This is a genomic window from Bradyrhizobium sp. USDA 4449, from assembly GCF_054056275.1.
Window position 1 is genome coordinate 3930696 of record NZ_JBSRYD010000001.1, and the last position, 114004, is coordinate 4044699.

A 114004-nucleotide genomic window follows, 5' to 3' on the forward strand; every position below is an offset into this window, starting at 1 on the left:
CAAGCGTGCGCGTGACGCCTTCGGCATTGGTGAAGCTGAAGATCCAGCGCGAGGCGACATTGTCGCCCTCGATCAGGCTCGGCCCGATGCGGACCGCTTTGACCTGCTTCGACGCCGCCAGCACGCCGCGCTCCTTGGCGACGAGGTTGTCGCGGCCGACCGTCGGCGCGGTGTTGTTCTCGTAGGTGACGGCGTCGGGCGCATAGAATTGCTCGATCGCGCCGACGAAATCCCCGACCTCCAGACGCTGCGCAAAGGCTTCGACGATCTCACGGCTCGGCATGCGGCACCCCTTGATAAAACCGACTGTTGGTCGGTAAATACCGACCAGTGGTCGAAAAGTCAACTGGTGGCGCGGGGCGAATTGGATTAGGGAATCATCAGATCAGATCGACGTGCGACCGCGAAGGAGGTCGGCTCCCTCCCCCGCAAGCGGGAGAGGTTGAGCGAGCCTGCGGCCCGATCTGCGCGAGACAGGAACAGCATGGCAAAGCAGGCGGAACGGCGGGCGGCGACCTCGGAGGCGATCCTGGCGGCGGCGCGAAGGCTGTTCGGGACGCGGGGCTTTGCCGCGACCACGATGGACGAGATTGCGGGAGGCGCCGGCATCGCCAAGGGCGCGGTCTATCATCACTTCAAGACCAAGGAGGCGGTGTTCGAAGCGGTGTTCGACCTCGTCTCGCGTGATCTCGTGATCGAGATCGACAGCGCCGCGCGGGCCGAGAAGGACGTGCTCGCCGCGATGGTCGCCGGCACTCAGCATTATTTTGCCGCGACCGCCAAGGGCCCGACCGGCCAGATCATCCTGCGCGATGGACCCGCCGTGCTCGGCTGGGAGCGTTGGCGCGAGATTGACGCCAAGCACTTCGGCGGCAAGATGCCGCGCGCGTTGTCGGCCGCGATGGACGCCGGCCTGATCGCAAAGCAGCCGGTCGAGCCGCTGGCACGGCTGCTGCTCGGCGCAGTGACGGAGGCCGCGGTGGCCTGCGCCGGCCACGCCGATATCGCAAGGCCCGGCGCGGAATACGCCCGTGCGTTCAAGTCGCTGGTCGAGGCGCTGCGTGTCGCTGCATGATTGTGCTAGTGATAAGCCGGAAACGCCCACATCAACAAGAAGAACAATAGCGCATGAACGCAAATTCCGCCCTCGCACCATCTGATCCTGAATTCGACTACATCATCGTCGGTGCCGGCTCGGCCGGTTGCGTGCTTGCAAACCGCCTGTCGGCGAACGGCAAGCACAGCGTGCTGCTGCTGGAAGCCGGACCAAGGGATTCCAACATCTGGATCCACGTGCCGCTCGGCTACGGCAAGTTGTTCAAGGAGAAGACCGTCAACTGGATGTACCAGACCGAGCCGGAGCCCGAGCTGAAGGGGCGTCAGGTGTTCCAGCCGCGCGGCAAGACGCTGGGCGGATCGAGCTCGATCAACGGGCTGCTCTATGTGCGCGGCCAGCACGAGGATTACGATCGCTGGCGCCAGCACGGCAATGCCGGCTGGGGCTATGACGACGTGCTGCCCTATTTCAAGAAAGCGGAGAACCAGACGCGCGGCGCCGATCAATATCACGGCACCGGCGGTCCGCTGCCGGTCTCCAACATGATCGTGACCGATCCGCTGTCGAAAGCCTTCATCGACGCCGCGGTCGAAACCGGACTGCCCTACAACCCTGACTTCAATGGCGCCACGCAGGAGGGCGTCGGCCTGTTTCAGACCACCACGCGCAACGGCCGCCGCGCCTCGACGGCGGTGGCCTATCTCGGCCCCGCGAAGACGCGCGGCAATCTCAGGATCGAAACCGAGGCGCTCGGCCAGCGCGTGCTGTTCGAGGGCCGCCGCGCGGTCGGCGTCGAATACCGGCAAGGTGCGAACGTGCGCCGCGCGCGGGCGCGGAAAGAGGTCGTGCTGTCGAGCGGGGCCTACAATTCGCCGCAGCTGTTGCAGCTCTCCGGCGTCGGCCCCGCCGATCTCCTGCGCAAGCATGGCATTGACGTGGTGCTGGATGCGCAGGGCGTCGGCCACGATCTCCAGGACCACATGCAGGTCCGCATCGTGATGCGCTGCTCGCGGAAGATCACGCTCAACGACACCGTCAATCATCCGCTCCGCCGCACTCTCGCCGGCGCGCGCTATGCGCTGTTCCGCAAAGGCTGGCTGACGATCGCAGCCGGAACTGCGGGCGCCTTCTTCAAGACCAATCCGCGGCTGGCCTCGCCCGACATCCAGGTTCACTTCCTGCCGTTCTCGACCGACAAGATGGGCGAGCGGCTGCATGATTTTTCCGGATTCACGGCCTCGGTGTGCCAGCTCCGGCCCGAGAGCCGCGGCTCTTTGCGCATCAAAAGCGCGGACCCGACCGTGCCGCCGGAAATCCGCATCAACTACATGTCGACCGAAACCGACCGCACCACCAATGTCGAAGGCATCAAGATCCTGCGCAAGATCCTGAACGCGCCGGCGCTGAAGCCGTTCGTGGTCAGCGAGTACGATCCCGGGGCGAAGGTATCCACGGACGCGGAGATCCTGGATTATTGCCGCGAGCGTGGCAGCACCATCTACCATCCGACCTCGACCTGTCGTATGGGCAACGATGCGCTCGCGGTGGTGGACCAGCGGCTGAAGGTGAGGGGGCTCGAGGGCTTTCGCGTCGTCGACGGCTCTGTCATGCCGGACCTCGTGTCGGGGAACACCAACGCGCCGATCATCATGATCGCGGAAAAGGCGTCGGACATGATATTGCAGGATGCGCGGTAAAACCCGCGTCTGAAGAGGAATGGACGTGGCTACGCCTTTCAAGATCGGCACCCGCAAGAGCGCGATGGCGCTGGCCCAGACGGAAGAGATCGCGCGGCGCCTGACATCAGCCGTATCAGGTCTCGACGTCGAGATCGTCAAGTTCGACACTACGGGCGATCTGGACCAGACCAGCAAGCTGCTGCCCCATGGCGGCAAGGGCGGCGCCTTCGTGGCGCAGATCCGCGCCGCGGTGCTGTCGGGCGAGCTCCAGGCCGCGATGCATTCGCTGAAGGACATGCCCGGCAATGAAGACACGCCCGGCCTCGTCATCGGCGCCACGTTGTCACGCGATCCGCCCGGCGATGCCCTGGTGCTGCGCGAGGGCGTGACGCTGGACGCGCTACGCCGGTCCGGCGGCAAGGGTTTCAAGATCGGCACCAACGCCGTGCGCCGTGCGGCGTACGCGCGGCGGTTGTTTCCCGAGGTCGAAGTGATCCACTTCCGCGGCGCAGCCGATACGCGCGTGCGAAAGCTCGATAACAGCGAGCTGCAGAAGCTGCCGGACGGCGGTGCGGTCGGGCCAGCGGATGCGTTGATCATGGCGCGCTCCGGCCTCGATCGCGTCGGCCTATCCAGCCGCATCGCCTATGAGTTCACCGCCGCGGAGATGTTGCCGGCGGCCGGGCAGGGCATCGTCGCCGTCGAATGTGCCGCGCGGGACTGGGAGACGCGGCAAATCCTGTCATCGATCGACGATCCCGCTGCGCACGCCTGCGCCGATGCGGAGCGCGAAGTGCTGTGGCTGCTGAACGGTCACTGCAATTCGCCGGTGGCGGGCTTCTCGACCATCGCAGGCGACCAGATGTCGCTGACGGCCTCCGTGCTCGACCTCTCCGGCAACACCATCATCGAAGCCTCGCGCACGGGCCCCGCCAATCGGCCGCGCGAACTCGGTCGTAGCGTCGGACTGGATCTACTGGACAAGGGCGCCGCCGAGATCATCGAGCGCAGCCGGCCGCGATAGGGCGTGAAGTCACTGTCGCCGATGATGCCATCGTGCGCCTGTTTTGCCCGACGAGTCAAACGTCGTCTCTGCAGGGCTTATGAGAGCCCGAAGCGAATTCCTCAACGATTTGTACTGTGCATGGGGTTGTTTTCGCGTTCGTGTGCGGACTCAAGGGCGGCACAAAATTATCCGCGCACGCGCCTGATCATCTGCTCGACATGGGCGATCGGCGTCTCCGGCTGGATGCCGTGGCCGAGATTGAAGATGAAGCGCCCTTGCGCAAAGTTCGCCAGCACGTCGTCGACCGCGCGGTCGAGCGCCGCGCCGCCCGTGATCAGCGCCAGCGGATCGAGATTGCCCTGTACGGCGACCTTGCTCTGTACGCGCTCGCGGATGAAGGCGGGCTCGGCCGTCCAGTCGATGCTGACCGCATTGACGCCGGTCGCCTCGACGTAACCAGGCAATTGCGCGCCGGCACCGCGCGGGAAGCCGATGATCTTCGCGTCAGGCACTTTCGCGCGCACGCCTTCGACGATGCGCCGCGTCGGCTCGGTCGACCAGCGCGCGAACTCGGCCGGAGGCAGCATGCCGGCCCAGGTGTCGAAGATCTGCAGCGCGTCGGCGCCGGCCCCGAGCTGTGCCAGCAGGTAGCGGATCGAGTTCTCGACCAGCACGTCGATGATCTTCGCGAACGCCTCCGGATGCCGATAGGCCATCATGCGCGCCGGCGCCTGGTCGGGCGTACCGTGGCCCGCGACCATGTAGGTCGCAACCGTCCACGGCGCGCCGCAGAAGCCGATCAGCGCGATGTTCGGATCAAGCGCGCCGCGCACGATCTGCAGCGCCTCGAACACCGGCGCGAGCTTGCCGAAATCGGCCTGCGCGGCGAGGCTTGCGACCTTGGCGGGTTCATCCAGCGGCTCGAGCCGCGGACCCTCGCCGACCTCGAAGCGCACGGAACGGCCCAGCGCGTACGGGATCACGAGAATGTCGGAGAAGATGATCGCGGCATCGAAGCCGAACCGGCGGATCGGCTGCAGCGTGACTTCGGCGGCGAGCGCCGGATTGAAGCAGAGATCGAGGAAGCCGCCGGCCTTGGCGCGCAACTCGCGATATTCAGGCAGGTAGCGGCCGGCCTGCCGCATCATCCAGAGGGGCGGGACGGCTTGGCGCTGGCCGGAGAGCACGTCGATGAACGGCTTTGTCGCAGACTGGGGCACTGGCAATCCTGATGCAGATTTGGAGTTCCTGATACACCGCCAGAGGCTGGAGCGGAACAGGGGAACCAGCGCAAATGCGCCGCGTTGATCCCGCCAATGGAGGAAGAATTCCATGGCCCAGACATTCAATCCCGCGCCGCACGACAAGCACGCTGACGACTTGCGCGAAGCGCTCGCCGCAGATCGCCACGCCAAGCTCGACACCGGGCTGGAAGATACTTTCCCCGCTTCCGATCCCGTCAGCGCCACCCAGCCGACACCGTCGAAGGCTGATGCCGATGCCGACAATCCCTCGCTCTGGGACAAGGTCAAGTCGATCTTCAGCTAGATCCGCCGGTTTCCGATTGGCTTGCTAACACCTTGTTAGTGATCCGCCGAGGCCCCGGTCCGTAGGAGTACGGAAAAACCCGTAGATCAATGCGAATCCCGGCGCGCGCTTCAGGGTTCACTAAGACAAGCGGCAGAGTTTCCCTCTGTTGGAGATTCCTGTCGCATGAACGTCGTCTCACAGAGAGCCGGATGGAGCCGCCTGCCGTTGCGGGCGGCCGCGTTCGTCGTGCTCACCTGCGTGGCGATCCTCGGTGTCAGCGGCTGGCGTGAATGGGCCGCGCGGGACGCGGTGCTCAAGGGCGCCGAGACCGAGAGGGCGAACGTCGCCCGCTCCCTGACACAGCATGCCGAAGACAGCCTTGATCTGCTGGACTCCGGCGTCGTCGGCGTCGTCAGCCGTCTTGAGATGGATGGCGCCGATGCCGTCACGATCGGCAAGCTGCGCAACCTGCTCGAGGCCCGCAAGAAGGCGATCGACCGCGTCCACAGCCTCGCCATCATCGATGACCAGGGCAACTGGCTGACCTCGCCCGGGACAATCGCCTCGACGCTCAGCGACGACGCCTTCTTCCGTCACCACCAGCTCTCGCCCAAGCGCGAGGCCTATGTCGGCCACCCCGTGAAGAGCCTCGTCGACGGCGAATGGGTCGTGACCCTGTCGCGCCGCTTCAACAAGCCGGACGGCAGCTTTGGCGGCGTGGTGCTCGCGGCCATCGGCTCGCGCTATCTGTCGCATTTCTACGAGCAGTTCGAGATCGGCCGCAACAGCTCCGTCACGCTGCTGTACGGCGACGGCTCGATCATCGCGCGCAACCCGAACAACGAGAAGTTCGTCGGCCGCAATCTCGGCGATGCGCCGCTGTTCCGCGACGCCAGCCTGCAATGGCCGAGCGGCGCCTATCATTTCACCTCGCCGCTGGATGGCGCGGAGCGCGTCAGCTTCTTCAAGCGCAGCGGCCGTTATCCGCTCGTGCTGCTCGCGACCGTCGACAGAGAGGAGCTGCTCGCGCCGTGGCGGGCTGCTGCGATCTCTCGCATGCTCTACGTGCTCGCGCTGGTGCTGCTGATTGCGATCATCGGCGCTGTACTCGTGCGGCAATTGCAGCGCGGCCAGCGCATGGCGGCGGCACTGGTCGAGAAGGAGGCGCATTTCCGCCTGCTCGCGGAAGGGTCTAGCGATATGGTCACCCGCATCGGGCTCGACGAGCGGCTGCGCTACGTGTCTCCGTCGTCCAACCGCGTTGTCGGCTGGCGTCCCAATCAGCTCATCGGCACCGACGCGCTCGCCGGAATTCATCCGGAGGACAGGCCGCACGTCCAGGCCATCGTCGACGCCATGAAGCGAGGCGACGCAGAAGAAGCGCGCATCACTTATCGCAACGCGCACCGGCAGAAATCCGAGGTCTGGCTGGAATCGACCATGCGCGTCACGCGCAAGGACAACGGCAATGTCGACGGCGTGGTCTCGATCTCGCGCGACATCACCGAGCAGAAGAACCTGGAGACACGACTCGAGACGCTCGCGATCGAGGACAGCCTCACCGGCCTCGCCAACCGGCGCCGCTTCGACGAGCGGCTGAAGGAGGAATGGGCGCGCGCCTATCGCGACCGCACGAGCCTTGGACTCCTGATGATCGATGTCGATCACTTCAAGGCCTACAACGACGAATATGGCCACCCTGCGGGCGACGCCTGCCTACGCGTGGTTGCCAAGATCATCGCGGCCGAGATGCAGCGGGCCGGCGATCTCGCGGCCCGCTATGGCGGCGAGGAGTTCGCCATGCTGCTGCCGAATACCGATGCCGCCGGCGGTGCCCGGATCGGCGAGCGGATCCGCAGCGCCGTCCACGGTGCGGGCCTCGTTCATGCCTCCAATCCGGCGGCGGCTTGCGTCACCGTCTCGGTCGGCGGTGCGGCCTGCCGGCCGGCCTTCGAACGCACCGCGGGCACGGGAGCGCTGGTCGAGGCCGCCGACCGCGCGCTCTACGCCGCCAAGGACGCCGGCCGCAACAGGCTGATGATGTCGGGCGAGGTCATGAACCTGATGGCCAAGGCTTCCGGCGAGTAGAAGGCATCCGGTCGGTAGGCGTGCTCAATAATGTGGCGGGCGCTCGTTGGTCGGGCCCGGCGCATTCGCCTCGGCCTCTTGCAGTCGCTCGCTGAGCTGCGCCAGTTGTCGCGTCAGCCCGTCGATCTGCTTCCATTGCGCGGTGATGGTCTGGTTCAGGGTCTCGATGGTATCGTCCTGATACGCAAGACGCGTCTCCAGCGTGTCGATGCGCTCGGCGAGGGCCTTGATCTCATTTGTCACGTGTCGCGTCCTTGTTCCGTTCGCGCAAACCAGTTTCTCGCAGGCCATGGCCGAGCGACACGCGCTCGTCGAACACGAAGCATTCGCCGCGCCAGCGGCTTTGCGCCTCAGGCACCTGTTCGAGATATTTCAGGATCCCGCCCTTGAGGTGGTAGACCTCGGCAAAGCCGCGAGCCAGCAGATGTGCGCTCGCCTTCTCGCAGCGGATGCCGCCTGTGCAGAACATCGCGATACGCCGGTGTTTTGCCGGATCGAGTTTCTCGGCGGCAAAATCCTTGAATTGGCCGAAGCTCTTGATCTCGGGGTCGACTGCGCCCTCGAATGTCCCCATTGCCACCTCGAAGGCGTTGCGGGTGTCGAGCACCAGCATGTCGGGTGAGGCGATCAGCGCGTTCCACTCCGTCGCCTCGACATACGTGCCGACCCGCCGGGTCGGATCAGCGGCCGCGTCGCCCAGCGTGACGATCTCCCTCTTCAGCCGCACCTTAAGCCGGCCGAACGGCATTGCTTCCGCGGTCGAGCACTTCAATTCGAGATTGTTCAGCCTGCCGCCAAACATCGCCCCTTGCGCAAGCTCCTGGGCGAAGGCGTCAATGGCGTCGCTCGCGCCCGCGATGGTGCCGTTGATGCCCTCCTGGGCCAGGAGCACGCTGCCCTTGAGCGACAGACCGGCACAGAACGCACGCAGCGGCTCGCGCAGCTCGCGGTAATCGGGGAGGGCGGCGAATTGGTAGAAGGCGCAGACCTTGTAAGTCATGACGCCCGTTTATCAGGCGGCCCACGCTCAGAAAACCCGCAATGAGCAGGCCTATTCCCAGCGGATGGCAGCCATCTTCCTGGTATGCCAGCATTGCCCGGATGGGCCGGAATGTGTCATGTAACCCCGGTTTTTCCGGGATGGCGTGCCATCCGCGCCCACGGTCTGAGAGAGCAAGAATTCGATGAGAAATTTCCATTTCCCCGGCAGGTCCACGGTCCACGCCACCAACGCGATGGTGGCGACCTCGCATCCGCAGGCATCCCTTGCGGCGATCGAGGTGCTGCGCGAGGGCGGCACGGCGGTGGACGCGGCCGTCGCGGGCTCGGCGCTGCTCGGCGTGATCGAGCCGCAATCGACCGGCATCGGCGGCGACTGTTTTGCGCTGATCCAGCCGCGCGGCGAGGGCAGGATCATCGCCTATAACGGCTCCGGCCGCGCGCCGCAGGCGGCCAGCGCCGACTGGTATCTCGAGCGCAAGATCAACTCCGTGCCGTTGACGTCGGCGCATGCCGTTTCGATCCCCGGCGTGATCGATGCGTTCGCGACCGTACTGCGTGACCACGGCAAGTTCGGCTTCGACCGGCTGCTCCAGCCCGCGATCAAGGCGGCGGAAGAGGGCTACGTCGTCGCGCCTCGCATCGCATTCGATTGGAAGAACCAGTTCGAGAAGCTGAAGGGTGGCACCAACACCGTGCGTTACCTGCTGCCGGGCGGCAAGCCGCCGGTCGCCGGCGACGTCATTCGTCAGGCCGAGCTCGGCAACACGCTGCGCGCGATCGCGAAGGACGGCCGCGACGCCTTTTACAAGGGGCCGATCGCGGAGGACATGGTCGAGACCCTGCGCGGAATTGGCGGCCTGCACACCCTCGACGATTTCGCCGCGCACAGCACCGAGACGACGACGCCGATCGGCACCATGTACAAGGGCTACGACGTCTGGCAGTGCCCGCCGAACGGCCCAGGCCTCACTGCGCTGCTGATGCTCAACATCCTGTCGCGGTTCGACCTGACGAAGTATGCACCGCTCAGTATCGAACGCTTCCATCTCGAGGCGGAAGCCGCGCGCATCGCCTATATGCATCGCGAGCTGCACGTCGCCGATCCCGATCATATGCAGGTCGAAGTATCGAAGATCCTCGCCAGGGAATTCTGCGACGAGCACATCGCGAAGATCCGCATGGACGGCATGCTCGACCTGCCAAACGTCGCGCCCCCGATGAACCCCTCGACCATCTACATCACGGTCGTGGACAAGGACCGTAACGTCTGCTCGTTCATCAATTCAATCGCGCATTCCTTCGGCTCCGCGATCGTCTCGAACAAGACAGGCGTGCTGTTCCAGAATCGTGCCGGCGGCTTCCGCATCCAGCCCGGCCATCCCAATTGCATCGCCGGCGGCAAGCGGCCGCTGCACACGATCATGCCGAGCCTCATGACAAAGGGGGGCCGCTCGGTCATGCCGTTCGCCGTGATGGGTGGTCAGTACCAGCCCGTCGGCCAAACCCACGTCGTGACCAACATTCTCGATTATGGCTGCGACGTGCAGGAGGCGATCGATATGCCGCGGGGCCTGCATTACGAGGGCCAGTATCAGCTCGAGGACAGCGTCCCGGCCGATATCGTCCAGGGCTTGAAGAAGCTCGGCCACAACACCGCCAGCGTGGTCGGCCCGCTCGGCGGGGCCCAGGCGATCTGGATCGACTGGGACAAGGGTACTTTGACTGGCGGTTCCGACCCGCGCAAGGACGGCTGCGCGCTCGGCTATTGATCCCGCGCGAGGTTCCTTCGCAAGCAGATCAGGAAAAGTTGACGGAGGGCGACGCGGCATTCGCTGTGCCGCCCTTTTCCGTTCGGAACGGAGCTCATGGCCCCTCGTTGACCGGCGGCGGCGCAGGCGTGCGCTGCTTTGTCTTCGAAGCAGCGGAGGCCGTCCATGTCCGACAATTCAAGTTCCCGGCTACCGGGATTCGATCGGCGCGCGTTCATGGCCGGCGCCGCAGGCAGCGCGCTTGTTCCGATGACCGCGCGAGCGGGCGCGCTGGACGCGCCGGCGCCCGTGGCGCAGGATCCGGCGCTCCACGTTGAGGTCACGCTGCGGGTGAACGGCCAGGACAAGCGCCTGAGCCTCGACCCGCGCACCACCGTGCTGGACGCGCTGCGCGAACATCTCAAGCTCACCGGCAGCAAGAAGGGTTGCGACCACGGGCAGTGCGGCGCGTGCACAGTGCTGATCGGTGAGCGGCGCGTGGTGTCGTGCCTGACGCTCGCACTGGCGGCCGAAGGGCAGGAGATCGCGACGATCGAAGGACTTGCCACCGGCGATCAGCTGCACCCGATGCAGCAGGCTTTCATCGATAACGATGCGTTCCAGTGCGGCTATTGCACGCCCGGCCAGATCATGTCTGCCGTCGCTTGCGTCAAGGAGGGACACGCGAGCAGCGATGCCGACATCCGCGAATATATGAGCGGCAACATCTGCCGCTGCGCCGCTTACCCGAACATCGTCGCCGCCGTGAAGCAGGCCGCGCCCGAGATCATGAAAGGCTAGGCGATGCGACCGTTTTCTTATCAGAGAGCGACGGACCCCGATATGGCCGTGAAGGCGCTCGGCGCCGCTGCGGCCGTCGACAATCCGCTGACCCGAGCCATGGTCCAGCCGCTCGCCGGCGGCACCACGCTGATCGACTTGATGAAGCTCGACGTCATGCGGCCTGCCGCAATCGTCGATATCAATCCGCTCGCGCAGGGCTGGTCGGCGATCGATCCGGGCGCTGCGGACCTGCGGCTTGGCGCGCTCGCAAAAATGTCTGACGTCGCCGCGAACGGCGAGATCCAGCGCAACTATCCGGTCATCGCCAACTCATTGAAGCTTGCGGCCAGCGCCCAGCTGCGCAACATGGCGACGCTCGGCGGTAACGTCTTGCAGCGGACGCGTTGCCCTTATTTCCGCGATGTCTCCTACGAGAATTGCAACAAGCGCAATCCCGGCTCCGGCTGTGCCGCGATGCACGGCGTCAACCGCATGCATGCGGTGCTCGGCGTTTCGGATCAGTGCATCGCCACCTATCCCGGCGATTTCGCTCAGGCGCTGATCGCGCTGGATGCCACGGTCGAGATTACCGACAGGTCCGGCACCCGCAGCATGCCCTTTGCAGAGCTGCACAAGGCACCCGGCAACACGCCCGAGATCGAGACCACACTACAATCGGGCGAGCTGATTTCAGCCTTCGTCGTTCCCGGCCGCTGGCCGCGCTCGGTCTACCTCAAGGCGCGCGATCGGCAATCGTACGAGTTCGCGCTCTCGTCAGCCGCGGTCGCACTCGATGTGCAGGACGGCGCGATCAAGGATGCGCGTGTCGCGCTGGGCGGTGTCGCGACGGTGCCGTGGCGGTCGCGCGAGGCGGAGGCGCTGCTGAAGGGACAGACCTTCGATGATGGTCTGGCAGAGCGCGCCGCCGAGGCTGCCTTCGCGGACGCCCGGGGGCGCCAATACAACAATTTCAAGATCGCGCTCGGCAAGCGCGTGGTGGCGCGCGCGCTCCAGCAGGCCGTAACGATGGAGATCTGACCATGACCGCAGCTGCTCCCGAGCCCAAGGCGAATATGGGCCAGCCCGTGCCGCGCTATGATGCGGTCGCAAAGGTTACGGGGCGCGCCACGTACGGGTCCGATATGCCGCTGGACAATCCGGCGTATGCGTTCCTGGTCACGAGCGCAATTGCCAAAGGCCGGATCAATAGTCTTGACCTCGACGATGCCAAACGCGTCCGTGACGTGATCGACATCATCACGCACGAGAACGCCCCTGATCTGAAGGAGTCAAAACTCTTCAGCAATGGCGGCTATGCAGGTACCACGATCCAGCCGCTGAAATCGACCGACATCGCGCATGACGGCGAGATCGTTGCCGTGGTCATTGCAGAGACCTACGAGGCGGCGCGTGAGGCCGCCAACCGTGTCAAGGTCAGCTACACCGCGGCCACCCCGAGCGCGAGCTTCGACTCGCCGGGAACGACGAAAGCCGCTGCGAAGGGGCAGAATGCGCAATTCAAGGAAGACCCGCAAGTCGGCGACTTCGCGAAGGCGTTCGACGAGGCCGAGGTGAAGGTCGATGCTGCCTACGAGACGCCGACGCAGCACCACAATCCGATGGAGCTGTTTTCGACGAGCTGTGTCTGGATGGGCGACGATCTCGTCATCTATGAGCCCAGCCAATACGTCTACGGTCTGAAGAACGGCGTGGCCGAGCAGCTTGGCATCGACGCTGACAAGGTGAGGGTGGTCAATCCCTATGTCGGCGGCGGCTTTGGCTCGCGCGGCTCCATGACGCCGCGGACCGCCATCATCGCCGGCATAGCGAAGCGGCTGAACCGGCCGATCAAGCTTGTCCCGACCCGCGACCAGGGCTTTACTATCGCGACCTATCGCGCCGAGACGCGGCATGGGATCAAGCTCGGCGCGAGCCGGGATGGGAAGCTGGTCGCCCTCAGGCACGAGGGCGCCGAAGTGTCCTCCCGCGCCGATCCCTATTGCGTCGGCGGCACCAAGACCACGACACGTCTCTATGCCTGCCCGAATGTCGACAGCCTGGTGTCGATCGTGCGTGCCGACCGCAACACGCCCGGCTTCATGCGCTCGCCGCCGGAGGTGCCCTATATGTTCGCGCTGGAGAGCGCGATGGATGAGCTCGCCGTCAAGCTCGACATGGACCCGATCGAGCTCCGTCGCGTCAACGACACGACCAGCGAGCCGATCGCTGGCAAGCCCTATACCTCCCGATCGCTGATGGAGTGTTTCGACGAGGCTGCGAAAGCTTTCGGCTGGTCGCAGCGCTCGGCGGCGCCGAAATCGATGTCAGATGGCGACTGGCTTATCGGCTATGGCTGCGCGGCGGCCTGCTACCCGACGCAGATGGCGCCATCGGCGGCGCGCGTGCGCCTCCAGCGTGATGGCCGCACCCGCGTCGAGATCGCCGGCCACGAGATCGGCACGGGCGCCTACACAGTCATCGCACAGACAGCGGCGGAGCGGCTCGGCGTTCCCCTGGACAAGGTGGCCGTCTTTGTCGGCGACAGCGACCTGCCGCCGGCTCCTGTCGCGGGCGGCTCCAACTCGACGGCCAGCACCTGCTCGGCAGTGATGATGGTGTGTGACCAGATCCGCCAGCGCCTGTTCAAGGCGGTGATGCCAAAGGAGAGTCTCACCGATAAGGCCAAGGAAACGGTTGGCATCGGCCGGACGCCGACGGTGCAGGCGACGAAGAGCGACCGTCCTCTCGATCTGGAGAAGGCCTTCAACGCACTTGGTGTCGGCGTTGTCGAGGAATATGGCGAGTGGAAACCGGAGGGTGCCCCGCCGGATTCCTTCAAGGCCATGCACGCTGGACATGCGCGGCTCGTCGGCGGCGCCGCGATGAAGGACAAGATCGCTTACGCCTTCGGGGCGGAGTTCGTCGAAGTCCGCGTCAACCGATTCACGCACGAGATCCGTGCGCCACGCCTGGTCGGCGCCTTCGCAGCCGGCCGTATCATGAATCCGCGCACGGCCCGCAGCCAGCTGATGGGAGGCCTGATCTGGGGCATGTCGTCGGCGCTGCTGGAAGCGACCGAGATCGACCAGCGTAATGCGCGTTACGTCAACGACAATCTTGCCGACTACCTCGTGCCCGTGAATGCCGACGTCGAAGGTGTCGAGGTGATCCTGCTCTCCGAGCAGGACGATCACATCAATCCGGCAGGGGCGAAGGGACTTGGCGAACTCGCCAATGTCGGGACCAATGCCGCCATCTGCAACGCGATCTATCACGCCACCGGCCAGCGCATCCGCAAGCTGCCGGTGCGGCTGGAAAATATCGAGGTTTGAGGGGTGGAAACGGCGTCGGGCTTGCGGTAGACACCTTCCGCCTCAAACGGAAGGTGTTCTATGCAGCGTTTTCAACGCGCACTCCTCGCCATCATCTCGGCACTCGCGATCACCCTGATCGGTAGCGTGTCGACGTTCGTCTCCACCACGGCATCGGCCCAGACCGCAGGAAAACCCATGACAACAGCTTCAGGCTTGCAAACCATCGACCATGTCGTCGGCACCGGCGCTTCGCCGAAGCCGGGCCAGATCTGCGTGATGCACTATACCGGGTGGCTCTACGAGAATGGCCAAAAGGGCAAGAAGTTCGATAGCTCCGTCGATCGCAACGAGCCGTTCGAATTCCCCATCGGCAAGGGCCGTGTCATCGCCGGCTGGGACGAGGGCGTCGCCACGATGAAGGTCGGCGGCAAGCGCACGCTGATCATCCCGCCGCAGCTCGGCTACGGCGCGCGCGGTGCCGGCGGCGTGATCCCGCCGAACGCGACGTTGATGTTCGACGTGGAATTGCTTGCGGTGAAGTGAGCGAAGATCGCCGCAAACAAAAAGACCGGCCTTGCGGCCGGTCTTTTCATTTCGGTTCAGTGCGTGTTATTCAGTCGAGCGACGTGCTGACGCTGCCGCGCGATCGATTGCATCCTTCGCTGCGTCCTTGGCATCACCCATCGCCTTCTGGCCCTTGCCCTTCACTTCCTGGACCGCGCCTTCGCCTTGCAGACGCTCGGAACCGGTGGCTTCACCGATGCCCTGCTTGGCCTTGCCGATGGCCTCGTTGGCGTTGCCCTTGATCTTGTCACTAGTGCTGCCCATGAAACTCTCCTTGCAGATTGCTCGCGAGAACAACGCCCGGCGGCCATGAGAGTTCCGAATTTGCTATGGCCTGCAGCCGAGGCATTGGTTAGTTTCGCCGGCACGGAACCAACAGAAAGAAAAGCCCATGACCGGCCATGACCATTCGCATTCCCACCATGACCACGATCATCATGACGATCGCTGGAAACATGACGGCGTGCGCGTCATTCCCGGTAACCAGCTCGATACCAATGTGCCCTCGACCGCAGGCATGGACCGCGCAGCTGCGATCAATTTCGCGCGCGTTGGCGCGCAGAAATTGTGGGCGGGCACCGTCAGCATCAAGCCCGCTGCCAAGACCGGCGCACATCACCACGGGCATCTGGAAAGTGTCATCTACGTGGTCAAGGGCAAGGCGCGGATGCGCTGGGGCGAGAGCCTGCAATTCACCGCCGAAGCCGGCCCCGGCGATTTCATCTTCGTGCCGCCCTACGTGCCGCACCAGGAGATCAATGCCAGTCCCGACGAGGTGCTGGAATGCGTGCTGGTCCGCAGCGACGGCGAGGCGGTCGCGATCAATCTCGACATCGAGCCGGTCGAGAAACCCGAGACCGTGCTGTGGGTCGATCCGATCCACCGGGATCCCAACGAGAAGAAGTAATGCTGGCGGCCGGCCGGCGGTCCGACAGACCTCCCAGCGCAAAAATGGCCAAAAAAGTCTCGGAAGGCGTGTCGGATGGGCGCCGGGCCATCCGTCCTTGGGCAGAACCCGCCCCAAGGAGCTTTCGATGGCCAGGATGATCTTCCTCAATCTGCCCGTGACCGACCTCAAGCGCGCGACTGCCTTTTACGAGGCGATCGGCGCGACCAGGAATCCGCAATTCAGTGACGACACGGCGAGCTGCATGGTGTTTTCCGAGACCATCCACGTGATGCTGACGACCCACGACAAATTCCGTCAGTTCACGCCGAAGCCGATCGCGGATGCCAAGACCTCGAACCAGGCGCTGTTCTGCCTGTCCGCCGATGGCCGCAACGAGGTCGACGATATCGTCCGCAAGGCCGAGGCCGCAGGCGGGATCGCCGATCCCGGTCCTGTTGACGAGTACGACTTCATGTACGGCCGCAGCTTTGAGGATCCGGATGGTCACATGTGGGGTGTGAACTGGCTGGACATGGCGGCCGTCCCGGCGAAGCCCGCCATGGCGAGCGCCTGATTGGAACCGGAAGAGGAGCATTCGCGATGTCCAAGCTCGTGCCTTGCATGTGGTTTAACGGCGATGCCGAGGAGGCCGCCAGTTTCTACGTCTCGCTGGTTCCGGATTCAGGGATCACGCACGTCCAGCGCAACGTCTCGGATAACCCGTCCGGCAAGGAGGGCTCGGTGCTCGTCGTCGAGTTCACGGTCGCCGGCCAGCCCTTGGTCGCGCTCAATGGCGGGATGAAGGTCGAATACACCCACGCGCTGTCGTTGATGATCCATTGCGACGATCAGGCCCAGGTCGACAGCGTGTGGAGTGCATTCCTGGCCAACGGTGGCAAGGAGCAGCAGTGTGGCTGGATCAGTGACCGCTATGGCGTGTCCTGGCAGGTGGTGCCCAAGGTGATGTTCGAGTTTCTCTCGAGTCCGGACAGGGCCGCCGCCGCGCGCGCGATGCAGGCCATGATGAGGATGGTGAAGCTGGACGTGGACGTTCTGCGCCGTGCGTTCGAGGGCAAGTCGGCGGCGTGACGTCAACCCAGGTGCCGCAGGGTGGGCAAAGGCGCGAAAGCACCATGGCCACGGTCCCTTTGCTATCAGACGGATGGTGGGCACGGTTGCGCTTTGCCCGCCCTGCGAGACTTGCGCCTGGCGCTTACGCCAACCACGCTAATAATTGATCCTCAGCCCCACGCCGCCATGGATCGTGTTGCCTACTGGCTGGGGGCCGAGCGTGCCGTTGGCAAAGAGGTCCACGACCCAATCCTTCTGCAGACGGAAGCCGAGGCGTCCGCCATATTCGAACCAGCCCTGGTTGCCCATCGTCGGCGCCACCACGCCGTCGCCGGTCACGGTGGCAACGATGCCGCTGTGACTGGCGAATGACTGCACCCAGCCCCCATTGATGTTGGTCTCGATATTGCCGGCGACGAGATGCGTCCACTGGCCGCCGATCTTGACCAGGCTGGCGCGGTCGGTGCCGTCGGCGATGGTCGCGTCGAACGGGTTGAACGCGACCGCATTGTCCGCGTAGCCCGACACGCGCTGCCAGAGTTGCCAGACCTCGATCGAGGCCGCAACCTCATCACGAGGTGACAGGCGGCTCATCCAGCCGGCGCGACCATAGACTGCGTAGTTGGAAGCGTCACTCGACCCCGTCACGCTCACCGCGCCGAGGCTGGTGTTGTAGCTGCGGGTGTATCGCACCTTCTCCCAGGGCGTCAGGATCGTGCCGACGTCGAAGAACGGACGCGATGAACCCCAATCGGTGAGGTCATAGCGCAGCGCGACGGCGCCGATCGGCGCGCTGGTGACGTGGTAGCCGCCCTCGCTGTATTGCGTGTAGGCGAGGCCGGCGAGCAGCGACAGATTGGGCGTCAGCTCCTTGCGGCCGTGGACGCCGGCCGAGAAAGAGCCAGCCGAACCGAACGCGCTGATGCAGTCACTGCAATTGACCTGCTCGTTGACGCCAAGCAGCACCGTCCCGAGCACCCGGTTGGTGATCATCTGGTTGAAGCGCTGGTTGGCGAGGCCGTTGACCGAGTTGCCGCTGGAATCGGAGCCGGTCGGCGTCGGGCTCGGCAGCGACGGAGACTGGCTTGGCGACGGAGACGGGCTTGGCGATGGAGACGGGCTCGGGGAGGGCGACGCGGCTGGCGTCGGGGACGGCGAATATGTCGGTGACGGGGTGGGCGTTGGATGACCGCACCCGGATTCGCAGAATGTCGCGGCCGTCGCGGGACGGGCGTCGAGCGCGAACAGCGTGAGCGCGGCGGCTGCGCCGAGCGCGCAGGCCGAGGCGAGACGTTTGAAGCCGGGCTTTGCCATCGTCAGCGCCCGCACAGCATGCCGTCGTCATGAACGGCGGGAGTGGCCGGCGAGGCTTCGGCGTATTGGTTGACGGCGCAAAGTCCGGCATTGGCGGTGCAGTTGGCGGCAAAGGTCCAGGGCGGCGTGTTGGTCTTGGTGATGGTGACCCTCCCGCCGGTCGAGGTAATGACCGCGGTGTCGCCGGGCTGGGTGAGCTGAATGCACTGGAAGCTCAGGGTGCAGACGTTCGCCGCGCCCTCCTGGAGCACGACGACCGAGCGGCCGCGCTGCGACAGGATGTCGAGCGTCGTGCCGCGAACGCCGATGGTCGCAAGCGGTGTTGTGATCTTGTAGGCGGTCTTCGCCGAATGTCCGGTGACGAAGCGGAAGGCGCCGGTGGCCATGCTGATGGCCACGTCGCGATAGCTGTGCTCGTCATTGAACACGGTGCGGTCGAGCTTCAGCGTGGCGCTCGGCCCGAGCGACAGATTGGTGCTGTCGGCCATGACGAAGCGCGCCGCACTCTCCGCGCCGGTGTGTACGGTCTCGTCGCGCAACATGCTGTCGCCGACATTGATCGGTGTCGTACCTGCAGCGACGCGGACCACCTCGTTCTGGACGAGAACGGCTTCGCCGACGCGCGTCTGGGCTTGCGCGCAAGGCGCAGCGCAGAGTGTCATGGACAGCAGAGTTGGGAAAAGCAGAAAACGCAGATTCATGTCGTAACCGATCGAGGCCCCTGATCGTACTGGATCGCGCGCACTCGTGTTGTGGCAGAATTATCACAAGCGGCGTGAGACAGGCGCTAGCTTAGTGACAGTTGCGGCGGAATGCGTTCAATGGATCGTCCGAGTAGTTTTTTATTCGCGGTGACGCAGATTTGCCACGCAAAATAGCCCTAGAGCCGTCGCGCAAAGCACATGCGGCTCCGATGACGTCGCGAAGCGCAGTGATCGCTGTCGCGATCTTCCTAGCTGCGCATCTCGCGCTGCTGGTCGGGCTGACGACGCCGGAAAAATTCGTCTTCGACGAGGTGCATTACGTGCCGGCTGCGCGGCAGATGCTGGGCACCACGGTGTCGGAGCCGATGCTCAATCCGATGCATCCGCCGCTGGCAAAGGAGCTGATCGCTGTCTCGATCTCGGCATTCGGCGACAATGCGCTGGGCTGGCGCTATCCGGCAACGTTGTTCGGCGCGCTTGCGATCGTCGCGATCTATTTCTGCGGCCTCGCCGTGTTCGGATCGCAGGGACCTGCAATCGCGGCAGCGCTGATCGCGGCGTTCAACCAGATGGTTTACGTGCAAGCGCGCATCGCGATGCTCGACATCTTTGCGCTCGGTCTCGGCCTGCTCGCAATTGCCGCCTTCATGCACGGCTTTCGACGGGAACGTCCCCAGGCTCTGTTCGCGCTCGCCGGCAGCTTGTTCGGCTTTGCGGCGGCCTGCAAATGGAGCGGCCTGTTTCCGCTCGGCGTCTGCATCGTCATCGTGGCGACGGTCCGACTGATGCAGGGCTGGCACACGCTGTTTGCCGATGCGAAGCCGAGCGACTGGTACCGGCCCGATCTCTGGCCCGCCTTCAAGGCCCATCATGCCGCCCTCTGTTTTGCGCTGCTGCCCGCCGTGACTTATATCGCTGCCTTCGTTCCGCTCTATGGCCTGTCATTGCCTGATCTGATCGAAGCGCAGCGCCGGATCTTCGCCGACAACACCACCAGCGCGATCGCCGGCCATACGTATATGAGCTCCTGGCCGTCCTGGCCGTTGCTGGTGCGGCCGGTGTGGTTCCTGTTCGACAAGACGACGGACGACGACGTCGCGGCGATCGTCTTCCTCGGTAATCCCCTGGTGCTATGGCCGGCGTTGCTGGCCCTTGTCATGGTGTTGCGCGACTTCATCGTTGCGCGTCGCTGGGATGCGTTCCTGATTGCTTCGTTTTATTTCGGCCCCTGGCTCGCCTGGGCGCTGCTGCCGCGCACGCTCGGCTTCATCTATTATTATCTGCCGGCCGCAACCGCGGCCTCGCTCGCGCTGGTCTATGCGCTGCGCAGAGACGGCCTGCCGCGCTGGGTGCTGTGGGCCTATGTCGGGATTGCGGCGATCGGCTTTGCGGTCATGCTGCCGATTTCAGCCGCTTTCATCGGCACGTCGATGCGGATGTTCAGCCGGCTGATGTTGTTCCAGAGCTGGATCTGACAAGAGGACGTCGCCCGCCACTTTCGTGGCAGGCGGCTGTTGCTGCCATGACGTCTCAAATCATTTGGACGCCGTCTTCGTGTCCATGTTCACAACCTGGACGCGGCGGTTGATCGGGTCGGCGCCGTTGGCGGTGTCCTTCAGCTTGGTCTTGCCATAGCCGACGGTGACGAGATCGCCGCCGTTGAGACCGTAGTTCTGCACCAGGTACTTCTTGATCGTGTCGGCACGACGCTCAGAGAGGCCCTGATTGTACTCTTCAGTGCCGATCGCGTCGGTGTGGCCGGCAACCACGAAAGTCGATCCCTTGAGCGATGGATCGGACAGCGCCTTTCCGAGCGCCTGCACCGATGGCAGCGAGGTCTTGGCGATGTCGGCCGAGTTGTAGTCGAACTGGATTTCCAGATCGATGTTGGGCTTGGTCGACGCGAGCTCGGCGATCTGATCGCGCTCGCCCATCGAGAGCGAACGGGTCTGCCGGTTGCGCAGTGTATCGAGGAAGGTCGCTTCCTTGGCTTGCGCCGTCGGGTCGGCCTGCGGACCGACCGACAACCCGCGGGTCACCGGCTTCGGCCTCAATGCATCCAGGATCTGGTTGGTGGAAACATTGGCGTCGCCGGCGAAAGCGAGGCCCGCCGCCATCGACAGCGCCGCGGTAAGCGTGATCGCCTTCAGTCCGAAAGACTTATTGAAATGGGTCATTGTCGTATCCTCGGTGTAACGCTTGATGGCGATTTGATGCTCCCAGGATAGAGAAGGTTCAAAGGCTCGGATGTGATGCGGATCACATTCAGGAGGAACCGAAATTCGGTTCGTATCTTAGCAGCCGAGCCGGCCGGTATACACGGCATTCAGCCAGCGGCAGCCGCCTACCACCGGGGCAGCATAGGGCCTGCGTCAGGAAGTAACTCCGTCTTTCGATGCTCGAAAGCAGCGTGCAAATCCTTCATGTCTTTTCGATTTGGCGTTCCGCGGCTTGCTGGACTTCGGGCCGCTGCGGGTACAATCTCCCTGCATTGCTCGTGACCGCGGTTACTGCCCGTTGCGTCAGCCCCCCGAAAAGTAGCCGTCGCAGCGTCTTGCAGCTCGGTTGGAGCAGCAGAAATCCCCGGGTGATTCAGATCACAGTGCGTCGCTGTGAACTGGATCTGATTGCTCTCATCGGATCGGCTCTGGCTGATCCGAGAGCATCGAAGAAGTTTGGATCAGGGGAGAATGATCATGCGCTTCTTGATCGCAGCAATTTCAATCGCAGCATTTCTCGTCAGCGGCAACGCAGCTTTTGCCGACAAGCGCGTCGCCTTCGTAGTCGGCAACGCCGCTTACAAGAATGTCCCGCAGCTCCCCAACCCGGCGATCGATTCCAAGGCGATGGCGAGGGTGCTGCGCAATGTCGGCTTCGATGTCGTCGAGGGCTCCAACCTCACGCGCGACGCCATGACTGCAAAGCTCTTGGAGTTTGGCAAGAAGAGCGAAGGCGCCGATGTCGCCGTGTTTTTCTATGCCGGCCACGGGATTGCCGTGAATGGTATCAACTATCTGCTGCCTATTGATGCCGACCTCAAATCCGAGATGGACGTCAAGCTGGGTGCTGCGATCAATGTCGACATCACGCTCGATCAGACCATGGCGGATGCGAAGGTGAAGCTCGTATTCCTGGACGCCTGCCGTGATAACCCGTTCGCAGCAAAGATCCGGTCGGCCAAGGCCACCCGCTCCGTCAATGTGCAGACTGGCCTCGCCGAGATGAAGTCGGGCGAGGGCACGCTGATTGCCTTTGCCACAGGCCCCGGCCAGACCGCGCTCGACGGCGAGGCCGGCACCAACAGCCCGTTCACCCGCGCCCTCGTCGCCAACATTGCCCAGCCGGGAGTCGAGATCCAAGAGGCCATGACCAAGGTTCGTGCCCAGGTCAGTGACGAGACCAGCAAGGGCCAATTGCCTTGGGGGCACACCAACCTCACCGGCAACGTCTATCTCAATCCGGTTGGCGCGCCGGCTGCGGCCACAATCGATCCGTCGAACGCGCCCGTATCGGCCGCGACCAGGCAAGGCGCCGACATCGAGCTCGAGTTCTGGCGCTCGATCAATGACACCAACAAGGTGGAAGAGCTCAACGCCTATCTCACCAACTATCCGAACGGCACGTTCAAATCGATCGCACTCGCCCGCATCGCGGCGCTGCAGGATGGGCCGTCCAACACCACCCGCAACCTGTCGGCCGGGATCGATCCCGCGACTTTCACCGAAGAGGCCAGCCAGATCTCCGAAGACCAGATCGGTCTCGACAAGGGACAGCGCCGAGACGTGCAGCGTCGCCTCACCGGGCTCGGCTTCGACGTCAAGGTGACCGGGAAGTTCGACGACGACACCCGTTCCGTGATGAAGCGATGGCAGGCGGCACGTGGCTATCCCGCCACGGGTTACCTCAACAAGCTCCAGCACAAGGCTCTGCTGTCGGAGATCGTTTCGGCCCGCGCGGCCGCCTCCGAGCAGGCAGACGATGAGCCGGTGCGTCGCCGGTCTTTCGGCGGTGGTGGCCGGCGCCATCATAGTAGTGGCGTCGGCGCCCCGACGGGCGGCCCCGGCGGTCTGTTTGGCGGCATGATGGGTGGATTGTTCGGCCGCCGCTGAGAGGCAAAGGGCGACGGGGAGCGGCTCGATCGGGGCCGTCTTCGTTGTCGGAAACCTGCGCTCATCGTTCGTCGCAAAGCCGTCGCGTGACCGCCTGTCTGCGAACAAGTTTTCGGCCAGATGCGCGCCTAGCAGACACCTTCATCCGACATCGCAGGCGAGGGGAGCCGAGTTCCATCCAGTGCCGAGGCCAAGTGACTATCAGCGTGACTACCATCGCAGTGGCCCGCCGGATCGGGCCGTGTCTCTGAATGCCATGCCCATCTACATCGGCGCGGCGATGATCGCGGTCGCGATCCTGCTCTCCACGCTGATCACGGGAGTGACCTCCCGGTATACCGGCCTCCAAGCTCCGACCGACGAGACCGTGTGGCTGGTCGATCGCCTCACCGGCAGCGTCTATCGTTGCGAGTCGGAAGGGCGCGGCAGGGCCTCCTGCGAGCCTGATATCGCCACTGGCAGCCTCAGCAACCGGCCCAAGGTGCCGAAGGACGGCCGCTAACGCCGTCTCGCTTTGCGCTGCAGCAAGACAATTGCCTGCTCCACGAAACGTTCTCGCCAGAGACTACGTAGTTGCGAAGGCCGGCATGACGCCGGCTTCGTTTTACTTCAGGAGACTTTTCGATGAAGACCTTGCTTACCGCCGCAGCTTTTGTCGCGTTTGCCTTTCCCCAGCGTCCGCCGCGAAGATGGCGTGCACCAGCGATAATCTGATGAAGTCGACGGCCGCGATGTCCGGTCCCGCCGACACGCCCGCCAAGATGGCGGCGAACAAGGAAATGGCCATGGCCAACACGGACATGAGCATGGGCAAGATGAAGAGCGGCTGCATGCACTACATGAAGGCGCAGAAGGCCATGTCGATAAAGTAGGCTTCGGCCGCATCATTTCCGCCGCGCTGTCGGCAGATGACGGCGCGGTTTTTTATTTTGCGATTCATCTGCCGCTTCTTTCTCCCCCCGCGAATCCCGCTACATTGCCTCCCGCAATGTCCCGCCCACCAAAACCCCTCCCGCTCTCGACGAGACAGGCCCGGCAGATCTGGCTGCGCGCCCAGCGGCTCGATACGCGCGAGCCGTTCGGGGAGGGCGCGCAGGCGGTTGCCGATGCGGTCGCCCATCTTGGCTATGTGCAGATCGACACCATCAACGTGATCGAGCGGTGTCACCACCACATCCTGTTCAGCCGCATCCCGTCCTACCGCCGCGCCGATCTGCGTCATGCCCAGAGCGTCGACAAAAGCGTGTTCGAGTATTGGACCCATGCGCTGTCCTACGTTCCGTCAGATGATTTTCGCTTCTTCCTGCCGGCGATGCGCGAGCACAAGCGCGAGGGTCACAAATGGTACGCCTCGGTCAAGCCGGCCGACTCGCGCAAGGTGATGCGGCTGCTCCGCGCCGGCCCACTAACGATCCGCGACATCGAGGACGACGTGCTCACCGAGAAGGAGCATCTGTGGCAGAGCCGCAAGCCTTCGAAGCGGGCACTTCAGCTTGCCTTCTATACCGGTGTCGCGACCATCAGCGCGCGCCAGGGCATGCTCAAGACCTATGATCTGATGACGCGCCATTTTGGCTGGGACAAGCTGCCGAAACCCGCTTCGGCGAAAGAGATAACGGCCTATCTGCTTGACCGCGCGTTGCGCTCGCAAGGCGTGGTCAGCCTCGATTCGATCTGCTATCTCGATGCGCCCAGCAAGAAGGCCGTCGCGGGCCTGATCGCCTCGCGCGTCCGCCGCGGCGAGCTCCTGCCTGTCGCGGTCGAAGGCGCGGGAAAGCAGGAGCATTGGGCCATGCCCGCGGCGCTGGAGCCGCATGAATTGTCGCCGGATCTCGTCCACATCCTCTCGCCGTTCGATCCGCTGATCATCCAGCGCAAGCGTACCAATCTCATTTTCGGTTACAATCATCTGTTCGAGGCCTATGTGCCGAAAGCCAAGCGCAAGCTCGGCTATTTCGCGCTGCCCGTGCTGGTCGGCGACGAGATCGTCGCGGCGCTCGACCTCAAGACCGACCGGCAGGCCAGGAAGCTGTTGATGCAGAAATGGACCTGGCTCGGGCAGGGGAAGAAAACCGCCGGGCGCAAGGAACTGAAGCAGGAGATCGAGGACGAACTCGATCGGTTCGAGCGGTTTCAATTGGCGGCGTGAGCGTGGGGCGACCTCACCTCATCTGGACAACGACTTTTCCCTTGGCCCTGCCTTTTGCAAGATAGCCGAGGGCATCCTTTGCTTGCTCAAATGCCTTGTCGATCACCGGCCTCGACGAGACTAGCCTTCAGTTACCCTGCGTATCTCCATGAGCCGATCCAGCCAGATACCGAACCCGATTCCAACCGCATAAGCCGCCAGATTCCAAAGCGAGAAGATGCGGCCCAACAGCAAGGCGCCGGCGGTGGTGAGGCGGAACGCATCGAGCCATGGCGTATGCACCAGCCGGGAAAACTCGACCACCGCCGCGACGGCCATCGCGATCACCGCGAGCTGGCTCCGGGGCAGCCGCGGCAGCAAGAGCCCGACGAGCAAGAACACCATCGTCGCCCACAGCAGCGAGCCGCCATACTTCACCACGAAGGCGGGAAGGCCGAGCGGAAAGCCGTACCGGCGGAGAGACAGCCCGCAGGCAATCACGACCAGCGCCAGGGCGACGCGGATCAGCGACGTCTGCCGCAGCGCAAGGGTGTTGACTGGCTGCATTGCTTCCATTGACTCTTTACCCGCGATGCTCAAAACCGCCTTTAGCTCACAAAAGCAACAATAGGGGGGGACGCCATGAGCCAGACCACAGCCTATACCGGTTCCACGGGAGCCAAGAATACCAACAGGTCGGACATCGAGACCTCGACGATCCGTGCCATCTCCTGGCGCCTGATCCCGTTCCTGGTGCTGGCCTACTTCTTCTCCTATCTCGACCGCGTCAATCTCGGCTTCGCCGCGCTGACCATGAACGCGGAGCTGAAGTTCACGCCGCTGATCTTCTCCTGGGGCGCCGGCATCTTCTTCATCGGCTATTTCATCTTCGAGGTGCCGAGCAACCTCGCGCTGGAAAAGTTCGGGGCTAGCCGCTGGATCGCCCGCATCATGGTGACCTGGGGCATCATCTCGGCCCTGATGGCGCTCACGGGCGGCGTCACCAGCTTCTACGTTCTGCGCTTCCTGCTCGGGGTGGCCGAGGCCGGCTTCTTCCCCGGCATCATCCTCTATCTCACCTATTGGTATCCGGCCGAATATCGCGCCCGGTTCCTTGCGGCCTTCGCGATCGCCGTGCCGGTTTCGACCGTGATCGGTGCGCCGATCTCGGGCCTGCTGCTCGGCCTCGACGGCGCGATGGGTCTGAAGGGCTGGCAGTGGCTGTTCATCCTCGAGGGCATCCCTTCCGTGCTGCTCGGCATCGTCACCTGGTTCTACCTCACCGACAGGCCGGAGAAGGCTGACTGGCTCTCGGCCGAGCAGAAGGCGTGGCTCAAGGCTCGACTCGATTCCGAGATTGCCGCCAAGCAGGCGGTCAAGCATCTGTCCCTCGGCGAAGCGCTGTCCTCGCCGAAGGTGATCATGCTGAGCCTGGTCTATTTCGGCTTCGTGGGCGCGCTCTATGGCATGCAGTTCTGGTTGCCGCAGATCGTCAAGGCGTTCGGTCTCACCAACGCCCAGACCGGCTTCGTCACGGCGATCCCGTATCTGTTCGGCACCATCGCGATGATCCTGTGGGCGCGGCATTCGGACGCGACGCGCGAGCGCGTGATGCATGTCGGCGCGCCGCTGCTGCTGACCGCCGTCGCGCTCGCCGTCTCCAGCTACCTCACCGATCCCACGATGACGATGGTGGTGCTGACCTTCGCCGCGATCGGCGTATTCTGCTGCTTCGGTGTGTTCTGGACGCTGCCGACGGCCTGGCTCTCGGGCACCGCTGCTGCCGGCGCCATCGCGCTGATCAACTCGGTCGGCAACCTCGCAGGCTTCGGCGGCCCCTATCTCATCGGCTGGGTCAAGGAAGCGACGGGGCAGACCTCGACCGGCTTGCTCGTGCTCGCGGTGCTGCCCCTGATCGCCGGCATCCTGGTCTTCATCGGCGGCCACGAGAGCAAGCACGAGTTCGCCGAACGCCAGTAGCAAACATCGCCGGCCACGGGCAGAGGTCCCCTCAACGATCACGGTTTCCTGATGACTGACGATTATTGACTTTCATCAGTGATTAGTCGACATTCCTCTCGTTGCAGACGCAGGAGTGTCCTCCGATGTTCGTTCGGTCCGTTTTGTCCAGCTATTCCAGGCTCTTGGCGGGTGTCTCGCTGGCCTTGATGGCCGCTGCGCTGGCCGGGTGCAATGACACCGTCGCCGAAAAGGCCGAGCCTCCGCGGCCGGTTCTGGTCGCAACTGCCCATTTTGATGCCGAGACCCCGGAGCGCAGCTTCGTCGGCACGATCAGGCCCCGGATCGAGAGCGACCTTGGTTTCCGCGTCGCGGGCAAAGTCGACAAGCGACTGGTCGAGGTCGGACAGACCGTCGAAGTCGGTCAGGCCCTCGCGACCCTCGATGAGGTCGATCTGAAGCTCCAGGCCGAGCAGGCCGTCGCCGAGCAGACCGCCGCCACCGGCGTGCTGGCCCAGGCCGCCGCCGCCGAGCAGCGCGCCAAGGAATTGAAGGCCAAGGGCTGGACCACGGATGCCGCGATGGATTCGAGCCGCGCTGCCGCCGACGAGGCCCGTGCGCGCCTCGACCGCGCCATCCGTTCGGTCGAACTGACCCGGAATTCTCTTTCCTACGCGACGCTCAATGCCGACGCCCGTGGCGTCGTCACCGCAACGCTGATCGAGCCCGGCCAGGTGGTCGCCGCAGGCCAAGCTTCGATCCGTGTCGCCCGCTTTGCTGAAAAGGAAGCGGTCGTCGCGATCCCTGAGACGCTGGTTGCACGCGCCAAGTCGGGCGTCGCCAGCGTCACTCTTTGGTCGGAGCCGGACAAGAAATATACGGCCAAGCTGCGCGAGATCGCGCCCACCGCCGATCCGGCGACGCGCACCTATCTCGCAAAGTTTTCGCTGCCTGAAGCCGACGACAAGGTTTCGCTCGGCATGACCGCGACGTTGACGTTGTCGGACGCCGCCACCGAACGTGTCGCGCGGCTGCCGCTGTCGGCACTGTTCAACGAAGGCGGCAAGCCGTCCTTTTACGTCGTCGATGACAATGGTGCGGTCACGCTGAAGCCGGTTGCGGTGAAGGCTTACGACAGCAGCGACGTCGTCATCACCGGTGGCGTCGACGAGGGCGCCAAGATCGTCGCCCTCGGCGTCCAGAAGCTCGATCCCGGCCAGAAGGTGCGGGTCGTGTCGTCACTGTCTTTCTAGAGTTTACGCGTCCGTTGTTGCAAGGCGAGTTTCGGCCCGACGCGCAAATGCACGGGCTGAAGCGGCGAAGCGATCCAGAACCTGCCCAGCCCCCTGGATTGCTTCGCTGCCTCGCGACGACGCCTTGAACAGGGCGGCTGTCGTTTTTGGCAATTGGATCGACTTTTCGGAGAGAGCGATGAAGCGCTTCAACCTTTCGGCCTGGGCCGTCAGCCATCCGACGCTGGTTCTGTTCCTGATGCTGGTGCTCGGCGTCGCCGGCTTCTTCTCCTATCAGAAGCTCGGCCGCGCCGAGGATCCGTTCTTCACGGTGAAGGTGGTCAACGTCTCGGTGATGTGGCCGGGCGCGACCGCGCAGGAAATCCAGACCCAGGTCGCCGATCCGATCGAGAAGAAGATCCAGGAGCTGCCTTACTTCGAGAAGGTGCAGACCTATTCCAAGCCTGGCTTCACCGCGCTGCAGGTGACCTTCCGCGATTCCACGCCGCCGAAGGACGTGCCTTACCTTTTCTATCTGCTGCGCAAGAAGCTGGTCGATGTGCAGGGGCAGCTGCCCGCCGGAATCCTGGGACCCGTGGTCAATGACGAATTCTCGGACGTGGACTCCATCCTCTACATGATGACCGGCGACGGCGCTGATTACGCCCAGCTCAAGAAGGTCTCCGAAGGCTTCCGCCAGCGCCTGCTCAAGGTTCCTGGCGTGACCAAGGTCGACGTCTACGGCAACCAGGATGAGCGCATCTACGTCGAGTTCAGCCACGCCAAGCTCGCGACGCTGGGCATCACGCCTCAGGCGCTGTTCGATTCGCTCGCCAAGCAGAACAACGTCACGCCGGCCGGCACGGTCGAAACCTCGTCGCAGCGTGTGCCGCTGCGCGTCACCGGCGCACTGGACGGCGCAAAGGCCGTGGCCGAGACCCCGGTCGAGAGCAACGGCCGCGTGTTCCGCCTCGGCGACATCGCCACCGTCACCCACGGCTATGTCGATCCGCCGAGCTTCATCGTTCGCCAGGAAGGCAAGCCCGCCATCGGCATCGGCGTCGTCACCGCCAAGGGCGCCAACATCCTCGAGCTCGGCAAGGAGGTCGAGAAGGCAACGGCCGAGTTCATGAAGGCGGTGCCGCAGGGCGTCGACGTCAGCCTGATCGCCGATCAGCCGAAGGTGGTCGAGCACGCCGTCGGCGAGTTCGTGCACTCCTTCATGGAAGCGCTCGTCATCGTGCTGTTCGTGTCCTTCCTGGCGCTGGGCTGGCGCACCGGCATCGTGGTCGCCATGTCGGTGCCGCTCGTGCTCGGCATCGTCTTCATCGTCATGAACGTGATGTCGCTCGACCTGCACCGCATCACGCTCGGCGCGCTGATCATCGCGCTCGGCCTGCTGGTGGACGATGCCATCATCGCGGTCGAGATGATGGTGGTGAAGATGGAGCAGGGCTGGGACCGCATGCGCGCGGCGTCCTTTGCCTGGGAATCGACTGCGTTTCCGATGCTCACGGGAACGCTGGTTACGGCCGCTGGCTTCCTCCCCATCGGCTTTGCCAATTCCGCGGTCGGAGAATATGCCGGCAGCATCTTCTGGATCGTGGCGATCGCGCTGGTCGCCTCGTGGTTCGTGGCGGTGATCTTCACGCCTTACATCGGCGTCAAGTTGTTGCCGGAGATCAAGGTTCACCGCAATCATGACCCGCATGCGGTCTATGAGACCCGCATGTACCGCGGCTTGCGCGCCGTCGTGCAATGGTGCGTCAATCATCGTATCACGGTGGTGGTCGCGACCGTGGGTGTCTTCGTGGCTTCGATCGTCGGCTTCGGCCATGTGCAGCAGCAGTTCTTCCCGCTGTCGGAGCGGCCCGAACTGTTCCTGCAGCTGCGCCTGCCCGAAGGCACCGCCTTCAACGTCACCGAGAAGGCCGTGAAGAAGGCCGAGACGTTGCTCAAGGACGACAAGGATATCGAGACCTATACCGCCTATGTCGGCCAGGGTTCGCCGCGCTTCTGGCTCGGCCTCAACCCGCAGCTTCCGAACGAGGCCTTTGCCGAGATCGTCATCGTCGCCAAGGGCGTCGAGGCGCGCGAGCGGGTCAAGGCCAAGATCGAGGGCGCAGTTGCCGACGGCATGCTGACGGAGGCGCGCGTCCGCGTCGACCGCTTCAATTTCGGCCCGCCCGTCGGCTTCCCCGTGCAGTTCCGCGTGATCGGCCCCGATGCCAACAAGGTGCGCGAGATCGCCTACCAGGTTCGCGACGTCATGCGGCAGAACAAGAACGTCAAGGACGTCCAGCTCGACTGGAACGAGCAGTCGCCTTACCTCAAGCTGGTCGTCGACCAGGATCGCGCCCGCGCCATGGGTCTCACCCCGCAGGACGTGTCGCAGGCGCTGTCGATGCTGATCTCGGGCGCACAGGTCACGACCGTGCGCGACGGCATCGAGAAGGTCGGCGTGGTCGCCCGCGCGATTCCGTCCGAACGTCTCGATCTGGGCGGTGTCGGCGATCTTACCATCACCTCGAAGAATGGCGTCGCGGTCCCGCTGCAGCAGATCGCCAAGATCGAATATTCCCACGAGGAGCCGATCCTGTGGCGGCGCAACCGCGACATGGCGATCACCGTGCGCTCCGACGTCGTCGACGGCGTGCAGGCGCCCGACGTCACTGGCCAGATTGCGCCGAAGCTGAAGCAGATTCAGGATCATCTCGAGCCGGCTTACCGGATCGAGGCGGGCGGTGCGTTCGAGGAATCTGCCAAGGGCAACGCTTCGATCTTCATCCTCTTCCCTGTCATGGTCATGGTGATGCTGACGCTGCTGATGATCCAGCTGCAAAGCTTCTCGCGCCTGTTCCTGGTGTTCCTGACCGCGCCGCTCGGCATCGTCGGCGCGTCCCTCGGCCTCAACGTCGCCAACGCCCCGTTCGGCTTCGTGGCGCTGCTGGGCCTGATCGCGCTCGCCGGCATGATCATGCGCAACACGGTCATCCTGGTCGACCAGATCGAGACCGACGTCTCGCATGGTCTGACCCGGCGTGAGGCGATCGTCGAGGCGACCGTCCGCCGCGCCCGTCCGGTGGTGCTGACGGCGCTCGCCGCCATCCTCGCCATGATCCCGCTGTCGCGTTCGGCCTTCTGGGGCCCCATGGCGATCACCATCATGGGCGGCCTGTTCGTCGCGACCTTCCTGACGCTGCTGTATCTGCCGGGCCTCTATGCCCTCTGGTTCAGGAAGAGCCTCGACGAGGGCGGTACGACGGAACAGCCTGCCGCGCCGCAGCATGGGAGCGATGACGAGCACGCAATTCCGCTTGCTGAAGCGGCTGAATAAATGAGAAAACTAGCAATGGACGAGTCCTGACGCATGACACTGGTTTCGGAACATATCGAAGGCGACACCCGGGATCGTATTCTCGAGGTGGCCGAGCGGCTGTTCCGCCAGATCGGCTATCAGAAGACCACGGTCGGGGACATCGCCAAAGAGCTCCGGATGAGTCCCGCCAACGTCTATCGCTTCTTCGAATCGAAGAAAGCGATCCACCAATCGGTGGCTCGGGGCCTGATGGGGGAGGTCGAGCTCGAGGCCCGGCGCATCCTGGCAAGGCCCGGTGCGGTGATCCCGCGCTTCCGCGAACTGCTCACCACCATCAACCGCATGAATACCGAGCGCTATGTCGATGACAACAAGCTGCACGAGATGGTCGAGATCGCGATGCAGGAAGACTGGGAGGTCTGCGTCACCCACATGGAGTGCATTGCCGGTGTGATCGGCCAGATGATCGCGCAGGGCGCCGCCTCCGGCGAGTTCGAGGTACCGGACCTGCAACTGGCCTCGCTCTGTGCCTGCACCGCCATGATGCGTTTCTTCCACCCCCAGATGATCGCGCAGTGCGCCACCAAGCCCGGCCCCTCGATCGACCAGATGATAGATTTCGTCATCGCGGCCCTGTCGCCGCGCCACTGACCGGGCGGCGGGATTACTCCTATAATCCGGTTCGCGGCGCCCTCGACGGCGGATGGCGAGCAAGGACCCGTCAACACACTCCGTCATGGCGAGCGAAGCGAAGCAATCCTGACTTGTCTCCGATGAGGGATTCTGGATTGCTTCGCGCGCAAATGACGAAAGGGAAGCAGCGCGTGACCGACAAAGACCTGCACTTCTATGAGCCCGCCAAAGGCCACGGCCTCAGGCACGATCCCTTCAATGCCATCATCGCGCCGCGACCGATCGGCTGGATCTCGTCGCGCGATGCCAAGGGCCACGTCAACCTTGCGCCCTACAGCTTCTTCAACGCGTTCTGCTATGTGCCGCCGATCATCGGCTTTTCCTCCACAAACTGGAAGGACTCGGTCGAGAACATCAAGCAGACCGGCGAGTTCGTCTGGAATCTCGCCACCATGGATTTGGCCAGGCAGATGAACGCGACCGCCGCGCATGTCGCCTCCGAAGTCGACGAGTTCGAGATCGCGGGCCTCACCGCCGTCCCCGGCAAGCTCGTCAATGTGCCACGCGTCGGCGAAAGCCCGGTCGCCTTCGAGTGCAAGGTATCCGACATCGTCCGCCTCAAGGGCGCCGACGGCAGGGAGGCCAACGCCTGGCTGACCCTCGGCGAGGTCGTCGCCGTCCACATCGACAAGGCCATGATCAAGGACGGCGTCTACCAGACGGCCGCTGCCCGCCCGATCGTGCGCGCCGGCCGCCGTGGCGATTATTTCGAGATCAAGCCGGAAAACATGTTCGAGATGGTCCGGCCGGATTAGACCGGGCGAGCCCGTAACCCGGAACTGCCACCGCGCCCTGGCCGTTAAGTGCGCCGGGGCGGCCGCCCGGCCGCGTCAATTCGCATGATTTTCCAGGCGAAGTGTTCACGCACGCCGGCCACTTTCCGCTAAAATGCCCACATCAGCGCCGTTGCATGAGGTCCGCCATGAGCTTCCGCCGCGACACCCTGACAAAGCCGATCTTCTCATGGGCGCGCGGCGTGCTGCCGGCGATGTCCGATACCGAGCGCGAGGCGCTGGAGGCCGGTGACGTCTGGTGGGATGCCGATCTTTTCGCCGGCAACCCTGATTGGTCGAAGCTGCTGAAGATCCCGCAGGCGACATTGACCGAGGAGGAGCAGGTCTTCCTCGACGGTCCCGTCGACGAGCTCTGCGCCATGCTCGATGAATGGAAGATCTTTTGGGAATGGCGCGATCTGCCGCCCGATGTCTGGCACTTCATCAAGCGCGAAAAATTCTTCGGCATGATCATCCCGAAGGAATTTGGCGGCCTCGGCTTCTCGCCCTATGCGCATTCGGAAGTGGTGCGGAAAATCTCGACGCGTTCGATCGCGGCCGCCGTCACGGTGATGGTGCCGAACTCGCTCGGTCCCGGCGAACTGCTGATGCGCTTCGGCACCAGGGAACAGCAGGAGCGCTGGCTGCCGCGCCTGGCCGATGGCCGCGACATTCCCTGCTTCGGTCTCACCAGCCCGGAGGCCGGCTCCGATGCGGCCTCGATGGTTGACACCGGCATCATCTGCAAGGGCACCTTCGAGGGCCGCGAGGTCACGGGCCTCAAGCTCAACTGGCACAAGCGCTACATCACGCTTGGTCCCGTCGCCACGCTGCTCGGCCTCGCCTTCAAGGCCTATGATCCCGACCATCTCGTGGGCCGGCAGGAAGAGCTCGGCATCACCGTGGCGCTGATCCCGACCGATCTTCCCGGCGTCGAGATCGGCCACCGCCATCTGCCGTCGATGCAGGTGTTCCAGAACGGCCCGAACTGGGGCCGCGACGTCTTCATCCCGCTCGACTATGTCATTGGCGGCCAGGATCGCTTGGGACAAGGCTGGAAGATGCTGATGACGGCGCTTGCCGCCGGCCGCGGCATCTCGCTGCCATCGCTCTCGGCCGCTGGCGCCGCCTACGCCGCCCGCACCACCGGCGCCTATGCCCGCATCCGCGAGCAGTTCGGCATCTCCATCTCCAGGTTCGAAGGCGTCGAGGAGCCGCTCGCGCGCATCGTGGCGACTGCCTACCAGCTCGACGCGGCGCGCCGGCTCACCTGTGCGGCGCTGAACGCCGGCGTCCATCCCGCCGTGATATCAGGCATCATGAAGCTGCATGCGACCGAGCGGATGCGGATCGCGATCGACGACGCGATGGACATCCACGGCGGCAAGGCCGTGATCGACGGCCCGCAAAACTATCTCGGCAATCTGCACCGCGCCGTGCCTGTCGGCATCACGGTGGAGGGCGCCAACATCCTCACCCGCAATCTCATCGTGTTCGGCCAGGGCGCGATCCGCGCCCATCCCTATCTGCTCGACGAGATGAATGCGTTGGCCGATACCGACCGCGAGCGTGGGCTCACCGCGTTCGACAAGGCATTCTGGAGGCATGTCGGCCACAGTTTCCGGACGCTGTTCCGCGCGTTCGGTGCGAGCTGGACCCTTGGCGCCTTCGCACTTACGCCCGATGCAGGCGACGCCACGCCGTTCTATCGCCAGCTCTCGCGCTATTCGGCGGCATTCGCGCTTTGCGCCGACGTGGCGCTGCTGATGCTCGGCGGCGCGCTCAAGCGCAAGGAGATGCTGTCGGCGCGCTTCGGCGACATCCTCTCCGAGCTGTACTTGCTCTCCGCCGCGCTAAAACGCTGGCAGGACGAAGGCCGGAAGAAGGAAGACTTTGCCGCGCTCGAATGGTGCATGGCGACGGGCTTCAGGACCATCGAGGTCAGGCTCGCCGAAATCCTTGCCAACCTGCCGAACCGTTTCATTGCCGTCATCCTCAAGCTCGTGGTCCAGCCCTTCGGCGCCCGCGTGCTCGGCCCGTCCGACCGCGTCGTGCACCAATGCGCCGGCATCGTGCTGGAGCCTTCGGCCGCGCGCGAGCGTCTCACGTCGAATCTTGCTCATGTCGATGACGATGGCGGCTTTGCGCGGCTGGAGCGCGCGTTCAAGCTGGTGACGGCCACGGACGCGGTCGCCAGGCGCATGCGCGTCGCTGAAATCCGCGACTGGAAGGAAGCCGTCGCCAAGGGCGTGATCACGCAGGCCGAGGGCGAGCAGCTCGCTTCCGCTCACGAAGCCGTGGCAAAAGTGATCGAGGTCGACGATTTTGCGCCGGAGGCGCTGTCGCCGATTTACAAGAAAACAGGCGACGTGCATCAGTTCTTCCAGGAACTCGGTGAACAGAGGGCGGCGAGCTGATGGCACGACCGGTATTCATCGTCGACGGCAGCCGGACGCCGTTTCTCAAAGCGCGCTCGGGGCCAGGGCCGTTCACGCCTGTCGATCTCGCCGTGCAATGCGGACGGCCGCTGCTGGCGCGCCAGCCATTTTCGCCTGACGATTTCGACCAGGTCATCCTTGGCTGCGTCAACGTGATCGCCGACGAGATGAACCCGGCCCGGGTCGCCGCGCTCCGGCTCGGCATGGGCGAGGACATGGTCGCCTTCACCGTGCAGATCAACTGCGGCTCCGGCATGCAGTCGATCGATACCGCCTACCGCTATATCCGCGAAGGCCATGCCGACATGATCCTGGCCGGCGGCACCGAAGCGTTGAGCCACGCGCCGCTGGTCTGGCCGAATTCCGGCGTGCGCTGGTTCGCAGGGCTCGCCACCGCCAAGGGCGTGGCGGCGAAGCTCGCCGCAGCCTTCAGGCTTCGCCCTCGTTATCTCAAGCCCATCATCGGGCTGGAGCGCGGACTGACCGATCCCGTCACGGAATTGAATATGGGCCAAACCGCAGAAGTGGTCGGCTATCTCTTCGGCATTACCCGCGCACAATCGGATGCCTATGCGGCCGAGAGCCATCGCCGTCTCGCGCATGCGCAAGATGCGGGTTTTCTGAAAGGCGAGGTCGAGACCGCGTTCTCCCGCGACGGCAAATTCTTCGACCATGACGACGGCGTGCGCCCGGACTCCACGGCCGAGACGCTGGCAAAGCTCCGGCCGGTGTTCGAGCGTCCCTGGGGCCAGGTCACTGCCGGCAATTCCTCGCAGATCACCGACGGCGCCTCCTGGGTGATCCTGGCTTCCGACGCGGCGGTGGCCAAACACAAGCTGACGCCGAAGGCTGCCATCGTCGACAGCAATTGGGCCGCGCTCGATCCTTCTATCATGGGGCTCGGTCCCGTGATGTCGGCGACGCCGCTCCTGACCCGCAACAATCTCACGCTCCAGGACGTCGAGACCTGGGAGTTGAACGAGGCGTTTGCGACGCAGGTGCTCGGCTGCCTCGCTGCCTGGAACGATGACAAATTCTGCCGCGAGATTCTCGGGCTCGACGGCGCGGCCGGCCGGATCGACCGCGACAAACTCAATGTCGATGGTGGCGCTATCTCGCTCGGCCACCCCGTCGGCACCTCCGGCAACCGCATCGTGCTGCATCTCGTCAACGCCATGAAACGGCTCGGCACGCGGCGCGGCATTGCGACCGAATGCATTGGTGGCGGGCTCGGTGGTGCCATGCTGATCGAGGCGGTGTGACCATGGATTCCAAGATCATGACCGCGCTCGGCGACCGCGTGCTGGAGCTCGGGCCCAAGCCGGCGGCAGACGGCCCGTACAAGCATTTCAAGCTGACGCGCGGTGCCGATGGCGTCGCCTGGCTGTTGTTCGATCGCGCCGGATCAAGCGCCAACACGCTCTCTTCGGACGTGATGGAGGAGTTCGACGCCGTGCTCGCGGCGATCGAGACTGAGCGCCCCGCGGGCCTGGTGATCCGCTCTGCAAAATCGTCCGGCTTCATCGCCGGTGCCGATGTCAACGAATTCCGTGGCGCATCCGATGCGGAGGCGGTGGAGACGCGCATTCGTGCCGCACATGCGGTGATCGACCATCTGGAGGCGCTGAAGCTGCCGACCGTCGCGGTCATTCACGGCTTCTGTCTCGGTGGCGGCCTCGAGGTCGCGCTGGCCTGTCAGTCGCGCATTGCCATCGACGGCGCGCGCTTCGGTTTTCCGGAGGTGATGCTGGGCCTGCATCCCGGCCTCGGTGGCACCGCGCGCTTCACCGCGCTGGTGAACCCCACGCAGTCGATGACGCTGATGCTGACCGGCCGCACCATCGATGCGCGCCGCGCCAAGTCGCTCGGCCTCGTCGACACCGTGACGCAGGAGCGCCATGTCGAGGGCGCCGTGAAGGACGCGCTGTTCGGGCGCCTGAAGCGGACGCGTCCGGGGGTCCTGACGCGCGCCGCCAATTTCGGTCCGGTGCGCGGCCTGCTGGCAAAACGCATGCGCTCGGAGGCGGCGAAGGCCGCTTCCCGCGAGCATTATCCCGCGCCCTACGCGCTGATCGATCTCTGGGAGACGCATGGCGGCAGCAAGGCTGCGATGTTGAAGGCGGAGCAGGTTTCGTTCGCCAAATTGACGGTGACGCCGACCGCGCAAAATCTCATTCGGGTGTTCTTCCTGCGCGAGCAGATGAAGAAATCCGCCGGCTCCGGCAACACGGTCAAGCACGTCCACGTGATCGGGGCCGGCGCCATGGGCGGCGACATCGCGGCCTGGGTAGCGGGGCAGGGGCTGCGCGTCTCGCTCGCCGACATGAAGGCCGAGCCGATCGCCGGCGCGGTGAAGCGCGCCGCCGAGCTCTACGGCAAGATCATCCGAAAAGCCACCGAGGTGCGCGACGCGCTCGATCGCCTGATCCCTGACATGGACGGCGAGGGCGTCCGCAACGCGGATCTCATCATCGAGGCGGTGCCGGAAAAGCTCGAGCTGAAGCAGAAGGTCCATGCCGCCCTCGAGCCCAGGATGAAGCCGGGTGCGATTCTCGCCACCAACACGTCGAGCATCCCGCTTGGGGATCTCCGCACCACGCTCTCGCGGCCGGAGCGCCTTGTCGGGCTGCACTTCTTCAATCCGGTATCGCGGTTGCAACTGGTCGAAATCGTCAGCCACGATGGCAACGACGCGCAAGTTCTGAAAGAAGCGCTCGCCTTTGTCGGCGCGATCGACCGCCTGCCGTTACAGGTGAAGAGCTCGCCCGGCTTCCTCGTCAACCGCGCGCTGACGCCCTACATGCTGGAAGCGATGGTGATGCTGGACGAGAAGATCGACCAGCGCCTGATCGATGCAGCTGCCGAAAAGTTCGGCATGCCGATGGGACCGATCGAACTCGCCGACCAGGTTGGGCTCGACATCTGTCTCGACGTCGGCGACATGCTGCGCAGCAAATTTGGCGACCTGCTGCCACCCACGCCTGCATGGTTGCGCGACAAAGTCGCCAAGGGCGAACTTGGCCGCAAGACAGGCAAGGGCTTTTACACCTGGAAGGACGGCAAGGCGCAAAAGGCGCCCTTGCCCGAGACCGGTCCTGGCGTAACCGACCAGATGATCGACCGCCTGGTGCTGCCGATGTCCAATGTCTGCGTCGCCGCTCTGCGCGAAGGCATCGTCGACGACCCCGACGCTGTCGACGGCGCAATGATCTTCGGCACCGGCTATGCACCGTTCCGCGGCGGGCCGCTGAACTATGCACGTGCGCGCGGCACGGAAAACGTCGTATCGACCATGCGCGCGCTGGCCGAGCGATTCGGCGGCCGCTTCGCACCCGATCCGGGCTGGGACAATTTCAGGTGAGATCCGCATGACCGAAAAGTCGGAGACCGAGCCCAGCGGCGATCTCTGCATCCGCACGCTGGCGATGCCCGCCGATACCAATGCCAATGGCGACATTTTCGGGGGCTGGCTGCTCAGCCAGATGGACGTCGGTGGCGGCGTCTTCGCCTCCAAGACTGCGAAGTCGCGCACCGTCACCGTCGCGATCGACGCGATGAACTTTCGCAAGGCCGTCTATGTCGGCGATCTCGTCTCGGTCTACGCCACCCTCGTGCGCGTCGGCCGGACCTCCCTGACCGTCCATCTCGAAGCGTGGGCGCTGCGGCGCCGCGAGCTGCAGCCGATCCTGGTGACCGACGGCAATTTCACTTACGTCTCGATCGACGACAACGGCCACCCGCAAGCGATCCAGCGCAACGATCCGCCGATCGCGACATGATCGCATGCGGCGCTCTGTCTCATCTCATGAAGACGTGCAGTGTCAGGAAAGGCGGCGCGAGTGAGTCAACGCGTCGCGCCTTCGCCAAGAACCAGTCATAAAACGGATGAGGTCCCGGCGTACTCAATAGCCCGTCGATTCGGGAGGAAAACCGGTTGATTTGCCCTAGGAACCTTTGGGCAGACATGCCGTTATTTGCCCGCACTGAGGAATCCACGGGACATGCCGGACAGCTATATCATCGAAGTGAATTCGCAGACCGCGGGCATCGTGGTCCGCGGCCAGGGCGGCTACTGCTTCTTCGCCTCGTCTGACCAATTCAACCGGCTCGAAGGCCAGCTCTTCCGCAACGCCCGCGAAGCCGAGCGTGCCGCACGCAAGCTGGTGAATGGGGACGTGAGGGAGGCGGCGTAAGGGCCGTTCTCGTGATTCCGAGGTGCGCGTGGCGCGAGCCCGGAATCTTGCCGCAATGCCGTCGATCACAGCTTCGTCGCTGCGCGCGACAAGAGCTTCCACTCCTCGCCCTGCTTCTGCCAGTTCATCAGGATGTGAAGATTGGTCGGCACTTTTTTCCCGTCGGCCGCCATTTCCTGTTCCGCGATCCAGTGGAAGCGCACGATCGCGGCGGGGCCGACGACTTTGATGGTCGGGTCCTTGTATTCGATCGAGAGAAACTTTGATTTGCCGTCGGTGGCATTGGCGATGAAGGTCGCCTTGTCCTCGACCTTGCCGCTGGAATGGCTGTAGCTCAGCTCGTCCCAGCACAGCGCGCCGAGCGCCTTGCGGTCGGCCGCGATCTGGGCGAGGCGGAAGGCCTCGACCTGCTTCGCCACGGCCTCTTCCTCCCCTGCGGCGGCGAGCGCCGGTTTCGAGAGCGCAAGCGCGGAGATGGCGAAACTCGAGAGAGCCAGATCGCGCCGGTTGATCGTCATCGTTTCCTCCTTTTTGATCTTGCATGGAGTGTTGCAGCCGGGTGCGCTGTTGTCGAGTGGCGCGTGGTCGTCATGCGTGGACGTCATTGCGCGCCCAAGCTTCAATTGATACGTCTTCCGCGTCGATGCATCGTGCATCTGGGAAAGTACAGACATGATCGAGAGGATGGGCAGGGCGTTGCTGTTCGATATCGACGGCACGCTCGCCAATACCGACCCGCTGCACTTGAAGGCGTTCAACCAGGTGCTCGGTCCTCGCGGCCATGTCTTCGATCACGCGCGCTTCTCGAAGGAACTGCAAGGCTTCGCCAACGTCGCGATCGGCGAGCGGTTCTTGCCCGACGAAACGCTGGAGCGGCGTGCCGCCATCCTGGACGAGAAAGAAGAAGTGTTCCGCGCCCTCGTTGCGGGTCATATCGAGCCGCTGCCAGGCCTGATGGCGCTGCTCGACCGCGCGGATAGCGCCGGGATTCCCATGGTCGCCGTCACCAATGCGCCGCGCCTCAATGCCGAGTTGCTGCTCTCCGGCCTCGGCATAACGGAGCGGTTCGAGGCGCTTGTGATCGGCGACGAGTTGCCGCACGGCAAGCCGCATCCGCTGCCTTATCAGGAGGGTCTGCGCTTTGTCGGAGCCAGCGCGGCTGCGTCGATCGCGTTCGAGGATTCGCGCTCCGGCGTGCAGTCGGCCACCGCGGCCGGTATCCCGACGATCGGCATCCGGACCAGCCTCAGCGATGCTGACCTTGTTGGGTCCGGCGCGGTTGCCTCCGCGAGCGCCTTCGACGACCCGTTGCTGCTCGCGCGGCTGGCGAGCGCGATGGCGTGGTGAGGGTTTCGTCCACTAACCATCGTCGTCGTGCATTGACCGCGCGCCCAAACCGCCGCACCATGCACCATTCTGGAGGCCATTGCCGTGACCGGATTGACCCATCGCCAGGCTGAAATCCTCAACATCGCCCGCGCCTCCGGCCGCGTCATGGTCGAAGAGCTGGCGCGCCGGTTCGAAGTGTCGGCGCAGACCATCCGGAAAGACCTCAACGATCTCTGCGAGCGCCGTTCGCTGACCCGCGTCCATGGCGGCGCGATCATCGCCTCCGGCGTCGAAAACCTCGCTTACGAGGCGCGGCGCTTCGTCGCCGCCGACGAGAAGAAGGCGATCGGCGCTGCGGCCGCGTCCCTGATCCCGAACGGTTGTTCGCTCTTCATCAACATCGGCACGACGACGGAAGAGGTGGCGAGCGCGCTGACCTCGCACGAAGATCTGCTCGTCATCACCAATAACCTCAACGTCGCCATGCTGCTCTACCGCCATCCCCGCATCGAGGTGGTGGTGGCCGGCGGCACGGTGCGGCGCGCCGACGGCGCCGTGGTCGGCTCGACGGCGACGCAGCTGATCGGGCAGTTCAAGGTCGATTACGCCATCATCGGCGCGTCCGCGATCGACGAGGAGGGCGCGCTGCTCGACTTCGACTATCGCGAGGTGCAGGTGGCACAGGCCATCATCGCCAACGCCCGCAGCGTCATGCTGGTGGCCGATTCCACGAAGCTTCGCCGCAGCGCGCCGGTCCGCATCGCCCATATCAGTCAGATCCAGACCTTCGTCACGGATCAGGAACTGCCGGAGCGCCTCGCCACCATCTGCCACAGCAAGGGCATCGAGGTGATGGCGGCGATGCCGAAGGGAGCGGAGGATATCGACGATACCCAGGCCGATGCGCAGGACACAGCGTCCGAAGCCGCGCCGGTGGTGCGCTTGAGGTAGAGCTTTATGGGCCGTCCCACGGATTGAGCAGCGGAATGCCGAATGCGGCAAACTCCTTCACGTTACGCGTGACGAGTGTGAGGGTGTTGGCAAGCGCGGTTGCTGCGAAGAATCCGTCCATCACCGACAACGCGATGCCGCTGCGGCGGCTGTGCGCCATCAGATCGCCCCAACGCTCGGCGACCGTATGGTCGATCGGCAGGATGCGGCCTCCAAACCGGGCCGGCAGATCATGGGCGAGCCAGGCGGTCAACGCCTCCCGCCGTCGGCCGTCATCCAGCAAGGCGATGCCGCGGCGAAGCTCGGCGATCGACGCAACGCTGATGAACGCGCGATCCTCATCGACGGTATCGAGCCACGCCAGAACTTTCGGAGAAGGCGCCGGCCACTGAACCTCCGATAGCACATTGGTGTCGAGGAGCAGGTTCACGGCATCGCGTCGCGTGGTTCGTCGCGCGCGCGTTCACGCTCGAGTTCGGCGCCGCGTAGCGGCGAAGCCAGCAGGAATTCGGCAAGCGTGCCTTTGCGCGCGGTTTTCCGTGCCCATTCTTCGGCAGAAACGATCACAGCGTCAGGCCTGCCGTGACGGGTGATGATCTGGGGGCCCGTTTGGGCGCGATCGACCACCTCGGAGAGGCGCGCCTTGGCCCTCGCAAGCGTCCAAGTGTCTTTCGGTGCGTCGGCCGGTGGCGAGGCGGGAGCGGTACTATGATCGGTCATGTCGAATTTAACCAGTATGACTATCGTGACCATAGAAGCGTGATGTGACCATTCAAGTGTGCGTTGCATCCAAATCGTCGTCTCAGGTGCCCACTTCGAGGGCTGATTGCACACAGAAAAAGTTCCGCTTTCGCTTCCTTTTCCCTCTCTTTCGTCTTGCTTTCGTTTTTCGGTGTGATCTAATCAAAAACGAAAGTAACCACTCGGCTGAACGGGTGGTCGCCGGGGGATGCGTCTGTTGGATCGTATTTTCGACCTCGCCATCATTGGGGGCGGTGTTAACGGTTGCGGCATCGCGCGCGATGCGGTGGGCCGCGGCAACACCGTTTTCCTGTGCGAAATGAACGATTTGGCGAGCGGGACGTCATCCTGGTCGACCAAGCTGGTGCATGGCGGCCTGCGCTATCTCGAATATTACGAGTTTCGCCTGGTCCGCGAGGCGCTGATCGAGCGCGAGATTCTCTGGGGTATCGCCCCCCATATCATCCGCCCCCTGCGTTTCGTTTTGCCGCATCATGCCGGCCTGCGCCCGGCCTGGCTGCTGCGTCTCGGCCTCTTTCTGTATGACCACATCGGCGGTCGTCATTTGCTGCCGGCGACCCGCTCGCTCGATCTCAGGCGCGACGAAGTCGGCCGGCCGCTGATCCCGAATCGCTATAGCCGCGCCTTCGAATATTCCGATTGCTTCGTCGATGACGCTCGCCTGGTCGTGCTCAACGCGCGCGATGCAGCCGACAAGGGCGCGGAGATCCGCACCCGGACCCGTGCGACGGATATCAAGCAATCCGACGGTGTCTGGACCGTCAGCATGGTCGACACGCTGACCGGTGCGCGGTCGCAAATCCAGGCCCGCGCGCTGGTCAATGCCGGCGGCCCCTGGGTCGAGGACGTGCTCGGGCGCGGTGCCGGCGTCAACGCCAAGGCAAAGGTGCGCCTCGTGCAGGGGTCGCACATCGTGGTCAAGAAGCTCTACGACCACGACCGCGCCTACATGTTCCAGAACGCCGACGGTCGCATCATCTTCGTCATTCCCTACCAGGACGACTTCACGCTGATCGGCACCACCGACCGCGACTATGACGGCGATCCCGCCAAGGTGAAGGCGACGGCGGAAGAGATCCAGTATCTTTGTGCTGCCGCAAGCGAATATCTGGCCAAGCCGGTGACACCAGAGGACGTGGTCTGGACCTATTCCGGCGTGCGCCCGCTTTATGACGATGGGGCCAGCGAGGCCAAGGCCGCGACCCGCGACTACGTGTTCGAGCTCGATACGCCCGGCGGTTCTCCGTTGCTGTCGATCTACGGCGGCAAGATCACGACGTATCGCCGCCTTGCCGAAGAGGCGCTGGAACGGCTTGCGCCCTATCTTCGCAGCGCGAAGGCGCGCGAGGGCTGGACCGGCAAATGGCCGCTGCCGGGCGGCGATATGGATGTGTCGGCCGTCGACGGCCTGATCGCCGAGCTCCAGCGCGGCTACCCCTTCCTGAGCCATGAGCATGCCCGACGTCTCGCGCGTGCCTATGGCACCCGTGCCATCAAATTGCTTGGCGACGCAAAATCGGCGGCCGATCTCGGACAGGACTTTGGTGCAACTCTGACGGAACGTGAGGTTCGCTACCTGATGACCAACGAATGGGCGGTGACCGCCGAGGATATCGTCTGGCGCCGCTCCAAGCTCGGCCTGCGGCTGTCTGCCGGCGAAATTGCCGCCCTGGACGACTGGATCAGGACCCATTTTGTGTCGCAAAGTCCTCTGCTGGAAGCAGGAGGACGCTCATGAGCGTGACACTCGACCACGTGACCCGGACCGTCGACGGCATCGAGCATATTCGCGATGTCTCGCTGACGCTCGAGAGCGGCACGCTCAACGTGCTGCTTGGGCCGACGCTGTCGGGCAAGACCTCGATCATGCGGCTGCTCGCCGGCCTCGACAAGCCGACCACGGGCCGGGTGCTGGTCAACGGCAAGGACGTCACCGGCGCCGACGTGCGCCAGCGTTCGGTCGCGATGGTCTATCAGCAATTCATCAACTACCCCTCGCTCACCGTCTATGAAAACATCGCTTCTCCCTTGCGCGTGCAAGGCAAGCCGCGGGACGAGATCGAGGCACGCGTGGGGGAAGCCGCGCGCCTGCTGCGGCTCGAGCCGTTCCTGAAGCGCACCCCGCTCCAGCTCTCCGGTGGTCAGCAACAGCGCACCGCGATGGCGCGCGCGCTCGTGAAGGGCGCCGATCTCGTGCTGCTCGACGAGCCGCTCGCCAATCTCGACTACAAGCTGCGCGAGGAGCTGCGCGCCGAATTGCCACGCATCTTCGAGGCATCGGGCGCGATCTTCGTCTATGCCACGACCGAGCCGAGCGAGGCGCTGCTGCTCGGCGGCAACACCGTGTGCATGTGGGAAGGCCGGGCGCTCCAGATCGGCGGGACGCCCAGTGTCTATCGCCAGCCGCAGACCCTGCGGGTCGCCCAGGTGTTTTCCGATCCGCCGCTCAATCTCGTCGGCATCGAGAAAAAGAACGGCTCGGTGCAATATGCGGGCGGGGTCGCCGCGCCGGCTTCCGGCCTCTATTCTTCGCTCGCCGATGGCGCCTATCGCGTCGGTTTTCGCGCGCATCAGCTTGCACTCGCCAATGGGCAGGCTGACCGACACGCCTTCCATGCAACGGTGACGGTGACCGAGATCACCGGTTCGGAGAGTTTCGTGCATTTGACTCGCGACGGATCGAACTGGGTTGCGGTGCTGCACGGCGTGCACGAGTTCGAGCCCGGCCAGACCATCGACGCCGTGCTCGATCCCAATGATGTCTTCGTCTTCGACGCGGCGGACCGTCTGGTCGCCGCGCCCGGTTCCATAGCGTTTTCAAGCGAAGTGCCTGGCGGTTCGCGCGAAGAAAACGCGTCGAAGAAAAAAGCCTGAGGGAGGTGCGCCATGGCTCGCATTGACCTCGTCGATCTCGCGCACTCCTACGGCGGCAACGATGCGCCGCAGGAAAGCTTTGCGCTGAAGCCTGTCACCATGACCTGGCGGCAGGGCGGCGCCTACGCGCTGCTCGGACCGTCCGGCTGCGGCAAGACCACGCTGCTCAACGTCATCTCCGGCATCATCACGCCCTCGCGGGGAAAAATCCTGTTCGACCAACAGGACATCACACCGCTGTCAACCCAGAAGCGCAACATCGCCCAGGTGTTCCAGTTTCCGGTGATCTACGACACCATGACGGTGGGGGAGAACCTGGCGTTCCCGTTGAAGAACCGCGGCGTGCCGAAGGCCGAGATCGACAAGCGCGTTGCCGAGATCGGCCGCCTGCTCGATCTCGAACCCTATCTGCACCGCAAGGCCACGCGCCTGACCGCGGATGCCAAGCAGAAGATCTCGCTCGGCCGCGGCCTCGTGCGTTCCGACGTCGCAGCCGTCCTGTTCGACGAGCCGCTGACGGTGATCGATCCCGAGCTGAAATGGCAGCTGCGCTCCAAGCTCAAGGCGCTGCATCGCGAACTCGACCTCACGATGATCTACGTCACCCATGACCAGACCGAGGCGCTGACCTTCGCCGACACCGTCGTCGTCATGCATGACGGCCGTGTGGTGCAGAGCGGCACGCCGGCCGAGCTGTTCGACAAGCCCGCCCATACCTTCGTCGGCTATTTCATCGGCTCGCCCGGCATGAACATCCTGCCGGCCGAGGTGAAGGGGCGCGAGGCGCGGGTCGATGGCCGTGTCATCGCGCTGAACCGCAGCTACGACAACCTGCCCGCGGGCGCCAGGATCGAGATTGGCGTGCGTCCGGAGTTCGTCGACGCGGTCGCGCCCGTACCCGGTCTGCTCACGGCGAAAATCGAACGCATCGACGATCTCGGCCGCATCCGTTTTGCGCGCGTGCGCGTCGGTGAGGCCAAGATCGCGGCGCGGGCGCCGGCCAGCTTCACCAGCTCTGACGGAAATGTCGGGCTCCAATTCAATCCGGCGCACATCCACGTCTATGCCGACAGCCTTCTGGTGGAAGGAGCCGCCTGATGGACAAGACCGTCAACCAAAAAGCCTGGTTCCTGGTGCTGCCGGTGTTCCTGGTCGTCGCCTTCTCGGCGGTGCTGCCGCTGATGACGGTGGTGAACTATTCGATGCAGGACACCTTCGGCAACAACCAGTTCTTCTGGAACGGCGTCGGCTGGTTCAAGGAATTGCTCGATCCCTCGACCGATCTGGGCGGCCGTTTCCTGGCCTCTCTCGGGCGCAACCTGTTCTTCTCGCTGGTGATCCTCGCGATCGAAGTGCCGCTCGGCATCGTGGTCGCGCTGTCGATGCCGCGCCAGGGCTGGCCGGTCGCTGCCTGCCTCGTCACCCTCGCGCTGCCGCTCCTGATTCCGTGGAACGTGGTCGGCACGATCTGGCAGATTTTCGGCCGGCCTGACATCGGCCTGCTCGGCTATGTGCTCAACCACATCGGGCTCGACTACAATTACGTCTCCAACGACATCGACGCCTGGGTCACCGTCATCGTGATGGATGTCTGGCATTGGACGAGCCTCGTCGCGCTGCTCTGCTATGCCGGCCTGAAGTCGATCCCCGATGCCTATTATCAGGCCGCTCAGATCGACGGCGCCTCGCGGTGGGCCGTGTTCAAGGCGATCCAGCTGCCGAAGATGAACCGCGTGCTGCTGATTGCGGTGCTGCTGCGCTTCATGGACAGCTTCATGATCTACACCGAGCCGTTCGTCGTCACCGGTGGCGGACCCGGCAACTCGACCACCTTCGTGTCGATCGAGCTCGTCAAGATCGCGCTCGGCCAGTTCGACCTCGGCAAGGCTGCCGCGCTCTCGCTGGTCTACAACCTGATCATCCTGATCGTCTGCTGGATCTTCTACACCGTCATGACCAATGCCGGCGTCGAACGCAAGGTCCAGACGGAGAGCGAGCCGGCGGTAGAGCCGAAGCCTGCGGCCGCGCTGAAGCCCGTGCCCGCGCTTAAGCCCAAGGAAGGAGTGGCCTGATGCATTCGATTCCCGGCCGCCGCCTCATCATGGGGCTGTTCCTGATCTTCCTGATGTTGCCGATCTACTGGCTCGTCAACATGAGCTTCAAGACCAACGGCGAGATCATCTCGACGATGACGCTGTGGCCGCATGCGCCGACGCTGCAGCATTACAGGCGTATCTTCACCGACGAGAGCTGGTATTCCGGCTATATCAACTCGCTGGAATACGTCGTCATCAACACCATCATCTCGATTTCGGTGGCGTTGCCGGCGGCCTACGCGTTTTCGCGCTATCGCTTCCTCGGCGACAAGCATCTGTTCTTCTGGTTGCTGTCGAACCGCATGGCGCCGGCGGCGGTCTATGCGCTGCCGTTCTTCAACCTCTATTCGGCTATCGGGCTGTTTGATACGCCCTGGGCCGTTGCGCTCGCGCACTGCATCTTCAACGTTCCGCTGGCGGTGTGGATCCTCGAAGGTTTCGTCTCCGGCGTACCGCGCGAGATCGACGAGACCGCCTTTCTCGACGGCTATTCGTTCCCGCGCTTCTTCATCCGGATCCTGGTGCCGCTGATCGCGAGCGGCATCGGCGTCGCCGCCTTCTTCTGCTTCATGTTCTCCTGGGTCGAACTGTTGCTGGCGCGCACGCTGACCTCGGTCAACGCCAAGCCGATTGCCGCCGTGATGACGCGCACGGTGTCGGCGGCCGGCATGGATTGGGGCCTGCTGGCGGCCGCCGGCGTGCTCACCATCATTCCGGGCGCGCTCGTGATCTGGTTCGTCCGCAACTACATCGCGCGCGGCTTCGCGCTCGGCCGGGTGTAGGAGGTTTTTATGGACTCCATCGCATGGATGGCGTGGACGCTGCCGACCGCGATCTTCTTCGTGGCGCTGGCCTGCACGCTGGCAGTCATGACCTGGCTCGCCGCCGTCTATCCCGAGGCCGAACGCGTCGGGATCCTGCGCATCCCGACCACGCGCGGCGACCGCCTGTTCGTCTCGCTGATCGTTGCGGCCGTCATCCACCTGGCGTGGATCGGCCTCGTCGGTACCAATCCGATCGCCACGATTCCGATCGGGGAGGAAGGATTTGAAATAACGAGCCTGTGGCTCGCAACCGTGATTTCGTTTGCCTCAGGCGTGGTGATCTTTCGCACCGTCTGAGGCATGCGAGAAAGAGCAGATCCGGGGTCTACCCGGGCCTGGATTTAAGTTTTGTCGCTTCAACCGGAGGAAACTAATGCGACACTTGAGAACGACCAAGGACAGTCTTCTGACCATGACCAGCGCGCTCGCGCTGATCGCGGCTTCGATGACGATCGCCGCGCCGGCGCGCGCGGACGAGGCCGCCGCCAAGAAGTGGATCGACAGCGAATTCCAGCCGTCGACCCTGTCGAAAGACGATGCGCTGAAGGAAATGCAGTGGTTCATCAAGGCCGCTGAACCCTTCAAGGGCATGGAGATCAACGTCGTCTCCGAAACGCTGACGACCCACGAATATGAATCCCGCACGCTCGCCAAGGCGTTCGAGGAAATCACCGGCATCAAGGTCAAGCACGACATCATCCAGGAAGGTGACGTCGTCGAAAAGATCCAGACCCAGATGCAGTCCGGCAAGAACGTCTATGACGGCTGGATCAACGACTCCGACTTCATCGGAACGCACTTCCGCTACGGCCAGGCGGTCGACCTGACCGACTGGATGGCGAAGGACGGCAAGGACGTCACCGACCCGATGCTCGACGTCAACGACTTCATCGGCAAGTCGTTCACGACCGCGCCGAACGGTCACCTCTATCAGCTGCCCGACCAGCAGTTCGCCAACCTTTACTGGTTCCGGTACGACTGGTTCACCAATCCGGACTACAAGGCCAAGTTCAAGGCCAAGTATGGCTACGAGCTCGGCGTTCCCGTGAACTGGTCGGCTTACGAAGACATCGCCGACTTCTTCACCAACGACGTCAAGGAGATCAACGGCGCCAAGGTTTACGGCCATATGGATTATGGCAAGAAGGATCCCTCGCTCGGCTGGCGGTTCACCGACGCCTGGCTGTCGATGGCCGGCAACGGCGACAAGGGCATCCCGAACGGCCTGCCGGTCGACGAATGGGGCATCCGCATGGAAGGCTGCCGTCCGGTCGGCTCCTCGGTCGAGCGTGGCGGCGACGTCAACGGCCCGGCAGCGGTCTATTCGATCGTCAAGTATCTCGACTGGATGAAGAAGTATGCTCCGCCGCAGGCGCAGGGCATGACCTTCTCCGAGTCGGGCCCGGTGCCGTCGCAGGGCAACATCGCCCAGCAGATCTTCTGGTACACCGCCTTCACCGCCGACATGGTGAAGCCCGGCCTGCCCGTGATGAACGCGGACGGTACGCCGAAGTGGCGTATGGCTCCGTCGCCGCACGGCGCGTACTGGAAGGACGGCATGAAGCTCGGCTATCAGGACGTGGGATCGGCGACCTTGCTGAAGTCGACCCCGGTCGACCGCCGCAAGGCGGCCTGGCTCTATCTCCAGTTCATCGTCTCCAAGACGGTCAGCCTGAAGAAGAGCCATGTTGGTCTGACCTTCATCCGCGAATCCGACATCTGGGACAAGTCGTTCACCGAACGTGCGCCGAAGCTCGGCGGCCTGATCGAGTTCTACCGCTCGCCCGCGCGCGTGCAGTGGACCCCGACCGGCAACAACGTGCCTGACTATCCGAAGCTCGCCCAGCTGTGGTGGCAGAACATCGGCGACGCGTCGTCCGGTGCGAAGACGCCGCAAGCCGCGATGGATGCGCTCGCAGCCGCTCAGGACTCGGTGATGGAGCGTCTCGAGAAGTCCGGTGTGCAGGGTGCCTGCGGACCGAAGCTCAACCCGAAGAAGACGGCTGAGTTCTGGTACGACAAGTCGGCCAAGGACGGCAACATCGCTCCGCAGCGCAAGCTGGCGAACGAGAAGCCGAAGGGCGAAACCGTCGACTACGACACGCTGATCAAGTCGTGGCCGGCCTCGCCGCCGAAGCGCGCCGAAGCGAAGTAATTCGCCGACGTCATCATGGCCGGGTTCGTCCCGGCCATGCATGAGAGCAGAAGGCCGGGAGCAATCCCGGCCTTATGTCGTATTGCCCTCTTGCCTTGCGGGCGGGCTTGATCTGAACTGGCCGGGACACAGACGCGAGACTTCGTCATGCGCATGATTTTCCGTTGCGACCCAAAGCTGGCCGGCCATCTGCTGCGGCCGTTTCCAGCGCGCACCGCCTTGCCCGACTGGCTGCGGGCGATGCCTGCGAGCGCGCATTCGGATATCCACGGCCGCGATATCCGCACGGTCAAGCAATGCCCGCCCTTCGTCGATGCGATGGCGTACGGGGTCATGATCCCGCTGCCCTGCGACGTCAGGATCGAGGCCGGCGCGTTCTCGTGGGATTGGGACATTCCCGAACCGGAGACATCAGGCCATCCACGCGCGCCGCTCAGCTTCCATCCCGTCGCGCAATTTGCCGCGGCGCCTTTCTCCAACGGGCGCTCTGCGCTCAAGTTCAACAGTTTCTGGACCATCGAGCTCGAGCCCGGCTGGTCGCTGTTCGCGACGCATCCGGTCAACCGCGACGACCTGCCGTTCCGCCTCGTTTCGGGCCTGGTCGACGCCTAACACTTTCACGATGGGGGCATCAATTTTCCCGCCGTGTGGATCAGGCCGGATTTTTCCGGGGTCCTGGAAAAGGGAACGCCGATTGCACAATGCTTTGCCGTGCCGCGACAAGCGCCGGAGCTGACGTTCGAGCCTTTCGACGCCGCGCACCGGCAGTCCTACGAGAAGGTCGTTGCCGACGTGCTGGCCGCGCCCAACGTCTATCGCAAGCGGTTTCGTGCCAAGCGCGGGCGCCTAACGCGCTAATAGCGCACGCCGCAGGGCGTCCTCCTCGATCCATAGCCGGCCGTGCGAGGCCGAGGTCAGCGCCATCGCGATCGAGCCGAACAGCTGCGAGCGCAGGCGATAGGCCTGTCCGAACGCGTCCATGGCGGCATCCAGCTCGCCACTCTCCTGCAGGGCGATGCCGAGATTGAGCGCGGCCTCGGCATGGTCGGGCTTGAGCGCGAAGGCCTTGCGATAGGCGCTGGCTGCGCCGTCATGGTCGCGCAAATCCTGTCGCGCAAGGCCAAGATTGAACCACACCGAAGCCGGCGCGTCGGCTTCGGTCGCCTGCGCGAGCAGGCTTGCGGCGGTGGCGGCATCGCCATCCTCCCACGCCAGCCGCCCGAGCTGCGCCGTTGCTTCCTGATGGCCGGGGATGACCTTGAGGATGGCCTGCCAGGCGCCGCGGGCCTGATCCCGCAGCCCGGCCATCTCGAGCGTTCGTGCTTTCTCGATGAACATCTCGCGCTGCGGGCTGTTGCCGATCGCGGCATCGAGATGGGCGAGCGCGGCGTCGAACTGGCCCTCGCTGCGCGCGATGCGCGCCGCCAGCAGCCGGGCCGGCGCGTTGTTCGGCCGTTTGGCGAGACTCACGTCGATATGCGCATGCGCCGGGGCGGCGGCACCTCTGGAGAACAACACGGCAGCGAGCAGATGATGCAGCACCGGATCGCCGGGATCGCGTGCAAGGCCCTGTTCGCACAGACGCTGCGCCTCGTCCGGCTTGCCCGAATTGACCGCTGCAGTCGCGCGGCGAACGAGTGTCTGCGTGTCATCCATCGCCGCATTAGAGCAAGAACGAGACGGCGCAGCAATACGGTGCGATTGGACACGTCAACCAACACAAAAGGCCGCGAGCGATCCGGCCTTTTTTCTTTCTTGCCTCGTCCCGCTTGCGGGGAGAGGCCGACACGCGAAGCGTGGCGGGTGAGGAGGACGCTCCGCGAGTCCAACTACCATCGTGCTTGCGGAGACTCCCGCTCACCCCGACCCTCTCCCCGCAAGCGGGGAGAGGGAGGACAAAAGCTACTCCGCCGGCTCGGCCGCGAGCGTCGGATAATCCGTGTAGCCCCTGGCGCCGCCACCGTAGAACGTGTTCTTGTCCCAATCGTTCAGTGCTGCGCCCTTCTTCAGCCGCTCGACCAGGTCGGGGTTGGAGATGAACGGCTTGCCGAAGGCGATCAGGTCGGCCGCGTCAGCGTCCAGCACCTTGGCGGCGAGATCGAAATCATAGCCGTTGTTGGCCATGTACGCGCCCGCGAAGCGCTTGCGCAGGGATGCGTAGTCGAACGGCGCGACGTCGCGCGGTCCGCCGGTGGCGCCCTCGATGACGTGGAGATAGACGAGCTTCAGCGCGTTCAGCCCATCGACGATGTGATCGAACAACGGCTGCGGATTGGAATCCGAGATGTCGTTTGCCGGCGTCACCGGCGAGATGCGGATGCCGGTCCGGTCGGCGCCGGCCTCCGCCACCACGGCCTTCGAGACCTCCAACATCAGCCGCGCACGGTTCTCGATCGAGCCGCCATAGGCATCCGTGCGCTTGTTGGCGCCGTCCTTGGCGAACTGGTCGAGCAGATAGCCGTTGGCGCCATGGATCTCGACGCCGTCGAAGCCGGCCTCCAGTGCATTCTTCGCAGCCCGTTTGAAGTCGTCGATGATCCCTGGAATTTCGGAGAGCTCGAGCGCGCGCGGCTCGGAGACGTCAGCAAAGGTACCGTTGACGAAAGTCTTGCCCTTGGCGCGGATCGCGCTCGGCGCCACCGGGGCTGCGCCACCCGCCTGGAGGTCGACATGCGAGATGCGGCCGACATGCCAGAGCTGGATGAAGATCTTGCCGCCGCGCTCGTGCACCTTGTCGTTGACCTTGCGCCAGCCGGCGACCTGCTCCCTGGAATAGATGCCGGGGGTGTCCTGATAGCCCTGGCCTTGCTGCGAGACCTGGCTCGCTTCGGTGATCAGGAGGCCTGCGGAGGCGCGCTGGCTGTAATAGTCGGCCGCGAGCGGCGAGGGGACGAAGGTGCCGGGTACGGCGCGGTTGCGCGTCAGCGGCGCCATCACCAGGCGATTGGCCAGCGTGATCGGGCCGAGCTTGTAGGTCTCAAACAATTTGGTCGGACGGCTCATTGGGAGTGTTTCCAGGCGGTGAGAGGTCCGGAACACTTGTGCATTGCGATATCAGGCGCAAGGGACGAGCCATACGGAAAGTGCAGGCGAGCTACGCGGCGGGGACCGCGCAGCATGATTCATGCGCATTTTCGGCCGCGGCAGCGTGATTTCGCTGCCGTGCCGGTGCGATGCCGCAAGTCAGCTCATGCCCAGGAAATCGCGCTTGCCGATCTCGACGCCGTTATGGCGCAGGATGCCGTGCGCGGTGGTGGCATGGAAATAAAAGTTCGGCAATGAGACCGAGCTGAAGAACTGCTGGCCCTTCAAGGTCACGGTCCGGTCGGGACCAATAGGGAAAGTGACGTCCCTGGCATCGGCGCCCTCGAACTGTTCCGGCTTGAACGATTTCACGAAGTCGATGGTCTTCGCCAGCCGCTGCTTCAATTCCGCGAAGCTGGTTTCGGTGTCCGGCATGGACGGCACCTCGGTCTGCGTGAGCCGTGCACAGCCCTTGGCCGAAAAGTCGCTGACGAGCTGGATCTGCTTCGACAGCGGCAGCATGTCCGGGAAGAGGCGGGAGCCGAGCAGCACGCTCGGGTCGATCTTTTTGGCCGCGCAATGCGCCTCGGCCTTGGTGAGCAGGCCGGTCATGCTGTTGAGCATTTGCAAATAGGCGGGGACGACGGCGTCGTAGAAGGACATGTGATGCTCGCTTCAAATGGTGGGAAATCCCAGGCGAAAACCTGAGCCACTCACATGGGAGCCTCATGGAATAATACAATCGTCGAAGCGGCTTGTGCGGTGCGAAAATTCTACCGCACCGTCGCCTGGGGCAGTGCCTGTGCCGTGTTGCCACGCATGCGGGCCAGAAGCTCCGCGGTCGGCCAGGAATCGGCCGGCAGGCCGTATTTGATCTGCATCGCCTTGACGGCGGTGCGGCTCTGCTGCCCCAGCACGCCGTCGATCTTGCCGACATTGAAGCCGGCTTGGACCAGAAGCTGCTGCAATTGCTTGAGCTCGTTGAACGGCAGTTGCGCCACTGGCCCGGCGGGCCTGCGCATCGGCGCTGCACCGGCAATACGCGAGGCGAGATAGCCCGCCGTGGTGGAATAGATCAGCGAGTTATTCCACTCGGTGTAGGCCGCGAAGTTCGCGTAGGCCATGAAGGCCGGCCCGAAGCGTCCCATCGGCAACAGCACGGAGCCTGCGAGACTGTCGTTCGGCAGCGGCCGGCCGTCGGGATAGGTGACGCCGAACTGCGCCCATTTCGAGCGCGGCAGCTGCACGCTGAGATCGGTCTGCTCCCACGGCAGGTTCGGGGGCACCTTGATCTCTTCCAGCCACGGCTCGCCGCGCCGCCACTTCAGGCCGTTGGCGATGTAGTTCGCCGTCGAGCCGATCACGTCGTCCTCGCTGCGCAGGAGGTCGCGCCGCCCGTCGCCGTCATAATCGACGGCGTAATTGACGTAGTGCGTCGGCAGGAATTGGGTCTGGCCGAGCTCACCGGCCCAGGAGCCGATCATCTCATCGGGCGTGAGATCGCCGCGGTCGATGATTTTCAGCGCGGCGATGGTCTCGTTCACGAACATCTCCGAGCGCCGGCAGTCATAGGCGAGCGACACCAGCGATTTCAGCGTCGGCAGATTGCCCATGTTGGCGCCGAAATCGCTCTCGAGGCCCCAGAATGCGGCAATCACCGCCGGCGGCACGCCGTATTCCTTCTCGGCACGCGCGAACGCCGCTGCGTGTTGCTTGATGTGCTGTTGGCCGTTCTGCATGCGATAGGGCGCGGCCATGCGGCCGGCAAATTCGGTGAAGAGCTGGCCGAACACGCGCTGCCCGCGGTCGCGGTTGACGATGCCCTGGTCGTAGACGAGATAGGGCGAAGCCTCCGATATGGTTCGCTGCGACACGCCGGCAGCGATCGCCTGCTGTTTCACGTCAGCGAGGAAGCGATCGAAGTTCGCCCCATTGTGGCACGAGGCAGCGCGCGGCGAAGGCGCGGTCGGCTTCGGCGCCGGGGGTCTTGCGGGCGGCGGTGCGAACTGGGCAGAAGCGGTCGTGGAGCAAGCGAGGAGCGCGACGGCCGCGATTGCAAATCGGGTCTGGAGCATAGGGGTCCGGCGGGGAGGACAGGCGTGGATTCGCCCGAAGTCTAAAGCATGATCTCGAAAAGTGCGAAGCCGTTTTCCGAAAAGATCAGGCCTATCCAAACAACCGCATCAGCAGCGCCTTGCCGACGGGGAGCGCCTTGACGCCCTGGTAGGCGCGCACATACTCGCCGGCATAGAACGCCCTGATCGCATGCACGCGCGCGTCCATGCTCTCCTCGAAGCGCACCGCGAATCCGTCTGCGGTCCGCCGCACCACGATCGCGACGATCGAGCGGCCGTAGATCTGGCACTCGATCGTGCTGCCGGGCGCCGGCGGCGCGGGGTCGATCAGCCGGGCACCGGTGATCGAGATGTCGGCGAGCCGCGCCAGATGCGACCTGCCGTTCTGGTGCAGCAGCACCGGCTCGTTGCGATCAAAACGCTCCGCCTTGCGCTTGCGCGGCTGCTCGATGCAGACGAAGCAGACCACCGTGAGGATGATGGCGTTGTAGAGGCTCCACGCCAGCGCCAGCCCGCCATAGGCGATGTTCTCGCCGCGCAGATGCAGGAGGAAGGCATAGGCGATGGCCGCGAGCGTGATGACGAGCGCGCTGCCGTAGAGCCGCAGCAACGGCCATTCGACGAACCGCCGGCCGCGGTCGCCGCCTTTCGCGGTGACCTTGAATTTGTGTCCTTTCGGCTTCAGGAGACCGGTTGTCACCGCCTTGAGCACGGCAGGCGCCGCGATGAGTTGCGAGACGTCCGTCATCATGGCGAGCGAGCGGCCGCGCGACAGCCAGGCCATGGTGAGACCGTGCCAGATATAGAACGGCAGAAAATAGCGCAGCAGCTCGATCAGGTCGGCCCGGACCGCCTTGATGCCGAACAGCAGGAACAGCCAGGGCACCACGAGGCCGGCAACTTTCCATGGGTAGACCGCGGCCCAGCTCATGAAAGCATCGACCAGCGAGAGCCGGTCGATGAAGGAAAGCTTCGACTGCCGCGACAGCGGCCCGCTGCGGCCGCGCACGATCTGCATCAGGCCGAGGCACCAGCGGCCGCGCTGGGTGATGTATTCCTTCAGCCCTTCCGGCGCGAGTCCGATCGTCAATCGCTCGTTGAGATAGATCGTGGTGAGACCGCATTCCTTCAGGCGCAGCGTGACGAGATAGTCTTCTGTCACCGAGTCGGTCGGGAAGCCGCCGATTCGCACGAGCCCGGCATAGCGGATGAGCGACGAGGTGCCGCAGCAGAAGGCGACGCCCCAGGCATCCTTCGCCGGCAGTAGGATATCGAAGAAGAAGCGTTGCTCGTCCGGCCAGACGTCGGTTGCGGCAAGGTTGGTCTGAATCGGGTCGGGATTGATGAAGTGCTGCGGCGTCTGCACCACGCCGACCGAGGGATCGTCCATCAGCGAGATGGTTCGCGCCAGGAAGTCGGGCCGCGGCACGAAATCCGCGTCGAGGAGGGCGACGAATTGCGGCGGCTCCGGCAGCGCGCCGACATGCCGGAGCGCATGGTTGATGTTGCCGGCCTTGGCGTGGCGGTTGTCGGGCCGCGCCAGATAGTAGCAGCCGAGCTCGCCCGAAAGCCGCCTCAGCCAGGGCCGCCGTCCGTCGTCGAGCACCCAGACGCGGTAATTGCCGTACTGCATGCCGGTGGCGCCGATGATGGTGCGCTCGAGGATCGAACGCTCCTCGTTGTAGGTGCAGATGAAGACGTCGATCAGCGGCGGGTGCGGATCTCTGGCCCGGCCGTCGATCCTGGCAGCCGTGGTACGTTCGCGCGTGCGGCTGAGAAACAGCAGCGACAGCGCGACCGCAACGAGCGAGGCGACCTCCAGCAGCATGAAGGGATAGCCGATCACGGCATCAGCCGTCAGATGCGGCAGCGGCAGCGTTGCCGTGACACGCCAGTGGAGATAGCGCAGCATGAGACCGATCGAGGCGACGGCGAGCAACGAGCGTGCCATCGTGCTCTCGCGCCGGAGCAGCGGCACGATCGCCATGAAGGCGCCGAGCGCGATCAGCCCGGGGGTCAGCGCGTCCGTCATGGCGCGGTCTCTTGCCTCGCGAACACGACGCGGCCGGTGCGGCCCACCGTGCAGGCATGGGCAGCGGCATCGGCGAGCGCAACGGTCACGCGATACGGCTCCTTGCTCAGCGCATCGGGATTGATGGCGAGATTGGCGGGCGCGCCGGCGGCGCCGGTCAGGTTGACCACGGTGCCGGAGATCGGCGCGCCGCCGTCGTTCGGCTCGAACGTGGCGTGGTCGCCGAGCTGCAGGCGGTTATAGACGCTCTCGGTGACGTTGGCCGTGATGACGGCGCCGCTGCAGTCGAGCACCTTGAGCAGCGGCTGTCCGGCCTGCACGTCCTCGCCCGGTGAGGTCATCATCTCCCAGACGCGGCCTGCGACCGGGGTCTTGATGTCGGCCTCGGAGAGATCGGCAAAGCGCGCGTCCTCGGTGATGATCTCGCTGCCGAGCCAGGTGATCTCGGTGTCGATGCGCGAAAGATCGGCCTCGAGATCGTTCGCGCGCTGGCGCATCTCCTCCTCGCGCTGCACCGAGCTTGGCCGATCGTTATAGCTGTCGCCGAGGAACGAGCCGTTCTGCGCCGCGGTGAGCTCGACCTTGGCGGCATCGAGCCGCTTGCGCGCGCCGAGCTCGGTCTGCTGCGCCACCGAAAGCTCGCGCGTCAGCCGCGCGAGCTCGACGGTGGAGACGTTGCCGGTTTTCGCCAGCGACGAGGCGCGGTCGACGGCGGCGCTGGCCTCCTCCCGCCGCGCTGCGGCCGCCTCGATCGAGGTCTGGATCTCGGCGATGCGTGCTTCGAGCTGGAGCACGCGCCCGTCCCGGAACTGTGCGGCCTGCCGCGCGAGGTCCGCTTGCGCGGCCTGCGCCGTGGCGAGCTTGGCGGCGACGCTCGGCCGCTCGTTCTCGAGGCGCGACTTCTGCCGCCGGAGATCATCGAGCCGCGTGCGATCGCTGCGCGAGTTCGCCACGCGCAGCACGACGGTGCCGGCCTCGAGTCTGGCCTGGTCGTGGAGCGGAGCGGCGGCGGCCACGCGCCCCCCGATCGGCGCGCGCAGCGTGACGAGCCGGGAGTTCAGCACGGCCTCGACGCTGGAATTCTGCCACATTGCGCGCAATGGCAGCCAGCCGAACACGGCGACGATGGCGAGCCCTGCCGCGATCTTCATGCCGCGCCGCAGATGCAGCCAGCGCCGAGCCGGCGCCGGAGGTTCCGTCCGCGCATCGGGTCCGGGGCTGTGGTCCTCATGGGGGAGCAGCTCCTCGTGCAAGGTCTGTCGCAGACTCTTGGCGTCACTTTTCGTATCGTGAGCGGAGCTGTCGTCGACGGAAGCGGTGCGAGAGCGGTCCATCATGGCAGTCACCTTGCTGACGGGGGCGGGCGGAACCGGATAGTGCCCAAAGGACCGCTCGGCGTGCCGGCTGGCGCCGATTAAGCCGAAGCTGCGCTTTCCAATGTTATAAACTACAGCGTGTGTTTTTGGGTAAATGCTGGTCAACTTTTAGTGACGGCGAAACGATGATCGCGCATCTCGCCGCGGCCGGGCGACGCACCAGCATCACCTTGCACCGACCCGCTGCTTTCCTACTTCGAGGGGCGCCGGCCAAAGGCGGTCGCCTTGGCAGGCCAGGGGAGACGGCCATGAACTATCTGCGTACCGCAATGCTTCTCGCCGGCCTCACCGCCCTGTTCATGGGCGTGGGCTATCTGATCGGCGGCGCGGGCGGCGCCATGATCGCGCTCGTGATTGCGGCCGCGACCAATCTCTTCACCTACTGGAACTCCGACCGCGCTGTGCTCTCGATGTACGGCGCCCATGAGGTCGATCGTCGCAGCGCTCCGGAGCTGGTCGATCTCGTCGCCGAGCTGGCGGGCCGTGCGGGCCTGCCGATGCCGCGCGTATTCCTGATGGACGAACCACAGCCCAACGCGTTCGCGACGGGGCGCAATCCCGAGAATGCCGCGGTGGCCGTCACCACGGGTCTGGTGCGCCAGCTCAGTCGCGAGGAGCTTGCCGGGGTGATCGCGCACGAGCTTGCGCATATCAAGCATCACGACACGCTGCTCATGACGGTGACCGCGACGATCGCGGGCGCCATTTCGATGCTGGCGCAGTTCGGCATGTTCTTCGGGGGCAACCGCGACAATAACGGTCCGGGCATCGTCGGCTCCATCCTGATGATGATCCTGGCGCCGCTCGGGGCCATGCTGGTGCAGATGGCGATCAGCCGGACCCGCGAATACGCCGCCGACGATCTCGGCGCGCGCATCGCGGGCCAGCCGATGTGGCTTGCCTCGGCGCTGCTCAAGATCGAGAGCGCGGCGCATCAGGTGCCGAATGTCGAGGCCGAGCGAAACCCTGCGACCGCGCACATGTTCATCATCAACCCGCTGTCGGGCCATGGCGTCGACAATCTCTTCGCCACCCATCCCTCGACGCAGAACCGCATCGCCGCGCTCCAGCGGCTCGCGGCCGAGCTCGGCACGCAAGCCGCGCCGTCCGTCGGCGCCAACGAGAACTATCCGGCGCATGGCCCGTGGGGCCGCTCGTCGTCGCGTGGCCCCTGGGGCTGACACGGAGATTCTGCCTCGTTTTGTGACCTGGCGCACAGAGGGCCTGCCCGGCCGGTGTTAACACCTCACCGAGAGTGTTCCTTCGAAAGGGGATGCGTGGCCTGGCCTTTGCCTGCCACCGTCGAAGATGACCAGAGCTGCCGTGCCATTGTTGATCGTCCTGGGCGTGGCCATTGGCCTGTCCACGCACACGGTCGTGAATTGCGGCGATGAGGACGACCCCGACATTTGCTCGGCGGTGATCGGCTTCTCGCCGTTGCGCGGCTCCCTGATCGCCTTCGCTTATGAGGGGCGCGGGCGGATCGCGCTGCGCCACGGCGACAATGGCCGGGCGATCACCGATTTCAGCGAGGCCATTCACCTCAATCCCAACAGGGCCTCGCTCTATCGCGATCGCGCGACGGCCTACCGGCAGAACGGCGAGCAGGAGCTTGCGATCGCCGATTATGACGAGGCGATTGCGCTCGATCCCAAACCCGCCGCGCCCTATCACGAGCGCGGCCTCGCGCTCGCTGCCAAGGGCGATCTCGACCGCGCGATCCTGAGCTACAGCACGGCGGTCCGCCTCGACCCCACAGACGCGCAGGCCCGCCTCGACCGCGGCCTTGCATTCCTCGCCCGCGGCCAGGCCGCTGATGCCGGCGCCGACTTCGAGGCGGCCCTCGCGCTGCCTCCCGGCAAGGATAGCCGGACCCACGACGCCGCGCGCGCCAAGCTCGCCGAACTCACGCATGCCGAGCCGACGCAGGTTTCGGCGCCGCGGCAGTGAAACTTGGTCGCGGCGAGCCACCCTCTCTCGCAAGGGAAAGCGAACAAAGCGCGACTACTTCGCCTTCTTGGCCTTCTTCGCCTTTGCAGCCTTCTTCGCCGGCTTTTCCTTCGCAGGCTTCTCCGCCTTGACCGCGACGGGCGTGCTGGCGACGAGCCGCATGGCGCGGGCGTAGCTGTCGGCGACGTTGTCTGCGGACATCTGAAGGCGCCTTGCGGCGGCGGTGGCCTGCTCCATGGTGGCCTTGGCCATCATCTTGAAGCGAGCGCCGGTCTCGTTGCCTTTGGCCTTGGCTGCAAGGCCGTTGAAGCGATCCCGCCGCTGCTTGGCGCGGGATATCAAGCCCGTATGCAGCTGTCTGGCCAATTGCCGGATCACGACATCCAGGTCGGCGTCCGCCATGTCTTCCATCCCTTTCGAAACAGTCCCAATCGATGCGGCCGGACTATGCAGATCAGCCCCCACCTTGGCAATTCCCGGTGGGCCGTCATCCGCAGCTTCCGGCACCCAAAACAAAAAGCCGCGCTTTTCACGCGGCTTTTTGCGAATCTGCCGGGCCCGTTATTTCAGCGAGGCGACAGGTCCGCTCGAAGCCGCTGCCGGATCGGGGTCGAAGCCGAACACGCCGACCAGATATTTGTAATAGTCCGGCATCTTCTCCTTGAGCGCTTCGCGGGTCTTCGGGTCCTGGTAATCGCTCTTGCCGGCCAGGAAGATGCTGGCGGTCACCGCAAAGAACTCCATGTGATTCTTCATCGCATAGGCGTCCTTGGGCAGGAGATCCTTGGACTTGGCATAAGCGTAATAGCTGATCACGCCCTTGTTGGCGTAGCCGTCCGGCAGCAGCCTCGCGTGATAAGCGTGCAGCATCTCATGCAGCAGCACGGCCTCCTTCTCGTAACGCATCATGTCCGGCCGGACCATGATCACGCCGAGCCCGGAATCGACGGCGAGGTCGACCGCATTCGGGTTGGTCCAGCGTTGCGTGTCGTGGTCCCACACCGTCAGCGTCCGCGGCGTGCTGCGCTGGAGGTCCGGCGTGACCCGGCCGTAGCACGCGGTCGCGGCGCCCTCGTCGAGACAGGCGAGCTCGCTCGCGATGATCGGAACGGTGCGGAAGAAGCGCATCACGCGCGGCGAGAGGCCGGCGGCCTCCACGACGTCGATCTGCTGCTTCAGATTATCGGTGAGCTTGTCGAGGTCCTTGCGATCGGACGCCTCCGACAGGTCGAACATGTAGCCGCGATAGCTCTGAAACCCCGGCGGCAGCTTCGCGGCAGCGGCCGATGCGACGTCGAGAGAGCCGGCGTGGGACGGATTGGCGAACAGCGCGCCGACAATGGTCGCGGTCAGCAGCAACGCAATGCGCATATGAACCCCCTGATGTCACTTCACGCGGCAGGATAGGCTGCCGTTGTTTGCGAAAAGTGAGTGGGGCGAGACTAAGCCAGCGATGTTGAGGCGTGCTTAAATCCCGGTTGCAGATCGGCGGCGCGGGTTAGGGCAGGGTTAACCAAGCCGTAGATCGCAGGCGCGCTTGGGCGTAGCATGCTCTCGGGCACCACGCCCACATCGATAGGGAGGATGCCATGTATGCCGCCATCCGTCAGGCCAAGGCGAAGAGTGGAAGCGCCGAAGAGCTGGCGCGCCGCATCAAGGACGGCGCCGTTCCGATCATCAGCGACGTCGACGGCTTTAGGGCCTATTACGTGGTCTACGCCGGCGACGACACGGTGACCGCGATCTCCATCTTCGACAAGTTCGAGCAGGCCGAGGAGGCGAACAAGCGCGCCATCGCCTGGATCGAGAAGGACCTGGGCTCGCTGCTCGCAGGGCATGCGAGCGCTGCGGCGGGGCCGGTGATCGTGCATACGCTGGCGTGAGTCCTCGTCGTTGCGAGGAGCGAAGCGACGAAGCAATCCAGCTTGCGGAGACAGCCTGGATTGCTTCGCTTCGCTCGCAATGACGAGACGGAGGAGAGAGCGTGCCTCACAGCTCCCTCGCATTCGAGAACGCGAAACTCGACACCCTTCTCGTCGTCTCGTCCAGGATCAGCGTGCGCGTGATCGGCGGCTCGGCGCGCTGGGCGCAGTTTTCGCGCTCGCAGAGGCGGCAGTTGACGCCGATCGGCGTGCCCTCGGTTTTCTCGAGATCGATGCCGGCGGCGTAGGTCAGGCGTGCGGCGTGGCGGATCTCGCAGCCGAGTCCGATGGCGAAGCGCGGCTGCGGCAGCGGGTGCGGTGCGACCGGACGACGGACCATCTGCGCAATCGAGAAATAGCGCGTGCCGTCGGACAGTTCGATCACCTGCTTCAACAGGCGATCGGGCGTGTCGAAGGTCGAGTGCACGTTCCACAGCGGACAGGTGCCGCCGAATTTCGAAAACGGGAAGGTGCCGGACGAAAACCGCTTCGACACGTTGCCGGCATTGTCGACGCGCAGCAGGAAGAACGGGATGCCGCGAGCGTTTGGGCGCTGCAGCGTGGTGAGGCGATGGCAGACCTGCTCGAAGCCGGAATTGAAGCGCTGGGCCAGCACGTGGATGTCGTAATTGAGCGCTTCGGCCGCCGCGAGGAAGGCCGGGTAGGGCATCATCACGGCTGCTGCAAAATAATTGCCGAGCGTGATCCGGAACAGCCGCCGCGGCGCGTCATCGAGCGGGCCGGCGCGACCGATGATGGTCTCAAGGGCTTGCGCGCATTCCCCTAAGCCGAGCTGGAAGGCGAGCTGGAAGGCTCGACCGGGTGGATCCACCAGCTCCGAGATCAGGAGCTGGCGGCGGTGGCGATCGAAACGACGCAGCGTCTCCCGCATCACGTCGACGGGCATGATCCGGGTCTGGATCGAATGCTTTTCGCGAAGGCGCGTGACGAGCGCCGCATAGAGTTCCTCGGCCGGGACGTTCAGTTCGTCGCGCAGGTTTTCCGCGGCCTGTTCGAGCTCCGGAAAATAATTGCGGTTGGCCTCGATCAGCTCGCGCACGCGCTCGACCGGATTGGCCTCGTAGCGCGTGCCGACGTCGCGGTCCGCCATTTGCGCGGCCGCCAGCGTCTCGCCCTGGCGGGCCTCAGTATAGGCGGCATACAGCCGTTGCAGCGCATGGGTGACCCCGGGGCAGAGCTCGGCGAGGTCGCGCAGCTCCTGCTTGGGAACGTCGATCTGGCGGAACAGCGGATCGGAGAAGATCTCGTTGAGCTCGGCGAAGAAGCGGTCCTCGTCGGCGGTGGCGAGGTCGCGCAGATCGAGGTCATAGGTCTCCCGCCAGCCGCAGCAGGATCTGCGCCGTCACCGGGCGCTGGTTCCGCTCGATCAGATTGACGTAGCTCGGCGAGATCCCGAGCCCCTCGGCAATCTGGGTCTGCGACAGCCCCAACTGCTGGCGGATCCTCCGGAAGCGCGGGCCGACGAACAGTTTCTTCCCGGATTCGGCGGGCATTGTCAGGTCTCCAGAGTGATCAAGGTCAGTATTTCTGACCTATAATTTACAAAATTTACAAAATTACATCTACTACATGTTCTGATGTTACATGACATCACCATTCAATTACAAGGGATCTGTACGAACTTCTGTTTCTGGCGTTTATCTCACGCCACGCATTTCGCAATGCATTGTCAAAAATGTCGATGACGGGCCTATCGCTCCGCCATCCGTCGAGAAGGATAAGGCACATGAACTACCAGCCTCGCGGCATCAGCACCCTCCAGGGCCCGGCTTCCTATCAGAGCGAAGTCGAAGCGGCCCAGGCGCTCCTTGACACCCAGCCGACCTGGAACGGCGTGTCAGCCGAGGCCGTCGCCCGCATGCGCCTGCAGAACCGCTTCAAGACCGGTCTCGACATCGCCCGCTACACCGCGGCGCTGATGCGGGCCGACATGGCGGCCTATGACAAGGATCCGACCAAGTACACCCAATCGCTCGGTTGCTGGCACGGCTTCATCGCCCAGCAGAAGCTGATCTCGGTCAAGAAGCACTTTGGTGGCAAGACCGATCGCACTTATCTCTACCTCTCCGGCTGGATGATCGCGGCATTGCGCTCCGAGTTCGGACCGCTGCCCGACCAGTCGATGCACGAGAAGACCGCGGTCCCGGCGCTGATCGAGGAGCTCTACACCTTCCTTCGTCAGGCGGATTCCCGTGAGCTCAACGATATCTTCCGCGCGCTCGACAAGGCGCGCAAGGAAGGTGACAAGACGCGCGAGAAGGAGCTGATCGCGAAGATCGACAACTTCCAGACCCATGTCGTGCCTGTCATCGCCGACATCGACGCGGGCTTCGGCAACGCCGAGGCGACCTATCTTCTCGCCAAGAAGATGATCGAAGCGGGCGCCTGCGCGCTCCAGATCGAGAACCAGGTCTCCGACGAGAAGCAGTGCGGTCACCAGGACGGCAAGGTCACGGTTCCGCACGAGGTGTTCATTGCCAAGATCCGCGCCTGCCGCCATGCTTTCCTCGAGCTCGGCGTCGAAGACGGCATCATCGTCACCCGGACCGACTCGCTCGGCGCTGGTCTCACGCAGCAGATCGCCGTGAGCCACAAGCCGGGCGACATCGGCGACCAGTACAACAGCTTCCTCGATTGCGAGGACATCACCGCGGAGAACGCCCGCAACGGTGACGTCATCATCAACCGCAACGGCAAGATGATGCGCCCGAAGCGGTTGCCCTCGAACCTCTATCAGTTCCGTCCCGGCACGGGCGAGGACCGCTGCGTGCTCGACAGCATCACCTCGCTGCAGAACGGCGCGGACCTGCTCTGGATCGAGACCGAGAAGCCGCATATCGAGCAGATCGCCAAGATGGTCGACCGCATCCGTCAGGTCGTCCCGAACGCCAAGCTCGCCTACAACAACTCGCCGTCGTTCAACTGGACCATCAACTTCCGTTGGCAGGTCTATGACGCGTGGAAGGAGGCGGGCAAGGATGTCAGCAAGTACAGCCGCGCCGAGCTGATGAAGCCGGAATACGACGATACTCCGCTGGCCATCGAAGCCGACGAGCGCATCCGCACCTTCCAGGCGGACTCGGCCAAGCGCGCCGGCATCTTCCACCATCTGATCACGCTGCCGACCTACCACACGGCCGCGCTGTCCACCGACAACCTCGCGAAGGAATATTTCGGGGAGCAGGGCATGCTCGGCTACGTCAAGAACGTGCAGCGCCAGGAGATCCGTCAGGGCATCGCCTGCGCCAAGCATCAGAACATGGCCGGCTCCGATATCGGCGACGACCACAAGGAATACTTCGCAGGTGAAGCTGCCCTCAAGGCGGGCGGCGCCCACAACACGATGAACCAGTTCGGCTAACGCCACTCAACAGGAGACTGACAATGACCAAAGGCAGCAATTTCTGGGTGATCGGCGGCGAGTTCGGCTCGATGAACTTCCACAAGCTCGTCGAAGGCTCGGCCCAGGTTCAGGGTCCTTTCAAGACCCGCAAGGAGGCCGAAGACGCCTGGCGCTCGGTTTCGGAAGAGAACCGCCACAAGGCCGGCGTCCGTTTCTCGATCGTGGAAGAGCCGTCGCGGGTTTCGGCCTGACGGCTGCCTGACAAATAGAAGAAGACGTCCAAGGACGGAGGGTCCCATCCGGCGCAAGCCGGGTGGGATCGTCTGTTTTTGGCACACATGGATGGCCTGTGGGCGCTGTAAGTATCTGGAATTGTGGCCCTTTGCGGAGGTCATGGTTGCTGATAGGTTAACGGCGTCGAGTAAGGACGAGGCCGACAATGTCAGAGCCCGAGACCAGCGGTATCAATCCCGGCCAGCCCCGCCCGGTGCGGCTGCGCGATGCGCTGTTGCGCGCGCGGATCGAGGCCGCTGATCGGACCGGGGTCGTCGTCGACCTCCGGGATGCCGAGGTGGCACGGCTCGAAATCCTCAACGACGCGCTCGATCCCCTGTTCGCGCAGGTGCCGGACAAGATCGATTTGTTCGACCGCGGCATCAGCCAGGGCGATACGCCGAGACTTTGGATCGACGTCGTCGCCCACATCATCATGGGCCGCGACAAGCGGCAGTACCGCTTCGTCCAGGACACCCGCTTCGGCCGCATCGTGCTCGCCGAATCGCACGACACTTCCGTCATCGTCGAAGCCGTCACCGACTACGTCGCCCGCCGCATGATCGAGCGCGAGCATGCGATGGTCGTGCCATCGGAGCCGAAGCCCGAGGTTGCGGAGCCACCGCGCCGCTCGCGCGTCTGGCCGTTCGTGCTCGGATTCATTCTCGGAGCCGCCGCACTGTTCGGCCTCGCCCTGCTCGCGGAATTGCGGAGCTGGTGACAATCCTTCAGCGACCTACACCAGCCGTGCGCGCTTGATCTCGCGGACCTGCATGGCGTGATCGATGCTTCGCACGATCTGCTCGCAGCGCCAGCCGGCATTGTCCTTCTCGATTCTGAACAGATTGTAGGCTGCCGCCGGATAGTGCCCGTGTGCGAGCGCGGACGCCGACGGCACGCCGATCGCGGGAATGTTGCCGTTGCGGCCTTCGAACCACATCGTCGAGTGGATGTGGTCGTGCCCGTGCAGGACCAGTTCGACGCCGTGACGCTTGAGCAGCGCAAGCAGCGCAGCCGAGTCCGTCAGCCGCTTCTGGCGCGCGTCGGATTTCAGCGGGTGATGCACCAGCAACACCCGGAAGACGTCCTCGGCCGCGAGCTGGTCGAGCACGCGTTCGAGATCGACGAGTTGATCGCGTCCGAGCGTGCCCGTCGCCATCAAGGGTGCGGTCGGCACCGCGCTGGAGAGGCTGATCAGTGCGGTCGGCCCGCGGCGGCGCAGGCTCGGAAAGCCGACCCTGCCGTCGTCGCTTGTGAGATAAGGCGCGAAGGTCTCGCCAAAGCGGTGATACGTGGCCCGGACATAGGCATCGTGATTGCCCGGGATCGTCGTGACGCGGTCGGGCGGGCCGACCTCGTCGAGCCAGGCGCGGGCGGGCGCGAACTCCGCCTCCATCGCCAGGTTGACGAGATCGCCTGTGACCGCGATGTGGTCGGGCGCCTGCGCCCGCAGATCGGCGACCAGCGCGTCGAGCACCTCGCGGCGCTGGTATTTGTGGCGGTTGCGCGACCAGTTGACATAGCCGAGCACACGCTTGCCGGCGAGCTCGATCAGCCGCGGCTTCGGCAGGGGCGGCAGATGCGGGTCGGACAGATGGGCGAGCGTGAAAGGTGCCGAGAAGGATGTCATCGCGCGCGATTGCCTCGCTATTCCCTTGCTGTAATGGCAAGGTCGCGCCAACTGCGCAAGCGAAGCCTGAAAAGGCGCATCATGAGAGGCCGATGGGGAAGCGCCTGGACGAGATCCGACGGAGATTCGAGCCGCTGCTGCGGCACGTCTTCCACGCCTATTTCCTGGTGGTGCGTGGCATGACCCTGGGCGTCCGCGCCGTGGTGCTGGATGCCGACAACAAGGTGTTTCTGGTCAAGCACAGCTACGTCGCGGGCTGGTACCTGCCCGGTGGCGGCGTCGACTTTGGCGAGACCATGGAACAGGCGATGCGCCGCGAGCTCAAGGAGGAGGGTGATATCGACGTGACCGGGGAAGCCGTGCTGCACGGCATCTTCCTCAACAGCCACATCTCCCGCCGCGACCACGTCGCGGTCTACGTGGTCAGGCATTTCCGGCTGGACCGGCTGCCTGCGCCGAACCGCGAGATCATCGAATGCGGCTTCTTCGACCCCGCTGCGCTGCCGGAGGGCACGACGCGGGGCACGCGGCTGCGCATCGCGGAAGTGCTCGACGGCAAGCCGGTGTTGGCGACGTGGCGGTGAGGGGTCCATCGACTTTGGCAGGCATAGGTGATAGATCGCGCGAAGTTTCCAGGCTTCCACGTTTCGGGCTGTCGACATGAGCACGCAAATGCCGGTTGTCGGCGAACGGAATGTTTCGTCCGATCTCGAGCTCACCATTTTGATGCCGTGCCTCAACGAGGCCGAGACGCTCGCGACCTGCATTGCCAAAGCACAGTCGTTCCTTCGGCGGACAGGGGTCGCCGGCGAGGTGTTGATTGCCGACAACGGCAGCACCGACGGCTCGCAGGATATCGCCAGGCGCGGAGGCGCACGCGTCGTCGACGTTCCCGTTCGCGGCTACGGGGCTGCGCTGCGGGCCGGGATCGCGACGGCGCGCGGCAGCTACATCGTGATGGGCGACGCCGACGACAGCTACAGCTTCGACCGCATCGACGCATTCCTGGAGCGGCTGCGCGCGGGTGACGACCTGGTGATGGGCAACCGGTTTCGCGGCGGCATAGAACGAGGAGCGATGCCGTTTCTCCATCGCTATCTCGGCAATCCCGTCCTGAGCTGGTTTGGACGGCTCTTCTTCGGTTCGGGGCTTGGCGACTTTCACTGCGGCATGCGCGGCTTCTCCAAGGCCGCAGTGTCACGGCTCGATCTGCGCACGACCGGGATGGAATTCGCAAGCGAGATGGTGGTGCGAGCGACCCTCGTCAGACTGAAGATTTCCGAGGTGCCGACCACGCTGTCGAAGGACGGACGATCCCGTCCGCCGCACCTGCGGACGTGGCGCGACGGCTGGCGTCACCTCAAGTTTCTGCTGCTGTATTCACCGAGATGGCTGTTCTTCTACCCTGGCGCGCTTCTGGTTGCGGTGGGCACTGCTCTCAGCGGCCTGCTTTTCTTTGGGCCGATCAGAATCGGTGGAATAGGATTCGACATTCGCACGATGCTGGTTGCGTGCACCTGCCTGATCGTGGGCATCCAGGCCATCTGCTTTGCGACGATTGCCCGCAGATTTGCAGCGGATTTGAACCTTCTTCCGTCGCCACGACTTGGCCGCGTCATCGACGCGTTCACGCTCGAGCGTTTCGTCTTTGGCGGCGCTGCGATCCTTGTGATCGGGATCGTCGGCCTGATCACGGCGGTGGCCAGGTGGGGTGAAGTCAATTTCGGATCGCTTGACGTCTCGAGCCTGCTTCGGGTGGTGGCTCTCTCCACGACCGCGATCACCGTCGGTGCCCAGCTGGTCTTTACGGGCTTTCTCGCCGGCCTCGTCTCGATCAAGCAGTCGTAAGCACGCGTGTGCTCCGGGATTCAGTGGAAAGTCGATGAAAATTCTCAAGCTCGCTTTCGGCCTGGTCTGCCTGCTGATCCTTGCCGGCAATATGCGCACGTTGTCGCGCTGGACCGAAGCGCGCGGCGTCTATGACGACGTCTGCTATCTGCGTCAGGCTCACCTGTTTCAGCTTTATGGGGTCGGCGGCCTCGATACGGACGTCTCCCGAGACGGGGATCACTTCCTGGCGCGCAAGCTGAAGGAGATCGGCTTTCCGCAAGACAGGCTCGCGCCGTGCCATCCGCCGGCGAAGAGCGGCAAATACGTCTTGCAATATCCACCGGGAACCGGATTTCTGCTGGCTCTCTTTCCGGAAGGGCATCAGGTGGTCCCGCTTTATGCGGCTGCGAGCCTGATCGTGACAGGTTTCGCGCTGCTCGGCATCTTCGCCGCGCGGTCCGCTCAGACAGTCGTTGGAGCGGGCGTGTTCGGCGCCCTTGCCGTGTACATGATGATCAATCCGACGAAGGCCAGTTATTCCATGGCCCCGACGATGGCGATCTGCGCCGCCGCGGGGTATCTGACGGCGCATTGGCTGGCCATGGGCGAGCGTGAAAAATGGTCGGTATCGTTGATCGGTCTCCTGCTCGGATTGTCGGTCAATTTCAGACTGCCAAACCTGTTCCTGGTCGCAGGCTACGTCCTGTACCTGGGCATCGCATTCCTCCGCGCGCGTACCGGCGCATCATTCGTGCGAGGGTTGATCTTTTGTCTCGCCTTTGTCGCCGGCATGATACCGACCTTGGTTGCCAACGCGATCAATGCCGGCAGTCCATTTGCGACGACCTACGGTTCGGAGGATGCCATCGGACCCGAATTCAACCTGGAAATTCTCGGCCATTATCTGCATGACCTGCAATTCGGGCTGATACTGCTGGCGATCGGATCGACCGCGTGGCTGCTGCGGGTCGGCGACAACGGAGCACGGCAGGTCGCCCTCCTCGTCGCCGGCAATCTCCTGGTCAATCTCTTCTTCTTCCTGACCCACCCGATTTTCACGCCCTACTACGTGGTTCCGGTCACCATACTCTCGCTGTGGAGCGTTTGCTTCACCGGTGTCATGCGGCCGCCCCGGTTCGCCAGGGAGGGGCAGCTCGGATAGGTGGACTGCGACCCCGCTCCGGTGGACCTTGGCCTTTCCAGATGCTACTGCGCTAGCCGACATGAACGATCTCGCAATCACCATCAGTCCCGAAGCGCCGGGCGACGCCCAGGCAATCGAGCGGCTGCACGAGCGGACGTTCGGCCCGGGCCGTTTCGTGCTCAGCGCCTATCGCATCCGCGAGCACGTCGATCATCTGCTCGACGTCTCCTTCACCGCCCATATCGGCACGCTGCTGGTTGGCTCCGTCAGGCAATTGCCGGTCATGATCGGCGAGACACCCGCGCTGCTGCTCGGACCCCTCACGGTCGAGCCGCCGTTTCGCAGCCGCGGCATCGGCCGCATGCTGATGGAGCGGGCATTGAAGGATGCGAAGGACAGAGGGCATCGCATCGTGCTGCTGGTCGGCGACGAGCCCTATTACAGCCAAGTCGGCTTCAGGCCGGTCGAGAAGGGCCGCGTTACCATGCCGGGCCCGGTCGATGCCGCGCGTATCCTGGTGTTCGAACTCGTTGACGGCGCGTTTGCGGGCGTCTCGGGCACCGTCGCTCCCGACTGGAGCAAGGCGCTGGGATAGCGCACCAAGCACGGCTCGAGGCTCACATGTTCCGCGTGACGGCCGATACATTGCAGGCCTATGTCGATTTCGATCCGGAGCGAAAGCGCGATCTGATCGCGCTGCATGAGCTGGTCGTATCGGCCGCTCCAGCCCTCAAGCGCTACTTCCATCGCGGAACGCCGGCGGGAGAGGCGGGAATGCGCATGAGGATGATCGGCTATGGAAAGTTTCGCTACGCCGTCAGGTCAGGAACAAGCGTGGAGTGGCCGGCGCTCGGCGTTGCGCTCCAGAAAAACTACATCAGCGTCTATGTGGCGGTGACCCGACACGGCGCGCCGGTCGTATCCCATTATGCCGGAAAGCTCGGCGAGCTACGGCTCGGAAACAACAACTTCAGTTTCGAGCGCTTCGATGACCTCCAGCATGATGCGGTATCGGCCCTGGTCGCCGAGGTTGCCGGCATCGTCAAAGCGGATCCTGAGAATCCCGTTCGCTACATGCAGGGCTCGTAATCTGCCGGGGCCCCCTGTGACTCCAAAGCTTTGAATGCGAAAGCCTGACCCGCTATACCGTCGGCGCGGTTTATGCCAAAAACCGGTGGCGAAGCTGACAAAGGATTCTTGAAGTTTGGCTGCACCCAAGAAGGGCGCCCCGCCCGCGGAACGCCAGAACGGGATTGATCGGACCATCGATCTCCTGGAAGCGCTGCTGCATTTGCGCGCGCCGTCCAAGCTCAGCGAGCTCGCCAAGCAAATGGGCGCGCCGCGGTCGACGGTCTATGCCATCGCCAACCGCCTGATCGAGGCGGACCTGCTCGAGAGTGTCGGCGACGGCGGTCAGGTCTATTTCGGCAAGGCCGTGCACCTCTATGGGCGGGCCTATGCGGAGGCCAATCCCCTGCATCGCCGCTGCCGGGAAGCGCTCGACCGGCTGGCGACCCAGCACAGCGCGACAGCGCAACTCTGCGCCTTGCGCGGCCGCAAATATGTGGTGGTCGATACCAGGGATGGGTCGGGCCTGTTCAGGATCACGACGGATGTTGGCGTCGAAGTGCCGCTGCCGTGGACCGCATCCGGCCGGTTGCTGCTGGATCACATGAGCCCGGCGGAGATCCGCGCGTTCGTTCCGAAAGAGGATTTTCGCCTTCCGGACGGCCGCATGCTCGACATCGACGATTTCATCAGGGACGTGGCGCGCGCGCGGCGTGACGGCAGATGCGTGACGACGGCGCTGTCCGACCGGTTCACGTCATGTCTTGCCGCGCCCGTTCGTGACAAGAAGGGTGTCGCGGTCGCGACGCTTTGCTTCGTCGTGCCTGCGGATTCGGTGAAGGAGCGCAGGGCTGCGCTGCTCGACGATTTGGTCGCCACCGCAACCGAACTCTCGGACAATCACTGATTCATTGACCAGCAGCGCGACGGCCGATGCCGCTGTTGCTCTCGTCGCGGCCGAATCTGCGTCGAGGCCAGGCATTCTCGCATGTCCGCTCTTGACATCGTGTCGCGGGACTATCTAACGTGACGCTATAAGATAATACAGTCTACTATAAGAGACAATTTGGTGCAGGCGCGGCGAGCTTTCCGGTTCTTTGTGTCGGTGAGCGGCGCGATCCTGCGTTTCCAGGCGAGGATTCAAAATGGCGAAGGTAGGCCAACAGGTACCCGGGCGACGCTGGCTGATCGGTTGTCTCCTCGGCGTCGGAATTCTCATCAACTACATCGATCGCGTCGGGCTCTCCGCCGCGACGCCGGAACTCACCAAGGAACTCGGACTCACCGCCACCGACATCGGGCTGCTCGGCAGCGCGTTCTTCTGGACCTATTCGCTGCTGCAAGTCCCCGGTGGCATGGTGCTCGACCGCTTCGGCGTCACCACGGTCGGCCGTGCGTCCAGCTTCCTCTGGGCCGTTGCCGCCACCATCACCGCGCTCGCCAGCGGTCTCTGGGGCATCGCCGCGGCGCGCCTGTTGCTCGGCGTCGCGGAGGCGCCAGCGTTTCCGGCCAGCCAGAAGGCAACCGGTCACTGGTTTCCGCTCGACGAACGCGCGCGCTCGACCGCGATCTTCGATTCCGCTGCAAAGTTCTCCAACGTGATCGGCGTGCCGCTGGTCGCCTATGTGATCTTTCTCTATGGCTGGCGCTGGGGCTTTGGCGTCACCGCGCTGCTGAGCTTCCTGTATTTCGTCGCCTATTACCTCATCTACCGGAATCCGAGCGAGGATCCGAAGCTCTCGAAGGCGGAGCATGACTACATCATCACCGGGGGCGGCACGCCAGAAGGTCCGGCCACGGCGGGACAGAGCCGCATGCTCGGTTATCTCCTGCGCAACCGCAAGGTCTGGGGGCTGACCATCGGCTTCTCCGCCTATGGTTACACCTTCTATCTCTTCCTCACCTGGTTGCCGGGCTATCTCGCCCAGACCATGCACATGAACCTGATGTCGGCCGCGGGCTATTCGACGATCCCCTGGATCTTCGCGACGTTGTCGGACCTGCTGATCGGCGGCTTCCTGGTCGATCATCTGATCGCGCGCGGCTACGACTCGACGCGCGTGCGTCAGTCGGTGATCATCGTCGGCATGCTGATGGGGCTCGCCGTGATCGGTGCCGCCTTCACCGTGAAGCCGGGCTGGGCGCTGCTGTGGTTGTCGATCGCGATCTCGGGGCTATCGGCCGCGGCGCCCGTCGGCTCCTCGATCGTGTCGCTGATCGCGCCGAAGGGCGGGGCAGGAACCGTCGGCGGCATTCTGAATTTCACCAACAACATGATGGGCGTGCTCGCGCCGATCGTGACCGGCATCGTGGTCGACTGGACTCAATCCTTTGCCGGGGCTTTCATGATCGCAGGTGTCGTGCTGCTGATCGGCATCTTCTTCTATGTCGTGGTGCTCGGGCGGATCGAATCGATTCCCGATCTCGCCGAGGCGCCGTTGCCAAACGCCGTGCCGGTGCACTGAGGAGGGGGCATGCCCCAGAATTCCGAGAGCAAGGATACGGTCATCCGCAATGCCCGGCTGATCGACGGCACCGGCGCGCCGTGGTTCGAGGCCGATTTGCGCATCGGCGGCAGCCGAATCGCTGCGATCGGCGCCGCCTTGCCTGCTGATGGGGCCGATGTCATCGACGCGCGCGGATGCTATCTCGCGCCCGGCTTCATCGACGCCCATTGCCATGACGATTTGATCTGCCTGCGCGAGCCTGACAGACCGGAGAAGGTGTTGCAGGGCGTGACCACGCTCGTGGTCGGCAATTGCTGCTTCTCGCTCTATCCGTCGACCGCAGCCTCAGCCGAGATGCTGCGCCTGCACTTTTCGGGTCTCGCCGGCGAGACCCAGGCGAACGAAGTGTTCGACAGCTTCGACGGCTATCGGCGCGCCCTGGAAGGGCCGGGCGTGGCGCTCAACCTCGTCTCCCTGGTCGGACATGCCGCGATCCGGCTCGCCGTGCTCGGTTACGAGCGCCGCGCGGCGAGCACCGAGGAGATCGCGACGATGCAGGCGCTGCTGGCGCAGCAGCTCGCGCAAGGCGCGGCCGGCCTGTCGCTCGGCCTCGTCTATCCGCCGAGTGCCTTTGCCGACGCCCACGAACTGATCGCGCTGGCAGAGACCGTCAGGGCACATGGCAAGCTGCTCACCGCGCATATCCGCAGCTATGAAGCAGGCCTGCTGCATTCCATCGACGAGTTCATTGCGATCCTGCGCGCATCAGGCGCGGCGGGGCTGCTGTCGCATTTGCAATCGGCGGGCAAGCCGAACTGGGGCGCGATCCCCAGGGCGCTCGACCGGCTCGAGGCCGCACGTGCCGAGGGGATCGACATCTCCTTCGACATGTATCCGTATCCCGCCGGCAGCTCCTACATGCTGCAATTGCTGCCGCCGGCCGCGCTCGAAGGTGGCATCGACGCGCTGCGCGAACGGCTGCGCGATCCCGTCAAGCGCGAGGCGCTGCGCGTGCTGGTGGAGGAGGGCGATCCCGATCCGCATGCGGCGCAGTCCAAGATCGTGCTGATCGGCTGGCACAATGTGCGCATCTCCGGCACCGGCAATCCCGCGCTGAAGCCGCTCGAGGGCAAGTCGATGGTCGATGCCGCGCGCGAGCTCGGCATCTCGCCGTTCGATCTGATGGTCCGCTGCATCGAGCAGGACCAGGGCCAGACCGGCATCATCATGTTCCAGCTCGACGAGGCCGATCTGCGCGCGGCCTTCACCCATCGCCTGCACATGGTCGGCTCCGACGGCATTCCGCGTCCGGGCACCAAGCCGCATCCGCGCGCCTATGGCACCTTCCCGCGTGTCGCGGGCCGGCTGACGCGCGAGCAGGGCTGGTTCACGCTCGAAGATGCCGTGCGTCGGATGACCGCGATGCCCGCGCAGCGCTTCGGCCTGTCCGACCGCGGCATCTTGCGGCCGGGCATGATCGCCGATCTCACGCTGTTCGACGAGACCATCATGGACAAGGCGACCTTCGAGACGCCGACGGAAATGCCCGCAGGCATCCGCTCGGTCTTCGTTGCCGGCAAGGCCGTGGTGGCGGATGGACACAGCACCCTGGCACGGCCGGGCCGGGCCCTGGTCACGGGATGACGGCCCCGCCGTTTTAGTCTTCACACACAGGACGATACCAATGACGCTGATACGATACGGCGCGGCCGGCGGCACCGGCACGGGCGGCCAGCACCTTCCCTTTGCCCGCGCGGTGCAGGCCGACGGCTGGCTCTACGTCTCCGGCCAGACGCCGATGGAGAACGGCGAGGTGATCGAGGGCGGCATCATCCCACAATCGCACAAGGCGATCCGCAACCTGCTCGCCATCCTGGCTGAAGCCGGCTATGAGCCCAAAGATGTCGTGCGCTGCGGCGTCTGGCTGGATGATCCCAGAGACTTTCAAAGCTTCAACAAGGTCTTCGCCGAGTATTTCGGCGCCAATCCGCCGGCGCGGGCCTGCGTGGTGTCGAGCATGGTGGTGGATTGCAAGGTGGAGATCGACTGCGTCGCCTATCGCAAGTGAGGCGCCCTGGAGGGCGGGGCCAGCAGGCCCCGACGCACGCATGACGCACAGCTAGAACCGCTGCGACATTCCGACGTAGAAGCCGCGCCGCGGTCCGTATTGCGGGGCGAACACGCCGATGCCGGAGCCGTCGCGGATCTGGTAAATCGTGTCGAATACGTTGACCACGTCGAACCGCAGCGTCGTCGGCTTGTTCGGTGCGACGATGTTGAAGTCGTGCGACAGGCCGAGATTCACCTGGGTGTAGCCGGGCAGATGATCGGTGTTGGCAAAGCCCGAGCGCAGGCCGCTGCCATAGACCATCGACACGCTGTAACGCGTGCCGTCCCAGAGATAGGAGGCGCCGGCCGACCCTGACAGCATCTGCGCGTGGTCGGTGTAGATGTAATGGCCTGCGATATAGGCGAGCTCGTCTGCGCCGAACAGATACTGGTTCGAGACCACGTTGCTCGCGATCTGCTTGGCCCAGGCGAGATTGGCGTAGGCGCTGAAATTGCCGTTCTTGTAGGTCGATTTCAGCTCGACCCCGACATTCTCGCCGCGATCGTAGTTGAAGCCGCTCAGCACATAGGCTGCGCCGAACTGGCCGTCGTCGAGCAGGTCGCGCGCCTTCTTGTAATAGGCGTCGGCGCCGACTTCGAGACCAGGGATGGGATACACCTTCTGCATCACCCCGACGTCGAACACGTGCGAGCGTTCGGGGAGCACCGGGCTGTTCTGCCCGACCTCCGGCGTTTGCGTGTTGACGGGCGCATCTGGCGGCGTCACCAGCGCGAGATTGACGGGTGCCGCGATCACCTGCGAGGGCGGGGTGAAGTTGCGCGCATAGCCAGCGTGGAATGTGGTGCCGTCGAACGGCTTCCAGGTCAGGCTGACGCGTGGGCTGAGCTGGTTGGCATCGACATATTGAACCATCTGGTCGAAGCGCAGGCCGGCATTGAGGGTCAGATTATTGGTGATCTTCCACTCGTCCTGGACGTAGGTCCCGATCAGCCAGCCGGTCTTGGCGCTGGAATCGAATACCGAGAATGGGGCATCGATCGTGCCGGCACCGGGATCGGCGGGATCGGCCAACGGCAGCACCGTGGTCCCGCTGTTCACGAGCGTTCGCTCCGCGCTCACCGACAGGCCGAAGCGCAGCGTATGCGCGTAGCCGATGCGCCATGAGGTGTCCTGCTGGATGCCGTTGACCACGCTCTGGCGATAAACGTCGGAGGAGACGCCGTTGAAGACGAGATCGCCGATCGGATCGGGATAGAAGTGCAGCAGGCTGGTGCGGTTGAAGTAGGATGTCTGCGTGTCGAACTCGCCGTTCGAGGTCTGGTAGGAGACGACGTTGAACTGGTTGAACTCGTTCTGGTGCTCGTTGAGCCGGGACGAGTCGAAATTCGAAACGCCGAACGCGGTGTTGGCAGGCGTCTGGCCGGGATTGTCCGGAATCTGGAACGTCGCGTTCGACACGCCGCTCATGAAAGTGAGGCGGCTGGTCGGGTCGATCATCGTCGAGAGATAGAGAAAGCCCTTCTCCTGGTTGGTCCGGTCGTGAATCGCGTTGACTGACGGCGTCGGGTTTTCGATGCCGAGATTGTTCTGGAGAAAGCGCCCCGACAGGAAATACTGCGTCTGGCCGACCGTCCCGCCATATTCCACATTGGTCGAGATGGTGCCGTTGCTGCCGCCATAGACGCCGACGACGCCGGAATTGTTGAAGGCGTCGGCCTTGGTCGTGATGTCCAGCACGCCGGCGGTGCGCTGGCCATATTGCGCGGGCAGCGCGCCGGTGAGCAGGCTGAGACTGCCGACGATGCCGGTGTCGAAGATCTGCCCGAACGCGCCAACGCCGTCGGGAAGCATGACGCCGTTGATACGGTATTGCAGATTGGCGTGCTCGTTGCGGACATGCAAATCGCCGCTCGCCGCCGAATCCTGCGTGACGCCGGGGAACTGCAACAGCACCTTGTCCAGCGAGGCATTGCTGCTCTGGGGCAGCGCCTCGATCGCCTGACGCGTGAGCGTGTGGGCCGTGGCCCCGCCAGGGGGAAGAATGGATTGGCGCGCGGCATCCAGCCGTTCGCCCGGCCCCTCGACGGCCGCCGGCGCTTCTCTCTGGGACCGCGCCGGCGTCGGCGGTTGTCGCTTGCCGGCGACGACGCGAACTTTCGGGCGGCGCGGTGCCGGCGTCTGCTTGGGCGCCTCGACTTCGACGCTGGGCAGCGTCGTGGCCGTTTCCGCGGTTTGCGCCATGGCGCTGCCGCCGGGATAGAACAGCGTGAATGCGGCGAGGCTCGAGCCCGCCCATATTGCTTTTGAAGACAGCATTGTCCTGATTTCCGATCGCGCGCCGCCGCAGCTCTCTTGTCGAGGCTTTGCCAGCGGCACGCGCCGTCGACATGCGACGGATCATGTTCGATAGCCCAGCGGAATCGGCGTGATGCGGCCGATGCCGAAGGCAGCTCAAGCGACGGAGATCAGGAGGCGGGCGGGGCGCGCGGGTGGAACGCAGAGCCGGCCGATTCCAGATGGAGGAATTCGGCATCGGTGGTGCGGTAGAGCAGCTCGAGCGCCTGCGGCAAATGCAGCAGAGGCGGTGTCGCGAACACGACCGTGCCGGCCATCGCAACGAGGGCGCAGATCGCGCAATTGTCCTCGCCTGGCTGCTCGGGATCGTGATGGGTCGGAGATTGCTTGTGGACGGCCGCGCTGTCGGGCGACGCGATGCCTTTGGCGCTGTCCGTGACCTGCGACTGGGCGAGCGGCGCGGCCTGCGCGAACCAGTGGCTGTGACCGAAGGTCAGCGCGAACTGCACCAGCATCGCGAACATCGCGAGCCGGGCGCCGTGCCTGATATTCGACCGGAACCACTTCATCCAAATGAACCTCACACCGCGAGGCGCCGACCGGGCGTCGCGATGTTATATTGTAACATCGCAATATCGGTCAGCGGATGTCAACCGCGAGAGGATTAGTGAGCGTGGGCTGATCGTGCAATGTGTCGTTCGGGCAACTAAATTAGCGTGTGTGGTTTGGTTGCTGTTGCAACGACGGAAGTACGCTCCCTCCCCCCGCTTGCGGGAGAGGGCTGGGTGGGGGTGTCTCCGCAACGGGATAATCCCCAAGAGGAAAGAACCTCACCCGCCACGCTTTGCGAGCGGGTCGGCCTTTCCCGCAATCGGGAGAGGCGGAGCAAGCCTCATCACCTCACCGCCCCTCACGCACCCAGGTCGCAGCAAACGCGCCGAGCAGCAGCAGGAGTCCGATCAGGCCCGCGAAGATCGGCAGCACGCCGACGCCCTTGACGATGCTGGCGTCGCGCATGCGCACGCCCATCCAGCCGTCACCGGAAAAGACGCTGGTCGAGCGGACCGGGACGATGCGCGGCAGCTCGACGCTGCCGCCATCCGCGATCCGCACGGAATTGCCGCCGGTCGCCTGCGTCAGCGGCTTGAGGGTTTCGGTGGTGGAGGTGACTTCCGAAAACTCCTTCGGATTGGTCGGGCCGACATTGATCAGCGCCTTCAGCGTGCCGTCGGTGGCCTGCCACAGGCCGAGCTCGTTGGCCGGCAGGCTGGCGCGCCACTCGCCGGGATCGCCGGGAGAGAGCGTCAGATCATGCGAGACACCGGAAGGTGAGGTCACGCTCACCGGCTGCACGCTGTCGGCCATGGTCTGGCGCACCACGACGAGATCCTTGCCCTGCACCTGCAGGCGCAGCGCCTCTTCATCGAGGTCCGGCTGCTTCATCAGCCAGTGCGACATCCGCCTGAGCAGGTCGAGATGCGGACCGCCGCCCTCATAGCCGCGCGCCCACAGCCAGATGTGGTCGGACAGCAAAAGCGCGACGCGGCCCTCGCCGAAGCGCGACAGGAACAGCAGCGGCTTGCCGTCTGCGCCCGTCATGACGGGCGGATTGACCGAGTTGCGGGTCTCGACAGTGCGGAAGAAACGGCTCCAGTGCGGCGGCTCGAACGCCGAGCCCTCGAGACCGCGTGTGACCGGATGGCGTTTGCCGATGTCGGAGAGATGCGCATAGAACGGCTTCTCGGTGACGCCGACCGGTTCGGCCGGCAGCACCGAGTCGAGCGGCGTGCGCCAGATGCTGGTGTTGGAGGCGTAGTCGGGACCGGCCGAGACCAGCACGGCGCCCCCCGAGCGCACATAGCGCGCGATGTTGTCGAAATAGGCGATCGGCAGCACGCCCTGGCGGGCGTACCGATCGAAGATGATCAGCTGGAATTCGTTGATGTGCTGCTGGAACAGCTCGCGGGTCGGAAACGCGATCAGCGAGAGCTCGTTGATCGGCGTGCCGTCCTGCTTCTCCGGCGGACGCAGAATGGTGAAATGCACGAGGTCGACGCTGGCGTCGGACTTCAACAGGTTGCGCCAGGTGCGTTCGCCGGAGTGCGGCTCGCCTGACACCAGCAGCACGCGCAGCTTGTCGCGGACGCCGTCGATGGAGACGACGGCCCGGTTGTTCACGGGCGTCAGCTCGCGTTCGAGCGGCGAGGCCTCGATCTCGACGATGTTGGGACCGGCATGCTTGATCTCGACCTCGACGCTGGCGCTCTGGCCACTCGCGAGCGCGCGCTCGTTGATGACCTCGCCGTCGCGGCGGACCGTGACCTTGGCGCGCTCGCCGGTGACGCCCTGGTCGTCGAGCTTGTAGGTGATGGTCTGGTTCTGGCCGACGATGCCGAAGCGCGGTGCCGCCGTGATCGCGATGCGGCGATCGCGTTCGCCTTTCTGTCCGGTGATCAGCGCCTGCACCGGCGCCTGGAAGCCGAGCGCGGCGGCATTGGCCGGGATGTCGTGAACGCGACCGTCGGTGATCAGGAACGCGCCGGCGACGCGGTCGACCGGAACGTCCGACAATGCCGAGGCAAGCGCGCCGAACAGCTTGGTGCCGTCGGTCTCGCCATCCGCCTGTCCGGCATCGACGACGCGCACTTCAAGCCCCTTGATCTTCTTCAGGCTGTCGACCAGCTCCTCCTGCGCCTTCGCGGCTTCCTGGTTGCGCTTGCCGAAATTCTGGCTCGGGCTCTTGTCGACGACGACGGCGGCGACCGACGTCAGCGGGTCGCGGTCCTCGCGCGTGAACGAGGGATTGGCGAGCGCCAGCAGGAACAGCGCCAGCGCAGCCACGCGCACCGCCGCGCCGCGCGCCCGCGCGAGCAGCAGCACGGCTGCGATGGCGACGATCGCGGCGAGCGCGATCCACAGCACGATCGTGGGGACAAGCGGCGTGAAGGCTATGCCGTAGTTCATGACGTCACTCTCTCGGCATCGTCATGGCCGGGCCTAGCCGTCCGAAGGACGGCGTCGCTTCGCTCGCCTGTGTCCCGGCCATCCACGCCTTGCCAAGTAGCGCAAAGAACGTGGATGCCCGGGACAAGCCCGAGCATGACGGCTTCAGTTCGGCGCGCACCGAGTTTCAAAACCCGCATCATTGCCCCAGCCGTTCGATCAGGGCCGGTGCGTGCACTTGGTCGGCCTTGTAGTTGCCGGTCAGCGTGTACATCACGATGTTGACGCCGGCGCGGTAGGCGAATTCCCGCTGCCGCGGTTCGCCGGGCGTGAGCGGCAGCATCGGCTGGCCGTCGGGACGGAGTGCCCAGGCGCCCGCGAGGTCGTTGGAGGTGATGATGATCGGCGAGACGCCGTCACCGCCGCGCGCGGGGCGCTGCGCGTTCTCGTCATCGTCGTCGCGCGGCAGCGCCTCGACCCAGGTCTGGCCGGTGTTGAAGCGGCCGGGGAAGTCGCGCAGCAGATAGAACGTCTTGGTCAGCACGTGCTCGCGCGGCACCGGCTCGAGCTCGGGCACGTCCAGCGAGGACAGGAGCTCGCGCAGGGTCTGCATGCCCGGCGTCTGCGATGCACCGTTGTCGCCAGGCGGCGCCTCGACCGCATCGCGGGTGTCGAAGATCACGGTGCCACCTTGCTTCATATAGGCGTCGATCTTGTTGATGGCGTCCTGCGGTGGCTTCGGTGCGCCCGGAACGATCGGCCAGTAGATCAGCGGGAAGAAAGCCAGCTCGTCATGCGCCGGATCGACGCCAACGGGATCACCGGCCTCGAGCGCGGTGCGCTGCGCCAGGAACAGCGTCAGACCGGTCAGGCCGGCCTTGACGATGGAATCGACGTCGGCATTGCCGGTCACGACATAAGCAAGGCGCGTCTGCGAGGTCGACTTCATCGCGAATTCGTCAGACATGCTGTCGGCGCGCGACGGCGTCGGCACAAGCACCGCGATGCCCGTCAGCAACAGCCCGAGCAGGATCACGGCTGGCGCAGCGCGACGGCGCAGCAGCGCGGCGAGGCCACCGCCGAGCACCGCGACGACGATGGCATCCAGCAGAAACAGCGCGAGCGAGCTCGACAGCAGCCAGCCGCGCAGGTCCCGCGGTTCGGCATTGGTATAGGTCGCGTGCCGGGAGTGCAGGGGCGCGGTGTTGAGGGCGGCGATGCGGTCGGCGGCAGCGAGCGTATTCACGGCGAGCGGTCCTTCTGCCGGTCCGTAGAAGCCGGGCGGATGGTCCGGCGTGGCGCGGTCGCGATAATCAGCCGTCAGCGGCTTGGCGGTGGCGGCCGGTGGCCCGAACGCGCCGAAGCCGTCGAGCAAATGCAGCGGCGCCAGCGTCTCGGTGCTGCCCTCAGCGGCAACGCCGGCACCGGGCTTCGAGGTGTAGCCGGACATGTCGACGATGCGCCTGAGCATCTCGACGAAGGTGCCGGACATCGGCAGATCCGACCAGCGCATGTCGGCGCTGACATGGAACAGGCTGACGATGCCCTTGCCGCGATGCTCGCCGGTGACGAGGGGCGTGCCGTCTTCGAGCGAGGCCCAGCTCTTGGTCGCGAGCACCGCATCGGGCTCGGCCAGCACCTGCCGGCTCACGGTGACGTCCTTCGGCACGGCGACGCCGGTGAACGGACCATCGGCGGCGAAGGAGGCCAGATGCTGCGGCTTCTCCCAGGTCAGGCTGCCGCCGAGCGTGCGGCCGCCCTTGCGCAGCTTGACCGGAACGAGATCGTCTTCAGCTTGGGCGAGCCGGGGACCTGCGAACCGCACCAGCACGCCGCCCTGGTCGATCCAGGCGTTGAGGCGATCGCGCAATTCGGGCGCAACGGTGCCGACGTCGGCCAGGATGATCATCGGCAGCTTCTGATCGAGGAATTGGGTGATGCCCTGCTGCGGCGCGCCCTTGTCGGCGAGCCGCACGTCCGCGAACGGCGCCAGTGCACGCGTCAGGTAGAAGGTCGGCGCAAGCAGCGGCTGCGATGTTTCGCTGGTCGAACCCGAGACGATGCCGATGGCGCGGCGGCGCCAGCGCTTGTCGAGCAGCTGCACCGCGCCGGCCGAACGCTCGCCCGAGATTTCGAGCCTGGAGATGTCGTTGCGCAGCTCCACGGGCAGGTCGAACGCGGCTTCGACTTCCTTGTCCTGGAGTCCAAAGGTGAAGCGCGCCTCGCCGATCGGTGAGGCCTTCTGGTCGAGGGCCCGCACGGTGCCGGCGAGAATGCCGCTGTCGGTGCGCAGCACCTTCACCGTCATCTTCGCGGCCGCGTTTTCCGCCGCAACCAGCGCCAGCGGCGAGGAGGTACCGCCTTCGAACACCGTCAAGCTGCGCTCCCCCAAGGTCTTGCCGAGTCCAGCCACGAACTCTTCGCCGCGGCCGGTGTCGACGCCATCGGACAGCCAGGCGATCTCGCAATCGCCGGTTGCGCTCAGGAAGCGATCAATCGCGGTAAGCGCTTCGACGCGCTCGATCGAATAGGGCTTTGGCACGATCTGCCGCAGCGCAACGCGTGCCGCACCCGCGGGCATCAGCGTGATGTCGCGGTTCGGCTCGGACAGCGGCACCAGTGCAATGGCGCGGCGGTCATTGTCGGCGTTCGCGATCAGCTCGTCGGCGGCCTTGATTCGGGTGTCCCAGCTCGATGCAGCGCTCCAGCCGTCGTCGAGCATGATCATCAGCGGGGTCTTGCTGGCGGCGAGCCCGGTCTGTGGATTCCAGATCGGGCCGGCGGCGGCAAGGATCACCAGCGCTGCCGCGAGCAGCCGCAGCGCGGTCAGCCACCAAGGCGTCCGCGCGGGCGTCTCTTCCCGTGGCGCGATGTCGAACAGCAGGCGTGTCGGCGGAAACTCGATGCGGCGGGGCCGCGGCGGCATCACACGCAGCAGCCACCACAGCACCGGCAGGCTGACAAGGCCGATCAGGAGCAGCGGTTCGGTGAAGGCGAGCGGCAATCCCATCATGCGGCCGGCCCTGCCTTGATCGTGGTGGTGCGGGCGCCCGACTTGCTCACCTGCATGCCGGCATGGAGGAACAGCAGCAATTCGGCGGCCGAACGGTCGGTGACGTGCGTCGCGAACAGCCAGTCGAGCTTGTTGGTCTCGGCGCGGATCTGGTCGCGATGCAGCGCCAGCCGCGTGGTGTAATCCAGCGCCCAGCTCTCGGCGCGGCCGGCGGTGATCATGCCAGCGCCTTCCGGCTCGACGAATTCGACGCGACCGGAATAGGGAAAGGATTCCTCGGCGGGATCGACGACCTGCACCAGCGTGCCATGCGCGCCGGAGCCGGACAGCCCGGCAAGCGTCGTCCTGATCTCCTGGAGCGGCGACCAGAAATCCGACAGCACGATGGTTTCGGCCAGTGCCGCAGGGACGAAGGAGGGCGGCAGGCTCAGCCTGATGGCATCGTCATGCAGCATCGCCTGCGCCATCTTGTCGATGACGCTGCGGCTCGCGGTCGGCGCCATCAATCCGGGGATGCCGACGCGCTCGCCGCCCGCGACAAGCAGCTCGGCCAGCGCGAACGCGACGATGAGCGTGCGCTCCAGCTTGGATTCGCGCGCGGTCTTCGAGGCAAAGGCCATCGACGGCGAACGATCAGGCCAGATCCAGACCGTGTGCGAGGCCTCCCATTCGAGCTCGCGGACATAGAGATGGTCGTCACGCGCCGAGCGGCGCCAGTCGACATTCTGTGACGGCTCGCCCGACACGAAACGGCGGTATTGCCAGAAATTCTCGCCCGAGCCGGCGCGGCGCCGTCCGTGGAGACCGTGGATGACGTTGGCGGCGATGCGGCGGGCCTCGAGCACCAGACGCGGCAGCGAAGCGGCGAGCGTTCGGCTTTCGCCATCGGCACGTCGGATCGCGATGATCTCCTTCGCCGTGTGCCCGGTGTCTGCAGCCATCAACCGATCCGAGTTTTCAATTGCTTGATGACGTCAGGAATCGTGCGGCCCTCGGCGCGTGCCTGGAACGTCAACGCCATGCGGTGCTTCAGCACGGGCTCGGCGAGGTCGAGCACGTCGTCGATCGAGGGCGCGAGACGCCCGTCGATCAGCGCGCGGGCGCGCACCGCCAGCATCAGGGATTGGCTGGCGCGCGGGCCGGGGCCCCAGGCGATGAACCTGCCGGCTTCGCCGCTCTCGGCGCCCGGACGAGCCGAACGCACCAGCGAGAGAATGGCCTCGACCACGGAATCTCCGACCGGCAGGCGGCGCACCAGCCGCTGCGCTGATATCAGCGCGTCCGCACTCATCGAGCCCTTCGCCAGCGTCTCCTCGGCGCCTGTCGTCTCGAACAGGATGCGGCGCTCGGCGTCACGATCGGGATAATCGACGTCGATCTCCATCAGGAAGCGGTCGAGCTGCGCCTCGGGCAGCGGGTAGGTGCCCTCCTGCTCCAGCGGATTCTGCGTCGCGAGTACATGGAACGGCTTCGGCAGATCGTGGCGCGCGCCGGCGACCGTGATGTGCTGCTCCTGCATCGCCTGCAGCAGCGCCGACTGCGTGCGCGGTGAGGCGCGGTTGATCTCGTCGGCCATCAGCAGCTGCGCGAACACCGGACCGGAGATGAAGCGGAACGAGCGCTTGCCCGCGGTGCTCTCATCCAGCACCTCGGCGCCGAGAATGTCCGACGGCATCAGGTCGGGCGTGAACTGGATGCGCTTGGCATCGAGGCCAAGCGTGACGCCGAGCGTCTCGACCAGTTTCGTCTTGGCAAGGCCGGGCACGCCGATCAGCAGTGCGTGGCCACCGGAGAGGATGGTGACCAGCGTGTTCTCGACCACACGATCCTGGCCGAAGATCACGGATCCGATCGCGTCCTTCGCGGCGCGAATCTGAGCAGACACCTGCTCGGCCGAACGCACGACGCCGTCTTCGAGCTTCTCGACACTTTCCGCCATACGCTCGCTCCTTCAGCCTGCCACGCGGCTCATCTGCGTCGCCAGATGATCGCATCGATCTGCGTCATCGATTTCAGTCATGGGCCCCATGCTAGACTTGCAGGAAGGCCATGTATTCGTTGAATTAACCTATCCCCACCTTATCGGCTTCGGGCTATGTACGGCATCACGAAGTGGAGACCTCCCCGACGACTGGCCGGGTGGAACCGTACAGTTGCGGACACGTAGATGTACAAGGTTATGGACCAGTAGACTTGCACCAATCGTGCCAACGGACAGAGTCAGGGCAAACCATGGCGAACCAAGGGCAGAGCGCCGATCGCGGTCTCGAGGGGCTGACTGCCGCCGCCAAAACTGCTGCCAATGCCGAAGGCGCCAAAAAGGGCCTGCCCCCGGTGCATCTGTGGAATCCGCCGTTTTGCGGCGATCTCGACATCCGAATCGCATCCGATGGTACTTGGTTCTACATGGGCACCCCGATCGGCCGTCACGCGCTGGTGCGCCTGTTCTCGACCATCCTGAAGCGCGAAGGCGACAAGCATTTCCTCGTCACGCCCGTGGAGAAGGTCGGCATTCGCGTCGACGACGCGCCATTCATGGCGGTCGAGATGCTCAGAAGCGGCGAGGACAGCCGGCGCGTGCTGAGTTTCCGCACCAATGTGGACGATTGGGTCACCTGCGACGCCGCGCACCGGCTCCGCTTCGAGCAGGCCAAGGACGGCGGCTTGACGCCCTATCTGCATGTCCGCGCCGATCTCTGGGCCAAGGTCACCCGGGCGATCTATTACGATCTGGTTGACATGGGCGAGGAGCGGATGGTCGATGGCCAGCCGATGTTCGGCGTCGAATCATCGGGCGAGTTCTTCGCCATGGCCGATGCGGAGCAGGTGAGGGCCGCGCTTTGAATTTGAACAAGCCTATCCCGACCAGCGAGCCAGTCGCGTTCCGCGCTGACGAGTTCTTCGTCCGCTCCCGGGCCAAGCTCAGCTTCGACGTGCCGCCCGGGCTTTATGATCCGAACATCATCCCGGCATCAGGCGATCCCGGCACCGACAAGATGCTGGAGATCGTCGCGCGCGAGCAGCCGGTCCGCCCCGCAGCCGTGCTGATCGCGGTGGTCGATCATCCGGAGCCGACCATCCTCCTGACGCAGCGCTCTGCGCATCTCAACGACCATGCCGGCCAGATCGCCTTTCCCGGCGGCAAGATCGACGCCACCGATTCCTCGCCGCTCGACGCCGCTTTGCGCGAGGCCGAGGAGGAGGTCGGGCTGTCCCGAGACTTCGTCGAGCCGATCGGCTATCTCGATCTCTACGGCACGGCGTTCGGATTCCGCATCCTGCCGACGGTCGCCCGTGTCAGGCCGGGCTTTGAGCTCGCCATCAACCATTCCGAGGTTGATGACGCATTCGAGGTGCCGCTATCCTTCCTGATGAATCCGGTCAACCACCAGGTGCACAGCAAGGAATTCCGCGGCATGGAGCGGTTTTACTATGCGATGCCGTTTGCGGAGCGCTACATCTGGGGCGCGACGGCCGGAATGCTGCGCGTGTTGTATGAGCGGATCTATTCGTCATGATCCGGCCGGTTCTGACCGAGATCGGTATCTTCCTCATCCCCTTTGCCGTCTATGCGCTGTTCCTGGCCGCCACGAGATCCGGCCTGTTCGTGCAATCGTCCTGGCCGATCACCATCGTCGCGCGCCTGATGCTGACGGCGCTGGTGCTCGTGATCGCCGGGCTGATTGGCTTTGCGCATTTCTCCGGCGCCGCGCCGAACTCCACCTACGTTCCCGCCCATATCGAGAACGGCAAGCTCGTGCCGGGCAGAAACAGATAAGGGCCGGGCGATGAGCGCAGAGCCCATACTCGCTGGCGCGCCGTGGCTGACCGCAGGCGGGACGGCACGCGTCCTGCAACTGCTCAACGCGGACGGCGAGGAAGCGCGCGTGGTCGGCGGCACGGTCCGCAACGCGCTGCTCGGGCTGCCGCCTGGTGACGCGGATATCGCGACCACGGCGGTGCCCGAGGAGGTGGTGCGCCGCGCGAAAAGCGCAGGAATCAAGAGCGTGCCGACCGGGATCGAGCACGGCACCGTCACGCTGGTCATCGACGGCACGCCTTACGAAGTCACCACGCTGCGCGAGGACACCGAGACTTTCGGCCGCAAGGCCAAGGTGGTGTTCGGCCGCGACTGGGTCAAGGACGCCGAGCGGCGCGATTTCACGATGAACGGCCTGTCGGTCGACGCTGACGGCGTCGTTTACGACTATGTCGGCGGCATCGCGGACGCCAAAGCGCGGCGCGTGCGCTTCATCGGCGCGCCCGACCAGCGCATCGCCGAGGATTATTTGCGCATCCTGCGCTTCTTCCGCATCCATGCCGCGTTTGGCGCCGGCGAGCCCGATCGCGACGGCACGCTTGCCTGCATCCGCGGCCGTGCGGGCCTTGCGACCCTCTCGGCCGAACGCGTGCGCATGGAGATGCTGAAATTGCTGGTGACGCCAGGTGCTTCGGTCGCCGCGCTGGCCATGGCCGATGCCGGCCTGCTGCAAGCGATGATCGGTGGTGTCGCCTATACCGGGCCGCTGACCGCGATGATCGCGATCGAGCGCGCGCTCGATCTTGCGCCAAGCAGCACCCGCCGCCTCGCGGCGCTCACGGTCGCGGTCACCGAAGACGCCAGGCGTGTCGCGACGCGCTTGCGGCTCTCCAATGCCGAAACCAAGGCGCTGGATTCGATGGGCCATCGCTGGTGGCGATTCGCCGCCAAGGACGAGGCGAGTGCGCGGCGGCTGGTGTATCGGCTGGGGCCTGAGCGCTATCACGATCGCGTGTTGCTGGCCTGGGCGAGGGCGGGCGGCGATGTCACCTCCTCGCACTGGCGCGCGCTCGCCGAGCTGCCGCAGCGCTGGACTGCGCCGAAATTTCCGCTTCGCGCCGCCGACTTCATCGCGCGCGGCCTGGCGGAAGGACCCGCGCTCGGACATGTGTTGACACTTGCCGAGGACGCTTGGCTTGCGGCCGATTTTCCACTAGAGGAAGCCGCACTCGCTGCCATCGCCGATCAAGCCTGCGCACGCGCCACTCGCGAGAAAAATTGACCATCGTCTCAGGCTTCGCCGACATCTCGATTTTCCAGCTGCTGCTGGTCGCGATGATGGCGTTGTTTGCTTCGATCATCGGCGGTCTTGCCGGCTACGGCACCGGCGCGTTGATGCCGCTGGTGCTGGTGCCGCTGGTCGGCGCCGAACCGGTGGTGCCGATCATCGCGATCTCGGCGCTGTTCACCAATTCCAGCCGCGCCGTCGCCTATATCAGCTACGCCGACCGCCGTCGTGCGGCCGTCGTGCTGGCCTGTGCCGCGCTCACGACCGCGCTCGGTGCCTACGGCTACACGCGTCTCACCAATGCCGGAGCCGCGCTGGTGATCGGCACCATGCTGATCCTGAGCGTGCCGCTGCGCCGCGTGCTGCGGCGGCGCCAGGTCAAGATCGGCGACACGGGCCTGGCGGCCGGCTCGGTCGGCTATGGCGTGCTGGTCGGCGGCACGTCGGGCTCGGGCGTGATCCTGCTCTCGCTGCTGATGGCCGCGGGCCTCGAAGGCGCGGCCGTGATCGCAACCGATGCGATGATCTCGCTCGGGACGGGGTTGATCAAGATCTCGGTGTTCGGCCTCGCCGGCGCCGTCACCGCGCAGGTGCTCGCCTTCGCGCTCCTGATCGGCGGCATCGCCATCCCCGGCGCGTTCCTCGCAAAGGCCTTCGTCGAGCGGATGCCGGTGCATATCCACACGGCGATCCTCGATGTCGCCGTGATCACCGGCGGGCTGGTGATGGTCTCGGCCGCGGCAAGGCAGCTGATGGGGTAGCTGGGACTGGCGGCAGAACTGCGAATCTCGTCCGGGGACCTCGAAATCACGTAGCGCAATCCGCGCGAGGCGCTTACAGCACGTGACTGACCTCGCCTTGTCTCGTTCGCCAAGCCACCGGCTGATACATGTCCAAAATGCTCGACTATCGCCGCCTTCGCTTTATACGGGTCGTATCGGTCCGCTGGCGCAGGCGTCTGACCTTTCTGCTCGGCGGGCTCGCGGTCGGCGCCTCAGCCGTCGCTCTGGCCAGGCTCGCCGACTGGGCGCAGCAGGCATTCGCGTTGCTGCTGTCGGAATCGCGATATGCCGCCCTGCTGGTGACGCCACTGGGGTTTGCGCTGTCGGTCTACCTCACCATCAGCTTCTTTCCGAATTCGCAAGGTAGCGGCATCCCGCAGGCGATCGCCGCCCGTCAGCTCTCCGAGCACACGGCGCGCGAGAGGCTCGTCTCCATCCGCATCGCCATCGGAAAGGTGTTGCTGACGCTGCTCGGGCTGCTTTGCGGTGCTTCGGCAGGCCGGGAGGGGCCGACCGTGCAGGTCGGTGCGTCCGTCATGTTCGCGCTCGGCCGCATGTCGCCACGCCGTCAGCCGGGCCTGATCCTCGCCGGCGCCGCGGCGGGTGTTGCAGCCGCATTCAACACGCCGTTGGCCGGCATCGTGTTCGGCATCGAGGAGATGAGCCGAGCCTATGAGACCCGAACGAGCAGCCTGGTCATCGGCGCGGTGATTGCGGCGGGCCTGACCTCGTTGGCTCTGGTCGGAAACTACGATTATTTCGGCAGCAGTTCGACGATGCTGCGCAACGGCACCGACTGGCTTGCGGTGCCGTTGTGCGGCATCGCCGGTGGGCTGGCCGGTGGTGCGTTCAGCAGGCTCCTCATCGAGGTCGCGCGCGGGCTGCCCGGCCGGCTGGGGCCATTGACCAGGCAATATCCTCTGCCGTTTGCCGCGATCTGCGGCCTTGGGGTTGCCCTTTGCGGCCTGGTCTCGGGCGACATGATCTACGGCACCGGATATGCGCAAGTGAAGTCGGCCCTGGAGACCGGCATTCCGCTGCCCCAGGATTTCGGCGTGTTGAAGCTCGCTGCAACCGCGCTATCAGCGGTCAGCGGCATCCCCGGCGGAATCTTCTCGCCGTCGCTTGCCGTCGGCGCCGGCATCGGCACGAACGTCGCGCATCTGTTTTCGGGCGCCCCGCTCGGCGCGTTCATGCTGCTCGGGATGGTTTCCTATTTTGCCGGCGTCGTGCAGGCTCCCATCACCGCTTTCGTCATCGTGACCGAGATGACCGACAATCACGCCATGGTGGTGCCCCTGATGGCCGCCGCGCTGATCGCCCAGGCGACATCGCGCCTGCTGTGTCCTGAAGGAATCTACCACGCGCTGGCCAGGGGCTTCCTGCGTGCGCACACGGCAGAAGCACCTGTGTAGCGATCGCCTTCGACCCGAGCGCTGCGAAACGTCAGAGCGATGAGGCCGTGAGCTGCGTCGCTCGCATCCGTCGCGTCGTCTGTCGGGCCGGGAGTTCGCTACTCCGGAACGGCCAGGACGTTCTGCGTCCGGCCTTGGAACGAAGCTCGGCTCGTTGCTTGTCGTCGCCGTTCAAGGGCTCGGCGTCGCTTGCATGTCCTGCCCTGGGCTGAAGCCGGATGCCCCCGGCTGCCCGGAGGGCGGACTTGACGTTGCCGCCTGCGTTTCGTGGCCCGGGCTGAAGCCGGATGCGCCCGGCTGCCCGGAGGGCGGGCTTGACGTTGCCGCCTGCGTTTCGTGGCCCGGGCTGAAGCCGGATGCGCCCGGCTGCCCGGAGGGCGGGCTTGACGTTGCCGCCTGCATTTCGTGCCCCGGGCTGAGGCCGGATGCCCCCGGCTGCCCGGAGGGCGGGCTTGACGTTGCCGCCTGCATTTCGTGCCCCGGGCTGAGGCCGGATGCCCCCGGCTGCCCGGAAGCCGCGCTTGAAGTTGCCGCCTGCATTTGGTGCCCCGGGCTGAAGCCGGATGCGCCCGGATGCCCGGGGGCCGGGCTTGAAGTTGCCGCCTGCATTTGGTGCCCTGGGCTGAAACCGGATGCACCGGGATGCCCGGCATGGCTTGATGAACCATGATGCCCGGCATGTGAGTGCGAGCTCGAAAACACCGCTGAAAACGCCGCCTGTATCGCGTGTCCCAGGTGTCCTGGGCTAAGGCTCGAAGCGCCATGATTCGTTCCATGCGCGTGCGGGCTCGCAAACGCTGCTTGCATCGCGTGCCCCGGAGCTGATGCCGAACTGCCGTGGCCGACACCTCCTCCGCCGCCGTGCCCTGCACCCACGCCGCCGCCATGTCCTCCACCCATACCAGATGCACCAACGCCGGCTCCTACTCCGGCACCTGCTCCAACTCCGCCTCCGGCGCCTCCGCCACCACCACCGCCACCGCCACCACCACCGCCACCACCGCCACCACCACCGCCGCCACCAGCGAGCAGCGGTCCAGACGTTGCGATCAACAATGCGGGTATGGCGGTAACTGCAAGCAGCTTGGCTAGCTTCGTCACGATGATCTCCTTGTCGCTTTCAATTCCGCGCCGCTCACCCAGGGCAACACAACGGGGTTCGACGGCCGGTTCAACGTCGAGCGCTCGACCGAACGTTCCGCACAAAATGCGATTGAATAAGGCGGACAGGCGCGCACGCCATTTTCTGACGCGGACTGTTACCGGAACGGCACATGTTCCATTCCGTTCAGACGTGCCCGTGGCGTTGCTCTCCTCTGGCGAGCATTCGCTCAGGCAGGCGCCGAGAGATCCCGCAGGTACCTCGCAACCGTGGGAGGGCCGGTGGTTTGTTTTTGGCCCATGTCAGCCAAACCTGGCGTTCGTCCGCGTGTCGGCTAACGCCGTAAACGGGACCTCACGGAGCATCAGCAAGATCGACGCAGTTGACCCAAAGACGGCCTCGTACCCTCGCTTCCGACGCGCAGATCAATCTTGCATCTCTCCGTGCAGCTCGAACTTCGCACCATCGGTATCTTGAAATACGATGTTCACCTTCCCGCCATCGAAGGCAAGTGTCCAGGTCTGGATCTCGCTGTGTCCGAGAATTCGGCGCTCGAGAAAAAAGGTATGCTGGTTCAGCCAGCGCCCTCTGCAGGCATTGATGCCGTACGGCGCGGGCGGACTTTTGCGAAAGGTCCCATCAAGTCCCATCAGTCCGGTGAACCGCTCGATGGAGCGACCCGGCCTTTCGCTGCTGGTCGTGATCACCCACGATGAATCGGTGTCGTAGAAATTCAATGAGAAGCTTTTTGCGTGCAACGCGTTGTCTCCGAGCTGAAATGTCTTGCCCGAAATCTCCTTTGCAAACTCGGGAATACCCGCAATCGCAATTGGCTGCTCCGTTGCGGCCCGGCGGATAGCCGCATCGAGCAGTGCCTTCGCGATCGGGTCGGGAGGTAGTGGCTGGTCCGATTTGACGGCCATCGTGATGTCGTCGATGAACCGCGACACTGAATAGAATTCGTCGTCTCGCAAAACCCCCGTCATGACCGCCACAATATCGAGTCTCGGAAGCACTACGATAAGCTGCGAATGGCGGCCTCGCGCCATGTAGGCGCCTTTTTCCGGGAGCGACCACCACAGATTGGCATAATGAAAGCCGAATGAAGCCGCAATCTTTCCCTCCTGCGCCCGCTCGACCCATGCAGATGGAATGATCTGCTTACCCTCCCAAGCACCATTGTGAAGGTAGAGATAGCCGATCCTCGCCATGTCGTGGGGGTTCAGGAATAGCCCCGCTTCGCCGTCAGTCACGCCCTGCGCATCGACGCTGCCCCATTTCGCGCTGGTGATTCCAAGCGTCTCGAACAGCTCCTTCTTTGCAAAATCAAACGCGCTGAGACCCGTCGTTCTGGTGATCAGCGCTGACAGCACGTAAGGATTTCCGCTGTTGTAGTAAAAGTTGCTCCCGGGAGGGCCCGACATCGGCTGGTCAAGGACGAATTTGGTGCGGTCAGGACTTTTGTACATCCGGATGATCGTCTCATCTGGCGTATATGCCCTTTCCTGCCACGCCAGCCCCGACGTCATGTCGAGCAGGGTCTGAACGGTCATCGCGCGCTTGTTGTCGTCGACGTTCGCGACATTCTTGTCACCAAACAGATCCAGGACCGGGTGATCGACGCTGTCCAGCAGCCCATGCTGGATTTCGATCGCAGTCAGAGTGCTGACGACGCTTTTTGTCACCGATCGGAGATCATGGCTAATCCCTGCGACATAGGGCGCGTAATAGGCTTCGGCAACGATCCTTCCATGCCGGATGATCATCGCGCTGTCTTGCTTGTAGCCGCCCACATTCTCTACCAGCCGAGCTAGCATGGCCGAGTCCATCCCTTGCTCCTCCGGGGTCGACACCTTCCAGGATTTCGTCGGCCAGGGAATCTCCGGGGTGGGTTGAGCGGCAACCTCGCCAGCAAACGCGGCCGGCCCCTGGAGGCAGTGGATGGCCGCCAGCAACGCTGCCGTGATCGGGGTTTTGCGACGCATGGTTGCCTCTCTTTCGGCCTTGGGGGGTAAGAAGCTTGGGTGTTGCCGTGCGGGTCAAACTGAGTATGACGGCAACTCGTGACAAATTCTACACGCATTGGTTGCTGCAGCGAGTTTCGCAAAGGGCGGGCGCGTTTTGCGACATTGCGTCCCACGCTATCGGCACGGCGGAGGACCGGGCGATGTCGCATAGTGTGCCGTTTGCGAAGTTGCGCCGCGTCTGACGAGAGTCCGCTCACCGCGCCAGAGCAGACCAGATTTGCTCAACCCGAGTTCTTCGCAGTTTGCCCCATAACGGACTTTGGCTGCCGGGAGAATGCGCTAGGAATGCTCCTCCCGGCTTTTTTATGGGCTCAATTTTTCACGCGTTTCGCGCCCACTCAAGAGAACCTGCACCTGTGGCAGCAGCTTCCCTTACATCAATGACAGGAATTACCTCGGCATCATTCCAGTAGGAAAACTTAGAAACGAAAGAGACGATGACTGTCGGATCATTCGTCTCAACCAACACGTATCCGCCGTCCCCCATCAGGTTAGAGACGAAGGCTTGGATTGTCAGTCCGTCCTCTGTGGCGAAACAGCAGTGCCCATCTTCATCGGCCGTGGCGCGCCGCGTCGGAAGACGCTATCACCACCAAAATCCGCTACTTCTTCGATTCCACCCGCCAAGCTGTCGAACTGAGCGCACCGTCGGTGTGATACGCTTTTGAGCATCAAGCCGGCCATCTCGGCTCGCGACAGCCTTTATTTCAATGACAAGATAACCGGACCCGCAACCGGATCGGTGACCCCGATACCGCCGCCGAGGTCTTCGAGCGCATCGCGAAAAGAATTGAGAGTGGAAATCATATCCGGCCGCGCCTTGATGCACGCGTCCATGCTTTGCCACTCGGCGATAATGCAGTAGGAGCGGTCACCTGTCTTGATCATGTTGGCATGCAATAAGCCTGGCCAAGTTGCTCCAATCGTCTTGTGCGCGTCCAAAAACTCCTGATCGCGCCCCGGCTTCACTCGAAAACGCACTGCATTGAAAGCGGTCACGGTCTTCTCCCATGATACCCTGACATTCTCGAAGACGAATCGCGTCTATGTGTTCGCGTGAGTTGAAGCGCACGCATTCGCCGCTCGCCTTGTTGCGATCACGGACCGATCAGCCCGGGCCTACTGAGTCTTGATCATCTTTGCCAACTCATGGCGCAATTCCGGGCTATCTTGATGGCCGTGTACCGCGGTGGCGTGTTGAACCGCCGCTTCCAAAAGTTCCTTTTTGGAATCGGCTGAAATCGCGACCGTGCAGTTCATCTCGCTAGGATAATCTCGGCAATCCACAAACATTCTAACCATATCGACCTCCCTCATTGCGAGGTGCCATTCGCCCCGCCTGAACTGATCCCACGATCGTGCCCGCCCGCCTTAACTCCAAACCTATGAGAGCGACCGGCTTGATCGCTGCTCGGCAGCTTCAAATGATGGCAAGGGTCATTACCGTGCTCCGGCAGAGGCGTTATCGAGCGTATCACACATTGACGAGAGTGACATGCCGGCTCCGCGCCCTTTTCGCCTGTCCGGAGGCTGGTCGGGATGGTCGCTCTTGCCCGGTATTCTCGATCGGCAAGCTGCTGATCGTCATCGGCCTCCTCAGGCGTCGATGAGCACGCCACCTCCTTTGCTGTTGCGCGCGGCGCTGGCAATCAATGCGTTGGCTGCGGCCGCTGCTATCCAGCGTTCAGATCTACCTGAGGCGAGAGGGCAATATTTCGGAGCCGCTTTGCGCCGATGAAGCTTCGATACGCGGCAAGCTCTTGAAACTGGGCCAACGGCCAGATGACCGGTTCGGACTGCTGCTTGCTAAGATGTATGGCGCGGTCGGCGCCGAGATAAAGTGCGACGTGCGCGCCCCAAGGATTTTTCGTTCGATTGAACAGCAAGAGATCGAGTGGTCTCAATGCGCCCGACACCACATGGGTCTCGCTGCTGTCCTGCCATCAGTCGCTGGACCGAAACGGCGAGACTTCAAATCCGAAATGTTTGAGCAAACTGTACGCAAAGTTCTGGCAATTGGGGCTCTCGGAGATGCTTGGCAGCGTCGGCGTATTCGGATCGTGGTTTTGATCGTATCGAATGTCCCAGAAGTGCTTGGGTATCATATCCGGCGAAATGCTGTTCATTGGCTAAGTCCTTCCGGTCAGCAAAGCGCAAACTTGTCAGCTGGATCTCGCCTCCGAACAGTCTCGACCTGCTGTCCGCATACCCGCCTGCAGTTGCGATCACATCCAAATCCGGCAAGCCTTCGCGCAGTGGCGTGCGTGGCATGATCGGGTGCCCTGTGGAAGCAATCATGGGCTGAACAAGCTGTGAAGAAACCGCTCCTTCTCGCCGGGCGCATAACCCTGGCAAGCGCCGAAATATGGTTCAGGCTCGTCGCAGGACGGGGTGGATCGGACCTGGCCCGGCGGCCGAGTTGGCGCGTAGGCAAAGCTCGATGCTGGACCCGGCGTGACCAGGCGCTGCTGGGAGCCAACGGCGGCGTGCCGGTGGGGATGATGCACCGGCGCCGCGTTCGCAACGCCCGACAACGCGATCAAAACGCTCAAAGCCAAAATGGAACGCATCGCTCGATCTCCGGACGCCGCAATCTCGCTAGATAACCCTCGGCCGCAAAGCCCCAACGTATCCCGGCTTCACGACCGCTCACATCCCCGGCATCACCCTGCTTTTCGACCAGCAGCGAAGCAGCGGCGCACGGTGCTGCGCTCCGCTCAGTGAGCATGGCAGACGAGATATACTCCGTTTGACATACCCCTTTTGATCCATTCGCAGTGTGACCAGAGCGGACGCTCGACATTGAGACGAGGTGGCCGTGATGGTACGTGTCCAACCACATCATTCCTGTGAGTGATGGGGCGGGCGACCAGGCTTACGGACTGCCGCCCACCGTTTGGAAATTGGAATACTTGAGGCCCCTGGCTCCGCCTCCGGACGCTTTTCAAAGTCGGCCGGGAAATGTCATGGACGTCATTTCCCTCCGTTCTTCCCCTTGACTCGGAGGCGGGCTCTTTCTGTCGAACTCCAAGAAAGAGCGTTTCGCCATGTCTGTTCTGATAGGCCGGCCCCATCGCAGGGCAAGCAATGATCGCAGAGCAGGTCATGATCGTTCGATCGCCGGACGGATGTGTCGTTACGTCGTGGCTCCCCTGATATGTGCAGCTTGCACTGTTTCATTCGCGGGCACCGCTTCGGCTCAATGCGCAGCTCGCGATGTATTGCAGAACCAGCTGAAGTTCAGGACCAGCGCGACCCTAACGTCCCAACGGCCTATCAAGTCCGCCCGCGATATCCCCGCATGGAAGACGATTACAATCGGCAGCTTCGCCGACTCGATAACGCTGCGCGATGCACTGGATGCCAAGGGCTGCAGTGTCGGTGGTCAGGCCGCCGAAATCCTGGCGCGGCCGGCGTTCACCGTCAGCTCTCAAAAAACGGATGTAGAGCTTGTCAGCGTATCGCCGGCCCAGCTCGGATTCACGTCCGATAGGGTGCCCTTGGCAAACATTTACGCGCGCGCTCGATCGCTCGGCCTTGAACTTGCTGCGGCCGAGGTCGGCCCGCAATTGCGCATCCAGTATGTCGATCAGCCCATGGGTGAATTTCTCACCATCGGAATGGAGCCGATCAGGACGTGGGGTGGCGATCTCATCATTCTGAATGTGGCAAATGGCGGAGCCGGACTGATCCTCATCGGCCAAGACGGCAGAGCCGGAGCGGATATACCAGCAGCAACTCGTTTCGTTTTCACCCGGCCGCATCACCCCGCACCGGGTCTCGAGCTCGTCGAGAAGTCCGGAACATCGCTGCTGCCGGTAGGTGATTGGTAGTCTGCAATCGGGCCCATCGCTTCCGTTGAAGCGGTGGCCGGAGACCGTTCGCGGGAGAGGCCTCCATCGCCAACATCCGAGGATGACATCATGCGCCTGTTTTGCCCGACGGGTCAACGCTTCTTCGAAAAATCCGCAGGCCGTCGGGATTGCGGCAGCGCGCTACTGTGCATGGGGTCGTTTTCGAGAATTCAGTCCGGCACGAGCTCTGTCAGCGAGCGGATGATGCGGTCGGGCCTGACGGTCGAGCCTTCGGGCAGGCCGTCGCCATGCGCGTCGAGCCAGATCGCATAGATGCCGAGGCGCTGCGGCGTCACGACTTCCCACTCCAGATTGTCGCCGATCATCCAGGTGTCCGCAGGTGTGACGCCGAGCGCCTCCATCGCGTGCAGATAGGCGCGCTCCTCGGGCTTGCCGAAGCCGTGCTCACCCTCGATCTGGATGTGGTCGAAGCGATGGGTCAACTCGAAGCGCTCGACCTTGGCGCGCTGCATGTCGGCAGCGCCGTTGGTGACCAGCGCGAGCTTGACGCCATGGGCCTTGAATGCGTCGATCGCATCATGCGCGCCGGGGAAGACGAAGATCGCCTCCTCGCGGTAGCTGGTGAAGCGGTCGGCGACGCGGTCGGCGAGATTGTCGGACAGGGCGTGATGGCCGCGTGCGGCGAGCGCGGCAAAACCGCCGCGCACCGTGAGCCGCCGCGCCTCGCCGAGCTTCATCCGCCAGATCGGCTCGGCGGTCGACCAGAACTGCCGCGCATAGGCCAGCACGGCTGTGGCGACCAGCGCCGGCGGCAGCGGCGCGAGCTCTTCGGCGAATTCTTCCGCGATCGTGTTCCAGGCGATCTCGGGCCGGCCATAGGCCGACAGGATGGTGTCGTCCATGTCGATCAGCATCGCGCGGGGGAGGGGCTTCGCCGTCATGGCCATTTCACCTCGGGCGGCAGCGACGACAGGATGGAGTCCACATTGCCGCCGGTCTTGAGCCCGAAGATCGTGCCGCGGTCATAGAGCAGGTTGAACTCGACATAGCGGCCGCGGCGGATCAGCTGCTCCTCGCGGTCCTCGGCGGTCCAGCTTGTCGCGAAATTGCGGCGCACGATGTCGGGATAGATTTTCAGGAAGGCGCGGCCGACATCCTGGGTGAAGGCGAGGTCGGCATCCCAGTCGCCGCTGTCGTGCCAGTCGTAGAAGATGCCGCCGACGCCGCGCGCCTCTTTCCGATGCGGCAGATAAAAATACTCGTCGCACCACTTCTTGTACTTGTCGTAATCGGCAACGCCGTTCGGACCCGTACAGGCTTCCTTCATCGCGGCGTGGAAGGCGAGCGTGTCCGAATCCTCCTGCGTGCGGCGGCGGTCGAGCACCGGGGTCAGGTCTGCACCGCCGCCGAACCACGCCTTGGTGGTGACGACGAAGCGGGTGTTCATGTGCACGGCCGGCACATGCGGATTGCGCAGGTGCGCGATCAGCGAGATGCCGGAAGCCCAGAACCGCGGGTCTTCGGCCGCGCCCGGGATCTGCGCACGAAACTCGGGCGCGAATTCGCCGTGCACCGTCGAGCAGTGCACGCCGACCTTCTCGAACAGGCGGCCCGACATCATCGACATCACGCCGCCGCCACCGGCTGCGCCGGAGTGGTCGGTGCGCTGCCATGGCCTGCGCGCGAAGCGGCCTGACACGCCGGGATAGAGGCTTTCCGGCGCGTCGTCCTCGAGCCGCTCGAAGCTCGCGCAGATGTCGTCGCGCAGATGCTCGAACCAGTTCCGGGCGCGGGCTTTGCGGTCTTCGATGACGGTCGGGTCGATTGCCGATGTCATGTCGTTAGCCTTGCGGACCGTAATAGGTGCAGCTCTCGTTGCAGCTGTCGCGGTGGATGCTGACGCGGGTGAGCTTGCCGACATGCGCGAGCCGCTCCCAGACGAAGCGCGACAGGTTCTCCAGCGTCGGTGCGCCCAGCGCCTCGATCTTGTTGAGGAACTTGTGGTCGAGCATCAAGCGCACGTCCTCGATGGACCGCTGGAGCAGGCCGAGATCGACCACCATGCCGGTCGCAGGGTCCGGCATGCCGCGCACCGTCACCTCGGCGCGGAAGGAGTGGCCGTGGATCTCTTCGCTCGCCTCACCAAAGGTCGTTCCCTTCAGCGTATGCGCCGCCTCGAAGCGGAACTGTTTCGTCAATTCCCACATCTGTCCGTTCAGTCCTATCTTATGCCGAGCGATTTATGCGTCTGCACGCTCAGCCGCCATTGCGGATGGCGCAGACAATAGTCGATCGCGCGCGCGGTGTTCTCGATGACCTCCGGCCCGTCCATCGGCTGCAGCGAGAACCGCTCGAAGGCGAGGCTCTCGAACGTCTCGGGCGCGGCGAGGGCCTGCGGATAGACCAGCTTGAGTTCGTGTCCCCGGCGCAAGACCAACTCGCTGCCGCCCTTGGGGCTGACGCAGATCCAGTCGAGCCCCTCAGGCGGGATAACCGTGCCATTGGTCTCGACGCCGATCTCGAAGCCGCGGGCGTGCAGCGCCGCGACCAGGGCGTCATCGACCTGCAGCAGCGGCTCGCCCCCGGTCAGCACCACATAGCGGTTGGCGGCGGTTGCGGTCCATTGCGCGGCGATGGTGTCGGCGAGTTCCACGGCCGAGGCGTAGCGGCCGCCGAGCGTGCCGTCGGTGCCGACGAAATCCGTGTCGCAGAACTGACATGTCGCGCTGGCGCGATCGGCCTCGCGGCCGCTCCAGAGGTTGCAGCCGGCAAACCGGCAAAACACCGATGCGCGCCCGGCATGGGCGCCTTCGCCTTGCAAGGTCAGGAAGATTTCCTTGACCGCGTAACTCACTGGCCTCTCCTCGTCATCTCTAAAGGTGCGGGTTCCGGACCTGCCGGAGCGCCTCGCCCGCGGCCATCGCTGCGGTCATGGCGACATTGAGCGACCGCAACCCTTCGGCGATCGGGATCACCAGTCGCGCATCCGCAGCCTCGACCACCGCGTCGGTGACGCCGGCGCTCTCGCGCCCGAATAGCAGGATGTCCGACGTCTGGTAACGGAAATCGCGGTAGTCCGTGGCGCCTTTGGTGGTGAACAGCAGCAGGCGGGCGCCCTGGCTTTCCCGCCATGCCTCGAATTTCGCCCAGGAATCGTGGCGGGCAATACTGACATGGTCGAGGTAGTCCATTCCCGCCCGGCGGAAATGCCGGTCGGAGACCGGAAAGCCGGCCGGTTCGATGATGTGGGCGGCGATTCCCAGACAAGCGCACAGGCGAAGAATCGTACCGGTGTTCTGGGGGATGTCGGGTTGGAAAAGTGCGATCTGCATGGGCGTTACGGGGTTGGTTGTGGGCCGGAAATGTCTCAATAAAACATCGCTGGCCGCGGAATTCGTGCATTGCACGCTCCCGCGCCGTTAGCGGGCTTGCGCTCGCCCTGCAAGGGTGCCAATAGAACGATTCTGGACTGCTGTTTTCGCCTTGTTCTGGCGGCGACAAGTGAAGTTCTGCCGCCGCGGGGGGCCGCGGGCGCCGGCAGACTGTTCCGGGGACCTTGGGGGCCTCTGGGGTGGTTCCACCGGCTGCATAAGAAGAAAGGGTTGGAATCGTGACGACAGCGTCTTCGGCGGACCATCCGACACGCCGTGATTTCTTATTCGTTGCAACGGGGGCAGCCGCAGCAGTAGGGGGCGCCGCCGCGCTCTGGCCCTTCATTTCGCAAATGAATCCGGACGCCTCGACCATCGCCGCGGGTGCGCCGATCGAGGTCGATCTGAGCCCGGTTGCCGAGGGGCAGGACATCAAGGTGTTCTGGCGCGGCAAGCCGATCTACATCAGCCATCGCACCAAGAAGCAGATCGACGAGGCGCGCGCCGTTCCTGTGGCGAGCCTGCCCGATCCGCAGTCCGACGAGGCCCGGGTCAAGTCAGGGCACGATCAGTGGCTGGTCGTGATCGGCATCTGCACCCATCTCGGCTGCATCCCGATCGCCCATGAAGGCAATTACGACGGGTTCTTCTGTCCCTGCCATGGTTCGCAGTACGATTCGTCCGGCCGCATCCGCCAGGGGCCCGCGCCAGCGAACCTGGCCGTGCCGCCGTACACTTTCGTTTCGGACACCAAAATCCAGATCGGCTGAGCTTCGGACCCGCGTCCGAAGCCTCGAACCGTCTCGTCGTTTTATTTCCTCAGGATCGCATCATGAGCGGACCATCCGACTACCAGCCGAGCAATCCGGCACTGCAATGGATCGAGCGGCGCCTGCCGATCTTTGGTCTCGTCCATTCCTCCTTCGTCGTCTATCCCACCCCGCGCAACCTGAACTATTGGTGGACCTTCGGCGCCATCCTGTCCTTCATGCTGGGGATGCAGATCCTGACCGGCGTGATCCTGGCGATGCACTACACGCCGCATGCCGATCTCGCCTTCAAGTCGGTGGAACTGATCGTCCGTGACGTGAACTATGGCTGGCTGCTGCGCAACATGCATGCGGTCGGCGCGTCGATGTTCTTCTTCGCGGTCTACGTCCACATGCTGCGCGGCCTCTATTACGGTTCCTACAAGGAGCCGCGCGAGGTGCTCTGGATCCTCGGCGTCATCATTTACCTCTTGATGATGGCAACCGGCTTCATGGGCTACGTGCTTCCCTGGGGCCAGATGAGCTTCTGGGGCGCCACCGTCATCACCAATCTGTTCTCGGCCATTCCTTACGTCGGCGAGAGTATCGTGACCCTGCTGTGGGGTGGCTATTCGGTTGGAAATCCGACGCTGAACCGCTTCTTCTCGCTGCACTATCTGCTGCCATTCCTGATCGCGGGCGTCGTCGTGCTCCACGTCTGGGCACTGCACGTCGCCGGCCAGAACAATCCTGACGGCGTCGAGCCGAAGACGGAAAAGGACACGGTGCCGTTCACGCCGCACGCGACCATCAAGGATGGCTTCGGCGTCGCCTGCTTCCTGCTGCTCTACGCCTGGTTCATCTTCTACATGCCGAACTATCTCGGCGATGCCGACAACTACATTCCGGCGAACCCCGGCGTGACGCCGCCGCACATCGTGCCGGAATGGTATTACCTGCCGTTCTACGCGATCCTGCGCTCGATTCCGAACAAGCTCGCGGGCGTGATCGCGATGTTCTCGGCGATCATCATCCTGTGCTTCCTGCCCTGGCTGGACAGCGCGAGGACGCGTTCGTCGAAGTATCGTCCGCTCGCCAAGCAGTTCTTCTGGATCTTCGTCGTGGTCTGCATCCTGCTCGGCTATCTCGGTGCGCAGCCGCCGGAAGGCATCTACGTGATCGCCGGCCGGGTCCTGACGGTCTGCTACTTCGCCTACTTCCTGATCGTGCTGCCGCTGCTGTCGCGCATCGAGACGCCGCGGCCGGTGCCGAACTCGATCTCGGAAGCGATCCTTGCCAGGAGCGGCAAGGCCGTCGCCTCGATCGCGGTCGCGCTCGTCGCTGCCGGTACGCTGTTCGTCGGCACCGTGCAGGACGCCCGCGCCGAGGAAGGCGGCACCAAGCCGCCGGGCAACAATTGGTCGTTCGCAGGCCCGTTCGGCCACTATGACCGTGGTGCACTCCAGCGCGGCCTGAAGGTCTACAAGGAAGTCTGCTCGAACTGCCACGCGCTGTCTTACGTCGCCTTCCGCAACCTCGCGGAAGCCGGTGGTCCCGGCTATTCGGAGGCGCAAGCAGCGGCGTTTGCCTCCGACTACAAGATCAAGGACGGTCCGAACGATCAGGGCGAGATGTTCGAGCGCCCGGGCCGGCCGGCCGACTACTTCCCCTCGCCGTTCCCGAACGAGCAGGCGGCTCGTGCGGCGAACGGTGGCGCGGCGCCGCCCGACCTGTCGCTGATCACCAAGGCGCGTTCCTATGGCCGCGGCTTCCCGATGTTCATCGTCGACTTCTTCAGCCAGTATCAGGAGCAGGGCCCAGACTACGTCGCCGCCGTGCTCCAGGGCTTCGAGGACAAGGTGCCGGAAGGCGTGACCATCCCGGAAGGCTCGTATTACAACAAGTACTTCCCGGGCCACGCCATCAAGATGCCGAAGCCGCTCAGCGACGGCCAGGTGACCTACGATGACGGCTCGCCGGCGACGGTTGCGCAGTACGCTCACGACGTCACCACGTTCCTGATGTGGACCGCCGAGCCGCACATGGAAGCGCGCAAGCGCCTCGGCCTCCAGGTGTTCGTGTTCCTGATCCTGTTCGCGTTCCTGATGTACTTCACCAAGAAGAAGGTCTGGGCCGACTCGCACTGAGCGGCCGGACGCGAAACGAGAATGAAGGAGCCCCCGCAAGGGGGCTTTTTTATTGGACACGCGCGTGTGTTGTTCGATGCGATTGCCTATCGCGTGCCCAGCCGCCAAAGTACCGCCAGCCTCTCCCTCACAAACCATCGGAGGACACCATGGGAACCACGATCACCTTCAAGCGTCCGGACGGCAAGGATGCCTCGGGCTATCTCGCCAACGCCGCACGCGGCAACGCGCCGGGCGTGGTCGTGATCCAGGAATGGTGGGGCCTGTCGGAGCAGATCAAGGGCCTGTGCGACCGCTTCGCGCTTGCCGGCTTCGACGCGTTGGCGCCCGATCTCTACAAGGGCAAGGTGGTGCCGTATCACGATACGGATGCAGCCGGCAAAGAGATGAACTCGCTCGACTTCATGGACGCCACCACGCAGACGGTGCGCGGCGCTACGCAATACCTGTCGCGCAACGGCGCCAAGGTCGGGCTGACAGGCTTCTGCCTCGGCGGCGCCGTCACCATCATCGGCGCGGTGCATGTACCGGAGCTTGCCGCCGGTGTCGTGTTCTATGGCATTCCGCCGGAGCAGGCGGCCAAGCCCGCCGACGTCAAGATCCCGCTCCAGGCCCACTTTGCCAACAAGGACGATTGGTGCACGCCGGAGCTGGTCGACGGCTTCGAGAAGGCCATGAAGGCCGCCGGCAAGTCGCTGGAGCTGTTCCGCTATGACGCCGAGCACGCCTTCGTCAACGAGCAACGCCAGGCCGTGCATGACCGCGAAGCCGCCGAGCTCGCCTGGGGTCGGGCGACGGAGTTTCTCAGGAAGCATCTGGGTTAACCGCCCTTGGCCGTGATGCGGGGAGCTGCCCTTGACGCAGCCCCCGCGCCATGGTGAGTATCCGCCCATGAGCACCGCAGCCCGCCCATCCCGTCGTTGGTGGCGCACCTCCTAAGAGGTGGCCGGTGCGATTTATTCTCCTAAAATCGTCTGAGGTCGCCGGCACAGCGCGGCGGCCTGATCGTTTGTCCTGTGTGGCGTTCCCTCGGCAAGTTTCGTAAGAGGACCCCATGAACAGGACAGTCTTTGCTCTTCCGCCCAGAAGCGACTACGTCACCCGGGGGGGTCTTGCGATCACCCGCGTGGCCGAGCAGTTCACCGGTCACGCCGACCGGCTCGACGATCTCATCAACCTGCTCGACCGCCGCCGTGGCGTGGTATTGTCCTCGGGCACGACCGTGCCGGGCCGCTACGAGAGCTTTGACCTCGGCTTCTCCGATCCCCCGCTCAAGCTCGAGACCGTTGGCACCAATTTCAGGCTGGAAGCGCTGAATGCGCGCGGCGAGGTGCTGATCGCCTTCCTCGCTGACGTCCTGCGCGAACCCTGCGTCGTGATCTCCGAGAAATCAGCCGCGCGCCTTGCCGGTCGCATCATCCGTGGTGATGCGCCGGTCGAGGAAGATCAGCGCACGCGTCGCGCGAGCGTGATGTCGCTGGTGCGCGACATCATTGCCGCCTTCTCGGCCAATGACGACGGGCTGCTCGGTCTGTTCGGCGCCTTCGCCTATGACCTCGTCTTCCAGATCGAGGATCTCGTGCAGAAGCGTCCGCGCGAAAATGACCAGCGCGACATTGTGCTCTATGTCCCGGATCGCCTGCTCGCCTATGACCGCGCCACCGGGCGTGGCGTCGCGCTCTCCTACGATTTCGCCTGGAAAGGGAAGTCGACCGAAGGCCTGCCGCGCGAGACAGCAGAGAGCCCGTATGTGAAGACGGATCGCCAGGGTTTTGCCGATCACGCGCCCGGCGAATATCAGGCCACCGTCGAGACCGCGCGCGCGGCCTTTGCCCGCGGCGATCTGTTCGAAGCGGTGCCGGGCCAGCTCTTCGCCGAGCCCTGCGAGCGCTCGCCGGCCGAAGTGTTTCAGCGCCTCTGCGTCATCAACCCGTCGCCCTATGGCGCGCTGATGAATCTGGGCGAGGGCGAATTCCTCGTCTCCGCTTCGCCGGAAATGTTCGTGCGCTCCGACGGGCGCCGCGTCGAGACCTGCCCGATATCAGGGACGATCGCGCGCGGCACAGATGCAATTGGCGATGCCGAGCAGATCCGCCAGCTGCTGAACTCGGAGAAGGACGAGTTCGAGCTCAACATGTGCACGGACGTCGACCGCAACGACAAGGCGCGCGTCTGCGTCCCCGGCACGATCAAGGTGCTGGCGCGACGGCAGATCGAGACCTACTCGAAGCTCTTCCACACCGTCGATCATGTCGAGGGCATGCTGCGCCCCGGCTTCGACGCGCTTGATGCGTTCCTCACCCATGCCTGGGCGGTGACGGTGACTGGCGCGCCCAAGCTTTGGGCGATGCAGTTCGTCGAGGATCACGAACGTTCGCCGCGGCGCTGGTACGCCGGCGCGATCGGCGCCGTGAACTTCGACGGCAGCATCAATACCGGTCTCACCATCCGCACCATCCGCATGAAGGATGGTCTGGCCGAGGTGCGCGTCGGCGCCACCTGTCTGTTCGATTCCGATCCGGCTGCCGAGGACCGGGAATGCCAGGTCAAGGCGGCAGCGCTGTTCCAGGCACTGCGCGGCGACCCGCCGAAACCGCTGTCGGCGTTTGCGCCTGACGCCACCGGTTCGGGCAAGCGCGTGCTGCTGATCGATCACGACGACAGCTTCGTGCACATGCTCGCCGATTACTTCCGCCAGGTCGGCGCCGAAGTCACCGTGGTCCGCTATGTGCATGCGCTCGCCATGCTCAAGCAGAAGAGGTGGGATTTGCTGGTGTTGTCGCCAGGGCCGGGCCGCCCGGAGGATTTCGGGATCAAGAAAACCATCGACGCGGCGCTGGAGAACAAGCTACCGGTGTTCGGCGTGTGTCTGGGCGTGCAAGCGATCGGCGAATATTTCGGCGGCGAGCTCGGCCAGCTCACCCATCCGGCGCACGGAAGGCCGTCGCGGGTCCAGGTGCGGGGCGGACGGCTGATGCGCAATCTGCCGAACGAGATCGTCATCGGCCGCTATCACTCGCTGTTCGTCGAGCGCGACAGCATGCCTGATGTGCTCAACGTCACCGCCAGCACCGAGGACGGTGTTGCCATGGCGCTGGAGCACAAGACCCTGCCGGTCGCCGGCGTGCAATTCCACCCGGAATCGCTGATGTCGCTCGGCGGCGAGGTGGGCTTGCGAATTGTCGAGAATGCGTTCCGGCTGGATGCGCCGGTCAATTGAGAGGCACCAATGACCTTTGAGCACGATTTGAAGGCGAGCGTCCGCACCATCGCCGATTATCCCAAGCCGGGGATCATGTTCCGCGACATCACGACGTTGCTCGCGGATGCGCGCGCCTTCCGTCGTGCGGTCGACGAGCTGGTCAATCCGTGGGCCGGCAACAAGATCGACAAGGTTGCCGGCATGGAGGCGCGCGGCTTCATCATCGGCGGCGCCGTGGCGCATCAGCTCTCGGCCGGCTTCGTGCCGATCCGCAAGAAAGGGAAGCTGCCGCACACCACCGTGCGGATCGCTTATTCGCTCGAATACGGCATCGACGAGATGGAGATGCACATCGACGCGATCCAGCCCGGCGAGCGCGTCATCCTCGTCGACGATCTCATTGCCACCGGCGGCACCGCGGAAGGCGCGGTGAAGCTGCTGCGCCAGATCGGCGCCAATGTCGTGGCCGCCTGCTTCATCATCGACCTGCCCGACCTCGGCGGCGCCGCCAAGCTGCGCGCCATGGACGTGCCGGTGCGCACGCTGATGACGTTCGAAGGGCATTGAGAAATCGTGGCGATCGCCGATCGCTTCGGCCTTCAGCTCGGCCCGCCAGTTGTGCCCTGCGTTGCTTCAGCAGCGCGTTCCTGAGATAACCGCTCTCCTCGTCCTCCAGACGCTCGCATTGGCCGAATGTCGGGCCGGCCTTGCCATGGGCGTTTCAGGCGGCCTGGAGGCTGCGCGAGGGACGGTCGGTGTAAATATCACCCGGATAAAATATTCAGGGCCGCTGCAGGATCAGGCTGAGCTCGAGCTCGCGGAAGGCGAGGTAATTCCGCCGGATCCACTGGTGCAACTCGGTCGAGGAATCCTTCTCCTGGCGCAGATAGCCGGTGAAGGAGAAGCTCAGGCGGTCGATATAGGTTTTGAGGAAGCCGGGCAGCGCGGGCAGGCGGAACAGGCGGCCGCCTTCCATCGCGGGTGGCAGCTCGCCGCGAATGACGAACTCGTTGTCGACGGTGATCAGGTTCATCCGCGGGATCTGCCCGCGCAGCATCTCATGGGCGCGGGCCGAGACGCGGTCGGTTTCGGCGACGAACAGGATCTGAGGCGCGACATGCCGGCGCGCCGCCTCCTTCAGCAGGCCGATCTCGTCCGTCATCTTGAAGAACTCGTCGAAGGCGTGGAAGCCGAGGTCGATGACCTTGGCGAGACCGTCATCGACGATGACGCGGTCCATCAGCTGCATCTTGCCGTAGGTATCGATCACATCAGCGGTTTCAGTGACCTTCGGCAGGTAATCGAGCAGCGACGGCTCCTTCAGATTGACGTCGAAGGCGGCGACGTTGCCGTTCTTGAGCAGCAGGAATTCACTCAATAGCCGCGCCAGCAGCGTCTTGCCGACCTGCGGGCGGGGCGAGCAGATGATGTAAACGGGTGTCGCTGGCATCGGCTGCTATATCAGGCCAAGTCACCGCCCAATCCAGCCGTATCAGCCCGGCCTTCGCAACTATTTTTCGCTGTTGCGGGTGACGGGTTTCGAGCCGACGATGTCGGTGAGGCGGATGCGGTCGAATTCGCTCCAGACGTTGGCCAGCCAGTGCCGGACATAGCCGCGCAGCACGAAGGAGTAGTTCGCTGCCTCGTCCTGGATGCCCTTGTTGGCGACGAATTTCAGGAACGGCACCGAGGACACCTCGACCTGTTCATAGGCCATTTCGTTGAGCTTCGGAATGGTCAGCTCGGTCGCGTCCTTGATGCGGTGGAAGTAGGAATTGTAGGTCGCCTGGTCCCACTGGAAGAACTGGGTGTCGTTGATGAAGTTCTTCACCAGGAAATATTTCGCACCGGACATGAAGCCGGCCGTCTCCGCGATTTCCTCGAGCGAGGCGATCGAGGGTCCGAGGATGTGGAACACGGCGAAAGTGATCTGCCCGGCTTTGGCGGCGTCGAGGAAGCCGATGTCGCGCAGCGAGGCGAGCGCGGGCGAGAGCAGGCCGGCGCGCACGTCGATCACGGTGACGGAAGGGCTGACAGCGTTGAGCGTGTCAAAGATCTTCATCTGGTCCGCGGTCGTCGTCATGTCGACGATCTCGGTGATGTCAGGGTGGAAGCGTTTCAGCGTTCCCCGCGGCGACTCCGTATCGAAGGCGCGCGTCGGCACGTTGTTGGCGGAAAAATAATCGAGCAAGGTACGTGACACCGTGGTCTTGCCGACCCCGCCCTTGTCCGCGCCCACCACCACCACTGCCGGCTTTGCCATCGCTGTCCCCTCACGCGCCCCCGATCGCGAGATTGCAATCGGCCGGGCCCAAATCGGTGTCCCGAGTCTGCTGTTGGGCGCGAACATGGCAGAAACAAGGGAGAATTCAAATCCTGCGGCACGCAGTAGCTGCAATTCCCGGAGTTTTTCTCGGGCGCTGTGATTTCGCTGCAAATTGCAGAAGATTCACGCTCAGTGGCGACCCCAAGGACCCATGGTGTTGCTGGAAGGATTGCCGAACGGATTGCCGGCCGCAGTTCCGGAAGCGCCCGGCGCCGGCACGGGCGGTGGCGTGGCCCGGCTGCCTGCATCGTTCCACGGTCCCTGTGGCAGCGGCGGCGGGGCGTCCCGTTGATCGGCCTGCGCCTCCGATTGACCCGCGGCGGACTGTTCCGTCTCATCGTCATCGGATGGCGGTGGCAGCGGACCGGGATCATGGCCGCCGGCGAATTTGACCAGCGCGTCGACGCGGGACTGCACCGACGGGTGGGTCGCGAACAGATCCGAAAAGCCTTCGCGCGGATTGTCCAGGCACATCTCCATCACCGCGGAGGTCGCGCCCGGTAGTTCGCCACGGCCTTCGATCTTGCGCAGCGCGGAGATCATGGCGTCAGGGTTTTTGGTCAGCTCGACCGCCCCCGCATCGGCGAGATATTCGCGCGAGCGCGACAGCGCGAGCTTGACCACCTGCGATACGAGCCAGGCCACCACGATCAGCACGACGGCGATGATGATCACGATGATCGCGCCGCCGCCGGAATTCTTGTTGTCGTTCGACGACGAGGACGAGCGGGACGACGATGAGGAGGAAGAACCTGACGACCACGAGCCGCCGCCGGAGCTCCAGCTCAGATTGGTGAACAGGCGGAAGAACAATTCGCCGAAGAAGCCGACCACGCCGGCGATAATCACGGCGACCACCATCAGCTGCACGTCGCCGTTCCTGATGTGGGTCAGCTCGTGGCCGAGCACCGCCTCGATCTCCTGGTCGTTCAGCGCCTTCAGGAGGCCTGTGGTGACGGTGACGGCATATTGCCGCGGATTGAGGCCGGTCGCGAAAGCGTTCAGCGCCGGAGAGTCCATGATCTTCAGCTTCGGCATGGTGATGCCGCGCGAGATGCAGAGATTTTCCAGCAGATTGTAGAGCCGCGGCTCCTCCTGCCTGGTCACGTCACGGCCGCCGGTCACCGCGTCGATCATCGACTGGTGGAAGAAATAGGCGATGACGATCCAGGCGATCGCGCCAGCCGTCGCAAAGGGGAGGGCGACGATGAGGTCGTGGAAGGCGCGGCTCAGATAATAGGCGACGGTCTGGTTGCCGTTGATGACGACCTCGGCGACCAATGCGCCGGCATAAACCAGCACATAGACCAGCGCGAACAGGCCGGCGAGCAGCAGCATCGAACGTAACTTGTTCGAGGCGATGTGCGTGTAGAGACCATACGCGGCCATGACGCGTTGTCCTGCCGGCCGATCGGCTCAGATCAGAATTTCACCTGGGGCGCAGCCTCGACTTCGGTGCGGCTGGCGCCGAGATCGAAGAAGTCCTTCCTGGTGAAGCCGAACATTCCGGCGAACAGCGCGGCCGGCATCTGCTGGATGCCGGTGTTGTATTCCTGGACCGCGTTGTTGAAGAAACGGCGGCTCGCCGCGATCTTGTTCTCGAGGTCGGAGAGCTCGGATGCGAGCTGCTGGAAATTGGCGTTGGCCTTGAGGTCGGGATAGGCCTCCGACAGCGCGATCAGCCGCCCCAGCGCGCCGGAGAGCTGGTTCTCCGCGGCGGACACCTGCGCCGGCCCTTGTGCCGACATCGCCGAATTGCGCGCCTTGATGACGTCGTCGAGCGTGCCGCGCTCGTGCGCCGCATAACCCTTCACCGTCTCGACCAGGTTCGGAATCAGGTCATGACGCTGCTTGAGTTGGACGTCGACATCGGCAAAGGCCTGGCCGACGCGCTGTCCCAGCGCCACCAGCCGGTTGTAGGCGCTGAAGGCGAACAGCACGAGGACGACGATGACGCCGAGAACGATCCAGCCGGTCGACATGGAGAACTCCTGGAAGGAAATTGGAGCGGACAGCCTAAACTAAAATGGGCCCGGGAAGAGCCCCGCGCGGAGGGAAGGTAAGACTTGGTCGGGTCGGGCGCCATCCGAGTTCAAGGGAAAAGCGGGCAACGACGTTAACTTTCGGACAGGACGGCGCCGCCCCAGCGCCACCGCCGTGCGCCCGCATAGGCAGCCTTGTCGCGCCGCGGGACCTTGGCGAGTTCGACACCGTGGCCGGTGCAGAGTTTTGCCGTGATCTCGGCCTTGCCGACATCGGGCGGCGCCAGCACGCGTGCGGCGCGGATTGCCGGCGCGGAGCGAGTCAGCGCGACATAGATGAAGCGCTCGTCCTCGAACGGCACCTCGGCGCCCTTGATCTGGCGATGCGCCTGCGAGCGCGGCAGGCGCTGATTGAAATGGCACCAGTCGGGCGCGACGAGCGGGCAGGGCTTTTCGTGCGGGCAGGGCGCCGCGACATGGGCGCCTGCCGCGATCAGGTGTTGGCGCAGCGCGAGGATGCGGGCATAGCCGGCGGGCGTGCCGGGCTCGATCACGACCAACGCGTGGCGCGCTTTGGCCCACATTGTCTCCGTAAGCTTGCGCTGGTCGCTCTCGCCGAGCTCGCCGATGACGTAGCTCGCGACGACGAGATCGGCTTGCGAGGCCTCGGCGAGGCTCGTGACTGCATCGCCGGGCAGATAGCGGCAATCCGACAGGCGCGTGCTGTCCTGCGCGAGTTCGAGCGCGAGCCGGCTCAGTGTGGCGTTGGCGTCGAGCAGGGTGAAATCCCGCAGCGACGAAAACGCCTCTGCGGCAGCCCAGCTTGCGGTGCCCGGACCCGCGCCGACGTCGAGCAGGGTTTCCGGCGCGAAGTCTGGCGCGATTTCGGCGAACGCGCTCAGGCTTGCGGCGACGGCGGCGTAGGTTGCCGGCATCCGCGCCAGCGCATAAGCGAGGGCATCAGCTTCGGACTTGATCGTGCCGGAGCCGCCACCGG

109 protein-coding genes and 1 pseudogene (2 of these 110 only partly in view) are annotated in these 114004 nt (G+C 64.3%); 67 read left to right on the forward strand and 43 right to left on the reverse strand.

Annotation, left to right across the window (positions count from 1 at the left end; genetic code table 11):
* Nucleotides 1–283, reverse strand: the 5' portion of a protein-coding gene (locus ACVIIW_RS18245) for a YybH family protein (RefSeq protein ID WP_456701979.1). It extends 83 nt beyond the left edge of the window; only the first 283 of its 366 coding nucleotides appear in the window; it begins with the start codon at nt 281–283; its stop codon lies off the left edge, out of view.
* A 201-nt stretch (nt 284–484) separates the two neighbouring features.
* On the opposite strand from ACVIIW_RS18245, the gene ACVIIW_RS18250 reads away from it, so the two are divergent.
* The 3 genes from ACVIIW_RS18250 to hemC are packed head-to-tail and all read left to right on the forward strand — an operon-like array spanning nt 485 to nt 3760.
* Complete coding sequence (locus ACVIIW_RS18250; RefSeq protein WP_456701980.1) at nt 485–1075, forward strand: TetR/AcrR family transcriptional regulator; 591 nt, start codon at nt 485–487, stop codon at nt 1073–1075.
* Nucleotides 1076–1128: 53 nt separating this feature from the next.
* Nucleotides 1129–2754 (forward strand): GMC family oxidoreductase, encoded by a 1626-nt coding sequence (locus ACVIIW_RS18255; protein WP_456701981.1) that lies wholly within the window; start codon nt 1129–1131, stop codon nt 2752–2754.
* 25 nt (nt 2755–2779) lie between these two features.
* Nucleotides 2780–3760, forward strand: a complete 981-nt coding sequence (gene hemC, locus ACVIIW_RS18260) for a hydroxymethylbilane synthase (protein WP_456701982.1) — start codon at nt 2780–2782, stop codon at nt 3758–3760.
* Between the two features lie 167 nt (nt 3761–3927).
* On the opposite strand, the gene hemE is transcribed toward hemC, so the two are convergent.
* Nucleotides 3928–4962: a uroporphyrinogen decarboxylase gene (gene hemE, locus ACVIIW_RS18265; protein WP_456701983.1), complete on the reverse strand. Its 1035-nt coding sequence runs from the start codon at nt 4960–4962 to the stop codon at nt 3928–3930.
* A 112-nt stretch (nt 4963–5074) separates the two neighbouring features.
* On the opposite strand from hemE, the gene ACVIIW_RS18270 reads away from it, so the two are divergent.
* Both ACVIIW_RS18270 and ACVIIW_RS18275 read left to right on the forward strand, forming a co-directional pair.
* Nucleotides 5075–5290: a hypothetical protein gene (locus ACVIIW_RS18270; protein WP_456701984.1), complete on the forward strand. Its 216-nt coding sequence runs from the start codon at nt 5075–5077 to the stop codon at nt 5288–5290.
* Between the two features lie 165 nt (nt 5291–5455).
* Nucleotides 5456–7360 carry a diguanylate cyclase gene (locus ACVIIW_RS18275; RefSeq protein ID WP_456701985.1) on the forward strand — a complete coding sequence of 635 codons (1905 nt, stop codon included), beginning with the start codon at nt 5456–5458 and terminating at the stop codon, nt 7358–7360.
* 24 nt (nt 7361–7384) lie between these two features.
* On the opposite strand, the gene ACVIIW_RS18280 is transcribed toward ACVIIW_RS18275, so the two are convergent.
* Together ACVIIW_RS18280 and trhO are read right to left on the reverse strand one after the other, a co-directional pair.
* Nucleotides 7385–7603 carry a SlyX family protein gene (locus tag ACVIIW_RS18280; protein ID WP_456701986.1) on the reverse strand — a complete coding sequence of 73 codons (219 nt, stop codon included), beginning with the start codon at nt 7601–7603 and terminating at the stop codon, nt 7385–7387.
* Nucleotides 7593–8360 carry an oxygen-dependent tRNA uridine(34) hydroxylase TrhO gene (trhO, locus tag ACVIIW_RS18285; RefSeq protein ID WP_456701987.1) on the reverse strand — a complete coding sequence of 256 codons (768 nt, stop codon included), beginning with the start codon at nt 8358–8360 and terminating at the stop codon, nt 7593–7595. The genes ACVIIW_RS18280 and trhO overlap by 11 nt, the downstream gene beginning before the upstream one ends.
* Nucleotides 8361–8544: 184 nt before the next feature.
* Between trhO and ggt the strand changes: the two genes are divergently transcribed.
* The 5 genes from ggt to ACVIIW_RS18310 all read left to right on the forward strand — a co-directional run bounded on the left by ggt (nt 8545) and on the right by ACVIIW_RS18310 (nt 14750).
* Nucleotides 8545–10131, forward strand: a complete 1587-nt coding sequence (gene ggt / locus ACVIIW_RS18290) for a gamma-glutamyltransferase (RefSeq protein WP_456701988.1) — start codon at nt 8545–8547, stop codon at nt 10129–10131.
* Between the two features lie 216 nt (nt 10132–10347).
* Nucleotides 10348–10911: a (2Fe-2S)-binding protein gene (locus ACVIIW_RS18295; RefSeq protein ID WP_456701989.1), complete on the forward strand. Its 564-nt coding sequence runs from the start codon at nt 10348–10350 to the stop codon at nt 10909–10911.
* A 3-nt stretch (nt 10912–10914) separates the two neighbouring features.
* Entirely contained in the window at nt 10915–11931 is a 1017-nt protein-coding gene (locus tag ACVIIW_RS18300) for an FAD binding domain-containing protein (RefSeq protein WP_456701990.1), read from the forward strand.
* A gap of 2 nt (nt 11932–11933) precedes the next feature.
* Nucleotides 11934–14225, forward strand: a complete 2292-nt coding sequence (locus ACVIIW_RS18305) for a xanthine dehydrogenase family protein molybdopterin-binding subunit (protein ID WP_456701991.1) — start codon at nt 11934–11936, stop codon at nt 14223–14225.
* Between the two features lie 60 nt (nt 14226–14285).
* Complete coding sequence (locus ACVIIW_RS18310; RefSeq protein WP_092227328.1) at nt 14286–14750, forward strand: FKBP-type peptidyl-prolyl cis-trans isomerase; 465 nt, start codon at nt 14286–14288, stop codon at nt 14748–14750.
* 66 nt (nt 14751–14816) lie between these two features.
* On the opposite strand, the gene ACVIIW_RS18315 is transcribed toward ACVIIW_RS18310, so the two are convergent.
* Nucleotides 14817–15035, reverse strand: coding sequence for a CsbD family protein (locus tag ACVIIW_RS18315; protein WP_456701992.1), 219 nt, complete (start codon nt 15033–15035; stop codon nt 14817–14819).
* A gap of 127 nt (nt 15036–15162) precedes the next feature.
* Here ACVIIW_RS18315 and ACVIIW_RS18320 point away from each other — a divergent pair, with 127 nt between their 5' ends.
* The 3 genes from ACVIIW_RS18320 to ACVIIW_RS18330 all read left to right on the forward strand — a co-directional run bounded on the left by ACVIIW_RS18320 (nt 15163) and on the right by ACVIIW_RS18330 (nt 16749).
* A complete protein-coding gene (locus ACVIIW_RS18320; RefSeq protein ID WP_456701993.1) occupies nt 15163–15678 on the forward strand; it encodes a cupin domain-containing protein in 516 nt (171 codons plus the stop codon).
* Nucleotides 15679–15805: 127 nt separating this feature from the next.
* Nucleotides 15806–16234 (forward strand): VOC family protein, encoded by a 429-nt coding sequence (locus ACVIIW_RS18325; protein WP_456701994.1) that lies wholly within the window; start codon nt 15806–15808, stop codon nt 16232–16234.
* Between the two features lie 26 nt (nt 16235–16260).
* The gene (locus ACVIIW_RS18330) at nt 16261–16749 is read left to right on the forward strand and encodes a VOC family protein (protein ID WP_456701995.1); all 489 of its coding nucleotides are present in this window, start codon (nt 16261–16263) and stop codon (nt 16747–16749) included.
* 138 nt (nt 16750–16887) lie between these two features.
* Here ACVIIW_RS18330 and ACVIIW_RS18335 read toward each other — a convergent pair whose 3' ends face one another.
* Nucleotides 16888–18045, reverse strand: a complete 1158-nt coding sequence (locus tag ACVIIW_RS18335; RefSeq protein ID WP_456701996.1) for a hypothetical protein — start codon at nt 18043–18045, stop codon at nt 16888–16890.
* 2 nt (nt 18046–18047) lie between these two features.
* Complete coding sequence (locus ACVIIW_RS18340) at nt 18048–18746, reverse strand: FecR family protein (protein WP_456701997.1); 699 nt, start codon at nt 18744–18746, stop codon at nt 18048–18050.
* A gap of 212 nt (nt 18747–18958) precedes the next feature.
* On the opposite strand from ACVIIW_RS18340, the gene ACVIIW_RS18345 reads away from it, so the two are divergent.
* Complete coding sequence (locus ACVIIW_RS18345; RefSeq protein ID WP_456701998.1) at nt 18959–20224, forward strand: phospholipid carrier-dependent glycosyltransferase; 1266 nt, start codon at nt 18959–18961, stop codon at nt 20222–20224.
* Nucleotides 20225–20284: 60 nt separating this feature from the next.
* Here the strand turns inward: ACVIIW_RS18345 and ACVIIW_RS18350 are convergent, their stop codons facing one another.
* Complete coding sequence (locus ACVIIW_RS18350) at nt 20285–20926, reverse strand: OmpA family protein (protein ID WP_456701999.1); 642 nt, start codon at nt 20924–20926, stop codon at nt 20285–20287.
* Between the two features lie 519 nt (nt 20927–21445).
* Here ACVIIW_RS18350 and ACVIIW_RS18355 point away from each other — a divergent pair.
* From ACVIIW_RS18355 to ACVIIW_RS18370, 4 genes are all read left to right on the forward strand, one after another.
* Complete coding sequence (locus ACVIIW_RS18355) at nt 21446–22858, forward strand: caspase family protein (protein ID WP_456702000.1); 1413 nt, start codon at nt 21446–21448, stop codon at nt 22856–22858.
* A gap of 256 nt (nt 22859–23114) precedes the next feature.
* Nucleotides 23115–23360 carry a hypothetical protein gene (locus tag ACVIIW_RS18360; RefSeq protein ID WP_456705191.1) on the forward strand — a complete coding sequence of 82 codons (246 nt, stop codon included), beginning with the start codon at nt 23115–23117 and terminating at the stop codon, nt 23358–23360.
* A 211-nt stretch (nt 23361–23571) separates the two neighbouring features.
* Complete coding sequence (locus tag ACVIIW_RS18365; protein ID WP_456702001.1) at nt 23572–23730, forward strand: hypothetical protein; 159 nt, start codon at nt 23572–23574, stop codon at nt 23728–23730.
* A 116-nt stretch (nt 23731–23846) separates the two neighbouring features.
* Nucleotides 23847–25007, forward strand: a complete 1161-nt coding sequence (locus ACVIIW_RS18370) for a winged helix-turn-helix domain-containing protein (RefSeq protein WP_456702002.1) — start codon at nt 23847–23849, stop codon at nt 25005–25007.
* A gap of 120 nt (nt 25008–25127) precedes the next feature.
* Here the strand turns inward: ACVIIW_RS18370 and ACVIIW_RS18375 are convergent, their stop codons facing one another.
* On the reverse strand, nt 25128–25562 hold the full coding sequence (locus ACVIIW_RS18375; RefSeq protein WP_456705192.1) for a ribosomal maturation YjgA family protein: 435 nt from the start codon (nt 25560–25562) through the stop codon (nt 25128–25130).
* A 66-nt stretch (nt 25563–25628) separates the two neighbouring features.
* On the opposite strand from ACVIIW_RS18375, the gene ACVIIW_RS18380 reads away from it, so the two are divergent.
* The 10 genes from ACVIIW_RS18380 to ACVIIW_RS18425 all read left to right on the forward strand — a co-directional run bounded on the left by ACVIIW_RS18380 (nt 25629) and on the right by ACVIIW_RS18425 (nt 39593).
* Entirely contained in the window at nt 25629–26966 is a 1338-nt protein-coding gene (locus tag ACVIIW_RS18380; protein WP_456702003.1) for an MFS transporter, read from the forward strand.
* Between the two features lie 125 nt (nt 26967–27091).
* Complete coding sequence (locus tag ACVIIW_RS18385; RefSeq protein ID WP_456702004.1) at nt 27092–28198, forward strand: efflux RND transporter periplasmic adaptor subunit; 1107 nt, start codon at nt 27092–27094, stop codon at nt 28196–28198.
* A 178-nt stretch (nt 28199–28376) separates the two neighbouring features.
* Complete coding sequence (locus tag ACVIIW_RS18390) at nt 28377–31514, forward strand: efflux RND transporter permease subunit (RefSeq protein ID WP_456702005.1); 3138 nt, start codon at nt 28377–28379, stop codon at nt 31512–31514.
* Between the two features lie 33 nt (nt 31515–31547).
* Entirely contained in the window at nt 31548–32147 is a 600-nt protein-coding gene (locus ACVIIW_RS18395) for a TetR/AcrR family transcriptional regulator (RefSeq protein ID WP_456702006.1), read from the forward strand.
* Nucleotides 32148–32320: 173 nt separating this feature from the next.
* Entirely contained in the window at nt 32321–32944 is a 624-nt protein-coding gene (locus tag ACVIIW_RS18400) for a flavin reductase family protein (RefSeq protein WP_456702007.1), read from the forward strand.
* Between the two features lie 167 nt (nt 32945–33111).
* A complete protein-coding gene (locus tag ACVIIW_RS18405) occupies nt 33112–35379 on the forward strand; it encodes an acyl-CoA dehydrogenase (protein WP_456702008.1) in 2268 nt (755 codons plus the stop codon).
* Nucleotides 35379–36662, forward strand: coding sequence for an acetyl-CoA C-acetyltransferase (locus tag ACVIIW_RS18410; RefSeq protein ID WP_456702009.1), 1284 nt, complete (start codon nt 35379–35381; stop codon nt 36660–36662). The genes ACVIIW_RS18405 and ACVIIW_RS18410 overlap by 1 nt, the downstream gene beginning before the upstream one ends.
* A 2-nt stretch (nt 36663–36664) precedes the next feature.
* Nucleotides 36665–38761, forward strand: coding sequence for a 3-hydroxyacyl-CoA dehydrogenase NAD-binding domain-containing protein (locus tag ACVIIW_RS18415; RefSeq protein WP_456702010.1), 2097 nt, complete (start codon nt 36665–36667; stop codon nt 38759–38761).
* Between the two features lie 7 nt (nt 38762–38768).
* Entirely contained in the window at nt 38769–39179 is a 411-nt protein-coding gene (locus tag ACVIIW_RS18420) for an acyl-CoA thioesterase (RefSeq protein WP_456702011.1), read from the forward strand.
* Between the two features lie 222 nt (nt 39180–39401).
* Entirely contained in the window at nt 39402–39593 is a 192-nt protein-coding gene (locus ACVIIW_RS18425; protein WP_092227352.1) for a hypothetical protein, read from the forward strand.
* A gap of 65 nt (nt 39594–39658) precedes the next feature.
* Here the strand turns inward: ACVIIW_RS18425 and ACVIIW_RS18430 are convergent, their stop codons facing one another.
* On the reverse strand, nt 39659–40111 hold the full coding sequence (locus ACVIIW_RS18430; protein WP_456702012.1) for a nuclear transport factor 2 family protein: 453 nt from the start codon (nt 40109–40111) through the stop codon (nt 39659–39661).
* Between the two features lie 154 nt (nt 40112–40265).
* Here ACVIIW_RS18430 and ACVIIW_RS18435 point away from each other — a divergent pair, with 154 nt between their 5' ends.
* Together ACVIIW_RS18435 and ACVIIW_RS18440 are read left to right on the forward strand one after the other, a co-directional pair.
* Nucleotides 40266–40940: an HAD family hydrolase gene (locus tag ACVIIW_RS18435; RefSeq protein ID WP_456702013.1), complete on the forward strand. Its 675-nt coding sequence runs from the start codon at nt 40266–40268 to the stop codon at nt 40938–40940.
* Between the two features lie 84 nt (nt 40941–41024).
* Nucleotides 41025–41873, forward strand: coding sequence for a DeoR/GlpR family DNA-binding transcription regulator (locus ACVIIW_RS18440; RefSeq protein WP_456702014.1), 849 nt, complete (start codon nt 41025–41027; stop codon nt 41871–41873).
* Between the two features lie 4 nt (nt 41874–41877).
* On the opposite strand, the gene ACVIIW_RS18445 is transcribed toward ACVIIW_RS18440, so the two are convergent.
* Nucleotides 41878–42303: a PIN domain-containing protein gene (locus ACVIIW_RS18445; protein ID WP_456702015.1), complete on the reverse strand. Its 426-nt coding sequence runs from the start codon at nt 42301–42303 to the stop codon at nt 41878–41880.
* Nucleotides 42300–42593: a type II toxin-antitoxin system Phd/YefM family antitoxin gene (locus ACVIIW_RS18450; RefSeq protein WP_456702016.1), complete on the reverse strand. Its 294-nt coding sequence runs from the start codon at nt 42591–42593 to the stop codon at nt 42300–42302. Before ACVIIW_RS18450 ends, ACVIIW_RS18445 begins: the two co-directional genes overlap by 4 nt.
* 229 nt (nt 42594–42822) lie before the next feature.
* Here ACVIIW_RS18450 and glpD point away from each other — a divergent pair, with 229 nt between their 5' ends.
* The 9 genes from glpD to ACVIIW_RS18495 all read left to right on the forward strand — a co-directional run bounded on the left by glpD (nt 42823) and on the right by ACVIIW_RS18495 (nt 51442).
* Nucleotides 42823–44373 carry a glycerol-3-phosphate dehydrogenase gene (gene glpD, locus ACVIIW_RS18455; protein WP_456702017.1) on the forward strand — a complete coding sequence of 517 codons (1551 nt, stop codon included), beginning with the start codon at nt 42823–42825 and terminating at the stop codon, nt 44371–44373.
* Complete coding sequence (locus ACVIIW_RS18460; RefSeq protein WP_456702018.1) at nt 44370–45509, forward strand: ABC transporter ATP-binding protein; 1140 nt, start codon at nt 44370–44372, stop codon at nt 45507–45509. The genes glpD and ACVIIW_RS18460 overlap by 4 nt, the downstream gene beginning before the upstream one ends.
* Before the next feature lie 12 nt (nt 45510–45521).
* Nucleotides 45522–46607, forward strand: coding sequence for an ABC transporter ATP-binding protein (locus tag ACVIIW_RS18465; RefSeq protein WP_456702019.1), 1086 nt, complete (start codon nt 45522–45524; stop codon nt 46605–46607).
* Entirely contained in the window at nt 46607–47581 is a 975-nt protein-coding gene (locus ACVIIW_RS18470) for a carbohydrate ABC transporter permease (RefSeq protein WP_456702020.1), read from the forward strand. The genes ACVIIW_RS18465 and ACVIIW_RS18470 overlap by 1 nt, the downstream gene beginning before the upstream one ends.
* Nucleotides 47581–48387, forward strand: coding sequence for a carbohydrate ABC transporter permease (locus ACVIIW_RS18475; RefSeq protein WP_092227359.1), 807 nt, complete (start codon nt 47581–47583; stop codon nt 48385–48387). Before ACVIIW_RS18470 ends, ACVIIW_RS18475 begins: the two co-directional genes overlap by 1 nt.
* A 9-nt stretch (nt 48388–48396) precedes the next feature.
* Entirely contained in the window at nt 48397–48726 is a 330-nt protein-coding gene (locus tag ACVIIW_RS18480; RefSeq protein WP_456702021.1) for a DUF2160 domain-containing protein, read from the forward strand.
* Nucleotides 48727–48802: 76 nt separating this feature from the next.
* Nucleotides 48803–50584, forward strand: a complete 1782-nt coding sequence (locus tag ACVIIW_RS18485) for an ABC transporter substrate-binding protein (protein WP_456702022.1) — start codon at nt 48803–48805, stop codon at nt 50582–50584.
* Between the two features lie 147 nt (nt 50585–50731).
* Complete coding sequence (locus ACVIIW_RS18490; RefSeq protein WP_456702023.1) at nt 50732–51196, forward strand: hypothetical protein; 465 nt, start codon at nt 50732–50734, stop codon at nt 51194–51196.
* A 99-nt stretch (nt 51197–51295) separates the two neighbouring features.
* Nucleotides 51296–51442, forward strand: coding sequence for a hypothetical protein (locus ACVIIW_RS18495; RefSeq protein ID WP_456702024.1), 147 nt, complete (start codon nt 51296–51298; stop codon nt 51440–51442).
* On the opposite strand, the gene ACVIIW_RS18500 is transcribed toward ACVIIW_RS18495, so the two are convergent.
* The 6 genes from ACVIIW_RS18500 to ACVIIW_RS18525 form a co-directional block, all read right to left on the reverse strand.
* Nucleotides 51431–52240, reverse strand: a complete 810-nt coding sequence (locus ACVIIW_RS18500; RefSeq protein WP_456702025.1) for a tetratricopeptide repeat protein — start codon at nt 52238–52240, stop codon at nt 51431–51433. The genes ACVIIW_RS18495 and ACVIIW_RS18500 overlap by 12 nt on opposite strands.
* Before the next feature lie 246 nt (nt 52241–52486).
* Complete coding sequence (locus tag ACVIIW_RS18505) at nt 52487–53587, reverse strand: alkene reductase (RefSeq protein WP_456702026.1); 1101 nt, start codon at nt 53585–53587, stop codon at nt 52487–52489.
* A gap of 180 nt (nt 53588–53767) precedes the next feature.
* Nucleotides 53768–54271: a DUF1993 domain-containing protein gene (locus tag ACVIIW_RS18510; RefSeq protein WP_456702027.1), complete on the reverse strand. Its 504-nt coding sequence runs from the start codon at nt 54269–54271 to the stop codon at nt 53768–53770.
* A gap of 110 nt (nt 54272–54381) precedes the next feature.
* Nucleotides 54382–55683 (reverse strand): lytic murein transglycosylase, encoded by a 1302-nt coding sequence (locus ACVIIW_RS18515; RefSeq protein WP_456702028.1) that lies wholly within the window; start codon nt 55681–55683, stop codon nt 54382–54384.
* A 91-nt stretch (nt 55684–55774) separates the two neighbouring features.
* On the reverse strand, nt 55775–57715 hold the full coding sequence (locus tag ACVIIW_RS18520; protein WP_456702029.1) for a glycosyltransferase: 1941 nt from the start codon (nt 57713–57715) through the stop codon (nt 55775–55777).
* A complete protein-coding gene (locus ACVIIW_RS18525) occupies nt 57712–59052 on the reverse strand; it encodes an HlyD family secretion protein (protein WP_456702030.1) in 1341 nt (446 codons plus the stop codon). The genes ACVIIW_RS18520 and ACVIIW_RS18525 overlap by 4 nt, the downstream gene beginning before the upstream one ends.
* Nucleotides 59053–59339: 287 nt before the next feature.
* Between ACVIIW_RS18525 and htpX the strand changes: the two genes are divergently transcribed.
* Nucleotides 59340–60272 (forward strand): zinc metalloprotease HtpX, encoded by a 933-nt coding sequence (gene htpX / locus ACVIIW_RS18530; RefSeq protein WP_456702031.1) that lies wholly within the window; start codon nt 59340–59342, stop codon nt 60270–60272.
* Nucleotides 60273–60399: 127 nt separating this feature from the next.
* Nucleotides 60400–61041, forward strand: coding sequence for a tetratricopeptide repeat protein (locus tag ACVIIW_RS18535; RefSeq protein ID WP_456702032.1), 642 nt, complete (start codon nt 60400–60402; stop codon nt 61039–61041).
* A 54-nt stretch (nt 61042–61095) separates the two neighbouring features.
* Here ACVIIW_RS18535 and ACVIIW_RS18540 read toward each other — a convergent pair whose 3' ends face one another.
* Nucleotides 61096–61443 (reverse strand): hypothetical protein, encoded by a 348-nt coding sequence (locus tag ACVIIW_RS18540; protein WP_456702033.1) that lies wholly within the window; start codon nt 61441–61443, stop codon nt 61096–61098.
* 159 nt (nt 61444–61602) lie between these two features.
* The gene (locus ACVIIW_RS18545) at nt 61603–62412 is read right to left on the reverse strand and encodes a hypothetical protein (RefSeq protein ID WP_456702034.1); all 810 of its coding nucleotides are present in this window, start codon (nt 62410–62412) and stop codon (nt 61603–61605) included.
* 218 nt (nt 62413–62630) lie between these two features.
* Here ACVIIW_RS18545 and ACVIIW_RS18550 point away from each other — a divergent pair, with 218 nt between their 5' ends.
* Nucleotides 62631–62924, forward strand: coding sequence for an antibiotic biosynthesis monooxygenase (locus tag ACVIIW_RS18550; RefSeq protein WP_074120044.1), 294 nt, complete (start codon nt 62631–62633; stop codon nt 62922–62924).
* 106 nt (nt 62925–63030) lie between these two features.
* Here ACVIIW_RS18550 and ACVIIW_RS18555 read toward each other — a convergent pair.
* Nucleotides 63031–64477 (reverse strand): annotated as a pseudogene (locus ACVIIW_RS18555) (helix-turn-helix domain-containing protein).
* A gap of 233 nt (nt 64478–64710) precedes the next feature.
* Here ACVIIW_RS18555 and ACVIIW_RS18560 point away from each other — a divergent pair.
* From ACVIIW_RS18560 to ACVIIW_RS18570, 3 genes are all read left to right on the forward strand, one after another.
* Nucleotides 64711–66345 carry an isocitrate lyase gene (locus tag ACVIIW_RS18560; protein WP_456702035.1) on the forward strand — a complete coding sequence of 545 codons (1635 nt, stop codon included), beginning with the start codon at nt 64711–64713 and terminating at the stop codon, nt 66343–66345.
* Nucleotides 66346–66368: 23 nt separating this feature from the next.
* A complete protein-coding gene (locus ACVIIW_RS18565; RefSeq protein ID WP_008137787.1) occupies nt 66369–66578 on the forward strand; it encodes a DUF4170 domain-containing protein in 210 nt (69 codons plus the stop codon).
* A gap of 188 nt (nt 66579–66766) precedes the next feature.
* The gene (locus ACVIIW_RS18570) at nt 66767–67321 is read left to right on the forward strand and encodes a hypothetical protein (RefSeq protein ID WP_456702036.1); all 555 of its coding nucleotides are present in this window, start codon (nt 66767–66769) and stop codon (nt 67319–67321) included.
* Between the two features lie 15 nt (nt 67322–67336).
* On the opposite strand, the gene ACVIIW_RS18575 is transcribed toward ACVIIW_RS18570, so the two are convergent.
* On the reverse strand, nt 67337–68230 hold the full coding sequence (locus ACVIIW_RS18575) for a metallophosphoesterase family protein (RefSeq protein ID WP_456702037.1): 894 nt from the start codon (nt 68228–68230) through the stop codon (nt 67337–67339).
* 92 nt (nt 68231–68322) lie between these two features.
* On the opposite strand from ACVIIW_RS18575, the gene ACVIIW_RS18580 reads away from it, so the two are divergent.
* From ACVIIW_RS18580 to ACVIIW_RS18620, 9 genes are all read left to right on the forward strand, one after another.
* Nucleotides 68323–68814, forward strand: a complete 492-nt coding sequence (locus ACVIIW_RS18580) for an NUDIX domain-containing protein (RefSeq protein WP_456702038.1) — start codon at nt 68323–68325, stop codon at nt 68812–68814.
* A gap of 76 nt (nt 68815–68890) precedes the next feature.
* A complete protein-coding gene (locus ACVIIW_RS18585; RefSeq protein ID WP_456702039.1) occupies nt 68891–70078 on the forward strand; it encodes a glycosyltransferase family 2 protein in 1188 nt (395 codons plus the stop codon).
* A gap of 34 nt (nt 70079–70112) precedes the next feature.
* Complete coding sequence (locus tag ACVIIW_RS18590; protein ID WP_456702040.1) at nt 70113–71222, forward strand: hypothetical protein; 1110 nt, start codon at nt 70113–70115, stop codon at nt 71220–71222.
* 61 nt (nt 71223–71283) lie between these two features.
* Nucleotides 71284–71799: a GNAT family N-acetyltransferase gene (locus ACVIIW_RS18595; protein WP_456702041.1), complete on the forward strand. Its 516-nt coding sequence runs from the start codon at nt 71284–71286 to the stop codon at nt 71797–71799.
* Between the two features lie 26 nt (nt 71800–71825).
* Nucleotides 71826–72293 (forward strand): hypothetical protein, encoded by a 468-nt coding sequence (locus ACVIIW_RS18600; protein WP_456702042.1) that lies wholly within the window; start codon nt 71826–71828, stop codon nt 72291–72293.
* 115 nt (nt 72294–72408) lie between these two features.
* On the forward strand, nt 72409–73179 hold the full coding sequence (locus ACVIIW_RS18605; protein WP_456702043.1) for an IclR family transcriptional regulator: 771 nt from the start codon (nt 72409–72411) through the stop codon (nt 73177–73179).
* Between the two features lie 238 nt (nt 73180–73417).
* Nucleotides 73418–74737, forward strand: a complete 1320-nt coding sequence (locus ACVIIW_RS18610) for an MFS transporter (RefSeq protein ID WP_456702044.1) — start codon at nt 73418–73420, stop codon at nt 74735–74737.
* A 9-nt stretch (nt 74738–74746) separates the two neighbouring features.
* Nucleotides 74747–76363 (forward strand): N-acyl-D-amino-acid deacylase family protein, encoded by a 1617-nt coding sequence (locus tag ACVIIW_RS18615; RefSeq protein ID WP_456702045.1) that lies wholly within the window; start codon nt 74747–74749, stop codon nt 76361–76363.
* Between the two features lie 40 nt (nt 76364–76403).
* On the forward strand, nt 76404–76787 hold the full coding sequence (locus ACVIIW_RS18620) for a RidA family protein (protein WP_456702046.1): 384 nt from the start codon (nt 76404–76406) through the stop codon (nt 76785–76787).
* 51 nt (nt 76788–76838) lie between these two features.
* Here the strand turns inward: ACVIIW_RS18620 and ACVIIW_RS18625 are convergent, their stop codons facing one another.
* From ACVIIW_RS18625 to ACVIIW_RS18650, 6 genes are all read right to left on the reverse strand, one after another.
* Nucleotides 76839–79106 carry a TonB-dependent receptor domain-containing protein gene (locus ACVIIW_RS18625; protein WP_456702047.1) on the reverse strand — a complete coding sequence of 756 codons (2268 nt, stop codon included), beginning with the start codon at nt 79104–79106 and terminating at the stop codon, nt 76839–76841.
* Nucleotides 79107–79255: 149 nt separating this feature from the next.
* Nucleotides 79256–79654, reverse strand: coding sequence for a DUF2946 family protein (locus tag ACVIIW_RS18630; RefSeq protein WP_456702048.1), 399 nt, complete (start codon nt 79652–79654; stop codon nt 79256–79258).
* 331 nt (nt 79655–79985) lie between these two features.
* Nucleotides 79986–82049, reverse strand: a complete 2064-nt coding sequence (locus ACVIIW_RS18635) for a hypothetical protein (protein ID WP_456702049.1) — start codon at nt 82047–82049, stop codon at nt 79986–79988.
* A gap of 178 nt (nt 82050–82227) precedes the next feature.
* Complete coding sequence (locus ACVIIW_RS18640; RefSeq protein ID WP_456702050.1) at nt 82228–85041, reverse strand: DUF4159 domain-containing protein; 2814 nt, start codon at nt 85039–85041, stop codon at nt 82228–82230.
* Nucleotides 85038–85982 (reverse strand): DUF58 domain-containing protein, encoded by a 945-nt coding sequence (locus ACVIIW_RS18645; RefSeq protein WP_456702051.1) that lies wholly within the window; start codon nt 85980–85982, stop codon nt 85038–85040. Before ACVIIW_RS18645 ends, ACVIIW_RS18640 begins: the two co-directional genes overlap by 4 nt.
* Nucleotides 85982–86980 (reverse strand): AAA family ATPase, encoded by a 999-nt coding sequence (locus ACVIIW_RS18650; protein WP_456702052.1) that lies wholly within the window; start codon nt 86978–86980, stop codon nt 85982–85984. The genes ACVIIW_RS18645 and ACVIIW_RS18650 overlap by 1 nt, the downstream gene beginning before the upstream one ends.
* A 293-nt stretch (nt 86981–87273) precedes the next feature.
* On the opposite strand from ACVIIW_RS18650, the gene ACVIIW_RS18655 reads away from it, so the two are divergent.
* From ACVIIW_RS18655 to ACVIIW_RS18685, 7 genes are all read left to right on the forward strand, one after another.
* Complete coding sequence (locus ACVIIW_RS18655) at nt 87274–87885, forward strand: DUF1285 domain-containing protein (RefSeq protein ID WP_456702053.1); 612 nt, start codon at nt 87274–87276, stop codon at nt 87883–87885.
* Nucleotides 87886–87887: 2 nt separating this feature from the next.
* Nucleotides 87888–88559 (forward strand): CoA pyrophosphatase, encoded by a 672-nt coding sequence (locus ACVIIW_RS18660; RefSeq protein WP_456702054.1) that lies wholly within the window; start codon nt 87888–87890, stop codon nt 88557–88559.
* Nucleotides 88556–88819, forward strand: a complete 264-nt coding sequence (locus tag ACVIIW_RS18665; protein WP_456702055.1) for a DUF6111 family protein — start codon at nt 88556–88558, stop codon at nt 88817–88819. Before ACVIIW_RS18660 ends, ACVIIW_RS18665 begins: the two co-directional genes overlap by 4 nt.
* Nucleotides 88820–88829: 10 nt before the next feature.
* Nucleotides 88830–90083 carry a CCA tRNA nucleotidyltransferase gene (locus tag ACVIIW_RS18670; RefSeq protein ID WP_456702056.1) on the forward strand — a complete coding sequence of 418 codons (1254 nt, stop codon included), beginning with the start codon at nt 88830–88832 and terminating at the stop codon, nt 90081–90083.
* Nucleotides 90080–90850: a TSUP family transporter gene (locus ACVIIW_RS18675; protein ID WP_456702057.1), complete on the forward strand. Its 771-nt coding sequence runs from the start codon at nt 90080–90082 to the stop codon at nt 90848–90850. Before ACVIIW_RS18670 ends, ACVIIW_RS18675 begins: the two co-directional genes overlap by 4 nt.
* A 128-nt stretch (nt 90851–90978) precedes the next feature.
* A complete protein-coding gene (locus ACVIIW_RS18680; RefSeq protein ID WP_456702058.1) occupies nt 90979–92286 on the forward strand; it encodes a chloride channel protein in 1308 nt (435 codons plus the stop codon).
* An 837-nt stretch (nt 92287–93123) separates the two neighbouring features.
* Nucleotides 93124–93378, forward strand: coding sequence for a hypothetical protein (locus ACVIIW_RS18685; protein WP_456702059.1), 255 nt, complete (start codon nt 93124–93126; stop codon nt 93376–93378).
* A 435-nt stretch (nt 93379–93813) separates the two neighbouring features.
* On the opposite strand, the gene ACVIIW_RS18690 is transcribed toward ACVIIW_RS18685, so the two are convergent.
* The 5 genes from ACVIIW_RS18690 to ACVIIW_RS18710 form a co-directional block, all read right to left on the reverse strand.
* A complete protein-coding gene (locus ACVIIW_RS18690; protein ID WP_456702060.1) occupies nt 93814–95373 on the reverse strand; it encodes a serine hydrolase domain-containing protein in 1560 nt (519 codons plus the stop codon).
* A 361-nt stretch (nt 95374–95734) separates the two neighbouring features.
* Complete coding sequence (locus ACVIIW_RS18695; protein WP_456705193.1) at nt 95735–95932, reverse strand: DUF3303 domain-containing protein; 198 nt, start codon at nt 95930–95932, stop codon at nt 95735–95737.
* Between the two features lie 185 nt (nt 95933–96117).
* A complete protein-coding gene (locus ACVIIW_RS18700) occupies nt 96118–96414 on the reverse strand; it encodes an antibiotic biosynthesis monooxygenase family protein (protein ID WP_456702061.1) in 297 nt (98 codons plus the stop codon).
* Nucleotides 96415–96534: 120 nt separating this feature from the next.
* Complete coding sequence (locus tag ACVIIW_RS18705; protein WP_456702062.1) at nt 96535–96717, reverse strand: DUF1059 domain-containing protein; 183 nt, start codon at nt 96715–96717, stop codon at nt 96535–96537.
* Nucleotides 96718–97088: 371 nt separating this feature from the next.
* Nucleotides 97089–97331, reverse strand: coding sequence for a hypothetical protein (locus ACVIIW_RS18710; RefSeq protein WP_456702063.1), 243 nt, complete (start codon nt 97329–97331; stop codon nt 97089–97091).
* Nucleotides 97332–98636: 1305 nt separating this feature from the next.
* On the opposite strand from ACVIIW_RS18710, the gene ACVIIW_RS18715 reads away from it, so the two are divergent.
* Nucleotides 98637–99248 carry a hypothetical protein gene (locus ACVIIW_RS18715; protein ID WP_456702064.1) on the forward strand — a complete coding sequence of 204 codons (612 nt, stop codon included), beginning with the start codon at nt 98637–98639 and terminating at the stop codon, nt 99246–99248.
* 191 nt (nt 99249–99439) lie between these two features.
* On the opposite strand, the gene ACVIIW_RS18720 is transcribed toward ACVIIW_RS18715, so the two are convergent.
* From ACVIIW_RS18720 to ACVIIW_RS18740, 5 genes are read right to left on the reverse strand one after another with little or no spacing between them, the layout of a single operon-like run.
* Entirely contained in the window at nt 99440–100177 is a 738-nt protein-coding gene (locus ACVIIW_RS18720) for an HAD family hydrolase (RefSeq protein ID WP_456702065.1), read from the reverse strand.
* A complete protein-coding gene (hemF, locus tag ACVIIW_RS18725) occupies nt 100168–101067 on the reverse strand; it encodes an oxygen-dependent coproporphyrinogen oxidase (RefSeq protein WP_456702066.1) in 900 nt (299 codons plus the stop codon). The genes ACVIIW_RS18720 and hemF overlap by 10 nt, the downstream gene beginning before the upstream one ends.
* Before the next feature lie 4 nt (nt 101068–101071).
* Nucleotides 101072–101437: a 6-pyruvoyl trahydropterin synthase family protein gene (locus tag ACVIIW_RS18730; protein ID WP_456702067.1), complete on the reverse strand. Its 366-nt coding sequence runs from the start codon at nt 101435–101437 to the stop codon at nt 101072–101074.
* Nucleotides 101438–101451: 14 nt separating this feature from the next.
* Nucleotides 101452–102084 (reverse strand): 7-carboxy-7-deazaguanine synthase, encoded by a 633-nt coding sequence (queE, locus tag ACVIIW_RS18735; protein WP_456702068.1) that lies wholly within the window; start codon nt 102082–102084, stop codon nt 101452–101454.
* 19 nt (nt 102085–102103) lie between these two features.
* Complete coding sequence (locus ACVIIW_RS18740) at nt 102104–102562, reverse strand: tRNA (cytidine(34)-2'-O)-methyltransferase (protein WP_456702069.1); 459 nt, start codon at nt 102560–102562, stop codon at nt 102104–102106.
* A gap of 278 nt (nt 102563–102840) precedes the next feature.
* On the opposite strand from ACVIIW_RS18740, the gene petA reads away from it, so the two are divergent.
* The 5 genes from petA (at nt 102841) to ACVIIW_RS18765 (ending at nt 109266) form a co-directional block, all read left to right on the forward strand.
* A complete protein-coding gene (petA, locus tag ACVIIW_RS18745; RefSeq protein ID WP_092227410.1) occupies nt 102841–103371 on the forward strand; it encodes a ubiquinol-cytochrome c reductase iron-sulfur subunit in 531 nt (176 codons plus the stop codon).
* Nucleotides 103372–103433: 62 nt separating this feature from the next.
* Entirely contained in the window at nt 103434–105497 is a 2064-nt protein-coding gene (gene fbcH, locus ACVIIW_RS18750; protein WP_456702070.1) for a cytochrome b/c1, read from the forward strand.
* A gap of 149 nt (nt 105498–105646) precedes the next feature.
* Nucleotides 105647–106321 (forward strand): dienelactone hydrolase family protein, encoded by a 675-nt coding sequence (locus ACVIIW_RS18755; protein ID WP_456702071.1) that lies wholly within the window; start codon nt 105647–105649, stop codon nt 106319–106321.
* A gap of 230 nt (nt 106322–106551) precedes the next feature.
* The gene (locus ACVIIW_RS18760; RefSeq protein ID WP_456702072.1) at nt 106552–108717 is read left to right on the forward strand and encodes an anthranilate synthase component I; all 2166 of its coding nucleotides are present in this window, start codon (nt 106552–106554) and stop codon (nt 108715–108717) included.
* A gap of 9 nt (nt 108718–108726) precedes the next feature.
* The gene (locus ACVIIW_RS18765; protein ID WP_092227414.1) at nt 108727–109266 is read left to right on the forward strand and encodes an adenine phosphoribosyltransferase; all 540 of its coding nucleotides are present in this window, start codon (nt 108727–108729) and stop codon (nt 109264–109266) included.
* A 214-nt stretch (nt 109267–109480) separates the two neighbouring features.
* Here the strand turns inward: ACVIIW_RS18765 and ACVIIW_RS18770 are convergent, their stop codons facing one another.
* The 5 genes from ACVIIW_RS18770 to ACVIIW_RS18790 all read right to left on the reverse strand — a co-directional run.
* Nucleotides 109481–110149 carry a hypothetical protein gene (locus tag ACVIIW_RS18770; protein WP_456702073.1) on the reverse strand — a complete coding sequence of 223 codons (669 nt, stop codon included), beginning with the start codon at nt 110147–110149 and terminating at the stop codon, nt 109481–109483.
* Nucleotides 110150–110209: 60 nt separating this feature from the next.
* Nucleotides 110210–110962, reverse strand: a complete 753-nt coding sequence (locus ACVIIW_RS18775; protein ID WP_092227416.1) for a P-loop NTPase family protein — start codon at nt 110960–110962, stop codon at nt 110210–110212.
* Between the two features lie 192 nt (nt 110963–111154).
* Nucleotides 111155–112414, reverse strand: a complete 1260-nt coding sequence (locus ACVIIW_RS18780) for a M48 family metalloprotease (protein WP_456702074.1) — start codon at nt 112412–112414, stop codon at nt 111155–111157.
* A gap of 32 nt (nt 112415–112446) precedes the next feature.
* A complete protein-coding gene (locus ACVIIW_RS18785) occupies nt 112447–113007 on the reverse strand; it encodes a LemA family protein (protein ID WP_456702075.1) in 561 nt (186 codons plus the stop codon).
* A gap of 134 nt (nt 113008–113141) precedes the next feature.
* Nucleotides 113142–114004, reverse strand: partial view of a small ribosomal subunit Rsm22 family protein gene (locus ACVIIW_RS18790; RefSeq protein ID WP_456702076.1) — the 3' portion only. It continues 115 nt past the right edge of the window; the window shows 863 of its 978 coding nt (coding positions 116–978); its start codon lies beyond the right edge, outside the window — the gene reads right to left on this strand; it ends in the stop codon at nt 113142–113144.

Bases quoted from the DNA above. Each gene is read 5' to 3' on its own strand.
- ACVIIW_RS18250 (WP_456701980.1), top strand. From the start codon at position 485: ATGGCAAAGCAGGCGGAACGGCGGGCGGCGACCTCGGAGGCGATCCTG.
- ACVIIW_RS18255 (WP_456701981.1), top strand. From the start codon at position 1,129: ATGAACGCAAATTCCGCCCTCGCACCATCTGATCCTGAATTCGACTAC.
- ACVIIW_RS18270 (WP_456701984.1), top strand. From the start codon at position 5,075: ATGGCCCAGACATTCAATCCCGCGCCGCACGACAAGCACGCTGACGAC.
- ACVIIW_RS18275 (WP_456701985.1), top strand. From the start codon at position 5,456: ATGAACGTCGTCTCACAGAGAGCCGGATGGAGCCGCCTGCCGTTGCGG.
- trhO (WP_456701987.1), bottom strand. From the start codon at position 8,360: ATGACTTACAAGGTCTGCGCCTTCTACCAATTCGCCGCCCTCCCCGAT.
- ggt (WP_456701988.1), top strand. From the start codon at position 8,545: ATGAGAAATTTCCATTTCCCCGGCAGGTCCACGGTCCACGCCACCAAC.
- ACVIIW_RS18295 (WP_456701989.1), top strand. From the start codon at position 10,348: ATGGCCGGCGCCGCAGGCAGCGCGCTTGTTCCGATGACCGCGCGAGCG.
- ACVIIW_RS18300 (WP_456701990.1), top strand. From the start codon at position 10,915: ATGCGACCGTTTTCTTATCAGAGAGCGACGGACCCCGATATGGCCGTG.
- ACVIIW_RS18305 (WP_456701991.1), top strand. From the start codon at position 11,934: ATGACCGCAGCTGCTCCCGAGCCCAAGGCGAATATGGGCCAGCCCGTG.
- ACVIIW_RS18310 (WP_092227328.1), top strand. From the start codon at position 14,286: ATGCAGCGTTTTCAACGCGCACTCCTCGCCATCATCTCGGCACTCGCG.
- ACVIIW_RS18315 (WP_456701992.1), bottom strand. From the start codon at position 15,035: ATGGGCAGCACTAGTGACAAGATCAAGGGCAACGCCAACGAGGCCATC.
- ACVIIW_RS18320 (WP_456701993.1), top strand. From the start codon at position 15,163: ATGACCGGCCATGACCATTCGCATTCCCACCATGACCACGATCATCAT.
- ACVIIW_RS18325 (WP_456701994.1), top strand. From the start codon at position 15,806: ATGGCCAGGATGATCTTCCTCAATCTGCCCGTGACCGACCTCAAGCGC.
- ACVIIW_RS18330 (WP_456701995.1), top strand. From the start codon at position 16,261: ATGTCCAAGCTCGTGCCTTGCATGTGGTTTAACGGCGATGCCGAGGAG.
- ACVIIW_RS18335 (WP_456701996.1), bottom strand. From the start codon at position 18,045: ATGGCAAAGCCCGGCTTCAAACGTCTCGCCTCGGCCTGCGCGCTCGGC.
- ACVIIW_RS18340 (WP_456701997.1), bottom strand. From the start codon at position 18,746: ATGAATCTGCGTTTTCTGCTTTTCCCAACTCTGCTGTCCATGACACTC.
- ACVIIW_RS18345 (WP_456701998.1), top strand. From the start codon at position 18,959: ATGACGTCGCGAAGCGCAGTGATCGCTGTCGCGATCTTCCTAGCTGCG.
- ACVIIW_RS18350 (WP_456701999.1), bottom strand. From the start codon at position 20,926: ATGACCCATTTCAATAAGTCTTTCGGACTGAAGGCGATCACGCTTACC.
- ACVIIW_RS18355 (WP_456702000.1), top strand. From the start codon at position 21,446: ATGCGCTTCTTGATCGCAGCAATTTCAATCGCAGCATTTCTCGTCAGC.
- ACVIIW_RS18360 (WP_456705191.1), top strand. From the start codon at position 23,115: ATGCCCATCTACATCGGCGCGGCGATGATCGCGGTCGCGATCCTGCTC.
- ACVIIW_RS18365 (WP_456702001.1), top strand. From the start codon at position 23,572: ATGAAGTCGACGGCCGCGATGTCCGGTCCCGCCGACACGCCCGCCAAG.
- ACVIIW_RS18370 (WP_456702002.1), top strand. From the start codon at position 23,847: ATGTCCCGCCCACCAAAACCCCTCCCGCTCTCGACGAGACAGGCCCGG.
- ACVIIW_RS18375 (WP_456705192.1), bottom strand. From the start codon at position 25,562: ATGGAAGCAATGCAGCCAGTCAACACCCTTGCGCTGCGGCAGACGTCG.
- ACVIIW_RS18380 (WP_456702003.1), top strand. From the start codon at position 25,629: ATGAGCCAGACCACAGCCTATACCGGTTCCACGGGAGCCAAGAATACC.
- ACVIIW_RS18385 (WP_456702004.1), top strand. From the start codon at position 27,092: ATGTTCGTTCGGTCCGTTTTGTCCAGCTATTCCAGGCTCTTGGCGGGT.
- ACVIIW_RS18390 (WP_456702005.1), top strand. From the start codon at position 28,377: ATGAAGCGCTTCAACCTTTCGGCCTGGGCCGTCAGCCATCCGACGCTG.
- ACVIIW_RS18395 (WP_456702006.1), top strand. From the start codon at position 31,548: ATGACACTGGTTTCGGAACATATCGAAGGCGACACCCGGGATCGTATT.
- ACVIIW_RS18405 (WP_456702008.1), top strand. From the start codon at position 33,112: ATGAGCTTCCGCCGCGACACCCTGACAAAGCCGATCTTCTCATGGGCG.
- ACVIIW_RS18410 (WP_456702009.1), top strand. From the start codon at position 35,379: ATGGCACGACCGGTATTCATCGTCGACGGCAGCCGGACGCCGTTTCTC.
- ACVIIW_RS18415 (WP_456702010.1), top strand. From the start codon at position 36,665: ATGGATTCCAAGATCATGACCGCGCTCGGCGACCGCGTGCTGGAGCTC.
- ACVIIW_RS18420 (WP_456702011.1), top strand. From the start codon at position 38,769: ATGACCGAAAAGTCGGAGACCGAGCCCAGCGGCGATCTCTGCATCCGC.
- ACVIIW_RS18425 (WP_092227352.1), top strand. From the start codon at position 39,402: ATGCCGGACAGCTATATCATCGAAGTGAATTCGCAGACCGCGGGCATC.
- ACVIIW_RS18430 (WP_456702012.1), bottom strand. From the start codon at position 40,111: ATGACGATCAACCGGCGCGATCTGGCTCTCTCGAGTTTCGCCATCTCC.
- ACVIIW_RS18435 (WP_456702013.1), top strand. From the start codon at position 40,266: ATGATCGAGAGGATGGGCAGGGCGTTGCTGTTCGATATCGACGGCACG.
- ACVIIW_RS18450 (WP_456702016.1), bottom strand. From the start codon at position 42,593: ATGACCGATCATAGTACCGCTCCCGCCTCGCCACCGGCCGACGCACCG.
- glpD (WP_456702017.1), top strand. From the start codon at position 42,823: ATGCGTCTGTTGGATCGTATTTTCGACCTCGCCATCATTGGGGGCGGT.
- ACVIIW_RS18460 (WP_456702018.1), top strand. From the start codon at position 44,370: ATGAGCGTGACACTCGACCACGTGACCCGGACCGTCGACGGCATCGAG.
- ACVIIW_RS18465 (WP_456702019.1), top strand. From the start codon at position 45,522: ATGGCTCGCATTGACCTCGTCGATCTCGCGCACTCCTACGGCGGCAAC.
- ACVIIW_RS18470 (WP_456702020.1), top strand. From the start codon at position 46,607: ATGGACAAGACCGTCAACCAAAAAGCCTGGTTCCTGGTGCTGCCGGTG.
- ACVIIW_RS18475 (WP_092227359.1), top strand. From the start codon at position 47,581: ATGCATTCGATTCCCGGCCGCCGCCTCATCATGGGGCTGTTCCTGATC.
- ACVIIW_RS18480 (WP_456702021.1), top strand. From the start codon at position 48,397: ATGGACTCCATCGCATGGATGGCGTGGACGCTGCCGACCGCGATCTTC.
- ACVIIW_RS18485 (WP_456702022.1), top strand. From the start codon at position 48,803: ATGCGACACTTGAGAACGACCAAGGACAGTCTTCTGACCATGACCAGC.
- ACVIIW_RS18490 (WP_456702023.1), top strand. From the start codon at position 50,732: ATGCGCATGATTTTCCGTTGCGACCCAAAGCTGGCCGGCCATCTGCTG.
- ACVIIW_RS18500 (WP_456702025.1), bottom strand. From the start codon at position 52,240: ATGGATGACACGCAGACACTCGTTCGCCGCGCGACTGCAGCGGTCAAT.
- ACVIIW_RS18505 (WP_456702026.1), bottom strand. From the start codon at position 53,587: ATGAGCCGTCCGACCAAATTGTTTGAGACCTACAAGCTCGGCCCGATC.
- ACVIIW_RS18510 (WP_456702027.1), bottom strand. From the start codon at position 54,271: ATGTCCTTCTACGACGCCGTCGTCCCCGCCTATTTGCAAATGCTCAAC.
- ACVIIW_RS18515 (WP_456702028.1), bottom strand. From the start codon at position 55,683: ATGCTCCAGACCCGATTTGCAATCGCGGCCGTCGCGCTCCTCGCTTGC.
- ACVIIW_RS18520 (WP_456702029.1), bottom strand. From the start codon at position 57,715: ATGACGGACGCGCTGACCCCCGGGCTGATCGCGCTCGGCGCCTTCATG.
- ACVIIW_RS18525 (WP_456702030.1), bottom strand. From the start codon at position 59,052: ATGATGGACCGCTCTCGCACCGCTTCCGTCGACGACAGCTCCGCTCAC.
- htpX (WP_456702031.1), top strand. From the start codon at position 59,340: ATGAACTATCTGCGTACCGCAATGCTTCTCGCCGGCCTCACCGCCCTG.
- ACVIIW_RS18535 (WP_456702032.1), top strand. From the start codon at position 60,400: ATGACCAGAGCTGCCGTGCCATTGTTGATCGTCCTGGGCGTGGCCATT.
- ACVIIW_RS18540 (WP_456702033.1), bottom strand. From the start codon at position 61,443: ATGGCGGACGCCGACCTGGATGTCGTGATCCGGCAATTGGCCAGACAG.
- ACVIIW_RS18545 (WP_456702034.1), bottom strand. From the start codon at position 62,412: ATGCGCATTGCGTTGCTGCTGACCGCGACCATTGTCGGCGCGCTGTTC.
- ACVIIW_RS18550 (WP_074120044.1), top strand. From the start codon at position 62,631: ATGTATGCCGCCATCCGTCAGGCCAAGGCGAAGAGTGGAAGCGCCGAA.
- ACVIIW_RS18560 (WP_456702035.1), top strand. From the start codon at position 64,711: ATGAACTACCAGCCTCGCGGCATCAGCACCCTCCAGGGCCCGGCTTCC.
- ACVIIW_RS18565 (WP_008137787.1), top strand. From the start codon at position 66,369: ATGACCAAAGGCAGCAATTTCTGGGTGATCGGCGGCGAGTTCGGCTCG.
- ACVIIW_RS18570 (WP_456702036.1), top strand. From the start codon at position 66,767: ATGTCAGAGCCCGAGACCAGCGGTATCAATCCCGGCCAGCCCCGCCCG.
- ACVIIW_RS18575 (WP_456702037.1), bottom strand. From the start codon at position 68,230: ATGACATCCTTCTCGGCACCTTTCACGCTCGCCCATCTGTCCGACCCG.
- ACVIIW_RS18580 (WP_456702038.1), top strand. From the start codon at position 68,323: ATGGGGAAGCGCCTGGACGAGATCCGACGGAGATTCGAGCCGCTGCTG.
- ACVIIW_RS18585 (WP_456702039.1), top strand. From the start codon at position 68,891: ATGAGCACGCAAATGCCGGTTGTCGGCGAACGGAATGTTTCGTCCGAT.
- ACVIIW_RS18590 (WP_456702040.1), top strand. From the start codon at position 70,113: ATGAAAATTCTCAAGCTCGCTTTCGGCCTGGTCTGCCTGCTGATCCTT.
- ACVIIW_RS18595 (WP_456702041.1), top strand. From the start codon at position 71,284: ATGAACGATCTCGCAATCACCATCAGTCCCGAAGCGCCGGGCGACGCC.
- ACVIIW_RS18600 (WP_456702042.1), top strand. From the start codon at position 71,826: ATGTTCCGCGTGACGGCCGATACATTGCAGGCCTATGTCGATTTCGAT.
- ACVIIW_RS18610 (WP_456702044.1), top strand. From the start codon at position 73,418: ATGGCGAAGGTAGGCCAACAGGTACCCGGGCGACGCTGGCTGATCGGT.
- ACVIIW_RS18615 (WP_456702045.1), top strand. From the start codon at position 74,747: ATGCCCCAGAATTCCGAGAGCAAGGATACGGTCATCCGCAATGCCCGG.
- ACVIIW_RS18620 (WP_456702046.1), top strand. From the start codon at position 76,404: ATGACGCTGATACGATACGGCGCGGCCGGCGGCACCGGCACGGGCGGC.
- ACVIIW_RS18625 (WP_456702047.1), bottom strand. From the start codon at position 79,106: ATGCTGTCTTCAAAAGCAATATGGGCGGGCTCGAGCCTCGCCGCATTC.
- ACVIIW_RS18630 (WP_456702048.1), bottom strand. From the start codon at position 79,654: ATGAAGTGGTTCCGGTCGAATATCAGGCACGGCGCCCGGCTCGCGATG.
- ACVIIW_RS18635 (WP_456702049.1), bottom strand. From the start codon at position 82,049: ATGAACTACGGCATAGCCTTCACGCCGCTTGTCCCCACGATCGTGCTG.
- ACVIIW_RS18640 (WP_456702050.1), bottom strand. From the start codon at position 85,041: ATGATGGGATTGCCGCTCGCCTTCACCGAACCGCTGCTCCTGATCGGC.
- ACVIIW_RS18645 (WP_456702051.1), bottom strand. From the start codon at position 85,982: ATGGCTGCAGACACCGGGCACACGGCGAAGGAGATCATCGCGATCCGA.
- ACVIIW_RS18650 (WP_456702052.1), bottom strand. From the start codon at position 86,980: ATGGCGGAAAGTGTCGAGAAGCTCGAAGACGGCGTCGTGCGTTCGGCC.
- ACVIIW_RS18655 (WP_456702053.1), top strand. From the start codon at position 87,274: ATGGCGAACCAAGGGCAGAGCGCCGATCGCGGTCTCGAGGGGCTGACT.
- ACVIIW_RS18665 (WP_456702055.1), top strand. From the start codon at position 88,556: ATGATCCGGCCGGTTCTGACCGAGATCGGTATCTTCCTCATCCCCTTT.
- ACVIIW_RS18670 (WP_456702056.1), top strand. From the start codon at position 88,830: ATGAGCGCAGAGCCCATACTCGCTGGCGCGCCGTGGCTGACCGCAGGC.
- ACVIIW_RS18680 (WP_456702058.1), top strand. From the start codon at position 90,979: ATGTCCAAAATGCTCGACTATCGCCGCCTTCGCTTTATACGGGTCGTA.
- ACVIIW_RS18690 (WP_456702060.1), bottom strand. From the start codon at position 95,373: ATGCGTCGCAAAACCCCGATCACGGCAGCGTTGCTGGCGGCCATCCAC.
- ACVIIW_RS18705 (WP_456702062.1), bottom strand. From the start codon at position 96,717: ATGGTTAGAATGTTTGTGGATTGCCGAGATTATCCTAGCGAGATGAAC.
- ACVIIW_RS18720 (WP_456702065.1), bottom strand. From the start codon at position 100,177: ATGGCCATGACGGCGAAGCCCCTCCCCCGCGCGATGCTGATCGACATG.
- hemF (WP_456702066.1), bottom strand. From the start codon at position 101,067: ATGACATCGGCAATCGACCCGACCGTCATCGAAGACCGCAAAGCCCGC.
- ACVIIW_RS18730 (WP_456702067.1), bottom strand. From the start codon at position 101,437: ATGTGGGAATTGACGAAACAGTTCCGCTTCGAGGCGGCGCATACGCTG.
- ACVIIW_RS18740 (WP_456702069.1), bottom strand. From the start codon at position 102,562: ATGCAGATCGCACTTTTCCAACCCGACATCCCCCAGAACACCGGTACG.
- fbcH (WP_456702070.1), top strand. From the start codon at position 103,434: ATGAGCGGACCATCCGACTACCAGCCGAGCAATCCGGCACTGCAATGG.
- ACVIIW_RS18755 (WP_456702071.1), top strand. From the start codon at position 105,647: ATGGGAACCACGATCACCTTCAAGCGTCCGGACGGCAAGGATGCCTCG.
- ACVIIW_RS18760 (WP_456702072.1), top strand. From the start codon at position 106,552: ATGAACAGGACAGTCTTTGCTCTTCCGCCCAGAAGCGACTACGTCACC.
- ACVIIW_RS18765 (WP_092227414.1), top strand. From the start codon at position 108,727: ATGACCTTTGAGCACGATTTGAAGGCGAGCGTCCGCACCATCGCCGAT.
- ACVIIW_RS18770 (WP_456702073.1), bottom strand. From the start codon at position 110,149: ATGCCAGCGACACCCGTTTACATCATCTGCTCGCCCCGCCCGCAGGTC.
- ACVIIW_RS18775 (WP_092227416.1), bottom strand. From the start codon at position 110,962: ATGGCAAAGCCGGCAGTGGTGGTGGTGGGCGCGGACAAGGGCGGGGTC.
- ACVIIW_RS18780 (WP_456702074.1), bottom strand. From the start codon at position 112,414: ATGGCCGCGTATGGTCTCTACACGCACATCGCCTCGAACAAGTTACGT.
- ACVIIW_RS18785 (WP_456702075.1), bottom strand. From the start codon at position 113,007: ATGTCGACCGGCTGGATCGTTCTCGGCGTCATCGTCGTCCTCGTGCTG.